We start from the raw sequence: 115,343 nt of genomic DNA, 5'->3' as shown, positions 1-115,343 counted from the left end.
TAAAAAAAGGAAATCAAAGAGCTAATAGGTTTTTGGCCTTTGTACTACTTGGCTTAACAATCAGGATCGGTAAATCGGTTTTTAATAATTATATGATATTAGATCCATTTTATCGCAATTTGGGTATTTCTGGAATCCTATTATCCGGACCTTTCTTATGGTTTTATGGGAGAGTGCTCTTGCAAAAGGTACATACATTTTCAAAATTAAATTATCTTCATCTGATTCCGTTTGGATTGTTTGCGCTCTTAAGTAAATGGATTCCTAATGCCAGGAATATTGAATCATATTTGAGCTACACTCTGGTATTATGTCATTTAGCTACATATGTTATTTTATCTTGGCTTTATATTTTAAAAATAAGAAAAGAAGCAAACGTAAGACTATTAAAATGGTATCGTGCAATAGTAATAGGAGCTAGTTTAATATGCTTTTTTTACTTGAGTAATTTTATTGGCTTTATTCCATTTTATATAGGAGGAGCTATTTTGTATTCTCTGTTGGTATATGGCTTTTCATACTTGTTGTTAAGAAGGCACGTTTTTGCTTTAGAAAAATATAGTAATTCTGCACTTGATAAGACAGCTTCAAAAAAAATACTAAAACAAATCAAAGAGATATTTGAAGATGATAATACTTATTTGGATCAGAATATTTCTTTAGTGATAGTAGCAGAAAAACTGTCAATTTCTCCGAGAGAATTATCTCAAGTGATTAATGAAAACGAAGGAAAGAATTTTTCTGAATTTGTAAATCATTACAGAGTAGAAAAAGCAAAACTTCTATTGGTAGATCCAGAATATTTTCAAGAAAAAATTGCTACAATAGCTTATGACAGTGGTTTTGGAAATGTTACTTCATTTAATTTAGCCTTTAAAGCCGAAACCCAACAAACACCTTCTCAATACAGAAAGCAATTCAAGGTTGCTTAGTTTTTTCGTTTTAAAGATCATGTTTTTTAAAGGAATTTGATGAGATCTTTATGATTTTGCGACTCGAAATCATCAAAACCATGAACCCATGAAAAAACTTCTGTTTTTATTACTTCTGATAACTATAAGTTGTAATAAAGTTGATCAATCTATTCGAATTTCTCAAAAAATATCTCCAATAAAAGAGGTGGTTGTTGACAGTCTTAAACACCCTTGGAGTTTGGCTTTTTTATCTGAAGAAGAAGTTATCGTCTCAGAAAAAGATGGTGATTTAATCAAAGTAAATCTACTTTCAAAAAAGAAAAAAGTGATTAAAGGGTTTCCCAGGGATCTTACAGACAGTATTAGGGTAGTTTGGCGTGGGGATAATTCAGGGATTTATGAAGTTGTAACAGATCCAGATTTTCAAAACAATAATTTTCTATATGTTTCTTATGCTGCAAAAAAAACAGGAAAAGGAAGTACTACCAAAGTAATTAGAGCAAAACTTAAAAACGATTCTTTGCAAGAGATTACCACAATTTTGGAAGCTTCTCCTTTTACCAGAGAATATTTTCATTATGGAGGAGGAATGACTTTTGGTCCTGATAAGAAGTTATATATCACCATTGGAGAACGTTTGTTTAAAGAAGTCGATGAACCGGCATTACCTATTGCGCAGGATGTAAAAGACAAAAGAGGAAAAATTTATCGTATTAACTCGGATGGGAGTATTCCTGAGGATAATCCAGATTTTGGAACGGATGCAGTTCCTGGAATTTATGCAATAGGAATCAGAGCGGCTCAAGGAATAGCTGTGCAACCAAACACAGGTAGTATTTGGTTTAGTGAACACGGAACCCGTCAAGGTGATGAAATCAATATTTTAAAAGCAGGGGCAAATTATGGTTGGCCAATTGTTACTACAGGAAAATACAGGAGTCGAGATTATTTTCCGCCTAAGCTTGAAGAAAGAACATTTACAGATCCGGTTTGGTATTGGCAACATACGGTAGCACCAACAGGGCTTATGTTTTATACGGGAGACGAATTCGCGCAATGGAAAAATGATTTATTGGTTCCTGGTCTTAGCCGAGGAAGCTTATGGAGATTTCAAGTAGAGGGAGAGGTTATCAAGAGTGCAGAAGAATTGTTTATAGATGATAGGGTGAGGTCCAGAAAAATTGCACAAAGCCCTCTTGGAAAACTCTATATGTTAACAGATGAGGATGATGGCAAAATTTTGAGAATAAAAAATAAGAATACACAGATAAAAGAATAATTAATTAAAAAACGAATGAAAATGAAAACCTGTTTATGGATAGTATTGTTTTTAACAACAATAAATGTAATTACCGCACAATCTGAAGAAGAAAAGATACGTATTACCATACAGAAATATTTAAAAGGTACTTCTTATAGTAATCCCGAAATGATCAAAGAAGCTTTTTATGAAGAAGCTGATTTATTCTTATCTCATAAAGAGAAAGAAATATGGGTTGTTTCTCCTGAAGAATATGCAAATTTATTTGTCAAAAGAGAAAAGGGAGTTTTTAATGGAAGAACTGGAAACATCATTTCAATGGATATAGAAGGTAATATTGCTACTGCAAAAGCTGAGATTTTAATTGAAAGTAAGAAGGTAAAGTATATAGATATTTTCCTTCTGAAAAAAATTAAAGGTCAATGGAAAGTAATCAGCAAAGCAGCAACGATAAGAAACTAAAATGAATTATGGTATTATGTAGCTTAATTGGTTTTTGAAGGAATCAATGTAGTACGTATTTCCCGATTCAGGAAATACCCAGTTACAATAGTTGCCAATACATCAGCGATTGGAAACGAAATCCATACTCCTAATTCACCATAAAACTTTGGTAGAATCAAGATCAAAGGAATAAAAAAGAATCCTTGTCTAGATAGCGTAAGTAATAAAGCTGGGATAGCTTTTCCTATGGCCTGAAAATAAGCAGCTCCTATTAATTGTAAGGCAATGATAGGAGTTGCTGCAAAAACCCAACGCATCGGTTCTGCAGTATGAGTAAGTACATATTGATTTAGGGCTAATTCTTTAGGCGATAAATTTGGATTATCACTTAAGAATAAGGCTGTAATTTCTGATGGAAAAATCATTAATCCAACAAATACTAATGTTGCAACGATTGCTGCATACTTAATAGCAGTATTTATAGTTTCCCTTACTCGTTTATAGTGTTTTGCTCCATAATTAAAACCAGCGATAGGTAAGAAGCCTTGAGTAACTCCAAAAACCGGAAATAAAGCAAACATTAACATTCTGCCAATAATGGCATAAACAGCTACTAACCCTTCTTGTCCTAAATCGAATAAGATATTATTCATTAATAAATAGGTGATACTAACTACAGCTTGTCTGGCCAGAGTAACTCCTCCTAACGATGATATTTCTGTAACAATGTTTTTTTGTAAACCTAAATGTTTGAATTTTAGTTTTAGCTCTGAGTTTTTTGAAGAGAAAAACCAAAAAATATAAAGAAAACAAGCCAGATAGGATCCTGTAGTCGCCCAAGCAGCTCCGTGCATTCCAAAATCCAGTAGATTAATAAATACATAATCCATAACCAAATTACTAACCGTAGGTATGATCATTGCGATCATCGCAAATTTTGGTTTACCTTCTGCACGTATTACAGTGTTACCCATCATCGCAAAACCTAGAATAGGAACTCCGTATAAGACAATAGTGTAATATATTTTTGCCGGATCAAAAATATCTCCCTTACCACCAAACTTTGGGATAATATCATCTGCAAATAATAGCCCGATAATAGCTAGTGAAACGGTAAATATTAGGGTAAGTACAATTTGATTTCCAAAAGTGTGTAAAGCCTTTTCTTTGTTTCCAGCTCCTAAAGCGCGAGAAATGATGCTGGATCCTCCTATGCCAATGGCCATACCTAAAGCAGCAATAAAAAAAGAAACAGGAAGAACCACATTGATCGCCGCGATGGCAATAGAACCAATCCAGTTTCCTACAAAAATTGAATCGATAAGGATATTGAGTGACATCACCAGTATCCCAATAGATGCAGGTGCTGCCTGTTTGATGAGTAATTTTCCTATAGGTTCAATTCCTAAGGCTTCAGACGAAACTTTTGCCATTATATCACAGAAGATTTATGGGTGCTCCATTCGTTTACCCAATTGGCCAATACATCAGCCCAATCATCTCGATCATTAAGACAAGGAACTGTTGTAAACTCCTTTCCACCAACTTCATGAAATATTTCTTCACCTTCCATAGCGATTTCTTCAAGTGTTTCCAGACAATCCGAAACGAAAGCAGGAGTCACGATGGCCATTTTTTTAGTACCTTCTTTACCCATACGTTCTATGGTACGATCAGTATAAGGTTGTAACCATGGATCAAATCCTAATCGAGATTGGAAAGAAGTAGAATAAGTTCCATTTTTAAGTTTTAATTTTTTGGCTACTTGCACTGTTGTCATCTCACATTGATGACGATAGCAAAACTCGTGTTGTTTTGATCCTTTTTTAAAGCAACACTTTCCATCCATTTTACAATTTCCATTGCTAATATCACTTTTTCTGATGTGTCTCTCAGGAACACCGTGATAGCTAAATAAAAGATGTTCGTATTCAACACCTTCTAGATATTCTGCGATACTGTTAGAAAGAACTTCGATATATTCAGCGTTTTTATAGAAAGCAGGGACATCTGAAATTTTCATATTAGGGAAATGCTCTTTGCGTAATTCTTCTGCCAATACAAGAATAGTTTCTGTAGTTGCCATTGCAAATTGCGGATATAACGGAATAATCATAACATCATCAACTCCCTGGTCGTGTAGCTCTTGAAGTCCTTTTTTAATGTTCATAGAACCATAACGCATGGCTAGTCCTATAGGGACAGTGGTTCGATCTGCAACTTTCTTCTGCAATCGTTCAGAAAGTACAATTAGAGGAGAACCTTCTTCCCACCATATTTTTTTATAAGCTTCAGCCGACTTTTTAGGGCGAGTGTTTAGAATAATACCTTTAACTAATAAAGTTCTTGCCCAAAGAGGAACATCGATTACACGAGGATCCATCAAAAATTCGCCTAGATATTTCTTTACGTCCTTTGGATCTGTACTATCAGGTGATCCTAAATTAACAAGGAGTACTCCTTTGCTCATACTTTTTCTTTTTCGTGTTTCGCAAAAATACAAATCTAGGATGAGCTTGAATACTAAAAACGATAGGACTTTTTGATACTGGTATTGTAATAAATATTAGCTTTCTAAAATTACAAAATCCAGAACGCTCAAACATAACTTATAATTACGTTAAATTCTGACAAACTGAAAGTTGAGTTGTTTTATTTTAGTATTTTTATAATGATCAAAAAAGCATATAAATGAAACGTATAATTGTAGATGTCGAAAAAGACAAACTACCTTTTGTCCTGGAACTATTAGAACAATTCGATTTTGTGTCAGTATTGGCTGATACTTCTGATGAAGATCGAGGTATGTATGACTCGATAGTATCTTTGCAAAAAGGTGTCGGAATCCCCAGAGTGGAGAGGTTCGACTAGGTTGCCTTTAATTGAGACCCATCACATATTTTTTTGGAGTAGTTCCAAACTTCTTTTTAAAAGCTGCAATAAAATGGCTAGCTGTGCTATATCCTATTTTTAAACCTACTTCGTTCACATTATGGGTTCCAGACGCAAGAAGTTGTCTGGCTACTTCCATTTTATAATCAAACAAAAAGGCATACACGGGTTCTCCGTAGATTTGCTTAAAACCGTCTTTAAGTTTTTTAAGCGGTAACCCTATTTCATTAGATAATTCCTGCAAAGTAGGAGGTTCGGCCATACGATTAATGATTATCTCCTTGGCAGTTTTTATCTTCAAAACATTTTCTTCATCTACTAAAAAAGGACATTGCTCTATATCTGCATCTTCCGGGCGATTAAAGTATAGGCTTAATAATTCATAAGCTTTTCCTTTAAAATATAATATCTTAATTGATTGATGTAAACCATAATTCATAATCTGATTTAATACAACTGCCATAGATGGAGATATACTGCCATCAGTATAATATTTTTTATCACGATTACCTTCTCCTAAGAAAGGAATATAATCAGCTTCTTTAGAGAATAATTGATGAAACTTTTTAATAGAAATTAGGAGTGTAATCAACCATGAATCTTTTTCCATTTCCAGGTTCATTGGTAAATCACGTTGTGGATTGTATAAGAGTAAAGAATTCTCTTCAGTGAGATTAAGAGCGTAACTCCCATTGTTAAAATTAAACTTTATAGCACCTTTGATACAAAAGTGAAATTGAATATAACTGCTATCAATATCTCTTATAACACCTTGACTTTCATTTGTTTCATTTTGGAATTTAAGAACGTAAAAACCTTCTTCTATTCTGGTTTCTTCCAATATCCCTGGAGCGTTATTTTTTAATTCAATTTCCATAAGCTATAATGTTATTATTTAGAATAAATCTAAATTGTTTAAAAACAAATCTTTTGAACCACTACAAAAATAGGTGTTTTTACCTGTTTTTACATAATTGAACCCTTAAACTTCTTTTTTCGACATTAAAAATTCTTCTGGCGTTATTTTTTAAAGGTAAGTAAAGATATTTTTGTCACTGAAATTTAGAATTTATTAAATGGAGCCTCACCTACGAGCGAAGGGAACAAATTTTTATACCATTGGACTTAGCTACAAAAAAGCTGATGCAGAGATCAGAGGACACTTTAGTGTTACTGACGAAGCAAAACATGCTATTTTGAAACAAGCTAAAGAAGAAGGTATTGAAGCATTATTAGTTACTTCTACTTGTAATCGAACTGAGCTACACGGTTTTGCTCAACATCCTTTTCAATTAATCAAACTACTTTGTGAGCATACTCAAGGAACTGTTGAGGAGTTTGAGAAGGTTGCCTATGTGCATAAAAACAATAAGGCGGTTGCACATCTTTTTAGAGTAGGAACCGGATTGGATAGTCAGATTTTGGGAGACTTTGAGATTATAAGTCAATTAAAAAAGAGTTTTAAAGCATCAAAAAAAGTTGATATTACTAACCCGTTTTTAGAGCGATTAGTAAATGCAGTAATTCAGGCAAGTAAACGCATTAAGAATGAAACTGAAATTTCATCGGGTGCTACTTCAGTAAGTTTTGCAGCAGTACAATATATCCTGGCTAGAGTTCCTTATGTTTCTGATAAAAACCTTTTGCTTTTCGGCACAGGTAAAATAGGAAGAAACACATGTGAAAATCTAGTAAAGCATACCAAGAATGACCATATTGTTTTGATTAATAGGACAAAGGTCAAAGCAGAGAAAATAGCTGGTAAGTTTAATCTTGTTGTAAAAGATTATGCTAATATTCAGTCAGAAATAAAAAACTCGGATGTTCTTATTGTGGCAACCGGAGCTCAAAAACCTACAATTTCTAAACAGCTAATCCATTCTGATAAGCCTTTATTGATTCTGGATTTGTCCATCCCGCGTAATGTATCACTTGATGTTACAGAATTGCCAAATGTGACATTAGTACATCTGGATGATTTATCTAAGATGACAGACAAAACCTTGCAACGCAGAAAAGAACATATTCCGCATGCAGAGGCAATTATAAGAGAAATACAATCAGAGTTTGAAAGTTGGCTTGAAACCAGAAAGTTTGCTCCGACAATTAAAGCTCTAAAAAATAAATTAACGACACTTAAGGAAACCGAAATAGGACTTCAACGAAAAAAGATATCGGATTTTAACGAAGAACAGGCAGATATCATTAGTGATCGTATTATTCAAAAAATCACCAATCACTTTGCAAATCATCTAAAAGATGAGAATGTTTCTGCAGACGAAAGTATTGAGTTGATACAGAAAGTTTTCCAATTACAAAATAAATAAAACCTTGAGTAAAACAATTCGTATAGGCACCAGGGATAGTGAACTCGCACTTTGGCAAGCTAATACAGTACAAAACCTCCTGGAAGATTTAGGATATAAAACAAAACTAATTCCTGTAAAATCAACTGGAGATATTATCTTAGATAAACCCTTGTATGAATTAGGAATCACTGGAATTTTTACTAAAACATTGGATATAGCAATGTTAAATGACGATATCGATATTGCAGTGCATTCTATGAAAGATGTACCTACCGCTTTGCCAAAGGGTATCGTAGAAGCTGCCGTTTTACCAAGAGCAAATGTGCAGGACATACTTGTCCATAAAGGATTAGACTTTTTAGACGATAAAGGAATCATTGCCACAGGAAGTCTAAGGCGTAAAGCGCAATGGTTACATAAATTCCCTGATCATAACGTAGAAGATTTACGAGGTAATGTAAATACACGTATGCAAAAGTTAAAAGATAATGATTGGAATGGGGCAATTTTTGCTGCTGCCGGTTTAGAGCGTATAGATTTAAAACCGGAGAATTATATAGATCTTGATTGGATGATACCCGCGCCAGCGCAAGGAGCTATGTTGGTAGTAGCAAAAGAGGAAGATGAATTCTGTAGAAAAGCATTATCACAATTAAACCATGTTCCTTCTGAGATGTGTGTACATATCGAAAGAGAATTTTTAAGAGAATTAGAAGGAGGTTGTACAGCACCTATTGGGGCATTAGCAGAAATTAAGAAGGATAAGGTTCATTTTTCGGGAGTTTTATTTGCTTTAGATGGTTCTCAAAAAATCGAAGTCACAAAAACTATTAAAGCTGATATGACAAAAGATTTTGGGAAACAATGTGCACAAGAAATATTAAATAATGGAGGAAGAGCATTGATGGAGAAGATAAAAAGGAGTTTAAATTAGAAAAGTACTTTAATTTCTTCTTCGATATAGATATGAAAACACTTTTGTCTACTAAAAAACTTACATTATCTCAAAAAGAACTTTTACTTAATTCTGGTATTGGTTTGGTAGAATATAGTGCAATCGAAATTGAAATATTGAAGGTTGAAATAGAGAATGTTGTCCAAAATGCAATTTTCACTAGCAAGAATGCTGTTAAAGCGATTAGTGATTATGGAATTAACATTTCAAATTGTTTTTGCGTTGGTCAAAATACCAAAAGACTTTTAGAAGAAAATGGCGAAAAAGTCATAGAAAATGCTCAAAATGCATCAGATTTAGCAAAAATTATACTAAAAAAGTATAAAAATGAATCTTTTGTGTTTTTTTGTGGAGATCTAAGAAGAGATGAATTGCCAGATCTTCTCAAGCAAAATAATGTTGATCTTAAGGAGCAAATAGTATATAAGACACATATAAACTCAAAAAAGATTGATCGTACTTTTGATGGAATTTTGTTTTTCAGTCCTTCAGGAGTTCAGAGTTATTTTTCTGAAAATAAAATTGGAGAAAATGTAGTTTTTTGTATCGGAAACACAACTGCTTCTGAAGCTCAAAAATATACTGATCGCATAATTATTGCAAATAAACCTACGGTAGAAAATGTAATAGTGCAAGCGGTAAAACATTTTAATAAATAGCAGGATATCGCAAATATGTTAAAGCTTGAATATTCTGGATAAAATATGATAAAAAATTAATAGCATCTCTTGAAATAGAGATATATAGAAATATGATAAAAAACGACCTATTTTTAAGAGCTTTAAAAGGAGAAACTGTAGAACGTCCACCAGTATGGATGATGCGTCAGGCAGGTAGATATTTACCAGAGTTTAGAGCGTTAAAAGAAAAATATGATTTCTTTACACGTTGTAGAACACCAGAATTAGCTTCAGAAATTACAGTACAGCCCATAGATATTATTGGTCCAGATGCGGCTATTTTGTTTAGTGATATTTTGGTGATTCCGCAGGCAATGAATATTGAAGTAGAGATGAAAGATGGTATTGGTCCTTGGCTTCCCAACCCAATACGATCCTTGAAAGATGTAGAGCAAGTTATTGTTCCTGATGTACACGAAGAATTGGGTTACGTTATGGATGCTATTAAATTAACCAAAGAACGTTTGGATAATCGTGTTCCATTAATTGGTTTTGCTGGATCACCGTGGACAATCCTTTGCTATGCTGTACAAGGGCAAGGATCCAAAAACTTTGATAAAGCAAAAGAACTCTGCTTTGCACAGCCAGAAGCGGCACATCAGTTATTACAAAAAATTACGGATACTACTATTGCTTACTTAAAAGCTAAAGTAGCTACAGGAGTAAATGCTGTTCAGGTATTTGATAGTTGGGGAGGTATGCTTTCGCCTGTTGATTATCAGGAATTTTCTTGGAAATATATTCAACAAATTGTTGATGCACTTAAAGAAGAGACAGAGGTTATTGTTTTTGGAAAAGGGTGTTGGTTTGCTCTGCAAGACATGGCAAAATCCGGAGCTTCTGCATTAGGAGTTGATTGGACTTGTTCTGCTAGAAATGCTAGATATCTTTCTGGAGGAAATATTACTTTACAAGGAAATTTTGATCCTTCAAGATTATTATCTCCACCTGCAGAAATCAAGAAAATGGTAAAACAGATGATTGATGAATTTGGGAAAGACCAATATATAGCAAACTTAGGGCATGGTATTTTACCTAATATTCCTGTAGAAAATGCAAGAGCATTTGTTGATGCAGTAAAAGAATACAAAATCTAAAAATGAGGATTTGGAGTACCTTAAAAAGGTTAAGTATACCACAATTGTTTAGATTGGCGAGTGTAGCACTTCAGAAACCGTTATTGATTAATCCTACATTAAAAGCTACAAAAAGTACCATGGCTATCTGTAATACATTGTACGGAACAATTCACCATGGTAACGGAAAAGAAAACGCTTTTAGACATGCACTATGGAATATTTTGATTTGTCAAAATACTTATTCTAGTACTAAGAGTGAATTAAAATCGGTGAAATGGGCAAAAAAGATTACTGATTTACATGAAAAACTTGCTCCCAATAAGCCTTTGGAAGAAGCAATGGATTTACATAATAATAGAAAGGGCAGAGAGTACTTTGAAGAGCTTAAGAGTAGTTCAGAAGAAGAAATTATCGCTTTTTTATCTGCAAAGACAGAAAAAGCAGAAAAGATTATGATGCTTAAGGAGATTGAAAATAAAAATGAATTGGTGTATCTTTCTTGAATAGATTTAAAAGAGATTATTCACTAAATTCTTATTGTCTATAAATCTATAAAGACTGTAACAAAAATCAGGAATAACGAACTTATAGGTGACTAAAATTTCAACACATGTTTAAAAATATCATTAATGGGGTCAAAGCTTATTTTGGAACATTTAAACTGATCTCAAAACTCGGACTATGGAAATATTTCTCTATTCCTATTTTGATAAGTATGCTTACCGGATTGCTTTTTGTTGCCCTGGCATATTTCTTTTCTGATAATTTAGGTAGGTTTATAGCAAAAGCTTGGATATGGGAATGGGGTTCTGAAACTTTCTCTACAATAAGTACTTATTTGGGAGGTTTTCTAATACTTGTTTTAGGATTAGTATTATATAAGCATATTGTTATGGCATTATCTGCGCCATTTATGAGTCCCGTTTCTGAAAAGGTAGAAGCTCATATCCTTGGAGAAACAAATCATACGCATAGAAACACTTCTTTTTCGCAACAATTATCAAGAGGTATTCGTATTAACGTTAGAAACCTTTTTAGAGAGCTGTTATTTATGATTCCTCTGCTAATACTCAGTTTTATTCCAGTAATAGGTATTGTCGCTACGATATTGATTTTTGTCATACAAGCCTATTATGTTGGTTTTGGTAATATGGATTATACTATGGAACGTCATTTTACTTATAAAGAAAGCATACAGTTTGTAAGAAAAAACAGAGGCACAGCGATTGGTAATGGTTTAGTATTTATGTTGATGCTTTTTATTCCGATAGTTGGCTTTATTATTACCTTACCGATATCTGTAGTTGCTGCTTCTACAGAAACGGTAAAAATACTAGACAAGAATAAGTTAATAGCAAATAAAATACCTTCAGAAGCTCCGGAACAAATAGAAGAATAATTTTTGAAAAGTGATTTAAAACCAATAAATGAAAGATAAATTTTATCAATATATACAAGATCTTCAAGACAAAATTACTTCAAAGCTAGAAGAGATTGACGGAAGAGCTAAATTTCAACAAGATATTTGGAAACGTCCAGAAGGAGGTGGAGGTAGAACTCGGGTGATCGAAAACGGGAATGTTTTTGAAAAAGGAGGAGTTAATATCTCTGGTGTGCATGGAGCATTGCCCAAAGCAATGCAGAGTTATTTTAACGTCGGGGAAGTGGATTTTTTTGCTTGTGGTTTGTCTTTAGTCTTACATCCTAAAAACCCTATGGTTCCAACGGTTCATGCAAATTGGAGATATTTTGAAATGTATGATAAGGATGGGACAATAGTTGATAGTTGGTTTGGAGGCGGACAGGATCTTACTCCTTATTATTTATTTGAAGAAGATGCTAAACATTTTCATCAGGTTTGTAAAACTTCTTGTGATAAGCATGATCCCGATTTTTATGAAAATTATAAAAAGAAGTGTGATGAATATTTTTATAATGCTCATCGTGGAGAAGGGCGTGGTGTAGGAGGTTTGTTTTTTGATTATTGTAAAGCAAAGGAAAATATGTCTATGCAAAATTGGTATGATTTTGTGACTGAAGTAGGCGATAGTTTTCTTGAAGCTTATGTTCCTATCGTAGAACGAAGAAAAAACGATTCATACACCAAAAATCAAAGAGATTGGCAAGAGATACGTCGCGGACGATATGTAGAATTTAATCTGGTTCACGATAAAGGAACCTTGTTTGGCTTAAAAACAAATGGTCGAATTGAAAGTATTCTTATGAGTCTTCCACCGCATGTGCAATGGCGATACGATCATCACCCAGAAGCTGGGAGTGAAGAAGAAAAACTAATAGATGTCCTTAAAAACCCAATAGATTGGGTCTAAGATTTCAGTTGTTATCTTAATTTTTGATGTTTAAACAGCTCTAAGAGTTTGTAAAAGATTTTCTGCTAAACTTTATATCATAAATGTTATCTAAAGCGCTATAAGATTGATTAAAATCGCTGTTAAAACATTAAGAGTGCTTTTGTAAGTATATGATTACAAACTCTATCGGTAAACTAGAAAAATACGAAAGGTGGTAATGCCATAATTTTTATTTAGACAAACATCTTTACCAGAACAATTTCTAAATAAATCGATGATTTCTTTCATAAAAATAAAACATAATTCATATTGTATCCAAAGAACAATGAGGGTGTATAATAGTGTTAATAGTAGCATTTTTTTGTTTTATTGCCTTTTTACCTATCTGCAAATCTGAAATTTACTCTGAGTTAGTGTTATTCGTATTATTTAGGTAATGCGTTGTAATATTCACTTATATTAAGAAAACTTATTTATCAACAATGAGAAGAAAATATAAATTTTAACGTTCAGAAATTTGTGATTATTCCAAAGCTTAAAATCTCCTTGAAGCCTTGGATTTATTGGGGATAAAGATTTATAGGGATAATTGAAAAACGGGGCTTGTTGCGGATAAACCAGATGAAATGCATAAAAAACCCGTTGAATTACTGTAGTTTAATTTTTTTTTATTAAATTGCGAAGCAGTCTGGGGCTTATAATATAACGTTAAACCAAAATTAACACCGTTCCCCCTATGAGAAAATTTCTACTATTATTTATTGTGGTCCTTTTAACAGGATGTGAACTACCAACTAATGGAATCATAAAACGATCCAGTTTTTCTGAGAACACAATTGCATTCAAAGACAGTATTATTGAACTTACAGATGGTTATGCTAAGATGGCTCCGGATGAGTTTTTAACACGTTTGGATAGTCTTAAGGACAAACCAATGTTTAAAAAGGTAACACTTCGAGAATTGGAAAAAGTTAAAAGCAAAAATGTCGAGTTTGAGATTTTTGTTGAAGACGAAAACATCGAGAATTATGTATTAGTGTATGCTCGTGATTACGTGCAGTTCGATGAATTCTCTGCTCAACGTTATGTGGCTAGATTAAATGATCGATTAAAAGACGAATCTAACGTTCAGGAAGTACGTTATAAGCGAATCCACGGAAGGTATTTTTACACACCAAAATCTAAAATTGTTAAGTTAAAGTATTTAAAAGCTCTTAAAAAGGAGCGTAAATTCCAAACAGAATACATTGTCTCGTCTCAATCAGGAGGTATGGGATTATTAGTAAGTAATCTTGATGACGTGGATTTTGAGGATCGAATAAAAAAATCTACTGTAAAGTAATATAAAATCGTAATTAACTCATATTAATTACGATTTTGTTTTTTAACCCGGAATGTATCCGGGTTTTATGTTATATCTTGGTATCAGATGAAAAACTTATTCTGTATATTTAAAACACAGGATACTCAGTTGTAATTGTAAAAACGGGATAATGCAAAGAGCTTTGTTATTACTGATTATTATATTGTCAAGCTGCGCTCGTACTTTAGAGCCAACCACCGAGAATATCAACAAAATTTTTAGTTCTAAAGACTTTACATTTGAGTTTAATAAGGTTAATGGTATTACAGAATCGTTGAGTTTTAGGAATGATTACGTTGTATACAAAAGTGAGAAACCAACTTTTCGACGAGAAATCAGTTATGATGAGGTATTACTTATCAATGATTTTATTCAAAAGATTGTCAATCTTCATTCTAATGATTTGGATATAGAGACACATTCATATTATGTCATCAAAAACACTGCTTATAAAGTGACCATTATACCAAATCAAGAAGATTTTTATTTTGAAGCTCTAATCAAAACTTTAAAACTCAATATTCAATAATAATCAGGGTTTACTCACTACTTTCTCCTTCCTCTTCTTCAAGAACAGTAAATCGTTTAATGGCAGTATTAGGTTCAATAATATTATATCCTTTCCAAAACTCGGGATCGTATTTTGATAAATACTGAGGCTTGATTGTTTTATCTTCGGTGCTATTATTATACTCAGATTCAGTTAATTTTTGAGAGTCAAAAACAACAATCTCAAATTTACTTAGGTTAGTATTAATGATATCCAATCCGAGAGATAATTCGTTTTGTTTACGCCTTCCTTTTACAAACTTATTTTTTTCGATCACTTTTAATGGTCGGTCAATCCCAAAAAGAGCTCCTTTTTCTTTTTCCAGATATCTCAAAGTATATTTGTTATCTGGACCTTTGGTGAAAATTGTCTTACCTCGATATAGATGCTCACGATACATTATACCTAATAATTTAAAACTCTTAAGACGCTTTACGTTTTGGTAATCAACTCTCATTATTGCAAAATCTTCTGTGTTTACATAAATAGTTCCTTTAAAATCTTCACTTCTTTTAGGTGAAAAATTGATAATATAAACACTACTATCATCGATATATGTATAATCTACTAATTCAAACTTGTACCTGCCTGATTTGTCGATAAAATTAAGTTTAGAATCTTCTTGAAAAAACATATGAGATAGTAATTGCTCTAATGTAGATTTGCGATACTTCAAGAAGTAATTTTTATCATCTTTCTTTTTGGTATCAATTTCATCTTTTACTTCTGCAGCATCTTCATTGCTTTCCAAAATAGAATCAACCTGTACTTTGGTACCAAAAATTCCTGATTTTATTTTTAAGTAAGAGTTGGGTTTTACATTGTCTTTAAATATTTTTTCCAATTTTTCTGACAATACCTCCATAGATCCGTCATTATTTTTATCATAAAGCTCTGCTGCTTTTACAATATTGAGTTTTCTTTTTTCGAAATTTCCGTAAAAATCCCCTAAAACTTCAGTATAATACGCAGCTTTTCTGGGTACAATAGAGATAACACTATCAATGAATTTTTTATTTAGTTCTTCTATAGTTGATTTTTTAAATTCGATATCCATCTTACTAATAGCATTGTTTTCAGATTGTCTGAAAAACAATCTTTTTTTAGAAAAATCTCTGCTATAGTTTTGATCCAATCGATCTTTTACGTTTTCTATAATCTCATCGATAGTTAAGTTTTTATTAGAAATAAATACGCCTTTTAGTTCTATAGCCTTAGGCTGAATGTAGATAATACTATCAGTAAGGTTTTGAACTGCAATACCAATCTTTTCATATCCCATAGAAGAGATATAAATAGAATCAATATCTGTTAACTTTTCATCAAGAGAGAGACTAAATCTTCCTTCTTCATTCGTGATTATCCCTTTGTTCTCTGATAATTGAATAGTGGCATATGGGATAGGGTCATTGGTTTTCTTGTCAACGATTTTAGAAGAGATGGTCTGTGCTGTTAGCATAGATCCCATAAAGAAACATAAAGCAGTTATATATATCTGGTAGTATTTTATCATGATTTGATTTTTATATCATTAAAAGCCCTTACTGTTATAGACGAGATTTAAAACAAAAAGGTTGTCTCATTTATTTATAAAAGTTCTTGTTTTAATTACGAAAACTCAAACGAGAACAAGTATTATAAAATGAAGACTGAAAACAAGACATAATTGTTACAAATAACAATTAAAAATAAGAATTGTTATAGTTTTTTAATTTTAGTTAGATAATAAAACAACATAAAGTGCAAGAGTAAGATTAAATTGATGACTAGATTTGTGAAAATTAAACGATGAGAAGAGTCATATTTATAATACCGATAATAGTGCTTCTATTTGCGTTTACAGAATTTACTTCTCAAGACGAAGAATGGGTGGCGCCAAAAGAAGCAAAAGAACTTAAGAACCCGATATCCAAATCTAATAAGGAATCTTCAATAACAATGGGGAGAAAAATATTTGATACTAAATGTAGTATTTGCCATGGAGAAACAGGAAGAGGAGATGGTGCAGCAGCACCAAGAGTAGGTCCGAAGCCTGCTAATTTTACAACTGAAGGAGTACAAAAACAAGAAGATGGTGAAATTTTTTGGAAACTTTCAAACGGAAAAGGATTTATGCCTAAATGGGAAATAAAACTCTCAGAAGAAGAAAGATGGAGTTTGGTAAACTATATTAGAACCCTTAAGAAAAATAAATAGTAATATACTCTAGCCATTATAATCAAAAAGAAAATCACAGCTAGAACAGCGCATTCTAACCGTGATTTTCAACATTTAACTAACTAAATTTATTCTTCAATATTTTTTAAATTGTCATCAGAGTTTCTGTCGATTAATTTATTATAAGGATCAATACCGGCTTTTACTGGTTTTTTATCTGTAATAACTGTAAATGTGTTTTCTCCAGACTTTAACCATTTTCTTTCTAAATAGAAAGGGTTTTTAAGAGGTACTTCCTGATCATCAACAATATCTTCACCAAACAGTCCTATCTCAATATAATTGGTTTTATCATCTGTGCGTTCTTCTTTTCCTTTATCATCATAATAGATTTTTTTAGAATCTACCGTAAAAGAGGTTTCAAATTTACCGTTATCCAGTTCTTTGGTTTTAGCACTAACAACGCGATTTTCATATAATACAATCTCTTTAAATCCATCTTCTACAGCATATTTTAAAGAATCCGGAGCTACTGTATACAAAGCGTCATATAGATTCTCTGAAGTAGGATATACACCTTTTTCAAAGTTTTTATACTCGTTGGTGAAATTTTTGAGTGCTGTATTGATTTTATTTTCTCCAATGATATCTTGTAACTCATACATAACCATAGATCCTTTACGATACCAGATATAACCACCAGTTTCTACATTTATAAGTGATCGCTCCGGTTTAAAACTAAAAGCTCTACTTCTTAAATAGGCATCTAATGAATATTTCAGGAAATTCTTGATTCCATTTTCGCCATATTGATGTTTCATGGTCATTAAAGAAGAGTATTCTGCCAGAGTCTCTGAAATGATATTAGCTCCAGAAGTTTTACTTGGGGTAACGAGATGTCCCCACCATTGATGTGCTACTTCGTGTGCTGTAACTCTAAAAGCATAATTAAAATCTTCTGCTCTATCAAAATCAGCAGCAAATCCAAAATCTTCTGAGTACGGAATTGTCGTTACAAAGGATTGTGCAAATGTAGAATGTGCCGGAAACTCCACAATTCTTATTACAGAATTAGGATATTCATAGAAGTTTTTAGAACAATACTCTAATGCAACCTTAGTTCCTTCTATAAAATACTCTAGATTTCGATTGTGTGATGGAGCATGGTAAATCTCTATGTCTACTTTTTTACCACTAGGTGCTGTCCAACTCGATTTCTCTACATTGTATCTTGCAGACACTACATTAAAAAACAGATCGGTTTGTGATTCTAGTTTATAATGATAATATGCTCTGTCATTTTCTTTCCATTCTTTTACCAATTTCCCTGGTGCCAAAGCAATTTGATCATTAGCAGTACTTAATACAGCTTCAAAATTAATGTAGTTAGCATCTTCATTAAACAGATTCTTTTTTAAAGCTGTAGAATCTGTTCTTGGGGGATATAGATAATCTAATTCTTCCAGGCCATGTTTTTTGCGTACTCCATTATCACTTAAACTTCTATCATAATGAAACCTTGGAAATATCGAATTATTAAGAAAAGATCCGTTGTTAAGAACTTCGGTCTCTCGTTGATTTGCAAAACCCTTGGTAGTTGCGCTAACATCTATAGTAAGATTGGCTCTTTCATTAGGTAACAATGCTTCCGGTAGTTTATAAAAATACATTCTATAGACAGAATCTGTAACTACAGGTTCTAATTCTTTACCGTTATACACTACCTTTTTTAATTGAGTATCAGCAGTTGGATACTGAACCTCTAATAACAATGTATCAATAGGGGTATCATAGTTATTAATCAATTTAAACTCTCCTTTGGCATTAACGTTCCTTTCTTCTGGATAAACATCGATATAGGCCTTAAGATCTGTTACCTGTGGATGTGCTTGATTAATGTACTTTGCATATTTTTTTTCGGCATCTGCATCTGTTTTTTCATAATAATCCCCGGTCTCTATTTTGTTTAAAACCTTAAGATTATAATAACTATAACTTGCAACAGATATAAATGCAATAATAACGATTGATAAAGCTGCTATAGTTCTGCCATTAAAACGTTGTTTTGCCAATGATAATCGTTCTTTAGCAGTAGCGAAGAAACCTCGAGTCCAGAATAATTTACCTACTACCATTAAAATGGCAGTCATTAATATCCAATATAGATTTACCCAGGTAAGACCTGCAAGATAATGACCAAAACCATTAAGATCACTTAGGAAAAACGGAGTTGAACCTCCGTAAATTAATAAAGGGTTATTGCTTTTAAAAGCCAGTGTGACTAGTAATGGAAGTCCAATATAAGCTAGGATTATAATAAAATACCCTAAAAACTTATTGTTAACCAAAACATGAATAAAGAACGATAACAATATTGTGGTTAAAAAACTCGGAAAAATCAGCGCAAAATTATAAATAAGATAAGTCCCTAATTCATATTGAAAATACCCATTAAAAGTTTGAAACAGTATTCCTATTACAATATTGGTTAAGGTTAAAACAATAGCCGTAGCAATAAGTGAAATAATTTTAGAAAAATATAAACTAGAATTACTTATGGGTAAAGCATCATAAAATACAAAGGTTTTGTTTTTACGAGTTCTATGTACTGCTTCTCCAGAATAAATAACTAATATGATAATAGAAAGAAGTGTGATACCACCAGATATAAAAGTGACTACATATCTCGTTAACGGGATATTAGGTGTTCCGTAAGTCTCATTTGCATTAAATATGGTGATTAATGAGATGATAATTCCTATAATCAAAAGAATAATGAATACAGGATCTTTAATGATGGATAAGAATTCAATTTTACTTAATGATAGTAAATTATTGCGTTCCGTTTTTTTAGTAAAAACTTGCGTTATTGAACTTATTAAAGAAGGTTGATATTCGTCATTATTGGTTTTTTTGCCTTTTTTACCGGATAGTAAAAATTTCTTATAATCAAACCTGAAATAAGTAAGCAGTAATAAAAACAATCCAACACCTAACCATAACATTCTGTTTACCAAGAATTTTCCGTAAATCGGAAGTTGATTTGTGTTTAATTCATTAACCGACCAATATTTTTTAACAAAGCTAAACGCTCTACCACCAAAAGGGTCGAGATATACACTCAACCATTGGTTTTCAAGACTTCCTAAAAGATCACCTGAGAGATCATACAGCAGAAAAAGACAAATACCGCCTAAATAAATGATAGGCATTTTTTTGAAAAATGCCATAAGGCAAAAAAACAAGGATCCAATCAATAATGCATTAATCTGTAGTAAAAATATAAACGGAAGAATATAAGAAGATAGGTTAAAAGTATCATACTCACCATAATCAGGTCTATCCATATACTCTCCAATTCCAAAACCAATCATTGCTCCTAGAACAATAAAAAGATTAAGTAATGTAACTATCGAGAAACTCCCTAGAAACCTACCTAAGACATAAGATTTTTGTTTGATAGGAAATGTAAAGTAGGTTTGAGCGGTCTTATGATCCTGATCTCTAAAGATAGGAACCCCCATTATTGCCGCATAAAAGAAAATCGAAATTATAGATATTGGTCCTATTAATTCCGCTATATTGTTAGAGCTATTGGTGAATTCGGCAGTAGATGAGGACGAAAGAGCAGCCCAGAACCCTGCCATTAATATACCCAAACTAATATATATCCAGGTAGCAGGCCTCTTAAGACGGTACCGTAGTTCAAATAAAAATACTTCTATCATAACGCAGCCTCCTGTTCTTCTTTTTTATTGATTGTATAAAAATAGAAATCTTCTAAATCATTATTTACAATTTCAAACCCTTCTCCAGGATGAGTATCACTATGAATATTTACGTGTAGTTCACCTCCTCTTAGGTAATTTGATAATACTGAATGATTGTTTTCGAAGTTTTCTAATTCAGATTTTGCAATATGTTTTCTGAATACTTTATTATCTAACTCTGATGATAATTCTTGAGGATTACCTTGTACCAAAATTTTACCTTCGTTAAAAACAGCCATGTTTTGGCATAAATTAGTAACATCATCAACAATGTGAGTACTTAATATCACAACGGCGTTTTCGCCTAACTCACTTAATAGGTTATGAAATCGATTACGTTCTAATGGATCTAATCCAGCAGTAGGTTCATCTACAATAATTAACTTAGGATTACCTAATAGTGCTTGAGCAATCCCAAATCGTTGTCTCATACCACCAGAATAATCACCCAGATTACGATTTCTAAACTTGTACAGGTTTACTTTATTAAGAAGATCTGCAACATATCCTTTTCGTTCATTTTTATTGGTTATCCCTTTTACTTTTGCAATATGATTTAGCATCATTTCTGCCGATACTTTAGGATAAACCCCAAAATCTTGAGGCAAATAACCCAATACTTTTCTTAATTCTTCGGGTTGTTTAAAAACGTCAATATCATCAAACTCGATCGTTCCCGAATCTGCTAACTGTAAAGTAGCGATAGTACGCATTAGTGTTGATTTTCCGGCACCATTAGGGCCTAAAAGACCAAACATTCCTTTTTCAAGAGTGAGGTTTACATCATTTAATGCCTGAGTCCCGTTAGGATACGTTTTGTTCAGGTTTTTTATCGTTAGCATATTCTTAAATGTTTTTCGAGTTTATGTACTTTTTAATTTGACGGCGTTATAGGATTTTTGTTACAAAACGCAGATAAAAACCTTTATATTTTTAAAAACTTAAAGGTTTACTAAAGCCAATGCAGAAAGATAAGATATAAAGATATATGCCTATCTTTACACCTCTTAAATTTTTATATTTAGAAATGCATCAACTTCGCAGAAACAGAAGATTAAGAACCAATAATGCGGTTCGTTCTTTAGTCAGAGAACATATAATTACTCCCAACGATTTTTTAGTACCGCTTTTTGTGGTAGAAGGTACAGGCGTAAAAGAAGAAATAGCTTCTATGCCAGGATACTATCGATATAGTTTGGATTTACTTAAAAACGAAATAAAAGAATTATGGTCTTTAGGACTTAAATCTGTATTACTTTTTGTAAAAGTGCCAGACAATCTTAAAGACAATAAAGGAACTGAAGCATTAAATCCTGATGGATTAATGCAACGTGCGGTTAAAACAGTTAAAGAAACTGTTCCGGAGATGCTTGTAATGACAGATGTAGCATTAGATCCATATTCTTCATATGGTCATGATGGAATTGTTGAGAATGGTTATATAGCTAATGATGCTACTTGTAAAGTTTTGGCAGAAATGTCATTGTCTCATGCGCAGGCTGGTGCAGATTTTGTTGCACCCAGTGATATGATGGATGGCAGAATTTTGGCAATTAGAGAGTTATTGGAGGAAGAAAACTATAAAAATACGGGCATTATGAGTTATAGTGCAAAATATGCTTCCGGATTTTATGGTCCTTTTAGAGACGCTTTGGATTCTGCCCCAGTTGATCTGATTGATGTACCGAAAGATAAGAAAACCTATCAAATGGATTTTGCCAATCGAGATGAAGCAATTAAAGAAACCCTTATTGATATTGAAGAAGGAGCAGATATCGTGATGGTAAAACCAGGGTTGTGTTATCTTGATATTGTAAGAGATGTTCGCGATGCGGTTGATGTTCCTGTGGCGGTGTACCAGGTAAGTGGAGAATATGCTATGCTTAAAGCTGCAGCACAAAACGGTTGGCTTGACCATGATACGGTGATGATGGAACAACTGATCGCTATGAAAAGAGCGGGAGCCCATATCATTGCTAGTTATTTTGCAAAAGATGCGGTTGCCTTATTAAATTCAATATAAAAAACCTGATGTATGGTAAGCAAAGATAGATTATATCAAACCTTCGGAGAGTTGCTATATGTATTAGCCATGAGCGACGGAATCATTCAGAAAGAAGAGGTTGAAACACTAGAAGAAATCCTAAAAGCTCATCCCAAAGGAGCTGATATTAAATGGTCTTTTGATTACGAAACAGATCACCAAAGCGATATCGAAGTTCTTTATAAAAAAATAATAGAGGTATTCTCAGACAATGGTCCTGATGAAGAATATGATTTTATGATCTATGCACTTAGTAAAATAGCAGAAGCAACAGAAGGTTTACATCCAAAAGAAGAATCTGTAATACAGAATTTTTCAAAAGATCTTTTAGAACGATTTAAAAAAGATATAGAAATAATAAAAGAACGATTTAATTAGAACCCCCATTATTTAACGCATGCAAAAAATACACTTGTTACTAATTGGATTTACTATTTTGATGGTAAGTTGTCAATCAGAGAAAAAAGAGAAAGAACAAATTTCTATTGGGGCTAAAAAAGAAAAAGTTTCTCCTTATGATGTTGGGAAGAATATTTTTAACGGAAAAGGGAAATGCTATACTTGTCATAAAATTGACAAGAAATCAATAGGTCCTGGAGTCGTTGAAATAATGAATATTTATAAGGAACAAAAAGGAGATTTAATTGCATTTTTAAAACAAGATGCAAAACCGATTGTAGACCCTGAAACCTATGTAGTCATGAAAACAAATTTTGCTATTCTTAAAACATTTAGTGAAGAAGAACTTAAGGCTATAGAAATATTTATGACAGATATTGCAAACGGAAAAAAGAAATAATGAACAAGTTAATCCTAATTCTCATTTTTATAATTTCGAGTACCGTAATGGCTCAACAACCTACACCCAAGGATGCTTTTCTTGAAAAATGGGAGAATTCTAAAGAATACCTGCTGGAAATTGCAGAATTAATGCCAGAAGAAAAATATAATTATAAGCCTACAGAGCGTGAAATGAGTTTTAAAGATCAGCTATTGCACATTCGTGGAAACATGCTTTGGTTAAGTACAACGTATTTTTCTTCAGAAACCTTTGATAGAGATAAGTTAAAGGAAAATCTGCCGAAAACTAAAGAAGAAACGCTACAATTAATAAAACAAGCTTTTGAAAAGGTGTATCAAAAAATAAAGAATTCAGACCCTGCAGATTTTAAAACAGAAGTCGATTTTTTTGCCGGACCAAAAACCAAACTTCAGATTCTGAATCTGTTGCAGGATCACGTTACACATCACAGAGGACAATTATTAGTGTATTTAAATCTTAACGAAGTAAAACCTCCTCGATATGTGGGGTGGTAAAGGTTCTTTTCATTTCATTTTAGAAATGCTATTCAAATCCTTACTTTAGCAAAACCAACCAATTAAAAATCATGGGATTACTAATTATATACGCTGTACTTTCTATTTTCTTCTCTTTTTTGTGTTCAATATTAGAAGCAGTATTACTGAGTGTTACACCAACTTTTATTAATCTTAAAAAGAAAGAAGGAAAGAAGTATGCAACTACTTTAGAAAATCTAAAGAAGGATGTAGACAAACCATTGATTGCTATTCTAACTGTAAATACCATTGCGCATACAGTAGGGGCAATTTTGGTAGGAGTGCAAGCAGAACAATTACCTTATAAGTTTGAAATTTTTGGAATTAATATTGTAGGGATTGTTTCTGCTATAATGACAATTTTAATTTTAGTGGTTTCAGAGATAATACCTAAAACTATTGGAGCTACTTTTTGGAAAAAATTATCAAACTTTACGTCAAAAGCATTATTAATATTAATTGCACCTCTAAAATATACTGGGATATTATGGGTGTTACAATTAACCACAAAGTTGATCGGAGGAAAAGGACATCATGGTAGTGTCTTAAGTAGAGAAGATTTTACTGCAATGGCTGATATTGCAGAAGAAGAAGGGGTTTTTGAAGAGTCAGAATCCAAAGTGATCCGAAACCTACTTAACTTTAAAGCAATACCTGCAAAAAGTATTATGACACCAAGAACGGTGTTGAAAATAGCTCCCGAAGATCAAAATGTTCAGGAGTTTTTTGAGGCAAATAAAAACCTTAGATTTTCAAGAATACCGGTATATAAAGATAATCCAGATAATATTACAGGATATGTTTTAAAAGATGACGTTTTCAAAGCAATGGCAGAAGACGAACATGATAAGAAATTAAGTGATCTGGAACGTAAAATCTTTGTAGTAGATCGCAATATCCCAGTTCCTAATTTATTTGAAAAATTAGTAGAGCAAAAAGAACATATGGCTCTGGTAGTTGATGAATATGGTTCTGTGAGTGGTATAGTTAGTATGGAAGATGTTATAGAAACATTACTAGGGTTGGAAATTATGGATGAGAGTGATACAGATGCCAATATGCAAGATCTTGCCAGAAAGAATTGGGAAAATCGTGCTCGAAAACTAGGAATACTCGAAGATAAAAAAGAAGATTGATTGATACTGTATATATAGAAACTCCTCTAGGTATTGCTTCTATTTCAGGAGATGAGAATGGTGTTATAAGTGTTTCTGTTACCAAAGAATCTTCTAACGAACCATCAGAGGATATTCCTGCTTCTTTACAAAAAGTAGTTTTTCAACTTCGAGAATATTTCGAAGGTAAACGTACTGATTTTGATGTAAAACTAAACCCATCTGGTACAGATTTTCAGAAAAAAGTATGGGATGAACTCCTAAAAATCCCATTTGGAAAGACAAGTACTTATATGGATATGGCAAAACGTTTAGGCGATCCTAAATGTATACGAGCTGCTGCTTCAGCCAACGGTAAAAACCCTTTATGGATTATAGTACCGTGTCATCGTGTGATTGGTAGTGATGGATCTCTTACAGGTTATGCTGGTGGTTTGTGGAGAAAAAAATGGTTGCTGGAACATGAAAATCCAGTAAAACAACAATCTTTGTTTTAGAATATCCGTTGTATCTTATAACTTTATAAGATAGCTATGAAAATCTTTACTTTTTTTTTATTGATCTGTATATTGTCAGTTTCTGGAATCTATGCACAGGATCCAATAGATCGAGAATTGAATAAATCGATAGTACTTGAGAATGACTCAGTTGAATCTTTAATCAAAAAAGCTGATAGTTTAAGTACGGCCAAAGACCTGAACTTGGCAGAAGAAGCATATAAAAAAGCTTTTCGTCTGGCAAGAAGAACAGGGGAGAAGGATTTGATGTTAGATTCGGGATTACGATTAGAAAGATTTCAATCTGCAATATTAGAAAAACATGATGAGGCTAAGGAAGTTATAGATTTTCTAAACAACTTTTGTACTAAATTAGGTGATGAAGATTGTGTTACTTTAACCATGATTCGTTATGGAGAATTAAATCAAAGGCAATCACAATTCATAAAAGGATTAAAATATTTTAATGAGGCTTTACAACGGGTAGAAGGTAAAGGCAATAAAAATTTACATTGGCAAGTACTTACGGCGAGAGGTATTTTACTTATGGATATAGGAGATCTTGATCAAAGTAAAATAGATTTTAAAAAAGCGGCTAATTATCTCACAGAAGAAGATTCTGATGACAATAGAAGTATTACTTACGTAAATATCTCAGCGTCTTTTTGGGATAATCAACCAGACTCTACAATATATTATTCCAAATTGGCTTTACGAAATTGTAATAATGATAAGACTTCCAGGAGATGTAACCTGGCATATAATAATATGGCGTGGTCCTACTTTCAAAAAGGAATGCCAGAAATGGCATTGGACTTAATTAATAAAAATATAGATTTTGATAATATAGAATATAGTGATCGAGATAGTCTATACCCTTCATTAATGCATACCTTGGGGTCTATTTATCACAAACTTGGAGATTATACAACAGCAATCAAATATTTTGAACTCGCCCACCAGTTTTTTATAAAGAGAAATGATATTACCAATATTATTCTTACCAAAGAGGATCTTTCTAAATCATATGAAAAAACTGGAAATTTATTAAAGAGTCTAGAGTTGCTTAGAGATGTAAAGCCATTAACAGCCAAACTTGATAATATAAGAATTAGTAAAGAAATTGCTAGAATTGAAAGCAAAAAGCTTCTTGAAATTAAAGAAGAGCAAATTTCGGATTTAGAAGAAGAAAATCTTAAGATAGGTAAAGCAATAAATAAAAATAGATTGTTTAGTTATCTTTTGGGCTCATTTTTGTTTATAGCCATATCAATTTTATTGTATCGAGGACACACCAATAAAGTTAGATTTCATCAACTCAATGAAGAACTTAGTTTAAATAGGTTAAAATCACTAAGATCTATGATGAATCCCCATTTTTTATTTAACTCATTTAGTACACTGCAAAATTATATTCTGAAAAAAGATAACCTTAAAGCAAATGAGTATATGACAGAACTTTCGGGATTAATCAGGAACGTTTTATCCAGTTCTGATAGTATCTATATAAGCTTTAAAGAAGAATTACAAATTTTAAAATCTTATATTAGAATTGAGCAAGAACGGTTTAGCGAAAATTTTAAGGTTGTTTATAATATTGATAACAAATTAGTAGATTCTAATCCTACCATTCCGTCAATGGTGGTACAACCATATATAGAAAATGCAATAATTCATGGGTTTTCGCATTCTGATAAAAAAGGATTGCTGACCTTGTCTTTTTATAAAGAATCAAATGCTTTGATTTGCAGGGTGTTGGATAATGGGATTGGTCGTGATAAAGCAGAACAATTACAAAAACAAGGAAATGATACAATTCACCTGTCCATAGCTACCAGAAATACTGATGAAAGATTAAGGATTCTTAGTAGAATAGGAGGGGATAATACGAGTGTTTTGATAAATGATCTTTTTGATGATTTAGGAAGAGCCAAAGGAACCGAAGTGATAATTAGATTACCGATATTAAAAGAAAATAAATGACAGAAGCGATCAAATGTATAATAATTGATGATGAGCAAAAGGACAGAGAGAATATTCGAATGCTTCTGGATTCATATTGCCCACAAGTAGAAGTTATTGGAGAGGCAAAAGACAGAGTTTCAATTCTTAGCATCCTATCTTCAATGAAACCTGATTTGGTTTTTATGGATATTCAATTAGGAGCGATATCTGTTTTTGATGTGTTGAATGAACTTGATAGTATTGATTTTAAAATAGTATTCGTTACGGCTTTTGATAAATATGCGATCCAGGGATATCAATACGATGCTATAGATTATTTATTAAAACCTGTAGATCCTAAACGCTTGATCAAAGTAGTGGATAAAACATTTAGACTTAAGGATCAATTAAAGTCTAAAGAGAGTATCGTAAAAGATTTTAAGGAGTTGTATTCAAGAGTTATGGAAACACCCAAAATATCGATTACAGATGCAAAAGGAGTACATATTGTTAAGGCAATTGATGTCCTGTATTGTGTAAGTGATGGAAACTATACCACTTTTGTAATGACGGATGAAACAGAAATCGTAATTTCTAAAAATTTAAAACACTTCGAGTCAAAACTAAAAGACTATAATTTTCTAAGAATTCACAAATCGTATTTGGTGAATTTAAACCATATAGATTTTCTGATCAAAGAACAAGGAGGATCTGCAATTATGAAAAATGGTAAATCCCTTCCTATTTCAAGAAATAGTAAGAAAGAACTTTACGAAAAAATGAATGTCTTGTAAACATCATCTCTTCTTTTTATAAAACATTAAAAATCAGTTGTAAGAGCAAACTATACCTTGATTTGCTTTAATGAATGGAAAATGGCCATTTATACATTCAAATCTGCCGTTAAAACAACTAATCGATAAAAAACTGAAGGTAGCTTATACTTTTATGTTTCAATTAACTTAGTAAAATACATACAAATGAAACTAAATTTTTTAAAAATTGGAGCAGTGGCGCTAACTTCGCTTTTACTAGTAACTACTTCCTGTTCTGATGAAGGATTAGAAACAGCAGAGGAGTTGAATTCAAATCAACTTCCAAAAGACATTCTAAGTAAAATTCTTGATCTTAAATTAGACCCCAAAGGATTTGAAGTAAAAGAAGTTACAAATCTAGATGGAACAACAAATCAAATAGTTATCACTTCTGGTGATATGGCTATGACAAAAGAAAGATTCTTACAGATTCCTTCTGATAAAGATGGGCTTTCCAGACAGTATCAAACAGAGTTTCTTATAAATACAGATATTCATGAAGAAGTGAATATTATTGTATATACAGGAGACCCGATTCTTAACGGAGATACTGTTGTAGTAACAGGTCTGTCTGAAGGTGCACAACAAGGAGTAAGAGATGCTGTAGAAAACTGGAATTCAGTTTGGGGGTCCAAATTGAGACTTAGAGCAGATTTTAGTTCATCGCCTAATTTTGATGCTGACTTTTATGAAACAGCTATTTCTGTAGCACCTTTTTTAAATGGTTTTGGAGGTTTTGCCGATTTTCCTGACGCTGATGGAAATCCAGGGAACTTTGTACGTATAAGTCCTGGAGCAAGTAATGATGCGGCTGATTTTCCGGATGCTATAGAGCATTTGATTACTCATGAATTAGGTCATGCTATTGGTTTCCGTCATACAGACTGGAATAGCAGACAGAGCTGTGTAGATCAGGGATTAGAAGATGAACCTTCTGTAGAAACCAACCCTCCAGCAATTATTTTTGGAACATTACCTAGTATACCTGGAATCCTTGAACAAGAAGATTCGATTATGAATGCTTGTTTTGGACAAACAGATGGAGAATTAAACTTCTTTGATGAAAATGGTTTACGTAATCTATACCCCGTTTACTAAGAACGAAGCGTAATACATAATGCATTAATTTGTGTTTGTTTTGTAAAAGCACCTGTTTTTCAGGTGCTTTTTTCATTATAAATGTTTTAAAGAGATAGAAATATATTTTCATACATTAGTAGAGTAAAAACCTAAAATATCATTTTGTAATATCTACTCTACATGAAAATCATTAAAAAATTCCTCAAAGGGTTACTTTTCATAATTCTGTTAACCGTAATAACATTATACATTTTTGATTATGAATATATTTTTAAAGGAGTTCGTGTAGTGTATATGACGGGTCACACTACAGCCTACATAGATGATTATACTCATTTTGATAATCGTACCATAAAAAAAGGGAACAATGCAATTTCCTGGGCACTTCATGAAGATTATAATAAAACACAAAGCACAGATAAATTAAATAAGATTAATGAAGAATTAGGTACTGTAGCTTTTATGATTATTAAAAATGACAGTATCTGGTATGAAAATTATGCAGATGGATTTGGTGTCGAATCCAAAACAAATTCTTTTTCTATGGCAAAAAGCATGGTAACAGCTATGTTAGGTAAAGCTATTATGGATGGACATATTAAGAGTTTAGATCAACCGCTTGGAGATTTCTTTCCTGAGTTTTCTAAGGCAAAAACAACAGTAGGAGACCTTTCTTCTATGGCTTCAGGATTAAATTGGACCGAGAGTTATACGAGTCCATTTTCTATTACCGCAAAAGCATATTATGATACTAATATCAGAGAGGTTCTTTTGGGATTAGAAGTAACAGAAGAACCCGGAAAAGAATTTAAATACTTGAGTGGGAATACTCAGTTATTAGGAATGGTTATTGAAAAAGCTACTGGCGAGAAATTATCAGATTACTTAAGCAAAAGTTTTTGGAAACCAATGGGAATGGAGCAAGATGCTTTATGGCAATTGGATAGTGAAGATAGCGGAATGGAAAAAGCGTATTGTTGTGTAGCTAGTAATGCAAGAGATTTTGCTCGTTTTGGAATAATGTTTAAAAACGGAGGTGTTTTTGCAAATAAACAGATATTACCAGAAGAGTTTACAAAATTAGCTACAAAACCTCGTTTTGAAGATGGGCAAGAATATGGATATGGTCTTTGGCTGTCTGATCATCTGGATAAGAAAATATTTGCGATGAGAGGGATTTTAGGACAATATGTAATCTGTATACCAGAAGATAATATAATTGTAGTAAGACTAGGACATAATCGTGGGCAATTCCTACCTGGAGAATCTTTTACCGAGGACTTTTTTGTTTTTATTGAAGAAGCTTATAAAATGCTAGAAAATGCTTCATAAATTAAATTTAGAACATATTCTGTTCCTGGATATTGAGACTGTTCCAGAGCATGAGAAATATGATGAGCTCACTGATGATATGCAATATCTTTGGGCAGATAAAACAAAATATCAACGCAAAGAAGAGTTTACGCCTGAAGAATTTTATGATAAAGCAGGAATCTGGGCAGAGTTTGGTAAAATCATTTGTATCTCGGTAGGATATTTTGTGCTTAAAGGAGAAACACGTTCTTTTAGAACAACATCATTTTATGGTGAAGAAAAACAGTTACTTGTTGATTTTAAGAATTTACTAGAAACACATTTCACGCGACCACATCATTTATTGTGTGCTCATAATGGAAAAGAATTTGATTTTCCATATATAGCCAGAAGAATGATTATTCATAATATTTCCTTACCACATAAGCTAAATTTGTTTGGGAAAAAACCTTGGGAAGTTCCTCATTTAGATACATTAGATTTATGGAAATTTGGAGATTATAAACACTATACTTCTTTAAAATTATTGACAAACATCTTGGGAATTCCTTCTCCAAAGGATGATATTGATGGAAGCCAGGTGAGACAGGTGTTTTATGAAGAAAAAAATATAGATCGAATTATTATTTATTGTGAAAAAGATACAGTAGCGGTTGCTCAGATATTACTAAGGTTACGGCAAGAAGAACTGTTAGCTGATGATGAGGTGATTTCTGTTTGAAAAAAAATAACGATAAAAACAAAACTCTGAAATATATACTTCAGAGTTTTGTTTTTAATATATAAAGATGATCCTAAATATTATTTAATTATAATTTTAGCATATTGATTTTTATCTCCTTGATTGATATCCATTAAATACATTCCAGTATTAAGATTTTGTAAATCTAAAGTAGTAGAAAATCTAGCAGTTGCATCATATGTTTTGGCATATACGTTTCTTCCACTTAAGTCATATAAACTAATACTAATATCATTATTTAATCCTTTTGGATTTAAGCTTACTTGAAGTGTTCCGTTTGATGGATTAGGGTGGTATGAGAAATTTTCAAATACATTTTCACCGACACTTAAAGTGTTATCCTCGATAACAAAATCATCTATAATTACTCCTTCTTCATTTACAGAGGCATCGGAGTGAAAAGTAAATCTAAAGATAATATTGGAAGCAGGTGAGGCCGAACCAGAAACAAAATCACTAAGTTCATAACTATATTCTTGTAATGTGGCATTTGTAGATCCTCCACTATTAGTGTCTTCTCCTTCTCCAGTCCATTGCGCTCCTGGGCAATTTTGACAATCATTAGCAGTCCCTGAGGTAGCATTGGTTCTGTTGCTATTGTACCAATTGGAATCAGCTGATGTTCCTAACACATTCCAGTTAGAACCTCCATCAGTAGAATACTCCATATATATGATGTCCCAATTTTCTTCTAAGTCAAACCCCATTCTAAACTTTAATGTAGCTGCTGTCATAGCAGATAAATCATAACATTGAGAAACCAAGTATGCTTTTGTGTTGTCTGGATGATTTCCTGCAAGATTAGTACCATATACATTATTAGTACCATCTTGTAATAATGTTCCTGAAGAAACTCCTCTTTCCCATAGAGCTGTGCTGGTATCACCTTCATTATATGCAATTAAGGCATCGTTAGCGGTTTCAAAAGAATTTACTGCATTTCCAGTACCATTATCATTTACAATAATAACAGATGATCTGGTATTGTTATCAGCTCTACCATCATTAGTAACCGTGGTAGTAACATTTAAAGTGTGTATTCCTCTGGAAAGCGCTCCTATTGAATTGATAGTATAATCTGATGTTTCACAAGCTGCAAGAGTTGCAGTAATTGTTTCATTAACCGGACTTCCTCCATCAATGGTATAGCTTAGATCTATAGAAGAAAAACTATTGGCACCACCATTTTCAATTTTAACAATGGGAGAGAAAGATGTTCCGCAATTTACATTTTCATTTCCTGAAACACTTTTTAAAACAACATCATCATTTACTGCTACGAATTCTTCTCCTACATTTACTGCATACCATGCATTTTGAACGTTCTGATATTCTGTACTGCTAAAACAATACAAATTGTTAGTTACGGTTAAAGAGGCATTTCTTGCTTCTAGATAAGTAGAGTTTGGGGTTAAATAATCTCTAAGTGTCAAGTAAGCTATTTCTTCTGCTTTTGTCATCCCAATACCAGTAACACTGTAGTTATCTCCAACATCATTGGTTCCTGTTTTTCCAGTAACTAAAATATAAAACCAATGATTTAAAACACCACTATTAGTATGTACACCACAAAAGTCATTACCTGTTGGTCCTCCGGCCGGAACACAACTCCCTTCATCACCTGTAGTAATCCAATTGGTTCCTAGGTATGTGTCAGGATCTCCAAAAGCTTTTGGATTACTCATAGAACGTATAGCTCCAATATCTTCTCCAATTGCCCAAACGTCAATATCTGGAGAAGTATCAGTACCCGTTCCATATGCGTAATGTTGAATTGCTGCACCCCATAGATCAGAGTATCCTTCATTCAATCCTCCAGATTGATTCGCATATACCAAATCTGCTGTAGTATCTGTTATTGCGTGCCCTATTTCATGAGCACATATATCAAAAGTAGTAAGAGGATTTGAAGATCCATCGCCATAAGACATAGCTACTCCATCCCAAAATGCATTATTGTAATTTCTTCCTACATGAACATAACTTATTAGATCAGCTCCATTATCATCATAACTATTTCTATTGTGTATTGTAGACCAATATTCTTTTACTTTTGAAGCTCCATAATGAGCATCTAATGCTGCATTATCTTTATCAACATTGTTATGCTCTGCAGCAGTCCAATTGTTATCATTGTCACTAAATTGTCCGTAATTTGTGAAATATGGTTTTGTGGTTTCGCTACCATTTAATGCATCTCGAGTAAAAACGTTATTAGCATCGTCATTAAGAGTATAAGTTCCATCAGATTCTGCTCTAGTTTCAATCGTCTGTTGTCCTAAATATCTAGTGTCTGCTGTTCCAGGAACAAACATATTTGTATTTAATGTTTTTGCAGCGTTATTTTTTTCGGACCCTTTACCCAACACTCTATTAAAATGTTTCATAATAGGATTAAACAATACAGAACTTCCATCATTGGCATTGATATATGAATTTCCTTTTAGATTAGGTTGAGCAGCAACTATTTCAAATTTATATGCTAATACCACGGATTTAAGGCCATCATTATAATTAGGAATAATTACTAATTGACCTTCAGGACTATATTCATTTATTGTTTTAGTGTCAGTGTTAAGCCAGGAAGCTTTTGTGATTTGAAGATGATTCACTGCTTTTTGTAGAGAGTTTTTACTATTTAAAGAGGGATTTAGATTTAATCCAGAAGCGTCATAAATCTCACCATTTATAGAACTAACTAATCCTTCTTGTTTATGAGTTATTAAAGTTCCAAACTCTACTTTTACCCCTTTATAATATTGTTGATATCTATTGTGAATGTTTCCCATTCTATCTTTGGTCGATCTAATGAGTTTAAACGTATTATCTGTAGATAATTTATTTTCAGATAAAAATTTGCTAATCGCATTATCTTCATTCAATCCATAATCGAAAGTTAATTTTTTCATTCCGTTATTATCACTTTGAGCATAGGTTTTTGTAGTAATTAACGCTATTGCTAATATGACAATAGAAAAGGTAATTTTCTTCATATTTGTTAAATTTTTGTAAAAATATGTTTTTTTAGTTAGTTCTTGGTTAATTATATAACAGTTTGAGTACGGTAAACCCTACAAGGTTTTATGTTTTTTTAGGAAATATAAATTTTCTCTGTAATAATTTTTTCGAATTGATAGTTTTGAAAATGAAAAACCCTGAAGTTATAGAATAACTTCAGGGTTTTTGTTTCATAATTTATTAGAGGTTATTTATTACTCTTTAATTAATCGTTTCGTTTGGCCATTTACTTTTAAGATATAATATCCAATTTGCAATTTTGAAACATTGATTGTATTGATGAATTCTCCTTGATTAGTGGCAGAAATATCAAATTCTACTGGTATTACTTCAAATATTATCTAAATTTTTTTCCTGAATAGGAAGACAGAGGGAAAAGCTTAATATTATTACTAGAATAGTATTAAGCTTTTTGAGTTTGTGTTAATTAAGTTATACTTAAGTCTCTTAAGTAATTGAGTTAGGGATTGAAATTATTAAAAGGAAGTAAATTTGGAGAAGCGTTTTATACTAAATACACAAAAATCAGTATGAAACGTTTAAAATATTGTTTAAAACGTAATAAATCTATTATAATGGTTTAAAAAATAGGGAGGGTAAACCGTTTTGAAAAGATGGTTTAAACGCAATTGAGTAAAGATTAAAAAATTGTTAGAGGATATTAAGGTATATAAGATTAATACAAAAAAATAAAACCCTTGAAACAATATTGTTTCAAGGGTTTTAGAGTTTGTTAATTTATTAGCTTTATTCTTTGATAAAACGAACAGTATTTGTGTTTACTTTTAACATATACACTCCTGTTTCTAAATTTTGAACATTAATTGAATTAGTAAATGTTCCTTTGCTTACAATCTGTCCTAACATATTGAAGATTTGATATCCTTGTGTTTCATTAGATTTTGTATCTACATTTAGAATATCACCCTTTAATGGATTAGGGAATACAGAAAGTACAAAAATCGGAGGTCCTAAAAGGTCATCAGCTGTTGTTGCTAATGAAGTAGTAGTACCACAAGGTCCAAGATTAGTCCATCCTGTAGCTGTTCTTTCATATAAATTACCTTGATATGTTACGCGATCACCAACAGAATAAGATGCTGTACTACTCCATTCTGCTACGCCAGCACACTGATCAACAGGTGTACTACCAGATGATAATGACACATTATCAATAGCTATATCGGCTTGCCAAGTACCACCAGTTATTCTGTTAAATCGTAATTGAACTCCTCCTCCTACATAAGAAGCAAGATCAATATCAGCATTTTGCCAAGAGTTTCCTTTATTTCCTGTTTGGCTCCAAATACTTGTCCAGGTAGCTCCATTGTCACTACTTGCTTCTACAGCAATACTTCCCATATCAGAAGATCCAAACATATGATAAGCAAATGTAAAGTTAGCTTGTGATAATGAACTCAGATCAAAACAAGGCGAAGTGATAATTGCTTGCTTATTAGGATACCCTGTTCCGTTACCTGAAGCTTCTACATATATATAGTAAGAACCTTGAGTAGCAGAAGATGGTCCTGTTCCGTTAGAAGGAGTCCCATTAGCATCTACCGTCCAGTTAATATCATCTGATGTAGATTGTGTCCAGTTTCCGATAGTATTTTCAAATCCTTGACTATAAGGGAAAGAAGATATTCCTGAAGTACATCCTCCTGTAGAACCACCTGTTGTAGTTACGTTCACTGTGTTACTAAAGCCTGATTCGTTACCAGCAGCATCTTTTGCCTTAACTCTAAATTGGTATGCGGTATCAGCTGTTAATCCGGTTATATTAGTAGAAGTACCAGTTGCTTCACCTAAATTAGTATTACCTTGATATACATCATAAGCGGTCACACCTACATTGTCAGTAGAAGCTGTCCAGGATAAAGTCAGCGTTGTCTCAGCAACATTTGAAGCCGCTAATCCAGTTGGAGCAGTTGGAGCTTGAGTATCTCCTTGAGATGCTCCAATTACTACTGTATAATCTTCTACTTCACCATATTGGAAAGATTCACAAGAAGTTGGAACCCCGTTGTACTTCATAGATACACGCATTCTTGTACTTCCTTCAGTGGCAGAAGCTGGTATTGTAAAGTTACCGCTTACTGGTGTAGTTTGTGTTGCAGCTTGTGACCACACTTGCTCACCTGAATCTGTAAAGTCTCCATCTTGATTGTAATCAATCCATACACTATAACCTTCGCTATAAGTAGTTCCAGTCCAAGTAGGAGTAACTGTAATTGTATTAGAACTTCCTTTAGAAAGATTTGTAGATATTGATGTAAAATCGGTATATCCACCACTTCCTGCTCCAGAAGCATTATTAATAGTTCCTACTTGTACACGACCTATATATTCATCGGCAACACTGTTACCGTTGGATGCACAATAGTTTAATTGTACCGCTGTTGTTGTAAAATTAACTGAACTACTATAAGAAGAATTAGTTCCATCAGGACATTTGCTTCTTACCTGAGCTTCATAGGACGTAGTTGCGGAAAGACCTGAAATCACGAAAGAAGTTCCGCTTTCTGCAGCTGTAGTCCATGTAGAAGCCCCGGTTTGACGATATCTTACATCATAAGTAGCTCCGGCAACAGCAGTCCAATTGATAGTAGCTGTATTAGATCCTACATTAGATGAACTTACTCCAGTTGGAGTTGTAGCATTACATACTACAGCAGTACCTGTTAATCCTGTTACAACTAAAGAAAAGTTTTGACTACCTCCTGTTAAACTACCTTTATGAGTTACTGTGATAGTATATGTTCCTGATGCATTTGCTACATCTACTCTTTCATATGGATCTACGCTGTTATCGCCAGTCCCATTTGTAGTAATACTTGTTAGTCTATAAGGGTTAAATGTTGAAGATCCTTTTGTTACTCTGATATCCAAATCATTTACTAATACTGCAGTGTTAGAATTGGTTGCTGTTATAGCCGTACCTGGTCTGTCTGTCCAAGAGATAGAGGCTAATAACGGACTGGTTCCATCAGAATCAACTGTAATAGTATAAGTTTGACCTTGAGATAAGGTTAGTTCTTCAATTTTAGATTCGTTTCCATTATTAGTAATAGCCTCAGCTGCTACTTTAGTGTTCATTAATCCCCATCCGTGAACTGCATCAGGTCCAGAAGGACCTATGTCATCAGCAGTATGTAAAGCAATACCTTTTAAGGTTGCAGCTTTCATTAAATTACCATTCAGGTTATTATAATGCTGTTGTAGTAATAATAAAGACCCTGTTACATTAGGAGAAGCCATTGATGTTCCAGTAATACTATTATATGCTGTATCACTATTATGATACGTAGAATAAACACCTGTACCATTACCTGTAATATCTGGTTTGATACGATAGTCATCAGTTGGCCCTTCACTACTTGAACTGTTAATAGTTACACTGTTAAGTGTTCCATTAGCACTTACATTGGCATCCTGCGCGTTAGCTACAACTAAGTTGTTTTTAGAGGTTGAATGCCCCGTTAATTTATCATAAGAAGAATTCCCGTCTAATGGTTGTCCGTTATAGCTGTTCTGATTACCATCATTACCTGCGGCAACTACCATTAGATAGAAAGGCGCATTAAACATTACTTCATCCCAATTTCTTGATTCATCGATATATGCTCCAAAATATTGATCAGGAACTAAATCACCTCTAAATCCATATGAATGATTAGAAAGAATCATACCATTGGAAGCTGCTGCAGTAGCTTCTGCAACATCATTATTCCACATATATCCTCTTACTTTTGCTTGAGAAGCCATACCTTTTGCGTTGGCTTGTACACCAGAAGCAACTATTGTTCCTGTTACGTGAGCAGCATGGAAATTAAGTTGTGTTCCTCCTTCTGAAGATGCATCTTCTACAGAAACACGATTATTACCACCAGCTCCATCATATTCTTGATGAGTAACACGTGCATGACCACCATCCCAAACGTGTGCAGTCATATTTTGTCCATCCAAGTTTAATCCTAATGATCCCCCAGAATTAAGATGATCTGTTCTTGTAGATCTTGCAGCAGCAACATTCGAAGTCATATAATATATAGGACTCCCGTCTTCTGCTATTCTTTGCAATTCTGCAATACTTCCGTCTTTAAGAGTCATTCTAACCTGCCATCCATTTGTTTTAGCGGCTTGAAGAGCTTCTTTCTTTTGTAGTTCAGCTTTTTGCTGAAAATCATTTTGTAATTGAGCAAGTCTTACTTGGTTACTTTGGCTAGCTATTTGAGCTTTTTGAGCGGCGTCTTGAGCAAATAATCCAGTTGATAAAAGTAACATCGATGATAAAACGAGAATACTCTGATTTTTGAGCATACTTGTTTTAAAGCCCAGTGAAGAAATGAGGCTTTTGTAGCTTTTTTTCATTTTTATTGAGTTTGAGTTAGCATTAATAAAGTTTTCTTGTCAAATAGTCAAGAAAACATCCAAAACTGCTAAAATATTCTTAATAAAAAAAAGTTTTTCGATAAAGTGGGAGAAAAAATCTTTATAAAACATTAACATAGGCTTAACATATGTTCAGTACAAAGCTTTATGTAAGAAAAAACTTTCTATTTCATTTTAGTGTTTCAAAAAATTCTAAAGCCCTATTTTCATTATAATAGGCACTTTGAGATAGATAAAAACCAACATGACCTCCATGGTAAGGAACTTCTAAAAACAGGTTTTTATTATTTTTTGCTTCTTCAATAGGATAACAATTACTACCTAAGAATGAGTCGTTTTTGGCATTAATTATTAATGTGGGAATATTAATTCTATGTAAGAATTGTTTGCTACTACATTTTGTATAATAGTCGATGGCATCCTTATATCCGTGGGCCTTGCTGGTATACAAATTATCAATGTCCAAAAGAGATTTACAAGCGTTAATCTCCTTTTTTTGTATTTTATCGGGGAAATTTGCCCATCTTTCGTATAGCTTATTTTTTAAATTATTTATAAACCTCTGTTGGTAAATGTAATTTTTTGACTTATTGAGTTCTAATAATGAGTTGTGCAAATCACAAGGAACGGAAATGGCAACACAGGATTTTATTTCAGAAGGGATTTGTCGTTTTTCTCCGATATACTTTAATAGTAAATTACCACCTAGACTAAATCCACATATAGATATAGAAGGGTATTTATAATTAGAGATAATATGATTAATAACGGCATTGAGATCTTCTGAAGCGCCAGCATTGTATGATTTATAAAGACGATTTACCTCTCCGCTACAATTTCTGAGATTAATAGCTACTGCATCCCAGTTATTATTATTTAAATGTTTAGCTAATCCTAGAATGTATTGACGTTGCCCATTACCCTCTAATCCGTGAATTAAAACCGCAAGTTTTTTTGATTTTTGATCCGGACTATAGCTCCAATCCAAATCTATAAAATCACCATCGTCAAGTTCAAGGCGTTCTCTTTGTTGATTTACACCTTTTACTATACGAAAAAGATTTGGGTAGATAGTAGAAACGTGACCATTTCTGAAGATAAATGGCGGAGTATATTTAGATTCTATTATAGGCATTAATACAATATATTATCTTTTGGTTTTTCTTTCTCAGGTAATTCTTTTTCGTCCAGCATGTCTTTCAAATCAATTTCTATGGTTTTACACAAAGCGGTCATTGGCACATCATTAATTCTTCCTTCAAATGGGTCTTCACTATTACTTCCGATTTTTTCCATGGTTGTAAATACCCAGGCAACCAAAACGGATAAAGGGATCATTAAGAATATAAACCAAGGCTGGAGATGTTGTGACATATCATTTAATTCACTCTCAAAAACATTTAACAAACCAAATGGTAATAATAATACAAATATCCAGGTAAATACGGTACTAAAATATGCATATTGTCTGGGAAAGGGAGTGTTTTTAATACGCTCACATTTACCTTGAAGATTGTAAAGTTCTTCTAATATGCCATGAAACAATTGTTTGTCAAATTCTGTTATTTTTTCTTTTTCCAACAATTCTTTTATGTGCAATCCTTGATTTTTTACTAAATGTGTTGCTGCATTTTTTCTTTGAAGCAAATCTTGATATTCCTCTGGAGAAACAAATGCCATAGTTGCATCGCAAGCAGGATTTTTTTCATTATGCTTTTTGACAAGTTTTTCGACCGAAGCATTTTCCTTGATAGAAAATGAGTTAGGTTGTCTTAATTGAATTCTAAGAGCGTTTATCCATGCGATATGTCGATAGATCAAAACCTTTTTTGTTTCATGATCATCATTAACAAGGCATAAAACCTGATTAGCCCAGGTACGAGAATAATTAACAATACCACCCCATATTTTGCGACCTTCCCAGAAACGATCATAGCTTTGACTATTTTTAAAACCAATGTAGAACGCAACAGCGATACCTATTAAAGTGAGCGGTTGAAAAGGAATGTCAATAAATTTTAATTCAAAAAAATAATACAATGAGAAAATACTAGCAGTATAAATGGTAAAGAAAACAATATTTCTCCAGGCAAAGCGAAGGATAAGTCCCCAGCCAATATTACGTTTGATATACATGAGCTGATAATTGTGTTGATAGTAATAAAGTGAAAATATAGATATTTTTGTTATAATTAGAAAAAGATAATGAAGTGAGGAAGAAACTTTTTAATTTTAAAGCTATGTATGCGTAATGAATGTTTCTTGTTTTTGTAACTCAAAATAGTAATTATGTGCTAAAAATGGGAAGTACAAAAACTGGTAGAAGTGCAAGTGTTATAAAGAACGTATTTAAATAAAAAGAGCCTGAAAAATTAATCTTTCAGGCTCTTTTAAATAAAACAATTAATTATTTTCCGCTTTTTATTACTGTAGAAATTTTAACTGTACTTTTAGATTCTATACGTATTAAGTAAGTTCCGGAGCTCACCTTAGAACCAAATGAAGTTACTCCTGGATTTTTATCATATCTTTTACTGTAAACTTCCATTCCCAGAAGGTTGTATGCACGAACAGTAACAGCTTCATCTCCAATACCAGAAAGATCAATATTTACTGAATTTGTAAAAGGATTTGGATAAATAGAAATGCCTTTTCCAAATTCCTTCGTTATTCCAGGCGATGGTGTATTATTTCTGGATGTAGTAAGGCTTTCACCTACAGTAGTATTGTATGCGTAGTCTAAGATTGTATATGACAATCCATTATTGGCTACTGTAGCATAGAACCAACCATAATGCGTTGCTCCATTAATCTTGAAGTTAAAACCTATATAACCAGATTTTCCATGCCAGTCTGTATAAGAAGATGAGCTTACTACAAAACTATTGCTGTTTGCTACAAAATTACTAGAGGCTCCAACCTGAACTCCTTCACCTAGTAAAGTTATATTGCTAGATGTTCCTTCACAAACAAGATCCTTGCCATATGTTACAAGTCTTAATGTATTCCCTGAATACCAAGGGCCAAAGTATTTTTCATCTCCCACTTCTATCTGGAATGGTAACCAAGTAGTTGAAGAATTTACAGTTTTATCTGCTATATCTACATATACAACGGTTCCATTATTAGAACAAGGCTCACAGTCAGGACCACCACAGTCGATTCCGGTTTCGTTTCCATTCTGGATACCATCAGTACAAGTAGGATTTGTTGTACAAGGCTCACAATCAGGGCCGCCACAGTCGATTCCGGTTTCGTTTCCATTTTGGATACCATCAGTACAAGTAGGTCCTGTCCCTATACCAATTGAAACCGTATAGTCTTCTACTTCACCAAATCTAAAAGATTCACAATGCGTTGGGATTCCATTATATTTCATAGATACTCTCATACGAGTATTACCATTTGTTGCACTATTAGGAACGGTAAAACTACCACTTACAGATGTATCTTTGGAGGCTGCCTTGGTCCAAACCTGTTCTCCACTATCAGCAAAATCTCCATCTTGATTATAGTCAATCCATACACTATAAGCTTCATCATATACAGTACTTGTCCAAGTTGGTGTAATTGTAATAGTATTAGAGGTTCCTTTTGATAATGAAGTTGAAATGGAAGTATAATCTCCATATCCACCACTAGAACCAATTGATGTATTATTAATAGATCCTAATTGTACATTACTGATATATTCATCAGCTACACTTTGTCCATTTGAATTACAGTATACTGGATTATTCGTGTCATCTAATGTTGTAGCAGAGGCAGTATTACTAAATCCAGATACGTTACCTGCAGCATCTTTAGCTTTTACTCTAAACTGATATGCTGTATTTGCGGTTAATCCTGTAACGTTATACGATGTACTAGTTGCAGTTCCGATAACATTATTTCCTTGATATACATCATATCCTGTAACACCTATATTATCAGTAGATGCGGTCCAGGAAAGAGATAATGTAGTCTGTGCTATATTAGAGGTGGCCAATCCAGAAGGATTAGAAGGAGCCTGTGTATCACCACCGGTATCAGTTCCTGCAAGTGGTGCTTTCCATATACCTCTACCATAAGTCCCTGCTATTACTACCTTGTCTTGATAATTAATTTCTAAATCGCGAACAGCGACAGTAGGCAAGCCTGGAGAATAATCTTGCCAGGCATTATCACCGTTTTTGTGATATACTCCTAGATATGTACCCAGGTAGATAGATTCAGTTCCTTTTTCATGTCTTACAATAAATTTACCTTCACCAGGCAGATTCCCGGAGATATTGGAAAAACTTCCTCCTTGGTTAGTGGATTTAAATACTCCACCATTAGAAGAACCACTCGTAGTAACAAATACAATATTACTATTATCATTATGCACTTCTATTGATGTTATATCTGTTTGAAAATTAGAAACCTGACTCCAGTTTACACCTTTATTTGTACTACGGTATAGATTTTTATCTCTAGCAGCGTACATAGTATTTTCGTTGGAAGGATCTATTTCAATAAAATCAATTCTTCCTCCAAAATTAAAGTTGCCTTGTTTTACAAATGAATTATTCACTAGTTTATAGAAGCTGGAGTATCCAGCATATAAATTTCCGTTACTATCAGATACTAACGGAGTTATCCAATTACCAGATTCAGGACCTGTTGTCACAAAGTTTTGATTAGCACCTCTATCCGTGGTTCTATATAATTGCTGACCACTTTGTATAAACCCATAATATGTATTAGGATTATTACCGCTTACTGCACAATCCATACCATCTGCTCCAAAGTAATTATACCAGGTAGCATCTTTTAATCCATATCCTCCATTATCTTGTAATCCACCAACAAGATTTGTAGAGCTTGCATTGGCTGCTACAGAAATTCTATAAAATTGACCAATTTGTAATCCTTTAGTACGATCAGCAAAGCTAGTACCATTATTATCAGAGATATATACACCACCATCACTACCACATAGTAATCTGCCTTTATGATATCTTAAGAAATGAATATCTGCATGTGTATATGATGCCTGATTAGGGGAAGACCAGTTATTAATTTTGGAAAAATTATTTCCTCCATCTGTAGACCTCCAAACATTAAGGCATCCTACGAAAACGGTATTTGCATCTTGATCAGAAACTCCTAAGGCAAGATCATACCAAGCTTGAGTGCTTTCGAATATATTTGTTGTTTCCGCTGTTTTAGTGAAGCTTGCTCCACTATTGGTAGATCTGTATAACCCTTGAAAAGCATTATTGGTTCTGGAGCTAAGTACATATACATATTCAGGGTTTGCGGGAGTAATATCAATTACTAATCTTCCAGAACTAGACGGTAACCCATTTTGCACTTGAGAGAAACTATTACCAGCATTTGTAGATTTATAAAAAGCTGAAGAGGTAGCTGCGTAAATAATGTTAGAATTACCAGGCTTTAATTTGATGTCTTTTATATTGCCATTTAATGTTCTTGTCCAGCTAACACCAGCATTGGATGTCTTATATACTCCAACACTAGTTGCTATCCAAAGAATATTGGAATTATTTGGATCTATATAAATATCATTACTAGAAGTGGAGGTATTGGTAAATTCCAGACCGGTTTTGGCCCAAGTATCACCTCCATCTGTGGATTTAAGAACCCCAATACTATAGCTATCACTTGCATCATCATCTCCTGTTGATATGTATATAATATTAGAGTTATTAGGATCTATTGCGATTCCTGAAACTCCTATTTGAGGAAAATCATCAATAAGAGGAGTCCAAGTCGAACCGCCATTTGTAGATTTCCAAATACCACCAGCTGGAGCACCAATGTATATGGTGTTATCATTGTTTGGATCAATAGCTACAACATTAACTCTTCCTTGTCCCGGCGACCAGGAGTTTCCAGGGTTATGATCAAAAGGACCCATTGAGGTCCAGTTAAAGGCAGCTTTATTGTTGTTGGTTAAAGCCATTTTTTTCTTAATCTCTAATTGATTCCATATGTATTGATGAGTAGGGAGTGTACCATCTGGTTGAATAGATTTTTGATGAAATTCCTTCCATCTCATACCAGGTTTATAACCACTTCCTTTAAGGTCAGGATTACGGCTTTCCCAGTATTTGTCAAAAGCATCAGAAATTTCCTGATATTTAACAGGACCTGTAATACCGGATTTATTTCTGGATACTTCTAATTCTTGAGCCCAAGGGGACTGATGTTGTGCTTGAATGCTGTAACCAGCAAGCAATAGCAGAATAATGCAAAATTTTTTCATTTCTGTTTGGTTTGTGTGTGTAGTTAATTTTCTTAGTTAGTGTGATTTGCTAAAATCACTTTTAGGTATGAAGTATCCGTTTAAATAAGAAGTATAAGTGGATGCCTGACTAGTTGTCAATTATAGCTGTATCAGATACAATTAAGCAGATTTTTTTGTGGAAAATTTATAATTTTCTATATACAGTGCGAGGATAAAATGCGCAATGAACACAATTTAGCTAGTATAGTTAGAACTTCAACTTTTAAATTAGTTCTGAATTATAAGATACTCTGATGATTTAATTAAGTTGAATAATGAGGATTTTTCATAAGAATTTGTGATGTTTGTGTTAAAAGAGTAGTTTTAGTTGAGGCAAATATGAAGAAAAAAATAATTGGAAATTTAACTTTTCGATAAAGAAACCGAAATACTCGTTAATGCAAGCGTATTGCATTTGTGACAGGTGTGGATTAGCAAAGGGGAGTAGTTTTTTCTTACTTATTTTACATATTTGCTTGAAAATTAACTGTATACGCTCTGTTTTTGTAAGGCAAATGGACTTAAAGTACCATTGTGTAAAGAATATTTAATAAAATTTTATTATGCATACATAGTAAATGTTTTATATTTTTGTAATTCAAAAAAGTAGTTATGTACATAAAAGAATTTGAAATAAGGTGGAATGATATAGATGCAAATCGTCATTTGGCAAATAAGGCATATATTGAATTTGCAGCTCATACCCGAATGTCATTTTTATCAGAACGAGGTTTTGATAGACGTTTATTGGGTAAATTTAATATTGGTCCAGTAGTGTTCTATGAGCATATTTATTATTTTAAAGAGGTATTTTATGGTAGACCTATTAAAGTGTCTTTAGAAATTTCAGGACTTAGTGAGGATGGGATGTTTTTTGAGTTCAGACATAACTATTATGATCATAAAGGAAGAAATTTTGCACAATGTGAAATGATGGGAGCCTGGATGGATTTACAAACAAGAAAATTAATACCACTTCCTGAAGAGATACGTAAATTCTTAAGTGATGTTGAGTTTCCTGAAGATTTTAAAACTCTTACCAAAGAGGATACTCGAAAGTTTAATAAAAAACCAAAAGATTTAGGTTAGTTTTTTAGATGGTTTGGTGACGAGGTATACACCAATAAAGACGAATAAAGCAGCTGTTATTTTTACCACATTTAACGAATCTGCACCCATGGTAATTGCAAAACTTATAGCAAGTAAAGGTTGTAAGTAAATAAAAGCTCCTATGGTCGATGCTTTTAATTCTTTTAAAGCGAATATATTTAGTAAATAGGTAAAGAAGGTAGTTCCTACAACGACAAAAACCATTTTCCAGACTACATCTATTGGCAAAGAAGTCCATTCGACTTCTATAAACTCAGAAATAGTAACGGGTAGGTTGAAAAATATACCTAATAGGAAAAACCATTTCATTAAAGTAAAAGAATGGTATTTTGCAGTTAGAGGTTTAACCAGGATGAGGTAAATTGCGTATGAGGTTGCATTAATAATAAATAAAGCATTTCCTAAAGGAATATTTGGAGCATCTTGTCGTGTTTCTGCACCAAAAAGAACTAATCCCAGCGCTCCTCCAAATCCCATTAAAATTCCAATGGTTCTTAATAATGTGATTTTTTCTTTTATAAAAATAGCAGATAAAATGAATACCAGAATAGGAGAAATGGTAATCATTACCGAACTATTAATAGGTGTAGAAAGTTGTAGTCCTTTAAAAAACATCAACATATTAATTGCCATGCCAAAAAATGTACAGGCAACTACTCTGGGCCAATCTTTACGTTCAATTTTTTGTTTGGGTGTCCATATAGATAATATCCAAAAAAGGATAGCGGCTCCCAAGACTCTCAATAAGATAAAACCAAAAGGTTTGATATAAACAGGCATTATTCCTTTGGCAAGAGTATGATTAATAGCATAAATCAAACTTGCACCAAAAGCAGCTAATAATGCCGCTGTTCTTTTATCCATTAATAGCAACATTAGCTGCTTCGACAACTTTCTTACTATTGCCGATAAAAATAGAATTGTCCATTATTATTACAGGTCGTTTAAGAAATGTATAATGTTCCAGAATTAAGTTTTTATAATCTTCTTCTGATAGATTTTGATTTTTGAGGTCACGTTCTTTATACAACCTTGCACGTTTACTAAATAATGCTTCATAGCTTCCGGATAATGAATGCATCTCTTCGATTTGATCAAGAGTCATCAATTCATTTTTAATGTCTTGTAAAACAAAATCTGAAGAAGGATTTAATTCATTAATAATTCTTTTACAAGTGTCACAGGTAGAAAGATGGTATATTTTTTTCAAAGCAAAATATTTAAAGTGTCAAAATCATCACAAAGGAAATTCTTTTCATAATAAAAATGATATTTTTGGCTAAAAATTAAGAACAACTATGCAAGATCCTATAGAAATCGCACGTGTTAATAGAAAAGCGCTTAAAAAGATTTTAGAAAACCATTCGTTGGAGCAACTTAATGAAGTGCCAGAAGGCTTTACTAATAATCTAATTTGGAATATTGCTCACGTTGTTGTCACACAGCAATTATTAATATATAAGCTTAGTGGATTACCCATGATGATTAATGATGAAATGGTAAACTTATATCGAAAAGGGACTAAAACAGAAAGATCGGTCACTGAAGCAGAAGTTTCAGTAATTAAAGAATTGTTATTTGCTACTTTGGATAAAACCGAAGAAGATCTGAAGAATAATGTTTTTCAAGAATATCAGGAGTATCCAACCAGTACAGGATTTGTATTAAAGTCGATATCTGATGCAGTAAATTTTAATAATTTTCATGAAGGGATTCATTTAGGGTATATTTTAGCTCTAAAAAAATCATTATAAAATAGTAAGAGCAAATAAAGAAGCAACTTCTTCTTTTCTTATTTTTAATTCTACAGGACCATCGGCAAATGAACTGATTTCATATTGATTGTAGTAAAGAATCACATGAATATCGGTAAATCCTATATTGTCTGGTAGTGTAAATAGATCATTCTCGAAAAAGAAACCAGTACTATTAATTGATTTTTCTTCAGAAATATTTTGCTCTTTTCTAAATATTTTTTCAGCATATTTTTTAAACTCTAAATGATCTTTAAAGAGATTTTTTGTAACAATTCTTTTACCATTTTTTGGGTTGATATTAATAAAAGATACCCCACCACTACCGTGGGCTCCGCCTGTAAATGTATAAGAATCCATGATTATGGATATTAAACTCTTATTCTGAAAACTAAGGTCACAGTTAATGGATGCTTCATAAGGAACAATCTCCTCAGGAAACTGCCTGCTCATTTCTACATATGAATTGTTAAATTGAGTAATAGCTTGTTCAATACTTTTGGCGGGACCCTTTTCTCCAATATTTAAAATTGCACAAACCGTATTTTCTACCTCTTGATTGATACGATTAGATACTTGTGTATTGTCAATAGTATGTAGTAAGTTAATTTCTAATAATGCACAGTTATTTTTTTTACAATCAAGAATTTCTGAAACCGTAATATTTTGTTTTTCAAAAGTCAAAGATTCTTCTGTATTACAGTTATATAAACTTATAAATAATCCCATAAAAAGGATCCTGATCAAAAGGGTGTTAGGTTTTGTGTTAATCATCTACTAAAGGTATTCATTACAATATGATTAGAACGAATTAAATCATACATTTGCTCAGTTTTTTAACATAAAAATGAGCAAGTTAAATTAAATGTTTGTTTTTATCGAAATATTGTTAATTCTATTGGATCAAAAACTATTAATATAAATGAAATTTAACACTAAAACAATCCATGGTGGTCAGGAACATGATCCTGCATATGGAGCAGTAATGCCTCCTATATATCAAACATCAACATATGCACAATCCACTCCAGGAGGACATAAAGGATTTGAATATAGTAGAACACATAACCCAACCCGAAAAGCACTTGAAAATGCTTTTGCTAGTATAGAAAATGGAGAATTTGGTCTAGCTTTTGGATCTGGGTTAGCTGCAATTGATGCAGTAATTAAGTTATTAAAACCAGGAGATGAAGTGATTTCTACAAATGATCTTTATGGAGGGACATATAGATTATTTACCAAAATATTTGAAGGGTTTGGAGTAAAGTTTCACTTTATCGGTATGGAGAATGCTGATAAAATAGAGCAATTTGTAAATGAAAACACAAAATTGATTTGGGTAGAAACTCCTACCAATCCAATGATGAATATTATTGATATTAAAGCAGTAGCTTCTATATCAAAAAAACACAACTTATTATTAGCTGTAGATAATACTTTTGCAACTCCTTATTTGCAACGACCTTTGGATTTGGGAGCAGATATTGTTATGCATAGTGCAACTAAATATTTAGGTGGACATAGTGATGTGGTGATGGGAGCTTTGGTAGTAAAAGATGAGGAAATAGCTGAGCGCTTATATTTTATTCAAAATGCAAGTGGTGCAGTTTGTGGCCCACAAGATAGTTTTTTGGTATTAAGGGGGATAAAAACCTTACATGTGCGTATGCAGCGTCATTGTGAAAACGGAGAAGCTATTGCGAGATATTTAAAAACACATCCAAAAATAGAAAAAGTATACTGGCCAGGTTTTGAGGATCACCCTAATCATAAGATTGCAAAAGAGCAAATGGATGGTTTTGGAGGAATGATCTCTTTTGTTACTAAAAATAGTGATTATGATGAAGCCATCAGAATAGTAGAAAATCTAAAAGTTTTTACTCTGGCAGAATCATTAGGAGGTGTAGAAAGTCTTTCAGGACATCCGGCAAGTATGACTCATGCATCCATTCCAAAAGAAGAACGTGAAAAGACAGGAGTGGTTGATTCTTTAATTCGATTGAGTGTAGGGATTGAAGATGTAGATGACCTTATTGAAGATCTTAGACAAGCAATTGGTTAAGACGTTATTAAATCAAAAAAAATCAATATACATTTTTAAGAATATCATATATTTGACACGGTAAATTAACCGGCAAATAAGAATCTATTAATTTAATTAAAATATGCAAGCAAAGATAGATGCGTTCATGGAAGAGGTAAAGGCTCGTAATGCCCATGAACCTGAATTCCTGCAAGCAGTACAGGAAGTTGCAGAGACTGTAATTCCTTACATTGCTACAAAAGAAATTTACAATGGTAAAAACATTCTTCTTAGAATGGTTGAGCCAGAAAGAGCTATCATGTTTAGAGTACCATGGGTAGATGACAACGGAGAGATTCATGTAAATAGAGGATATCGTATCCAAATGAATTCTGCTATTGGTCCTTATAAAGGAGGATTGCGTTTTCATCCAACAGTAAACTTAAGTATTCTAAAATTCTTGGCTTTTGAGCAAGTTTTTAAGAATAGTTTGACTACCCTTCCAATGGGAGGTGGTAAAGGAGGTTCTGATTTTGATCCAAAAGGAAAATCAGATGATGAAATCATGCGTTTTTGCCATAGCTTTATGAGTGAACTCTTTAGGCATATTGGCCCAGATACAGATGTTCCTGCTGGAGATATAGGAGTTGGTGGTAGAGAAATAGGATTCTTGTTTGGTATGTATCGTAAAATGCGAAACGAATTTACAGGAGTTCTTACCGGAAAAGGAATTACTTGGGGAGGATCATTAATCCGTCCGGAAGCAACAGGTTATGGAGCTGTATATTTTGCACAGAATATGTTAGAAACCAAAGGAGAAGCTCTTAAAGGGAAAACGGTTGTGGTTTCTGGTTCAGGGAATGTTGCACAATATGCTACTGAAAAAGCTACGCAATTAGGAGCTAAGGTGGTTACACTATCTGATTCTTCAGGATATATTTATGATGCTGAAGGGATTGATGAAGAGAAGCTTTCCTTTGTTATGGAGTTAAAAAATGTAAAGAGAGGTCGTATTAGCGAGTATGTTGATAAATACCCTTCTGCTCAATTTCATAAAGGAGAAACTCCTTGGGGAGTTGCTTGTGATATAGCTCTACCATGTGCTACACAAAACGAACTTAATGGTGAAGATGCTAAAAAACTAATCTCAAATGGATGTATCTGTGTTAGTGAAGGAGCTAATATGCCAAGTACACCAGAAGCGATTTCGGTTTTTCACGAAGCAAAAATTTTCTTTGCACCAGGAAAGGCATCTAATGCTGGAGGAGTAGCAACGTCTGGATTAGAAATGACTCAAAACTCTTTACGATACAAGTGGACAAGAGAAGAAGTTGATGATAAATTAAAGCAGATCATGAAAGAAATACACGAATCTTGTATGGAGTACGGATCTGATGGAAATGGATATATAGATTATGTAAAAGGAGCCAATATTGCAGGATTTGTAAAAGTTGCAGATGCAATGCTAGCTCAAGGAGTTATATAAAATTATATAAAATAATATCTAAAGGCCATTCAAATATAATTTGAATGGCTTTTTTAGTTAAATTTGGAATACACAATCATTTTACTTCCAGTAAATTAAATAACTAAACGTACTGCAATGGATCACCTTACTAAGCTTGAAGAAATGCTTCATAGAGCAAATGATGATATCAAGAATGGATACTATGATGAAGCTACAAATAAATTAGAAAAAATCATCGATATAGACCCAGATTTTGGGAAAGCATATAATCATTTAGGATATCTATATGAGGTAAAGTTTAAAGAATTTGATAAAGGAGAAACTCTTTATAAATTATGCTTAGAGAAAAGCCCGATGTACCCAAGTGTATATTATAATTATGCTGTTTTATTATCAACTTTAAGTAAATGGGAAGAATTGAAAGAATTATTAGATAGTGCAATGAACATTCCAGGTATTACAAAAGCGACTATATATAACGAGTATGCTATTATGTACGAGCAACAAGGTAAACTAGATGATGCTATTGATTATTATAAAAAATGTGGTTTAAATACGTTGGATAAAAATACTCTTAATAGAGCCAAAGATTCTCTTGAACGCTGTCAATCAAAAAAAGAATTGCTCTGATTAATAAATTTTGAAGTTAAATTTTGATGTAAAAAAGTATTCATTATAATATAGAATCGCTTTTTAAGTGTGATAACTGCAATAATTACTATTTTAGCGTGTTATCAAATCGTAGCAAAAGTTTCTAAAAAAGTTATGCGTTATTTTAAAGTATTATTAGTTTTTTTATTACCCTTATTTTTATCTTCACAAGATTTTAGTAATCAATGGACAGGGCATTATTCCTATTTTCAGATTAATGATTTATATGCTACTGATGATAAAGTTTATGCTGCATCAGAAAATGCGATATTCATTTATGATACTCAAAGTGAATCCATAGACACCTTTTCTACAGTCAACGGATTATCAGGAGAGATTATTTCTTCAATTTATCATAGTTCAGTTTATAATATTACAGCAATTGGTTATGAGAATGGATTGCTTGAAGTAATAACGGATGATAATGATGTAACAACATTTATAGATATTGTTGAAAAACCCACTATTCCTCCAACAGAAAAAAGAATTAACCACTTTTTTGAAAATGGAAATATACTATATGTTTCTACAGGTTTTGGTATTGTTGAGTTCAATTTAGAGAATATTGAATTTGGAGACACCTTTTTTGTCGGTCCAGGAGGCTCTCAGATTAATATTACTGGAACAGCCGTTTTGGATAACTCAATTTATGCAACGACTCCTGATAATGGAATATTAAGAGCGGATGTAAATAACCCTAATTTGGTGGATTTTAACCAGTGGTCAACAGTGGTTGGTGGTAACTTTAATGGAATTCTAAATTTTAATAATCAAATTATTGTTTGGCAAAATACGAATCTGATAAGTAGATTGAATGGAAATACAGTTACCACTGTAATTACAGCTACTTCTAATATTCAGGATTTTACATCTGATGATCAAAACCTAACACTAGCCTTGGGTAATAGATCGTTGACATATGATGTGAGTTTTCAGCAAATCACATCTGTCGTTAGTAATGTAGAAAATACATTCTCTCTTAATTCTTCAATAATTTTTAATAATAATATATATCTAGGAACAAATAGTAGAGGTTTATTACAGATTAATACAAATAGTTCTAACAGTAGTGTGTCAGTTACTCCAGAAGGCCCTTTATTAAATTCTCCTTTTGGTATAGAGGCTAATAATAATGATTTATGGGTGGTTTACGGAGAATATGATGCTTTTTATAATCCTTCAGGGGTATTGAGAGGTATAAGTCGATTTAAATCAGAAGGATGGATTAACATTACGGATGATAAGGTGTTAAATGCCAGGGCTCTAAGCGCGATAAGTGTTAATCCTGCCAATGAAGAACAAGTGTTCATTAGTAGTTTTCAAGATGGGTTATTAGAAATAAACAATAATGAAGTTACAAATTTATATAACAGTGTTAATAGTGGTTTTGAAACTTTAGTTCCAGGTTCAGAAGTGGTTAGACTTAATGGATCTGTGTTTGATGATAATGGTGATTTGTGGATTGTTAACTCTAGAATTGTGAACGGATTAAAACGATTTTCTCCCTCGACTGCTCAAACATTTAATGTGAATTTGTCCTCTGTAATTTCTAATGCTTTGGACGATTTGGGATTTAGTGATGTTGTTTTAAATAGAGAAGGTAATGTTTTTTTTGGAACAAATAAGAATGGAGTAATAGGTTACAATGTTGATTCAGGAAGATTGATCAAGTTGGCTGGTAAAGGAGAAGGAGCAGATCTGCCAGATGATTTTATCCAGGCGTTAGAAATTGATAAAAATAATCAACTTTGGATAGGTACACGACTTGGACTTCGAGTTTTATTTAATTCTTCAGGAGCTTTTCAGCAAGCTAATCCACAAACGAATCAAATTATTATTCTGGATGAAGAAGGAGTTCCACAGGAGTTACTTTTTGGACAAGGAATAACAGATATAGAAGTCGATGGGTCTAATAACAAATGGGTAGCTACAGGATCATCTGGAGTATTTTATTTTTCTTCTGATGGACAGGAGACTTTAGCCCATTTTACAAAAGAAAATTCACCATTACCATCAAATAATGTTAGAGATGTTACTGTAGATGATACTACCGGAGCTGTATTTTTTGCTACAGTAAATGGGTTATTAGAATTTAAAGGTACTGCTACAGGACCAGAAAGTGATTTAGAAAATGTAGTGGCTTTTCCTAATCCTGTGAGACCTGGATTTAACGGTAGAGTAACAATCAGAGGTCTTACGAGAAGAGCTAATGTGAAGATTACAGATATCGAAGGAAATCTGGTACATGAAGAAGTTAGTGAAGGAGGAAGTATACAGTGGGATACAACAGCTTTTGGAAGACATAAAGTTGCCTCTGGAGTATACTTAATCTTAGTTACTGGTGAAGACCAGGGAGAAACCACGGTTTCTAAGCTTTTGATTGTTCGTTAATGATTGTTAATACCAATGCCATAGTATTACATTCTTTACGCTATGGCGAAGCAGATCTAATAGTAAAACTTTTTACCAAAACCAGTGGGTTACGGTCCTACTTATTAAAAGGGATTTTAAAATCTCGAAAAGGAAAAATCAGATCTTCTTTTTTTCAACCTTTAACCTTATTAGAAATAGAAGCGGTACATAAGGATAAGGGTACGTTAGAAAGAATTAAGGAAGCAAAAGTAATTTCACCTTATAAAACCTTGCACACCGATTTTGTAAAGAGTTCAGTGGTGTTTTTTCTTTCAGAAATTCTAAAAAATGCCATACAAGAAGAAGAGACTAATGAGAGTTTATTTAAGTATCTGGAGACTACATTACTATGGTTAGATACGCATACAGTTATCGGTAATTTTCATATAGTGTTTTTAATAAAACTAACTCAATATTTGGGATTTTACCCAGACGTTTCTGAGATAGATTCAGAGTACTTTAATATGCAAGAAGGGTGCTTTCAACAAAATAGTACTAATGTATATTGTTTAAATGGAGGTAATATTTCTATGTTGAAAGAGTTTTTAGGCACGACATTTGAGGAAAGTATGAATATAAAGCTCTCTAAAACTCTAAGAAGTCAGATTCTTAACGTGCTATTAGTATATTTTGAGCTACATTTGCACGAATTTAAAAAACCTAAGTCTTTATCTATTTTGAATGAAATTTTTAATTAAGTAATGAGATTATTCATACTGTTTTTGTTGACTTCTTTTTTTCTGCCTACAGTTCATGCTCAGAAAATAACTGTATTTAGTAAGTCGAACAATGAACCAATCCCTAATGTTGCAATTTATAATAAGATAAAGTCTAAAAGTACTACCACAGATTTTGATGGAGTAGCCGATATTTCTATATTTTCTGATGAAGAAATATTGTATTTTACTCATATATCTCATATTACAACAAGCTTGTTTAAATCGAGAATCACAAAACTTGGTAATAATATATACCTTGAAGCAGATAAAAATCAACTCTCAGAAGTGGTTATTTCTGTTTCCAAATGGGAGCAGGAAACAAAGGATGTTGCTCAAAAAATAGTTAGTATTTCGGCAAATGAAATAGCGTTGTCAACTCCGCAAACATCAGCCGATTTATTACAAAGTACAGGACAGGTTTTTGTTCAAAAAAGCCAATTAGGAGGAGGAAGTCCAATTATTAGAGGATTTTCTACAAATAGATTATTACTGACAGTAGATGGAGTTCGAATGAACACCGCTATTTTTAGAGGAGGAAATGTACAAAATGTAATTTCTGTAGATCCGTTTACAATTGATAGAACAGAAGTAATACTTGGACCAGGATCCGTTGTTTATGGGAGTGATGCTGTTGGTGGAGTAATGAACTTTTATACCATGCAACCCAAGTTTGGTCTTAGTGGTAAAAATAAATTCAGTGGAAATGCTCTGGTACGGTATTCAAGCGCAAGTAATGAAAAGACAGGTCATGTAGATTTTAATTTTGGTTTAGAAAAATGGGCTTTTTTAACTAGTATGAGTTATACAGATTTTGACGACTTAAAAATGGGAAGTAATGGTCCTGATGATTATTTAAGAACTGAGTTTGTAGAGAGGATTAATGGGGAGGATGTAGTAGTGCAAAACGATGATCCTGAAAAACAAGTTTTTACAGGTTATGATCAAGTTAATTTTTTACAAAAGATTAATTATATGCCCAATGAAAATTGGGATTTTAGTCTAGGACTTGCATATACAGAGTCTTCGGATTATCCAAGGTATGATCGTTTGATTAGGCGAAGTGAAGGTAATTTAAGATCTGCAGAATGGTATTATGGTCCACAAAAATGGTTTATGGGGAATTTTCAAATATTTCATAAGTCAACCAATAAACTATATGATAAAATGAAAGTTACTGCTGCCTATCAATATTTTGAAGAAAGCAGAAACGACAGAAACTTTGGAAGTGAAATTTTAGAGAGAACACAAGAACAGGTAGATGCTTATTCGATTAACTTTGATTTAGAAAAGAAATTTAATGAAAATACATCTTTGTATTACGGCCTCGAGTATATTTTGAATGCTGTGTATTCTGATGGATCCGAACGTAATATTGAAACAGGAGAAATAGCGAATGCACCATCTAGGTACCCTGATGGATCCACTTGGCAGTCTATAGCTGCTTATGCAAGTTTAAAGCATAAATTCAATGAAAAACTAAGATTTCAGGGAGGATTAAGATATAATAGAATTATTCTGTATTCAGAATTTGATAACGAATTTTTTGATTTCCCTTTTACAGAAGCTAATATTGATACAGAAGCAGTTACTGGTACAGCTGGATTAAGTTGGCTTCCTAATGATGTATTACAATGGAAGCTTAATTTTTCAACAGCCTTTAGAGCACCAAATATTGATGATGTAGGTAAAATATTTGATTCTGAACCTGGTTCTGTAGTAGTCCCAAATCCAAATCTTAAGCCGGAGTATGCGTATAGCGGAGAAGTTGGTGTTATGGCTAATTTGAGTAAATCATTCACAGTAGATCTGGCAGGATATTATACACACCTTAATGATGCTTTGGTTCGAAGTGATTTTGATCTTAACGGTGAAACCGAAATCATATTTGGAGGAGAGTTAAGTAGAGTGCAAGCAATCCAAAATGCATCTAATGCTAAGATTTATGGTTTTGAAGCCGGAATCCGGTATAATTTTGCAAAAAACTTTAAACTGACTTCGCAATATACTTTTGTCGGAGGAAAAGAAGAATTGGATGATGGCTCCTCAAACCCATCGAGGCATGTGGCTCCTCAGTTTGGGAATACTCATCTTGTATATACAAATCAGAAATGGACGGTAGATGCTTTTGCAATTTATAATGGTAAGTTTGACTTTGAAGATCTGGCTCCTTCGCAACAAAGTGTTGCACATATCTACGCAACTGATGAAAATGGAAACCCATATTCTCCATCCTGGTATACGCTTAATGTAAGGATGCAATATCAATTTAACGAGAACCTTTCTGGAACTTTTTCTTTAGAGAATATTACAGATCAACGTTATCGATCATACTCATCTGGGATTGCTGCAGCTGGAAGAAATTTGATTCTTTCTCTAAAATATTCATTATAGATTAAAACCAATTATATCAAAAATACTCTATACATATTTGATATCGATGGAACCCTTACGGATAGTGTTCCTATGTACTTAATGTCTGTTACAAATTCACTGTTAACTATGGGAATTACCGATATTGATACAGATTATAATAATTACAAGCATCATACAGATAGTTATGCACTGCGATATAATTATGAACGTAATTTTGATAATAATATGCCAAGCCATTTATTGGATGAATTCGAATCAGATCTTGTAAAACAAATGCTGAAATTTGATCCGGTTATTGAAATTGAAGGAGCGCAATCCTTGATAGGTTTTTTTAGAGAAAATAGTATTCCATTTTGCTTTGCTACTGGTGCGTTACCAGAACCGGCAAAACTCAAATTAGACCAATGTAATATATGGTATGATGAATCATTGTTAGCTACCTCAAAAACACATGAATCTAGAGAGGGTTTTGTACTTGATGCAATAGAGAAATCAAAAAAATTCTACTCAAGAGATGGATTTGAGAATATTATATCTGTTGGAGATGGGATTTGGGATTTGAAAACAGCAAAAAATCTATCTCTTGACTTTGTAGGAATAGGAGATAAAAACAAAGAAAAACTATTGGATCAAGGAGCAGAAAAATGTTATAAGAATATCGAAGAGTTTAAAAGAACTTTGATTTAATTTTTGTTTTTGACCTTTCTTAGTTTTTTCATTAGTGTACTGTCAAAAGTACTTTTTAATGAAGTAACCTCTTTTACATTTTCGTTAGGGATTGCAATAGAAAGAACATAATGCCTTATTTTCCAACCTTCTTTTGTTTTTTCTAAGATACCACTACCTCGACAAATTCCCATCTGCGTATCTAATAATTCATCAAACCAAGCAAGGTTTGTATTTTTTTTATTAAATATGTTTCTTTCTAATGTAGTAAAGCTCCAGGCTTTTCCTTTATCAAAATATGGTTTTGCAAAAGCTTTAAATGCATCATAATTCCAATTTTCAGTAGGATCTGTTCCTATAAAAATTGAATTGGAAGTCATAAGTCCAAAATATGATTCAAAATCTGCATCAGAAGCAGCTTTATGCCATTTTTCAAGAGTGCTATTAATTTCTGAATGTTCTTTTTCTTGTGCAAAAGAAACTATACAAAACAATAGTAAAATGATAAGAGATAAATTGATTCGCATAAGATTTTGTTACATTTAGTTTTCAATATTTAATTGAGGGCTGTTTATAGAATCTCTTAAATTTTCATTATCACGAAGCAATTCTTTTTCTATGTTTTCAGGGATTGCTAGGGATAATTCATTTAATTGAATAATTAAACTATTATATGCAGTAATTAATAATGTATTTGCATCCATAAGTTTTTCTGCCTTTGGATGTTTTTTTTCTGCCAATTGTTTTAGTAAACCAGATTCAGTAGATAATACTACTAATCGCGAGGTGATTGTGTTTACTTTTAGATCTTTTGAAAGATTCTCTTCGGTAGTTTGAATTAGTACATCCATACTATCCGCATATTTACGAATATAATATGGATTAGCCTTACGAAGAGTCTGCATCAGTTTTTTGAGATTTTGAAAATCCTCAAAAGACTCAAGATCTTTTTCAGCATCAGAAGAAAGTTTTAATAGATTAAGGTCTATTTTTTCTTTAGATAAACTATCTAATGATACAATTGGTACATCTTGCTGTATAGTGGTAGTATTTTCCTTTTTACATCCTATAAAGAATAGGGAAACTAGAGTTAAAAAAAGAAATAACTTCATGGTTGCGTTTTAAAATAAGGACTCAAAAATAGGGCATTTATTACGATCACCAAAAAATAAAACCTCGGATCAATTAGATTCGAGGTTTTTTATACACCTAAGCAATTTGACGATTTGTGTTTCAGTGTATACACTTTGATTAGAAATTGATTCGTTTTCAGTCCACGATATATAAATCGTTAGGTTGGATAGTAGCAGGATCAATTTTCATTGAGTTTGCGTTTTAGTTATTTATTAGCACTAAGGCAAAACCGTAAACCAAATAATTTATTATTAGAATGTTTAAAAATTAACATTTGTTAAGAGTGTTTAACAATTTTATCACAAAAAAATGATTTTTACTTGTATTATAACTTATTGAATAGTAGTGAGTTGATTTGGTTTATATAAAGCCGATTCGCATCAATTTTTTAGATATTTATCATAGCCATATTTATTTTTCATAAGTTTATAGTGCAATGAATTTTGATATCTGGTCCATACTTATTTTTATTATAATTTTTCAAGGATTATTCTTGTTATCAATACTTTTGATGTCCTCCAAAAGAAGAATGAAAAGAGAAAATAAATACCTTTTCTCTTTGATCTTGATTTTAATGTGGTTTTTATTTGAGTTTTTAGCTATTAGAAATACAATTAATATAAAGCTGAATGTTTTTTATGGAACCCGATATGGATCTTGGATGCTATTGGGCCCAATTACTTTTTTTTACTTTAAAACGATCATTAATGCTAACTGGAGATTTACAAAAAAAGAGCTATTGCATTTTCTACCTTTTATTGCTTCTGTAATTATCATACCACTATTTACAATGGAGACTATAAATAGTAGGCAGGTTCATTATGGTATGCTTTCAGTCTTTGATCACAGAGAAAAGATTATATCTCCATTACAATATATGTATTCTGTGATTTTTGTTTTACAATTTATTCATTTAGGATATTACCTTTTTAAAAATCTAAGTATCCTTAAAATTTATACTCTGAAGTTGCAATCAGAATACGCTACAATTGATAGACAAGTCAAATGGTTGAGGGGCTTTAATATAACATTGTTATTTGTGTTGCTTTTTTCAGCTATTTTCCTGTATGTTTTATTAGTAACGGATATATACCGACGGTATCTGGATTACATATATGTATTACCTATAGGAGTGTTGTTTTATCTGATTAGTTATTATCTTATGGATATAGCCTGGAAACCTGTTGAGACCAAAAACGGTAAATATGCAGGTAGTTCCTTAAACTCAGATGATATAGTGTCTTATGCTACTCAGTTGGATGATTTAGTTCGCAAGGAGAAAAGTTATATGAACCCAGAAATACGTCTGAAAGATCTAGCACAGATGATCAAACTAAGCAATCATCAGGTATCACAAATAATTAATCAACATTTTCAGCTATCATTTTTTGACTACATAAATAGGTATAGAATATTAGAAGCAAAAAAAATTATTGAAGAAAACCCTGAATTAACGCTGTTAGAGGTCGCTTTTGATGCTGGTTTTAGTAATAAAACCTCCTTTGTAAATGCTTTTAAGAAGTTTGAAAAAACAACTCCTTCTAAATACCGCGAGGCAATAATATATTCATAAAATTTTCCCAAATGAAGGCAATCTTTATAGCGATTGTCTGATAAATTGAGATTAGAAGCTATCATTGAAGAACAAAACAAAACTTCAAAATATGAAAGCTAGATTCTATATATTACTTCTACTATTGGCCTCTTTTATAACTATTAGTTTTAATACGATATACGATTCTTACGTATTGGACCCAGGTCATACTTATATAGGTTTTGATGTCGAACGTTTTATGGTGGGAGAGGTGTCAGGAAGGTTTAATGAGTTTTCAGGAAATGTAAATATTCAGGATAAAGATATATCTACATTGAAAGTTAATGTAAAAATTAAAACCAATAGTCTTGATACCAATCATAAAACGAGAGATGGGCATCTAAAAGGTCAAATATGGTTGTATACAGAGAAATATCCAGAAATTTCATTTATATCAAACACCGTTAAAAAAAATAAGAACAATGAGTATATGATGGAAGGAGATTTAACTATTCGAGGTATAACCAATACAATCCAATTTCCTATTGAAGTTTTAGGACCGTTTACTGATCCAACCAAAAAAGAAACTATAGGTATCAAAGCAGATATTGTAATTGATAGGTTTAATTATGGTATACAACTCAATAAGAAAATGGATAACGGTTCATTATTTATAGGTAAAGATGTTAAGATTAAAATAAGAGCATTAGCTCAAAGAGAATAGCTGAATCTACTTAAAATTTTATTTTTTAAATAAACATAAAATAAGAGCAAAATCAAAAAACCGAATAAAATGAAAAAAATTATACCAATGAGAACGCTTTTGATCTTTATCATTATTTCGGTTGGTTTAACAACGTCAGTTCGTTCTCAAACCGTTGAAGAAATATTAGATAAATACACTGAAGTTACTGGAGGACAAGAAAATTGGGATAAAATTACCTCTATGAAAATAATGGGAACCGCAAAATTGGTTTCTCAAAATATGGAATTGCCAATGACAAGAATCTTAATGAAAGATGGTAGACAATATACCTCTCTTCTTATCAATGGTATGTCGTACGTTAGTATCGCATATGATGGAAAAAGTGCTTGGGGATCAAATCAAGAAATGAATCCAGAGAATAAAGATCAAGAAACCACTGAAAATTTAAAACGGGCTATTAAAGAATTTCCTTACCCAATCCATAACTGGTATGAAAACGGATTCAAAGCAGAGCTCTTAGGAACTGAAGAAATTAATGGTGTAAGAACTTTTAAAATTAAATTTATCAAAGACCCTATTTTGATTGAAGGAAAAGAAAAACAAAATGTAATGATCTACTATATACATACTGAGAAATATGTTCCTATTCTAACAGAGACTGAAGTAATGACTGGGCCATCTAAAGGTCAAGTGATGAAAGCTTTTTTAGAAGACTATAGAGAAGTTAATGGTTATTGGTATCCATTTTTATCAACCATGAAATATGGAGATCAAATTTTCCAGGTGTTACAAACAGAAAATGTCGAGCTTAATATTAAAATAAACGACAATGTTTTTAAAATGCCAATGGGATGATTAGTGAGGGAGTGTTTTAAAACACTAATTTAATAAAGTATCCATCTATTAAAATCTACATATCCCAGGACAGTATCAGGAATTGGAGATTCTTGTAACTGTTCTTGAAGTTGTGCAAAAGCTTTTCTTTTTTCTGTAGTAGAATACTCTACTGTCTTTGATAAAAACTTCAATATTAATTTCTCATAGAGTTCTATGTTTTTGTGTTTTTTTAGATATCTTTTCATTGCATCTATCAAATATCGTAATGTAAATTCATTACTTAATTCATAATGTACTAATAGGTTTAACCAATACGTGTATCTAATCAAATCCTGTCGATCTTTTTTTGTTTGATGATTAAGGATGTCATTTACCCAGTACAATGTTTTTTTAATGTCTTTTTTTAAGAAATAGATTGTAGCAAACTGAAAGCGAAAGGATAGCCAGTAATTATCAGGAACCAATGTTTTGTTGTTGGTTATAAAATCCTGGATTTCTTTAATAACTTCATGAGTTGTGTGTATCTCTTTTAGGTTTCTGTGGATTTCAAGTTCAATATTATAGAGTCTAAGTTTTTCTTTTATCAAAGCTGCCGATACTTTGTCTACAGTAAGTGCTTTTTGTTTAATGAGAAGAATTCGTACAAATGCTTCTTTATATTGTTTTTTAAATACTAAAAACCCAAGAAGATTATTACAGACAGAAAAATACATTGGGAAATATTCTTTTAATAATTCTGGATTTTGCTCCCATTCTTTGATTAAAGATTCTATGATTTGTTTTGCTTTATCAGAGTTTTTGTCTAACAATGACTTCCTGTATTTATGAAGTGTTTTAAGGGTTTTGTTCTGTAAAGACACATTTTTTTTGTGGGATAAAGAAAATTGCGAAGGATCTATATTGGCGAGTAAGAGATTGATGTAATCATTGGTAGATTCTAAGGTGTTTTTTTGTTTCTGAATAATTGTTTTTAAAGCTGCAAAATCCTGCGGATTTAGAGCCTGATGTACTTTTCTTTTCCAATCTTGTATATGAAACAGGAGTAGATCGTGTTGAAAGTTCTTTGCTTTTTTTTCTGCTCTTTTTAACTCACTTTCACAAATGGCGTACTGTCCTTTATGAAACAAAATCTCAACATTTCTTATAATGTCCATTAATTCGGCATTTTTAGAAATTTTTGAATGATAGTTTCGTAGAGATTGAAGAATACGTTGCTTTAAATAGTTTTTTATGGTAGTTAGCTGATTGATAAAAGTTTTGTGCTTGAAAAGTTCTTTTATTTTAGCTTCGTTGTATGTTTTTTGGTCTTCAATGGCATCAAATAAGCTTAAGTATTCTGAAGATTCATTTCCTTGTACTGTGAGTTTGAAATATCGTTTTTCACTCTTGGTTAGTGATTGAATTAGATAAAATAATTCTTCGCTTTTTTTCATTTTAGAAACCTATGTTTTTTCAAAAATATAATTTTTTTTGAAAATACCTATTATCTATCTTTGAGTAGTTATTAATCAAAAAATTACAACATTATGTCAAGCGCAATTAGTTGGTTTGAAATACCAAGTACAAATTTTGAAAGAGCAATACAATTTTATAGTGAACTTTTGGATGCAGAACTACAACCCATGGAAATGGATTTTAAAATGGCGTTTTTTCCTTACAAAGATGGAGGAGTAGGCGGTTGTGTTACTCATGGTAATGGTAATAAACCTTCGCAAGAAGGAACTTTTGCATATTTAAATGGAGGAGATGATCTGTCAGTACCTTTAGCTCGTGTCGAGAAAGCAGGAGGGAAAATAATTATGCCAAAGACCTCTTTAGGAGAAAATGGATATATGGCAATTTTTCTGGATACAGAAGGTAATAGAGTTGCATTTCATTCTATGGCGTAACAGCTATCTTAAGTTTGAGAAAAATATTAGAAAGCAAGTAATTGGCCTGTCTTTCAAAGACAGGCTTGATTAAAGGTTTTTATGTATAGTTGTTTAATTCGTAATTGACAAATCCATGCAGTATTTTACAGAAGATTTCCTCAGTTTTTTTAAGGAACTGGCGCAGAATAATCATAAAGATTGGTTTCATGCCAATAAAAAAAGATATGAATCCAGTATAAAAAAACCTTTTGAAAGATTTATTGGAGATATGATTACGTCTATCCAAAAATATGATTCAGAGTTACAAATTGAACCCAAGAATTGTATCTTAAGGATTAATAAAGATATTCGGTTTTCTAAAGATAAATCACCTTATAATCTTCATTATACCGCATTTATCTCCAGAGCAGGTCGTAAAGACAAGAGTATTCCAGGGATTTTTTTACGTTTCTCTCCAGAAATGATTGGTATAATGGGAGGATGTTTTGGTCCTTCAAAAGAACAACTTTATAATATAAGATCAGCGATTAGTAAAGATTCGAGTACTATTAAATCTTTACTAAGTAATGAGGGTTTTATTGAAAAATTTGGAGAAATTAGGGGAGAAACGATGAAGCGTATTCCTAAAGAGTGGCAGGAGGCTTGTATAAAAGAACCACTTATTACTAATAAACAGTTTTATTTTGTTGCAGAAGAAACTCCTGATTTGATTACAAAAGAATCTCTTTTAGATACATTGATGGATTATTGGTTGGTAATGCGACCATTGAATGATTATTTAACCAAAATAATACAATAAACAAATGGCATATAATGAATATACGGCAGATCGTATTCATCAAATTTTTAAGGAAAAGAAAGTAAATTATTATGCAAAAAAAATGATGGGTGGTTTATGTTTTATGGTTGATGATAAAATGTGTTGTGGGATTCATTATGATAAAAAGAAAGAAACCGATCTTTTAATGGCTCGTATTGGAGAAAAAGCTTTTGAGAAAGCTATTCTTAAAGAAGGCTGCCAGCCTATGGATTTTACAGGTCGACCCATGAAAGGATATGTTTTTGTGACTCCAGATGGATTTGATCTTGATGTTGAACTGGAATATTGGATAGAGTTATGCTTAGAATTTAATCCGCTGGCAAAAAGGAGTAAAAAGAAAAAATAATAAAAATTAGTATCCTAATATGTAATTCCTTCTTTTACATAGATTTGTAATACTTCCTGAGCTTTCTCGACCTATGCAATATGCCTAAACAAGTTTTAAATAACACAAACATATTTATCGCCTTACATTATCTGGCTTCAAGAAAAAAACAAAGTTTTTTAGCAATTATAGGAGTATTGTTAGGTGTCACTACGTTTATTGTCATGATTAATTTTATGACCGGAGTTAATGACTTTTTAGATGATGCGGTTTTTAGTGGTAATCCAGACCTTGTTATTAGTGCAAAATCATCTATAAAAACCCCTAAGAATAAACAATTAGGGAACCAAACAATCTCCCCAAAAGAGGTAAAATCAATAGAGAACATTTTGATAAATGATCAAAACGTAGAATATTTTGCACATCAGATCATCTCTCCAGCCATCCTCATTAGTGATACTAAACAATTTCCGGGGAGCCTCAATGGTATTTTTCCTTTAAAAGAAAATAAAATGGTAGAATTGGACCGTAGATTGATTCAGGGTGAGGGGTTTGATAGTTTACAATCAGAAAATACGATTTTGTTAGGAATAAGTTTAGCCAAAAGATTACAAGTCTCTGTCGGTGATTCTTTAAAAATAATACTTCCTAACGGTAAAAATGAACGACTTAAGGTTACGGGAATATTTAGTTTTGGGATTACTACTATCGATAATGTAAGGACTTATGTGTCAGCCAAAACTCTACAGAGATTACTAGGTAAGGAAGAGTCGATAACCAATGTTCATATAAAATTAAAAGACCGAGATGATATCAATTTAAAAAACTATTTAGCTCAAAACATCGATACCATTAATGTTGAAGATTGGAAGGAGAATAATAAAACCATTGTTATTGGTAATAGGGTCAGAGATATATTAACATGGTCAGTATCATTTGCATTGTTATTGGTTGCAGGATTTGGAATTTATAACATTCTTAATAACACAGTAGTTCAGAAAAGAAAAGATATAGCAGTATTAAAAACAATTGGGTACTCAGGTAATGATATTGTATTTATTTTTCTACTACAATCTATTATTATAGGCGTAATCGGATCGGTTTTAGGAGTAACTTTAGGATATTTAATAAGTCATATGATCTCTACTACACCATTAGACACTTCGGATTTTATAATTGTAGATACCTATCCTATTAATTTTAAGATAGCATATTATGTTTTAGGACTGTCTTTTGGGATAGTAACAACTATCTTGGCAGGATACTTTCCTTCCAAAAAAGCGAGTAAAGTAGATCCTGTAACTATAATTAGAGGCATATGACACTTGTAGCAAAACATATCAATAAATACTTTACAGAACCAGAGAAGCATCAGGTTTTAAATAACGTTTCTTTATCGGTTTCACAAGGAGAATTAGTCTCGGTGTATGGAGAGTCTGGCAGTGGTAAATCTACATTATTATATATCTTATCGACCTTGGATACTGATTTTGAAGGAAGCTTAGAAATAAATGATCAAAACCTTAAAACATTATCTGCATCAGAACTTACAGATTTTAGAAACAAACATGTTGGATTTGTATATCAGTTTCACTACTTACTTCCAGAGTTTAATGTATTGCAAAATGTAATGCTTCCGGCGATGAAATTAGGAAAAAAGACGAAAGACGAGATTAAAAATGATGCATTACATTTATTAGATGAGCTAGGAATGAAAGGATATGAAAAACGACCTTCATATAAACTTTCTGGAGGGCAACAACAGCGAGTGGCAATAGCGAGAGCATTGATCAATGATCCGTCATTGATTATAGCAGATGAACCTACTGGAAATCTAGATCAAAAAAACTCTGAGATGATCTTTAACCTTCTTAAAGATATAACTGAAAGAAGAAATAAAACAGTAGTAATTGCAACACATGATGCTAAGATTTATAAAAATTCCCACCGTTCTATTGAAATGATTGACGGGTGTATACGACTATAATGTCATAACCTGTTAAAAGTCAATAAAATGGAAAATTCCTTATATAAAAGCATCATTGTATTTGATGGCGAGTGTAATCTGTGCAATGGAGTAGTAGGTTGGTTGATGAAATTTGCACCCGAAGATATTTTTCAATTTGTTCCTTTTCAATCTCCAAAAGGCCAAGAATTGTTGAAAGAATATAATTTTCCTTTAGAAAGATTAGACACGGTTATTCTTATTGACGAAAAGGGTTCACATACACATTCAGATGGTTTTCTTAAGATAATTTCCAAAATACCTAGATGGAAACTAGTTGCGGCATTATTGGCATTTGTACCTAGAATGATTAGAGATGGGATTTATAAATTAGCTTCTAGAAATAGAGTAAAATGGTTTGGACAATCTCAGAGTTGTACCATTAATTTCAGATAGTTTTTTGGATTACTTTCAACTAAAAAAATAGTTTAAAAAGAATCATTACATTTGGGTTTGCAGTTCACACCTAATTAGATGATTTTTTTTAAAAAGCAGACCTCCTTATATCTTATTCCTATTTCTTTATTCCTATTTTCTATTACTACAAGTATAGGTGCGCAAAAATCTATTTTCAATGTAGCAGATAGTCTTAAACATAAAACGCCTTATGAATTAGTAGACTTGATTAAGTCATCAGATACTGAAAAATCAGAAGTATATGAAGAAATACTCTTGAATTTACATAAAAATGATACAAGTATAGCCAAGTTGTATTATAAACTGGGATGGTTTTTTTACGGAGAAGAAAATTTCAAAAAAAGTATTGAATACGCTAATAGAATATACAAAATAGCAGATGAATTAAAGGACGAAAATTTTTTGTTTCGATCGCATATATTAAAAGGAGCTACATACCTTAGAGAAGGAAAACATCAAAACTCATTTGATTACTATGTTAAAGCACTACATCTTGCAGAAAAGGAGAAAAACCTTAAAAAAGAGATTATAGCAAATTCGGGGATTGTACTTGTTTCGCAAAAAATGAATCGATTAGATAAAGCACTCAAAATCTCTAAAGAGATGCTAAAATCTATTAATAAAACTTCTTATAAAAATGGAAAAAACCATGTTAGAATTTTAACTAATATCAATGAAATATATTTAGATAAAGGACAATATGATTCTGTAATGTATTATGCAGGAAAAGGGATCAAATTGAGTAAATCTCTTGACTATAAAGAAGGCCTTGTCGATTTATATATTAAAATGGGAATTGTATTTTATTATAAAAAAGAATATGATCTGGCTTTTAATTATTTAGGGAAAGCAAAAAGTATTCTAGAAAATCATAACATTGATAGTAAGTTGTTCCCAACTGTAAAAATCAACTATTTTATGGCTAGTTGTTATTATGAACAACAGTTATATGATAATGCAATTTTTTATTTGTGTCAAACAATGGATTTTATAGAAGTAAATGACTTAAGTAAGCTGCCAGTAATCCAATCGCACCTGCTATTAGCAAATTGTTATTTTAAAAAGAAAGATTTTGAGCAAGCTCATTATTGGGAAAATGTATATGTAAAACTAAATAGCAATTATCAAGAAGATAAAGACAAAACAGTCGATAAAATTTATGAAAGAGAAACAGATAAGTATGAACAGGAAATAGAAAATCTTAAAAATGAACAAGGTATTACAAAGTATATATTGATGATCTCAATAGTAATATCGTTAGTCTTTATTTTTATAGCCTTCAGACATTATAAAAAGCAAAGATCCAATAAAGAAGTGTTTGATGAATTGATTGAAAGAATAAGTCGTTTAGAATCAGAAAAAAATAAAAAAGAAAAGAAAAAAAACAGTACCAAAATTATAATTGACGATAATAAAGTTAATGAAGTGCTTAAAGGTTTGAGTAGATTAGAGCGTCAAGAATATTTTTTAAAATCAGAATGTAATTTAAGAACAACCGCTAAAAAAGTTAAAACCAATTCAACCTATTTAACTAAAATTATTCATATTCATAAAGGGAAAAATTTTAATGATTATTTGACCGATTTAAGAATTGAGTATGCATTACAGAGACTAAAAAATGATAAAAAATTTAGAGCTTTTTCCGTTAAATCAATTGCTGTCGAAGTAGGTTATAAAAGTGATGATGCGTTTGCAAAACGTTTTAAAGCAAAAACGGGTTTAAATCCATCATACTATATTAAAAACATAGAAAAACTAAAGCAAGAGGAAAGCTAAATAACGATGCATAAATGCACTCTATTTTGTCTAATATCGGGTTCTAATATTGAGATAATACCCTCTAAGATATATATATTTCAATAAGAATAGAATAACAGAGGACTCTTTAAAATCATATTAGAGTCAGAAATAATAACTAAATAATTTTATTTATGAAGAAAGAACAAGTAAAGAAAATTAGTCTCAAAAAGCTGACTATAGCTAGAATCAACCTCGATACGATGCATAAGATTAAAGGAGGAAGTAGTCTTCCCACAGTTTTTCCAACAGATCCGAAACTATGTAATGCGGATAATTGATCAGATAGAAATTATTAAGTTACTAGACCCTGCAAAATGTGCAGGGTTTTTTTATGACCCTGTTTTAGATAAAACAGGGTTGTTTAGTTTTTTACCGTGTTTTTTCCATACTACTTTAGTATCACAATCAAGATAATGTCGACAACAGATTTTGATAAGGGGGAACCGAAAACCTTTTACATAGAGTAGGTAATTAAAACATACAATTATGATTAATAATATTTTAAATTTAGAAGGAGTAGTTAAACTAGAGAAAAGTGAGCAACAATCTATCAAGGCAGGAATAGATTTTCTTGGAAGTAGTTGTTGGGCATTATGTGATGGTACCTGTGTAGGAGGGTATTGTTATCAAAATCTACATTAATTTAGAAAATCCCTGAAGTATTTACTTCAGGGATTTTTTAATAAAACCTTCAGAAAACTATTCAAGGAGGAGATAGTGATCTAGAAATATATTTACCAGACGGTTAAATAGATCTTTATCAGTAACAAGTGTTTTAGAAAAGTAATTATTACATTTGAAGGTATAGCAATATCCTGATATTAATGTTTTTGTTTAAAAGGCCTTCGTTTGTAATTCTTCTCCATCTCTTAATCTTGCCTTTCTTTTTAGGTATAAAGTTATATGCACAACAACATATAATAATCCCAGATAGCGTTAAGAATAAAACATCTGAAGAACTGGTTAATCATATTAAAAAATCTTCTTCAGAAGAAAGTGTATTATATGAAGAAGCATTAAAAATACATCCGGATCCTAAACTCGATCTTGCATCAATTTTTTATGATATAGGGTATTCTTTTTACAAAAAAGGTAATTTTGAGAGAAGTATAAAGTATCTAAATCAAGCAATAAAAATTGCCAGAAAAGATAAAAATGAACAACTCCTTTGTAGAACGTTTCTGATTCAAGGAAATGCATACCTCCAGGATTGGAAAAATCAAAAAGCGTTGGATTCCTATTATAGTGCGTTGGAGATGGCTCAGAAAAAAGGAAGTTTAGAAGACGAAATAATTGCAAATTCAGGAATTGTAATTATTCGTAGAAGAATGAGACAGCTGGATAAAGCCCTTGAAGTATGTAAACACGCACTAGAAATAACTGAAAAAACATCTTTAAAAAAAAGCTCAAATCATGTTAATTTATTGACCATTATAAGTGAGATATATTTAGATAAAAAACAATATGATTCAGTACTGCACTATGCAGAAATCGGTATAGAAATGAGTAAGCCTATCGAGTATCACGCCGGACTTATTGATTTATATACTAAGAAAGGAGCGGTCTCTTTTTATAGAAACGATATTAATAAAGCACTAACTTATCTATATCAGGCAGAAGAAATTATAGAAACTCATAAAATCGACCGTAAAAAATTATTGAAAAACCTGAACTATTTTTTTGCTTATTGCTTTTATAAACAGGAACAATATGATAAAGCTATTTCATATTTGCAAACAGTTATTATTTCTACAGAAGAGAAAGATTATAGAGATAAAAGAGTTCTGGAAATTTACAGACTAATGGCAGATTGTTATACGGCATTAGGAAATGAAAAAGAATCGGTTCATTGGCTACAGAAGCATGCTGCATTACAGGATAAATTTCTACAAGAAAAAGATAAAACAGTTAATAAAATCTATGATAAAGATACAGAAGAACTAGGAGAGCAAATAGATACACTTAAAAACGAACAGGAAAAAGGTGAAAAATCTAAAAACTATGTTTTAATAACACTTCTTCTGGTGTCGGGAGCATTAATTTTTATAAGCGTAAAATACTTTAGAAAACAAAAAAATAATAAAGCGCGTTTCAAAAATCTGATTACAAAAATAACCGAGTTAGAGTCTAAAGAATCTAATCAAGACATAAAAATAAAAATTAAAGACACTACCAATCAGATCGTAATTGATGATCAAAAAGTTAATATGGTATTAAAAGGGCTGGATAGATTAGAAAGGCAAGAGTATTTCTTAAATTCTGATTGTAACTTAAGAGCAATAGCCAAAAAAGTAAAAACAAATGCAACGTATCTATCTAAAATAATTAATACACATAAAGGAAAAAATTTTAATGATTACATCAATGATCTTAGAATTGATTATGCACTCAAAAGATTAAAAAACGATAAGAAGTTTAGATCTTTCTCCATTGCATCCATTGCTACAGAAATAGGGTATAAGAGTGACAATTCTTTTACAAAACATTTTAAAACAAAAACAGGTCTCAACCCTTCTTACTACGTTAAAAACATTGAAAAGTTAGAACAATAACCATAGGTAAATAAAATAGGTTTAAAACTCCGCATTTTGTTTAAAATGCGGTTTACTAATTATGATTTACCTAACATAAAAAGTATCTTACATCTATATAACCTTATAGTTCTTAGGCCTTTAAAAGATCTAAGAATACACTTAATTATTATAGTCATGAAAAAACAAACAAACAAAAAAATTAACTTTAAAAAGCTTACTATCGCTAAGATTGATAGCAGCACAATGAAAAAAGTTCGTGGAGGAGATTGTATACCTACTGAGCCAACGCATGACGGGGAGTCTGATATGTGGTGTAACGGTAGTTTAGTTCCTTAACGGAACGTATTATTGTCTTTGAAAAGCTCTATAATTTTTATAGAGCTTTTTTGTATCCGTATTTCATCCAAAATGAGGAAGCTTAATTTTTTACCCCCTTTTTTACATTCTAAATTTAGATTCAAAATCAAACCATGGTCATAATTGATTTTCATAAGGGGAAACCGAAAACCTTTTAATAGAGTAGGGATTTATTTAAAAACAACATCATGAAAAAATCATTGAAAACTTTAGAGCTTAAAAAAGAAACAATCAGTGACTTAAATTTAAGTAAGATAAAAGGAGGAGTAGATACTAGGTTATTATCTGATCCAGGAATATGTCTTACGTGCATTGATTTGCCGAATGGAGGTCACGCGTATTGTTATTAATTCATGACTATAAGCTGCCTGGATTCCGGGCAGCTTTTTTGTTTTATGAAAAAATGATTGAAATAGTTAAAAGCACAAACCACAGAAAATTTCGACAATAAACAATTTGAATATAAGATCATCCTTCTACTTCACATAAACGCCTTTAATTTCTTAATGTTCTTTGTTTAAATATCTCTTCAACTTCTCTTTTTAGGATTTTTATTTCCCTTATTTTGTTTAATCTAGGGTGTTAAATTTTTCATTTATATCATAAGGCATTACATTGGACATAAATTAGCTCTAATTCATTTTAATAACATTTATGAATAACAATAAGATTTCAAGAAAGAAACTGGAAAAAAAACTAGCAGAAGTATATGAAATCACAAAAAATGACTTTGAAAAAAGTAAACACGTTGGAGTCTTATCAGGAATTTCTGGAGTTTCTTTATTTCAATTTTATTATGCAAAATTTCTTGATAATGATGAATATGCAGACGTTGGAGCAGAGGTTATAGCTCATACCATAGAACGGATTAATAGTGGGTATACATACCCAACTTTTTGCACAGGTATTGCTGGGGCCGGATGGACGATAGAATTTCTTAATAAAGAAGGATTTATTGAGATAGATAATGATGCTCTTTTATCGCAGTTAGATTCTTTTCTCCATGAGGTTATGAAAGAAGATATTAAGAACGAATATTATGACTTCTTGCATGGCGCTTTAGGATATGGATATTATTTTTTAAAACGATATCAAAACACAAAATCACCCGATTTAAAAAATACATATAAAGAGTATTTGACTTTTTTAATAACTGAACTTAAAAACTCTTCAAGAAAAGGAGAGAAAGGGATCTATTGGGAGTATGAATTAAGCAAAACACAAGGTTTTAGAGGAGCCAATTTGAGCTTGTCTCATGGAATGGCAAGTATTATAAATTTTTTATGTCGATTATATCCTTATGAAGATTTTAAAACATCAGTAGAAGATTTATTGAAAGGAACCATTGAATTTGTAATTCATAACAAATATAAAAATAGCAATAACCCTTCTCTTTTTCCTAGCTGGATTCATGATCAAATGAAAGAATATGCAACTAGCCGACTGGCTTGGTGTTATGGAGATCTAGGAATGGGTATTTCTTTATGGCGAGCAGGAAAAATATTAAAAATTAAAGCGTACCAAGAACTGGCTATAGATGTATTAAAACATTCTGCAAAAAGACGAGATAGAGAAGAGGCCAGAATACAAGATGCAGGATTATGTCATGGTGCTTATGGAGTCGTTACAATATTTAATTATATTTATCAGGAAACTAAAGATCCCCTATTTAAAGAAACAGCAGACTTTTGGATGTACGAAGCTTTAGAAATGGATATTCATCAAGAAAGCTATGCTGGATACAAACAATGGAGAGGTGATCTTGAAGAGTGGCATAACGAAATCAACTTATTAGAAGGAATCACAGGAATAGGGTTAGCTCTACTTTCTTACTTGGCTCCAGAAGAAGCTAACTGGGATGAATGTCTAATGATTCACTAATTCAAATAAAATAGAGCTCAATAGCATTATGACGTATAAAAATTTTTCTAAATATGTTCTGCGTACATCATTATTTTCATTTTCATTTTATAAAAAATTAACCCAGAATGATTCTATAAACGAAGAAGAATTAAAACAAATATGCAACGATGATATAATCAAAGAAGCTATTTTTCTCGCTTCTCCGTCTTTATATAGTGAGTTTGAAAAATGGTTGTCTGGAGATATCAAAGACAGTAACAAATCCGATAGGATGTTGCACTCTGTTCTTAAATATATAAGTCGTATGTCTTCTAGATGTACTCCGTTTGGATTGTTTGCCGGAACTGCTGTGGGTGAGTTTTCCGATGAGACTTCGATAGCACTTAAACATAAATCACAAAACAAGAGGCACACACGATTAGATATGAATTATCTGGTTGCTTTATCTCAGGATATTGTCAAAGACTCTTCAATAAGAGAACAACTACTTTTTTACCCTAATACAAGTATCTACAAAGCCGGTCATCAACTTAGGTATGTAGAATATACTTATGTAAACAGTAGAAGAGTTCATCATATTATTGCAGTAGAAAACTCTGAATATTTGCAAAAGGTAATTGAAAAGGCAAAAAAAGGAGCTTTATTACTGGATCTTGCAGAGGTATTGGTGGATGATGAAATCACTATTGAAGATGCTAGAGGATTTATAGACGAATTAGTTGATAGTCAATTACTGATTAGTGAATTAGAACCTTCAGTTTCAGGACCTGAATTTTTAGAACAGATTATTCCGGTATTAAGAAAATTGAAAAATACAGAATCCATTATTTCTACATTAGAAAATGCAAAAGAAACTCTGGATAGCATAGACAATAAAATAGGAAATTCGTCAAAAGATTATATTGCTTTAAGTGAAGCATTAGAAAAGTTAGGAACAGGATTTGAGTTAAAATATATGTTTCAGACAGATATGTCGATCAATCCCGAAACAAATACAATTGATAAAGAAATACTTCATAAAGTAAGAAAAGCAATAACACTTCTTAATAAAATCACTTTCTCTCCTAAGGAAACATTAGTGCATAGATTTAGAAATGGATTTTATGAACGATATGAAGATAGAGAGGTGCCATTATCCATGGCTCTTGATGTAGAACTTGGAGTTGGATTTAAACAAGGACAGGACTCTGGAGACGTTAGCAAGATTATAGATGATGTTATACTTCCTATTAAAAAACAGGATACGGATATAGATACGATTCATTGGTCACCAATTCATGCGATACTTCATAAAAAATTGCTGAAATCTATAGAAGAACAATCAAGTGTAATTGAAATAAAAGATGATGATTTTGATCAGTTCTCTGAAAATTGGGAAGATTTGCCCGATACGATTTCTACTATGGTAGAATTAGTAACCATTGATGATCAGGAAAAAATAGTGATGTCAAATATTGGAGGTTCTAGTGCTGCAAATCTCCTGGGAAGATTTTGTCATAGTGACCCCGATATTTTTAAATACACTCAAGAGATGATTGATCTTGAAAAACAGATGAATCCCAATAAGATTCTAGCAGAGATCGTTCATCTTCCAGAATCTCGTGCGGGCAACATATTGATGCGTCCAGCATTAAGAGAATATGAAATTCCGTATCTGGCAAAATCAATTTTAAACCCAGAAAATCAACTTAGTTTAGATGATCTGGTTTTATCAGCCCGACCTTTAGGTAAAGTAAAACTGATATCTAAGAAACATAAGAAAGAAGTGATACCTCATTTAACCAATGCACATAACTTTTCAAGCGGAGCACTTCCCATTTATGAGTTTTTGGCCAATATGCAAACTCAAGGACAACGAGGAGGTGTAGGGTTTAATTGGGGTCCTCTGGTAAATGAGTATAAATTTTTGCCTAGAGTAGAATATAGAGGAGTGGTATTATCAAAAGCTACCTGGAATATTTCTGAAAAAGAAATTAAACAGTTGCTACAGTATTTTGATGATGAAGATTTGCTATTACAAGAAATGCAAAAAATTAAAGAGAAACGAAAAATACCTAAATATGTTCTTTTAATAGAAGGAGATAATGAACTACTGATAAATACAGATAATAGTACATCGATAAAAATGTTTCTGTCAACGGTAAAAAAGAGAACCTCCTGTACTCTTAAGGAGTTTTTACATACTGAAGAGGGAATCGTGAAAAACAACGATGAAACACATACCAATCAAGTTGTTTTATCATTTTATAATGCGAAAAAACTAAAAAGAACAACGGCAAATGGCAAATAACATTCAAAGATCTTTTATCGTTGGTGGAGAATGGTTGTATTATAAAATATATACGGGTCCCAAAACATCTGATGTTGTACTTACAGAAGTTATAAAGCCAATTGCTGAACATTTGTTACAAAACAAAGTTATTGATCAATGGTTTTTTATACGATATGCAGATCCAAAACATCATATCAGAGTTCGTTTTCATTATAACCAACCTGAAAAAGTAGGAGATATCATAAATGCATTCTATAAATCTTTACAAAGTTATAGTGACGACGATTTAATTTATAAAATACAAATTGATACATATCAAAGAGAACTTGAACGGTACGGATCGACCACAATGACGCAATCAGAAGCTTTGTTTTTTTATGAAAGTAGCATGATTGTTAGTTTTCTTGATATGACTGATGGAGATGAAGGAGAAGAACTTAGATGGTTATTCGGTATACGAGCTATTGATACCTTGCTTAACGATTTTGGATATGATGAAGATAATAAGTTAAGATTGTTAGAAAGACTTAAAATTGGATTTGGAGCAGAATTTGGGATGGATAAAAACCTCAAAAAACAATTAGATAAAAAATTCAAAGATCAACATGATAAAATCAAAGCCTTTATGACTTTTAGTGCCTCTAATAATCCTGATTATGCTCCTATGATTGATATTCTTGAAGAAAAAAGTGAAAATTGTAAATCTTTGACTCAGGATATCTTATCTAAAACTGATAACAAAACGTTAGATGATCTTATGAGTAGTTATATCCATATGTTGATGAATAGATTATTTAGATCTAAAAACCGAGTACATGAAATGGTAATTTATGATTTGCTGTACAGAACTTACAAAGTAGCGTGGGGTATCCGTAAATTCAAAAAAGCATAAAACATCTTTATTGAAATATGTTTTTAACTTATTGATTTTTAATGTATTACGATTTTGGCATGCTGTTTGATTTATATGAGAAGGAAACAAAACAAGTAAGTCATGCAAACAACATTACAATTACAGAGTACGTATATACCAAAACGTAAAACAAAAAACGTACAAGATTGGCTTTGTTATATTGAAGCTAAAACCAGAGAAATCAGATATGGAACGCATCATTCTATCTTGATAAAAAAGTAGCTAAGTTTTTAGTAATAAAAAAAGATAATAGATAACGAGACTGCCTAAAAAGGCAATTACATATGTCAAACTGAGCCTGTCGAAGTTTTTAACACCTTGATTTTAATTTGTCTTCGACAGGCTCAGACTGACAAAACCTAAATATCAATACTTTTTAGGTAGTCTCATTATTCAATAACGGACACTATTCTTTCCTGAATTTTTGATCATAACCGCTTTGTTGTAGAAATTCTATAGGATCTGTGAGCTCAATAATATCTATAATAGCTTGTTCTTTACTTTTAGCGTTGTTATAATAAGATTCGGCAATTTTATAACCTATATAGTATCCCAGATCAGCAGGCTTTTCTTTTGCGGTACTATAATTATACATCCATTTCCTGAACTCATTAGAGCATAACTGCGATTTAAATTCTTTCCATAATTCTTTTTCGTGTGTATTTCCATATTCATGAAGCTCCTGATTAATGTTTTCACCTACCAATAATTCTCCAATAAAATCACAGAACCCTTCCTGCATGGTTTGCTTAAGAAGTGTACATTGTATAGCATCAGGATTAGACTCAAATATTTGCTGACTATGTACGCATTCATGTGCGACAATATTTTTAAGCTTTTGAACAACATCTCCTTCATACGACAGAAACGGAAGTAAATTGCTGTAGGGAGGTTCAGAAAATTCTGATAAATCTGTTTCTATTGTTGAGGTACTCATTTCACTACCAATCAAAACAAACTCGTTACTGATAGTCCCGCCAGTACGTAAAATACCTATCGCAAAGCAAACCTTAAAAGGCTTAAAATTGGGATATAATTTTTTAAAATTCTGAAATACTTCCTGGATTAGAGGCTCCGCTTCTTTAACCTTATATGTTTGTTGTCTGATCGAGTTATAAAACTTGGGAAATGACCCCACAGCTTTTACATAATTTTCTGCTGTCAATGCTGGTCGAACGCGTATAAATTCTTTAAACCCATCAGTAGCTCTATCGATATATATGCGCTGGAACGTACTGATGCTATCTTTTTGGGTTTTGCAGTTTTTTAATGCATCAAATGCTTTCCAGAAATGATCAATATCAAGAGTTTGTACATTTTTAGCATTTTCTGGGGCGAGTTCTAATCTGATCTTTTCTCTTTTCTTAAGTTCTGCTTTAGAGAATTGCCTGATATATATAGAAATATTGCTATGACTATCAGTTTCAGTTACGTCAAAAGGTTTTATTTTTAAAAGATAAGAGCTTGTTTTGTCAGTAGCAAACTCAAATTTTTCTTTTCCGTTTTTGCCTGTAGGACTATCATGTTTTATGAGTTCTGTTTGTTGCGCATCTTCTAAAAAAACTACAACGTCTACTGCATTTTGCTGTATATTGAATTCATAGATCTCTCCTTTTTTTAGATGAAGTTTATACGATAACATTGCCTCTTGCATAGGAATACTATCATAGACTTTACCAACTTCAATAGAAGAAGATTTTTGACCAAAAAGAACATGGCAAAACAGTGTAAAAAGCAGAAATACCTGGAATTTTTTCATAGTAAGATGATTGACGATGATAAATATATTCTTTTTAAAGATTTGTTTTAATTGAGATTGTTACATTTTTAAAGGATGTAATGTGTTTTCTTTAACTAGAGATTAGAATTGTTAACATTGTGGGATTTCAATTGATTTTGTCGTAATTTTCAGCTTATAGCTTTAAAAAGTGGATATTACGCGAAGAAAATTTGTAAAAAACGCTTCATTTGGGATGTTATTGATGACACTACATCCCGAAACTTGCTTTGCAAATAATCCTGATAAAAAGAATTCCTCTTCTCAATTTGATTTAATAAAAAATATACATCTTCTAACCAGTACTTCTTTGCAAGAGATGAAAGAGTTTTATGTAAATAAGCTTGGGTTAAATATATTAACAGAAAAAAGAGATAAGGAAATCACGTTTATTGCAGGAAAATCTACATTGACGTTTACAAAAACTAATCAGGATTTAGGAAACCCTTGGTATCACTTTGCTTTTAACATTCCAGAAAATAAAATACTAAAAGCAAGAGCTTGGCAGCTAGAACGATCAGAACTGATACTTACCCCCAAAAGGTTGAGAGATCCTAATTATCCAAATGATGTGCGACATTTTAGAAACTGGAATGCTCACTCTGTATTTTTTTGGGATCCCGCAGGAAATGTGCTGGAGTATATAGCCAGACACAATATGAAAAATCGAAGAGAAGGAGCATTTACCTCAGATGATATTTTAAATATTAGCGAAATAGGTTTTGTGGTAGACGATCAACAGGAAGAAGCAAAAGGTTTACATAAAAATTTAAATCTTGATGAGTATCCTAAAGGAAGTAGTTTTTGGTGGTCAATGGGGGATGAAAACGGGTTATTATTGTGTCTTCCAAAAAGGATTTGGGGCGAGACTACAGATACTCCTAAGAAGTTTGATGTGTTTAAAACGGAAGCCACTATTATCGGAAATAATAAGAAAGAATATTATTTTTCTAATTTCCCGTACAAGGTAAATATGATTAAATAAAATATATGTTAGATAAGTACAATGAACATTTATTATTAATAGGAAGAAATTATGCCTTTATATTTTGTGCAGCACTTTTATCCTTAACCTCCTGTCAAGAAAAGAACAGAGCCTATGAGATAATTGAAAACTCATTACAAGCTCACGGAGGAGTAGAGAAGTGGCAACAGGCTACAGAACTCTCATATAAAAAAACGACTATTCTGTATGATAGTGTTGGTAATATAGAGAAGAAGATTATTCAAAAACATACCAATACATTTCAACCAGTTTTCTCTGCAGAAATGCAATGGATTGAAGATTCTATTTCTAAAAAAGTGATTTTTAAAGATAATCAGATCTCTGTTTTATATGATAATGTACTTCAAAATAACTCAAATCAAAAACAACAGTATCGTAAAAATATTATTGCAGCTAATTATGTGATTTGGCAACCGTATAAACTACTTGATACAGATGTTACATTAGATTATTTGGGGGAAGAAAATATTGACGACAAAACAGCTCATGTAATTCAAGCTTCGTATTATAATGATGATGATTCTCCTGCGAATACCTGGTGGTATTATTTTGATGTTGAAACCTACTTACTCCTTGGTAATATGGTTCATCATGGTACTACTTATAGCTATATCAAAAATATTAAATACGAAAACCAAACTGGTTTATCGCTTAATGCTGAGAGAAAAAGTTATATGACCGATAGTCTTAGAAATATAAAATTTCTAAGAGCTAATTATTTTTATGAAATTTTTGATTTAAAATAATTTTTGGAATAGATTAAAAGACCAATGTTTAAGCGTGTATTCTTATCGTTTAAATATTTTGATCTTTAAATTGTTTAGGTGTTAAGCCAGTTTGTTTTTTAAAGACTGTATAAAACACTGATTTAGAATTAAAACCTGCCTCGTAGCCGATTGATAAAATAGTATATCTGCTGAACTCTGAATCTAAGAGCATTCTTTTTACCTCCTCGATTCGATAATCATTGATATATTCTGAAAAGTTTTTATAAGTAACCTTATTGATGACTTGTGATAAATATCCTGGACTAATACCTAACCTTTCTGCAATGATATCTAAACTGATATCGGCATTTTTATAGAGTTTCTTTTTTGTCATTAAAGACACTAACTTTTTGTACGTTGGATTGTCTTTTGAGAATGTGTTATTGTTTTTTTTGGCTTGATCTTGAGTTTGTTTTTTTATCACTGGTATAACCGGTGTATCTTTTATTTTATAAAAATGATTTAACCCAGAACGATAAATCCAATAGAAGGTTAAAGGTACGCTTAACCACAAAGGATAGGATCGCCAGATACCTTTCTGATTTAATAGTAAAGCCAGGATATAAAGAATACAAGATAGTAAAACAAAAAAAAGAGCAGTTTTAAGTGATATAATTCTGGAAGATAGAAGTTGTATAAGCTCTTTTTGTCTAATAAAGAGCTCTTTAATTTTTCCAGATGAAATTGTAATAGTATTCATTTTTTTGACTGACTACATTAATGAATAGTTATGCTATAAATACCAGAAATACGATTATCCTGTATAACACAACATAGCTATATATGCAAATGAGATAGATACCTCTAAGCTTTCTTTACAAAAGTCAAATGTATAGCTTGAAAAGTGTTATTTCCCCACCCGAAATGGGTAGTATTTTATTTTTTGAATCCCAAGGATTACAGGTGAGAAGAGGGATCTTTATGATTTACCTTATAGAAAACAAAAAACCCACAACATTACTGCTGTGGATTTTTTATCATTTGTTTAGTATTCTTTCTTGCCAATCTTTGATACTATTAGTTTTGAAAACTAGCAATAGTCACACTATTGGGCATTAAGGGTTTTCAAAAATGCCTTTTTACGTGATGTAAAGTAGTTATCGCATAATCAAAAAACAGTTACAGGCATATATGCCTGTAACTGTTTCCGTTTATTTACTCTTGTCGACCAAACTATCAACTTTATAGCTACTAACCGGAGACTAGAGGTAGATAGGATTTTTATTTTCGCTTTTCAAAACTATAAATATCTCCAAGCATTTTTTCATTTTCTTCTTTACAATGAATGAAAATTTCATTAGGGATACTATCCTTGAGGTTAATTTTAGTAATCTGATTACAATTATTCACTTCATTTCTAATCAACAACTTGCTTCCATCAACTGTAGGAACACTATTATAAACACCGCTAATAAAGAATTGCCCTAATTCCCTCCCCTCTTTTGAATAAAATATAATTGATGAGTTTGCCCTCTTTGAATCATCATACAATCCAGAATAAATTATGCTGTATAAAATCTTAAATTGAGCTGAACTGCTTTGAGTTTCACCTATATATGTGATTTTTCTTTCCAGTACACCTTTATCCACTGGCTCTTTTAAAAAATAGGTTTGACCTATTTTACCCTCACTTAACACCAATTCTTCTAAAGAAGAGCCAAAATCTTTTTTAGTCTTAATATTTTTACTCTTATCGTTACAGCCCAAGAGGATGATCAGTGGTGTGATATATTTTATCATTCTCATAATCTTTATCTTTAATAATTAGATGATTTGGGTTTTTTGGACTCATTTACCATAGTCTTAACATTACTTTTGTAATTTTTTACTCCATTACCGTTGTAATTATGGGTAGCACTACTCCAACCTTTGAAAGTAAATGTTGAGACTCCTGTGTTTTTATCATATGTAACCCCTCCTTTAAACCCTTTAGTCGCTAGTATTCTTATGCCGTAATAAAGAGATTTTGTTGCATTTAAGTCATCCGATTTTTTCATACCATAGGCTGATTTAAGCTTTCCATCTCCCCAATCTCCTGGATTGTTAGCGGTTAATATATCATCACTTTTCACACCTGCGTGGCTTTCCTGGATTGCAATAGCCTTAACCAATGTGGGATCCAAATCAGGTAAACTCTTTACAACATCCGATGGAATTTTATTACCACCTTCGGTGTAAAGTTTAAGCGTGCCATTTTCTTTACCTTGATTGAAATAGCCAGTTCTTGCAGCTATGAAATAATCATTTTCTTGATATTTAGAATCCGATACATCTTCTCCGGTAGCAGTTCTTGTTTGAATAATATTAGGCATAGGAACTTGTTTCCAACCCTTCGATAAATCATCTACAGATGCATAATTAGTAGTCTGGATATGAGTTTGAAATACTTCATCAGATTTTATTCTATGTGCTTCTTTACCATTTTTATTTATATATACAATATCTCTACCATCAGGATCGACCGCATTTATTAGATTATTGGCTACATAGGCATAAGGAGAGATGCTGTGATACTTCTCCGCCAATGGATCAACATTCATCCACCTACCCAGGTTAGCTTCATAATTTCTGGCTCCATAATCCAGCCACTCTAAACCAACTTCATTATTTTCTTCTTTTCCATTATATCCGTAAGGGTGTTCTGTTCCGTTTATCGCATTATTATACCCTTTATGACGTAACCCAAAAGGATAGTAGTTCTTTTCTTGGTGAATGGTTAAGTTTCCTTTAGAAAAGCTTACTTCATCTACATAAAAATAGGTAGTTTCATTGGTATATGTATCGTCCTTATCTATATGGAGTGAAATCTTGTTTCCTGCTTGTACTGTATATGGGATTGAGTAGGTACCTGTTTGTAGGTCATAATCTAATCCGGTATATAATAGATGATTGCCATCGCTATCTCTTTCTCTTATATACAGTCTTACTTTTGCATTTGTGTTCCCTTTATCAAAAGTACACTGCACCGTAAATTGATCTCCAGGTTGTACGGCAATGTCTGATAATTCATGTCGTATTCCTTCCCATTGTCCATTAACAGTTACTTTAAGTCTTCCATTAGTTATTTCAGTTTCTACATCGCCTTTTAGCCATCCTTCCATATCATTTGTAAAACTGGAAGCGACTATATTTTGGTAATCTCCATCACGATCTGAATATGACAAGCGGATGTTTCCTAAATGATCTGTGTATTGATATACATACTCAAAACCACCAAGTCCATTAGGTTCTATATACCCTTCAGGATGGTTTAAGAACTCTAATTGTCCATTTTTATAGATATAATTGCCTGCATACTCTGTTGTTGTCACAGAACTTCCCTGGGTTACCGTTTTCTTTAATTTGGTTCCGGTGGCGTCATAAATATACTGAATGTTTCCGTAGGTAGTAATATTAGATACACTTACGCTATTGGGTAAATTCAGGTGATTATAAGTAATTCCTGTAACCCCTTTGTTGGCATCGCTGGTCATATTACCATTTTGATCATAGGTATATTCAGTGGTAAGGTTCGCACTATCTTTAAACCCATACGTTGTATTTCCTCCTGGTAGTTCTTGTACACGGGTTAGCTTGTTTCCTTCTTCTACATAGGTATATTGTAAGTTATCCATTAACCCAAAATGAGTTGCTTGCTCATTGATATGTCCTTTACGTTGTAAAGATGTGATGTTCCCGTTTTTATCATAAGCGATAGAACTTAAACTGTACCTATCTAAATTATCAATACCACTTTTTATCCTGTTAAGCGCATCATAACTATATCGATACCAACGTAAAGAGTTATCACTAGCTGTTTTCCATTTGGTTTCTGCAATATTTCCATTAAACAGTGCCGTACCCTGATGTGTTGGTGAATTATAATTGATGCCAAAAGCAAATAAGTCGTTGGTCAGATCATCCGGGTTATTGATTTCTTTTAGCCATCCTCGAACATTGTATTTATAATCTACAGATTGTAATCGGTTTTGATCTACTTTTCCTCCAACACCTTTGTTTTGTAATTGTCCTAGCTCATCATAGGTGTTTTCAAAAATCACTTCTTCAGCTTGGTTATTTATTTTTTGGCTTTGTTTTTCTAACCTTCCTGTGTGGTCATGTGTAAAGGTATCTATGATTACAATGTCTGCGTTTCCATTTTTTGTATGCTTTGTTTTTGTTTTCAATACCTTGCCCACAAAATCTAATTTACTTTCTGTAATAGTGGTTGTTTGCAAATAATCATTCTTACTATATACATATACCGGACGGGCTTTTTGGTCATATCCTGTAATGGTAGTAATCCAACTTTCGGATGTACCTAAAACTTTTACTTTTGAGGTAGTAGTAAGTCCTTTTATCCTATCCGTTAAAGCAACTCCAAAACTATTGGTAGCCGGGTTGCGGGCGTCTGCATTCCAGTATACATACTTGTCATAGTAGTTAATGGTATAAACATCGTAATAAGGGATACCTGTTGGGAACGCATGATCGGTATAAAAAAACAAGGTATTAGGTTCTGTAGTTCCTACGTATGATTCGCTGGTTTTATCAGAATCATTGGCACTTGTTTGTACTTCAGTCCGGGTTCTATTGTCTTTATATATACCTGTATAGATAACCCTTCCCAGTTGATCGTACTTGGTAAACAACCATTCTTTGTTGTTTTTGGCCCTTTGTTCGGCATCTTGTGTTAAAATATGTCTATCTAACCTGTCGTATACGATATATTCCCATCCTTTTCCCGGGATTTTCTTTTCTACCAATCGATTTCTATTGTCGTAGACATATTGGTAACATAGTTCTGCAAGCTCAGTATCAGAGATACCATCGGCAGTATTGACCTTAGGAGGGATTACATAGGTAAGGTTTCCATAATCATCATATACATAATAGGTATCATGATCGGTAACGATATTATTTACTTTAGCATAGGTTCTTTTTAAAACTACTTGTCCTTGTTTGTTTTTAAACTCCGCTGTAGTATGTAATTTCCCACTAGCATCCGTATGATTTTCATCTTTGGTAATCATTTTATATAATGTCCCTACTCCATAATGCGTATCATTATCCTGTAAAGAAGGGATATAAGTTGTTCCTGTAAGAACGGTTGTAACAGCATACTTTCTTACTTCTTGGAGGCTGTTAGTATTATATTCAAACTCTATCTCATGTCCATTTCCTAATTGCCAATCGGTGCCTGGAGCAGCTTGTTTGGTGACTCTATTTAGAGGAGAATTATCAAATTCTTTTTCAGAATATGAAGTGATCAGGTTAATATCAGTTATTCCTGGGAAATCTTGAGAATAAGCTGTTTTATAATACGCTTGTGTAGCATTTTTGGTTCCTGTTTTTATTCCACCACCACTTGATAATGATGGATAAGGAAGGTATTCTTTATTTTGCCTTCCTAAATCATCATACTCAATATGGGTTACAATATCTTTTTCAGAACTACTTTGATTAATAGCAATAGCTTGTTTTGCTCTACCCAATCCATCAAAATAAGTAATGTTTTTAATGGCATCCTCATTTTTAGTAAGGTTTGCAATATCAGATACTGCTTTTTGGGGCACAATAGTATAGACATAATTTTCATTACTTAACTCAATACTTGGGCAACCATCTGCATTTCCTTCTCCGTGTGTTGTTGGGCAGGAATCATCACTATTACTTACATAACCTAATGGTTGTGTACATTGTACAACAGTATCATTAAGATCTCCTAATCCATCTCCATCAGTATCAGCATACCAGGTAACTTCTACACACGGACATCCAGTTACAGTCCCTCCTCCATGTTCAGTAGGACATTGATCATTAGCATTACTTACATAACCTTGCGGTTGTGTACATTGTACTTTTGTAGCGTTAGGATCTCCTAATCCATCTCCATCCGTATCAGCATACCAGGTTGTTCCTCCTATAATACCAAGAGTAACATCTATATAGCTTGATTTGATACTCCAGGTACCGCTATTACTCCTTGCTCTCAGGTAATACTTTCCTGAAGTCGTAGCAGAATAGGTAGTATTAGCGTTGGATGTACTGGTACCATTGTTATTGGTTCCTTGCCAATACCAGGTAACCCCACTTGGTGTATTCCCGTTTTTTTGTAATACAGCCTGGTTACAATCCTGAGAAGCAATGATAGGATTGGTTGGCATAGCAGGGGCAACTTCATTTACCGTTACCCTATAAAAACCTTCTGCCAACCCACCTCTTGTTGTAGAACCTACATAATCAATGTATTTGTTCCCGGTACTTGTCCATTTGATGGTAACAGTGGTTGTATTTTGATCTATTATGGTAGCTCCTTGTACGTGCCATCTTCCGGAGCTTAGGGCAAGACCCGAAGCAGAGGCTCTATAGGTGTTAGTATCATTAAGGTTGACATTGTTTTGTCCTGTGATGTTTACTTGTACAGTTCTTCCACCTGATCCTTTTCCTCTATCTTCTGATTCTATTGATTCAATAAGTTCTCGCTGTTGTGCTTTACTGATGGTAGTGCTCAATAGCAGGCATAACAGGCATAGCATCCTGCTAAGGGTATATATATTGTTTTGCATGACTCCTGGATTAGTTTTTGTAGTGGTATTTGTTTTTGCTTAAGATGTTTCCCTGTGCGTCTTTGATATATTCCAGACGGTTAAAGTTGTCATAGGTATAATACATCGTTTCTTCTCTGGGATCTGTAACGCTGGTAAGTCCTATTAATGGATCATAAGTATAGGTGATTACCAGGGTACCTTCTTTTTGAGAATAAACCGCTTGACGTAGATTATTAAGCCATACTCTCAGGGTATCTTCTGAAGCTGTATCATTATCTAAATCAGACAATGTTTGTAAATCTTCAATGTTTTTACCATAGGAATTAAGTAACCATTGATCTACCTCATTATAAGTGACATTTTCTATTTGTGCAATAGGAGAGGTTTTATTATATCCCCAGATATATACAATATGGGTACCATCAACTTGTGAAACTTCTAGTGGATTTCCATAACTATCGTATTTATGATAGATAAGTCTGTCTTCTAAAGCATCTTCAGGAGTTGTTGTATTTTCTGTTTTTTTGGCTCCTGCTTGTACTTTTTCCAGGGCTATTATATTACCGGGCGTAAATTCTTTATATTGTTTTTTAACCTGGTCAATAATTTCTCCATTTTTATTTTGTTTAATAAACAATGGTTCATTGATCATGTTTTTAGATGCTAATAAGGTTGAAGCATAACCAGGATTTCCAACGGCGTAGAACATCTCATTGGTATAAGTATCCGTAACACCTCCTTCTACTATAGTTTTAGTAACCTTTTTAGGTTGATAATTTATAGGATTGTACTCATACGTTTCTTTATTCTCAATTACGGATTGATTTCCTGAAGCATCGTAAAAATAGTCCTTAGTGACAGATTCTTTTAGTTGTGCCCAACCCGATTTTAGGTTATCTTTTATTATATAATGAGGTCCTCCCGCTCCACAGTTATAATAAAAAACAAGGCAAGATCCTAACGCACCACACATAGGAATATTTTTGGAAGGATTAGTATCTACATATCCTTGATATGAGTCATAAAATTGTATCCATTCGCAATTTTCATTACTATAAGCTTTATACGAAGGAGCTATAGTATTTTCTATAAAATTGTAGTTTGTATTCTCTACTTCTTTTAGTTTTTTATTGTCAGCATCATAAATTTCACTCTTTATAAGTAATCCTCTTTTAAAATCCAAGTTTGGAGAAGGGTGAAATGGATAACCAAAAACAGTTGCTGGTGTCGGATAATCCTGAGCAGTGGTATAGGTAAAACGTGAATATCCATTATTTTCTTCAGAAACCGTAACGGTTTTGTATCCAATATAGCTTCCCTTGGATAGTTGTGCTATTGTACCTTTAGTAACGACATCATATTGAACTGTTCTAGGAATGAATGATCCGGCAATATTTTCTACTCCTCCAAATAAATATTTTTTGGTATTGATATGATATCTGTTTTCTAAACTACCAATTTTACTATCTGCTACTCCTGTAGATTTATTTGGATTTATAGGATCTGAATAGGAATATGAGAATCTTCTAGTTTCTATAGGATCTTCAGGGTAGTTTTTATAAATAACTTCTTTAATTCGAACACCGCCACCAAATAAAAATTCTAAAAGAGTTCCTTGATTTGCAGAATGGTAGTCTATCCGTATATTTCCGGTAATAACAGGAAGATCAGGTGTTAACCCAAAAGGCACATATTTTAGATATAAATAATAATCCCCCGCACTTAAGTTAAGGTAAGTAGTTTCATTTCTTAACAACACACCTGTATCGTTAGGATCATTATTTTTGGACAAAATGACTTTAACTTTATCATTGTTGTTCACAAAATTGGTAATATTGGATAAGGTAATACTAACCCTTTGATCATGAGTAAGTGAGATTGTAGGTCTTCGTGCTATAGTAGTAATATTCAAAGGAGCATTAAATGTATTAGTGTACACCTGTTCCTGATTCGCATTATATGGATTCTCCAGATAATCTTCTTCAGTGAGTTCTACATCTCCCTTAAATGAATAAGTATTCTCTTCAAAAACAAACTGTTTTACTCCTCCTGTTGGATATTGAATTTGTGATAACAACCCTGTTTTGATCGTTTCAGGAGAATAAGTATCACTATGGTTATATCCCCAGGAATCACTTTTTGAATCAAATGGTGCTAAGTTATTTTTATTAGTATATGAGAGTTTATATACATTTGATTTTCCTGTGACGGGTTGTTCTGAAACTTGGGTCAACCAAAGCCTATCTGTTTGCTCATATGTAAATGAATATCTCTTGTTTTCTACTCCGTTAGATCCTTTGATAACAACATCGGTAAGCATCTCTCCGTCAGTTTCAGGGTGGTTTCCTCCTAAAGTAAAAGTAATAGAAGTACCATCTCTAAATACCATATTATCTAGCTTTTGAGTAATGGATCGTATTGTAGAATATGATAATGTCCTTTTAGGTTTTAGGATAGATTGGTTATAACTATTGTTTAAAAAACCTGTAGCATTACTTCCTAAAGACGTAATAGTATTAGAAGTTCTGGATGACGAGGTGATATAGTTTTCTAAAGAAGATTGGTAGGTGAGACTTGCAATTTCCTGATCATTACTAGTTGTAATCTTAGATAAATGCCAGGCTGATCTTACAGTATAACTACTGCCTGATGAAGAAATGATCCCTGTACTGTTACTTCCTTGTGGAACCGAACCATTAAATGAAATGGTTTCAGAATATTCTACTGTATCAAAATAATACTTATATCCTTTAGTATCGGTTACAATGAAACTGTTTAACTCAAAGGTAGAGGTGTCATAGTCCAGTTCAATCTTTACATTAGGATCATTGGACAATAATTTAGGGGTAAGTGTACTTCCGTTCTTTACAATTACAAATCTTCCTGAAGCTGATAGGATACTAAATTGATATAAATCTAATTCTGTATCATAATTATATACAGACGTTCCAATAGCATTCCAGGTAAAATCAGATTTATCAAAAGCATTGAGGTTATCATAATTCCAAAAATCAGGATTATGTAATACTCCTAATCGATTATTTATAAAACTTTCATCAGGAGCCCCTCTAACCGTTCTTGATATAGTACCTCCAGCAAATAATGACCATCCAGTGCCAGTCCACCCTGATCGACTATCTATCTTAATACCTTGCGTATTATATTGTAATGACAACCCTAAACTCAATCCCTGATGTATGTTTTTAGAAAATAGAGGGATTCCTATACTGGGTTGTCCTGTATAATTTTCGACAGGAACTTCTTCGAATTGCATTAAAGAAGCCACAGTTGGTGACGGTGGTACAATAGTAGGCATCCCAAATGGATTATTCCCTGAGGAGTTATCCTGCCCTCGTGTCAGAAGCCCAATGGAGAGCATCATTACTAAAAGAATGTTTTTTTTCATGTACTTTAATTGTTAAATATTCAAAGTTTTATATGAGGTTATAAGCTTAATGGAATGAGGATAGTACGTATGATGTGTATACTTTATGAAAATTCTTTTACTGGCTTTACGAATTATATTTCAGTAACAATAAACTCTTAAATTACCTTATGTAAAACAGTAAAGTAAGACTTGTTTTTTTTCTAAATACTCCTTAAAGTAAACAAGCATAATTTAATTTGTCCCCGGGCAAAATTAGATAACCGGTAATTAAATTCTCCCACCCGAAATGGGTAGTATTTTATTTTTTTATCAGGATTACGGATAAAGAGAGGGGGCTTTTGATCTGCCTTATAGAAAATAGAAAATCCACAACATTACTGCTGTGGATTTCTAATCATTTGTTAATGTTCTTATTTGTCTATCTTTGACGTCCTTAAGTCTTCAAAACTAGGGACAGGCAATATATAATTGGACTCAACAATTTCTTATTGTTTCTTAGTTTTTTGAGTTAAAATAAATTTTTCTTTATCAGAACTAAAATCAGTTTGATAAGTCAATTCCTTATTTGTTTTTATTGAACTACGATCTATTTTCTCTGATTCATCTAAACTTCTAGTCTCCAAAAAGCTTCTTTTTTGTAACAAGTAAGAATAATATTTATGCCAACCTGTTAATGAATCATAGTATTGATAAAAAAAGATTCCATTAATTTCAAACGAAAAAACTAAATCATCACTATCAATTGTGTATAATATAATCATATCGATTAAATCGACTCCTTTCTTTATATATAAAAAATTTATAATAGGATCATTGGAATGCTTATTCCTAAAGCTGTCATCATTGTTCAATTTCAATAAGCAATATTCTACAAAATTATTTGTTCTTGATTCGTAGGAAATTACTTTTTCATTAGGATATTTGGCATCTATAAGTTCTTTGGATTTTAAAAATTCAATAGCTTTAAGCTCATTTTCTTCCAACTTTTTAGATTGAATATTGAAATTAACATTATTATCAATAATATTTTTGTTTTCTAATTTACTTTTTTTCGTTTCAATAACTTTATTCTTAGCAATATTATGACAAGAATTAAAAAACAACGTATAAATTGTTAATAGTAGGGTATGATAAATATTCCATTTCATAGTAAACTATATTAATTAAACCTTCTATTGTTCAATCTCAAAATAACTATAAGTTGGTTGCTCATCAGAACCGTTATTAGTAGTTGAACCATAATTTTGCCTTGTTGTTTTGAATTGAAGATAATATTTCCCATTTCGAGGATTATACTTTAATGAAACCTCTGTCTTAATAACACCTTTATCGCTTTGATTTGTGGCTTCTGAATCTTGACTATGAAAAGAAATATTCTTATATCCTGTATTAGCGTCCAAAAGAGAGCTTTTCTTAAGGAAAGGACTGTTTTCATTTCTTAATTCGGTTCCAATTTCAAAGTGTAAATGTTCGTTATCTCCGGTTGATCCAGAAGCATTACCAGAAACTCCTGAAGTACCAATTTTCTGACCTGCTGTTACTGTGTCACCCTCTTCAACAGAAGTACTTTCTAAATGCGCATAAAATGTATAGTAAGTATCTGTTTGTTCTATTGTTTCTCCGTTCACAGTTTCAGTTCTTGTATGTGTTGTTTTTATCGTAATGTAATTTCCGTACGAAGAATTCGTGCCTTCTGCAACAACTTCTCCAGCCATAGATGACCTTATATTTGTTCCTTTTGCAGCATATAAGTCGTGACCAGCATGCCATTTACTTCCATTATTTCTAGTATATCCAGCTCCTAAATTACTTGCTCTATTAACTCTTATTCTTTCCATGTTTGATAAAGGGTTCTCACAATCAACTCCCGGTGGACAAGGAGATTCCCCATCTGGATCAATAAAAAATATTGGATTATCCCAAGCGTACGCATAAGGAGACTTATTATACTGTGTAAGTAAATCGGCCAATGGATCAACATTCATCCACCTACCCAGGCTAGCTTCATAATTTCTGGCTCCAAAATCCAGCCACTCTAAACCAACTTCATTATTCTCTTCTTTTCCATTATATCCATACGGATATTTTCTACCTGCAATGGTATTGTTATACCCTTGATGTACTAACCCAAATGGATAGTAATTTTTTTCTTCTACAATTTCCAAGGCATAATCATTATCTCCGTCAATATCTATATTATTACGTAAGATATCAATTTTTCCATCCTTATCCTTATCAGAGTACGAAAGCCGTATGTTTCCTAAATGATCTTTGTATTGATATACATACTCAAAACTACCAAGCCCATTAGGTTCTATATATCCTTCAGGATGGTTTAAGAACTCTAATTGTCCATTTTTATAGATATAATTGCCTGCATACTCTGTTGTTGTCACAGAACTTCCCTGGGTTACAGTTTTCTTTAATTTGGTTCCAGTGGCGTCATAAATATACTGAATGTTTCCGTAGGTAGTAATATTAGATACACTTACGCTATTGGGTAAATTCAGGTGATTATAAGTAATTCCTGTAACCCCTTTGTTGGCATCGCTGGTCATATTACCATTTTGATCATAGGTATATTCAGTGGTAAGGTTCGCACTATCTTTAAACCCATACGTTGTATTTCCTCCTGGTAGTTCCTGTACACGGGTTAGCTTGTTTCCTTCTTCTACATAGGTGTATTGTAGGTTATCCATCAACCCAAAATGAGTTGCTTGCTCATTGATATGTCCTTTACGTTGTAAAGATGTGATGTTCCCGTTTTTATCATAAGCGATAGAACTTAAACTGTACCTGTCTAAATTATCAATACCACTTTTTATCCTATTAAGAGCATCATAACTATATCGATACCAACGTAAAGAGTTATCACTAGCTGTTTTCCATTCGGTTTCCGCAATATTTCCATTAAACAGTGCCGTACCCTGATGTGTTGGTGAATTATAATTGATGCCAAAAGCAAATAAGTCGTTGGTCAGATCATCCGGGTTATTGATTTCTTTTAGCCATCCTCGAACATTGTATTTATAATCTACAGATTGTAATCGGTTTTGATCCACTTTTCCACCAACACCTTTATTGATTAATTGGCCGAGTGCATCATAGGTGTTTTCAAAAATCACTTCTTCAGCTTGGTTATTTATTTTTTGGCTTTGTTTTTCTAACCTTCCTGTGTGGTCATATGTAAAGGTATCTATAGTTACGATGTCTACGTTCCCATTTTTTGTATGCGTTGTTTTTGTTTCCAATACTTTACCTACAAAATCTAGTTTACTTTCTGTAATAGTAGTGGTTTGCAAATAATCATTCTTACTATATACATATATCGGACGGGCTTTTTGATCATATCCTGTTATGATGGTTGTCCAACTTTCTGATGTACCTAAAACTTTTACTTTTGAGGTAGTGATAAGCCCTTTTATCCTATCCGTTAAAGCAACTCCAAAACTATTGGTAGCCGGGTTGCGGGCGTCTGCATTCCAGTATACATACTTGTCATAGTAGTTAATGGTATAAACATCGTAATAAGGGATACCTGTTGGGAACGTATGATCGGTATAAAAAAACAAGGTATTAGGTTCTGTAGTTCCTACGTATGATTCGCTGGTTTTATCGGAACCATTGGCACTTGTTTGTACTTCAGTTCGGGTTCTATTGTCTTTATATATACCTGTATAGATAACCCTTCCCAGTTGATCGTACTTGGTAAACAACCATTCTTTATTGTTTTTGGCTCTTTGTTCGGCATCTTGTGTTAAAATAGGTCTATCTAACCTGTCGTATACGATATATTCCCATCCTTTTCCCGGGATTTTCTTTTCTACCAATCGATTTCTATTGTCGTAGACATATTGGTAACATAGTTCTGCAAGCTCAGTATCAGAGATACCATCGGCAGTATTGACCTTAGGAGGGATTACATAGGTGAGGTTTCCATAATTATCATATACATAATAGGTGTCGTGGGCTATTGAATTATTGTATGTTCTCTTCAAAACTACCTGCCCTTGTTTGTTTTTAAATTCTTCGGTTGTATGATTTTTAGTAGTACCGCTGTGGTTCTCATCGCGAGTGATGAACTTATAGAGCTCTCCTTCAAGATAGTATCCATTATTATCAGAAGGATCAGTATCTGTTTTTAAAGTTGGAACATACACTCCGTCGGTATATGCTGTAGTTACATAATGTAGTTTGACTTGATCAGTATTAGTGTTGCTCTGATAGCTAAACTCTATCTCATGTCCATTTCCTAATTGCCAATCGGTGCCTGGAGCAGCTTGTTTGGTGACTCTATTTAGAGGAGAATTATCAAATTCTTTTTCAGAATATGAAGTGATCAGGTTAATATCAGTTATTCCTGGGAAATCTTGAGAATAAGCTGTTTTATAATACGCTTGTGTAGCATTTTTGGTTCCTGTTTTTATTCCACCACCACTTGATAATGATGGATAAGGTAGGTATTCTTTATTTTGTCTTCCTAAATCATCATACTCAATATGAGTTACAATATCTTTTTCAGAATTACTTTGATTAATAGCAATAGCTTGTTTTGCTCTACCTAATCCATCAAAATAAGTAATGTTTTTTATGGCATCCTCGTTTTTGGTAAGGTTTGCAATATCGGATACTGCTTTTTGAGGGATAATCGTATACACATAATTTTCATTACTTAACTCAATACTTGGGCAACCATCTGCATTTCCTTCTCCGTGTGATGTTGGGCAGGAATCATCACTATTACTTACATAACCTTGCGGTTGTGTACATTGTACAATAGTATCATTAGGATCACCTAATCCATCTCCATCAGTATCAACATACCAGGTTGTTCCTCCTATAATACCCAGAGTAACATCTACGTAGCTTGATTTGATACTCCAGGTACCACTACTACTTCTTGCTCGTAAATAATACCTTCCTGAAGCCGTAGCAGAATAGGTAGTATTAGCGTTGGATGTACTGGTACCATTGCTATTGGTTCCTTGCCAATACCAGGTAACCCCACTTGGTGTATTCTCGTTTTTTTGTAATACAGCCTGGTTACAGTCCTGAGAAGCAATGATAGGATTGGTCGGCATAGCAGGGGCAACTTCATTTACCGTTACTCTATAAAAACCTTCTGCCAATCCACCTCTTGTTGTGGAACCTACATAATCAATGTATTTGTTCCCGGTACTTGTCCATTTGATGGTAACAGTGGTTGTATTTTGATCTATTATGGTAGCTCCTTGTACGTGCCATCTTCCGGAGCTTAGGGCAAGACCCGAAGCAGAGGCTCTATAGGTGTTAGTATCATTAAGGTTGACATTGTTTTGTCCTGTGATGTTTACTTGTACAGTTCTTCCACCTGATCCTTTTCCTCTATCTTCTGATTCTATTGATTCAATAAGTTCTCGCTGTTGTGCTTTACTGATGGTAGTGCTCAATAGCAGGCATAACAGGCATAGCATCCTGCTAAGGGTATATATATTGTTTTGCATGACTCCTGGATTAGTTTTTGTAGTGGTATTTGTTTTTGCTTAAGATGTTTCCCTGTGCGTCTTTGATATACTCCAGACGGTTAAAGTTGTCATAGGTATAATACATAGTTTCTTCTCTGGGATCTGTAACGCTGGTAAGTCCTATTAATGGATCATAAGTATAGGTAGTTACGAGAGTACCCTCTTTTTGAGAATAAACCGCTTCGCGTAAATTATTAAGCCATACCCTCAAGGTATCTTCTGAAGCTGTATCATTATCTAAATCAGACAATGTTTGTAAATCTTCAATGTTCTTACCATAGGAGTCAAGCAACCATTGGTCTACTTCATTATAAGTGACATTTTCTATTTGTGCAATAGGGGAGGTTTTATTATATCCCCAGATATATACGATATGGGTTCCATCTACTTTGGATACTTCTAAAGGGTTACCTTTATTGTCATACTTATGATAGGTAATCCTGTTTTCTAGAACCTGATCTCCTTTAGAGGATTGTATATTAATTGGTAGTAAAATATTGGGGAAAGGCTCTAAAAATTCGGTTTTTTGCTTACTTAATGACACAGAAGAGTTAGGCCCCGTATTATCAGTTATATTCCCTTCGTAGATATTCGTCTCTAAAGGAATAAATTGATGTAAATCTTTTAGCTTTTGTTCTGTTGCTGATAAGTTCGATTTGTCTTGAGGATATACAATTTCGGTATAATTTGTTTTCCCGTTGCTTAGCGTTTTTTTGATATATTTAGCCTGGTGGTGATTCTCATAATTATAAAAATATTCTGTCGAATTGTTTATTTCTTTGGAGCCATCATGATTTATTAATTCTGTTTTCTTTAGCTTAAAAGTCCCCATATTTAAATAATATGGAGTAAACAAATTATGACTATTCGCTGGATTCCAATTGGGGTCATATATCCCATTCCAGGCAGCGAGTTTTATAAAGTTATAATTGTTATTGTCTAATGTTAAAGTACCATCTGAGGAATATTCAGGATATAATAAATGCGTATTGGAGCCTGTGAAACCACCGTATTCATAAGTATTTTTTGTTTCTGAAACTAACTCATAATTTCCACCTACGTTTCTGAAATTTTTTATTTCCAATGGTTTTCCTCTCAACCATTCGTTATCAGTTGGTAAGAAATAAGGAAACTTATAAAAATCACCTGTATTATCATCTACCGTAAATTTATATTCAGTTTTACCTCGATTATTCATTTTGTCACCATAATATTCGGTAACAAACTCATAACCTCCATGATTTCCCTGTTCATATGTCAAAGTGTTGGCCGGTTTTGAAACTATCGCTTTTAATGCTCTTATTTGTTGGCCGCCGGTAATAGTTACCGTATAAAACTCATAATAAGAAGGTAATGAGAATACTCTTCCTGATGTTTTTCCTGATATATCGTTGTATTCATATTCCTTGGTAATAGTTTCTTCGTCACCATTATTAAGCGTAATTTTCTTTATTCTATTACCTCCAGTGTAAACTACTTCTTCCTCGGATTGATCAGAATTGTCATCGATTAATTCTTTCCATTTAAGAGAAACTCCAAAACCATTTTCAAAATCCAAAGGATCTTCATTGTGAGGATCAGTGGGAATAACTTTAAGGATATATTCTCCTTCTTCAATAGTTATTGAAGTAGTTCCCTTATGTAGTATCCCGTATACCGAACCGTTCGTATTGTATATTCGAACCAGATACGGACAATCGGTATTTTCTACATTGGTACAAGTAGAATATGGTAGAAAAACACTTGTTTCTAAAGTTCCTAAAGAGGGGAATTGGGATATGATTAAGTTAGACCCTACAGAAAAAGGAATAGCATACGTTTTTGTTTGAGAATCATAAAATTCAAGATCTTTCTCTAATACTACAAATTTGTCTTGTACAGGGTTATTATTATTGGCTGAAAAAGTAATGATATCTTTGAATTTTTCAGGCAAAATAGCTCTATTACTTTCATATTCATAGGTGGACCAACCACCTGTAGGGTATTCAATTTTTTTAAGTAAACCTGCTTGCATTTTTAACACATCTACTGATCTACCTGCTATCTCATCAGTATTTTCACTAAAAACTGCAAATTCTCCATTATTCTTTCCGTTATAATATCCCCATTTATCATGTGATGTAGAAAATCGGTTGGGCAAAACGATCGGATCATACGTAAACTTAAATGGTGTTAAAAGTTCATTATTAGTTCCCTGTTCAGTAATAGAATTAAGAAATAAACGTTTTCTTGCCTTAGGTTCAAATTGATATAAATCATATATCATATTAGTACTACCATCTTCTGATTCTGTATGAAAGTAATCAAACACATACTTCTTTATTCTTTGATTTTGTTTATTAAGAATCTCTATATTACTAAGTGCTGTGGAGTTATTCAAATCTTCTCTTACGAAGGAATAATCAAAATTAACCTCGCCTAAGTCAAATATGATCGTGCTTAACTTCTTTTGATAAATTCTAGTTTTTGAGAAATAGGCCGTTTTAACGAATCCATTACCACTTAACTCTGCAACCTCCTGGGATTTTCTATAGGTTGTAGAATAAGCTAAGGAAGGTGACTCAGATTCATAAGTAAAATTAATTGTTCTACCTAATAAATCAATGATCTCCATAAGATACCATGATGTAAATTTGTTACTTGGAGTAGCAGCACTTGAATTTAAGCCATTATAAGTATATGTATAGTTGGTTACCGTATGATCAGAATCTCTTGCAATAGAAGAACCATCTTTAGATTTTCCAAAATAGTATTTTGTTCCATTAGTGTCTGTGATTATAAAACCTTGGATTTGAGAAGCAGGATCCCCAACGGTCTCTACTTGTATATCATCATACGTCTGAAGTATAGGTTGATTTGTATCACGATCATATATGAACTTTCCACTGAATCCTAAAAAATTGAACATAAATAAGTCTGGATCTCTATCAAAATCTCCATTTAGATCTGCTTGGTATGCACTTTTTCTAGTATTGTCGTCGTCTAAATCAAAAAAACCATCATAATGAGATTGTCCTAAATACCCTTTGCTTTGATCATCTGCTCTTCCTCTTGTTTGTCTGGTAACAGCACCACCGGCATTTAATGACCAGCCAATACCATAGTTGGAAGCTATTTGTTCTACTTTAATACCTCTGGCATGATATGAAAGCCCTATCGGGACTTCAATACTTCCAGATTTTAATGTGTATAAAGGAATATTAATAGTTGGTAACCCCGTGTAATGAGAGACAGGCACTTCAACATATTGAGCTAATGAAGCTGCATTAGGAGCAGGAGGGACAATTTTGGGTAAGTCTTGACTCTGTATATGATGAATAATCAATACAAAGAAAATAAAGAATGTCTTTTTCATGAATAGATCTTAATAGAATTAATTAATGCTCAAAAATCCAGTATGAAAAAAGAATACGAGTTCTAAATCTTAAGAAACTTTAAGAATCCGAACCTTTTTGTACAGATATTTTACCCATAAAAAAGATTGTTTTTTTTAGATTGAGAGATAGGAGTATAACGATCGTCAGGCGTTAGAGGATAAGTGATCTATTGTATGAGAGAATTCTTTATTTTTTTAGAAAGAACCTTATTTTGGTAGAAATTATAATAAAAGATTTGGTGAACTATAATGATATAGAAATAGATTCTAAAAATTTAGACTAGGGCAAAGAAAATACTTAAGATATAATTATCAACTCGTGTTAATGATAAAAACACCAATCCAAATTTGAAATCCTAATGTTTCAAACTCAGATTGGCATTCCCTGAAACCACATATGTTTACTATTAGAATGTCTAATTTATAAATGGATCACTCCATTTTTCATTTGTATAAACGTCTTGACCAGATAATGTACTGATAAAAGCAATAATATCATTCATTTCCTGATCAGTCATATTTAAATTTTGCAGGTTGTTTCCACCTGGACGTAATCTTTGATCTAATTGTACATTATTTTGATTTATTGAATTGTAATGATTTAAAACATCTTCTAAAGTAGCCGCTGAGCCATCATGAAAAAATGCACCATTTGAGGAACCACTGTTGTTAACTGCATCTCTTAAACTAGGTGAGCGAGTAATGGTTAAATCAGATTCATTACTATTATAAATGCCTATAACGCCATTGTTTCGACTATTGGGATCTATATCAAACTCAGGCGCTCTATGACAACCTGCACACCCAAAACCTCCTCCGACTCTGACTCCTTGATCATTAAACTGAGGTCTTTCTGTAAATAATGTTTTTCCGTTATTTTCATTTTGTGTGAAATTTGGGAAGTTTTGGTTATCATTCCCAACTTGGGCTCTTCCTGCATCATATTTGCTATCAAAAGATTGAATACTTCTTATAAATTGAGCTAAAACATTTTGAATTCGTGGTTCTGTGATTTGATTATCACCAAATACCATGGTGAATAACTCAGGATAGTATTCGGTAGCTGCTAATTTGGCGATTAAATCATTAAAATCAGGATCACCTTCGAGTCCACTATATCCCATTTCAATGTGATCCTGGATAGGTCTTGTTGTTTGGTCCTCAAGTGATATTGCACGTTCATCCCAAAAAAAGCGAGTTTCTGTAGAAAACCGAGCATTGATTAAACGCATAGAGTGCCTTCCTGTGAATCCATTTAATCCTGTACTTACAATATTGTTATCTCCAAATGCAAAAGCCTGTTTGTGACAAGATGAACAAGAGATGGTATTGTTGGCTGATAAATTTTTATCATAAAATAAAACTCTACCCAAGATAGCTCCCAAATCCGTAATAGAATTATCTGCAGGAGTATTATCTTTTGTTATATAATTAGGGATTGTTTGATTGGCATAATTTGACAAGTTTTCAAAATCTATATCAAAATAGGTAGATAATACCTCAGAAGGAGTATTTTCAACATCAATAGGTACATATTCATCATTAGAAGAACAAGCAGTTAAAACAAAGATAGAAAGGAAAAAAAAGACTTTTTTCATAAACGATTTAGGTTAATTGATTTCTCCTTAGACTAAGGTTTTTAAGAAAGGTTTAACGATATGCTAAAAAAAATGTAAAATAAGGACTACATGTCTAGAGATTAGTAGGATAAAACCTTTTGGATGTAATTGTCTCATTTTTGTAAATATCTGATAATGAGTTGTTTTTTTAATGGGCTAATAAGCTTTCTTTCGAACATACTTTTCTTTTTTGTGAAATTTCTTCGTTTCTTTGAGTATGAAATTTGACTATACAAGCATTAAAGATGAGAGTACTTTTGTTCTAACAGATTTTAGTTGTGCCTCATCTCGACTCCTCTTAAAAAATAAAGGATTGTATAAAATTATATGGTGTAGAGAGGATAATGCGTTTGTAATAGTTGATGGGTATAAAATTGAGTTAAAAAAAGATCAAGTTATTTTTTGCACTCCTGTTAATGTCTTGGAAATTGATAAAGATATTAAGGGTTTGATTTCCATAGTTTTTAACAGAGAATTTTACTGTATAAGGGATCATGATAAAGAAGTTTCTTGTAACGGCTTTTTATTCTTTGGATCTTCGCATCCACCAGTGATCACTTTATCCGAAAAAGATAAAAATAGCTTTGAGATGATGGTATTTTTCTTTGAGGAAGAATTTGAAATAAGAGATCATTTACAAGGAGAAATGTTGAGAACCGTTTTAAAAAGAATGCTTATCAAATCGAGTAGGCTTATAAAGATGAAACTCCCTGATCCTGAACTTCCAAGTTCTCAATTGGATATTATCAGAAAGTTTAATTTACTTCTTGAAAAAAACTTTAAAGAAAAACATCAGGTAGCTGATTATGCAGAAATGCTTTTTAAATCCCCTAAGACACTATCGAACTTATTTCATAAATACAGTGATAAATCTCCATTAAAAGCTATTAATGAGCGAATTACTCTAGAAGCTAAGCGCCTTTTAATTTACTCTGATAAAACGGCAGAAGAAATTGCTTACGAGTTAGGGTATAAAGAACCGGGACATTTTTCTAAGTTCTTTAAAAAACAGGTAGGTAAATCCCCGATTGAGTTTAAAAAGGAATCTTTTTACTAAAAATTACTAGGTTAATCACCTCATTATGGGAAAAATGTCCAATAAATAAAGAAAAATGTCCATTCTGATAGGGTAGTTTGAAAAATACATTTGTAGTCAACTAATTATCGACTAAAGATGTTTTCTCAACTACTAACAACCCCATCAAGCAATGACAATGTCAGCATCAGGACATTTAAAGGACCTCCTGCATTGATTACAGCAGAAAATGCGTTCACCATTGTTTTATTAGAATATTCAGGAACTATTAAAGTTAACTTCAAGACTTCAGAAACAGAAGAATTTGCAATTCTCTTTTTATGTCCGGACGAAGTAGTTGAAGTACCCAATTATAAATCGTTGAAAACAATTGTGTTTTCAGGAGATTCTACTCTTAGAAATACAGTAGGCTTTAATTTTGCTTTCGGAAATATTCATAAACTCTTTCCTCTTTCAGGTGAAGCATATGGTGAACTGGATAATTTTTATAACAAAATTTCTGAGTTGATTACGCAAGAAGCTATGGGATTTGATTTTGAGATTTTACAAGCTCTCAATTCAATGCTTGGACTTAGTTTGGCGTACACTGGTTTTGGATTTTCTAATAACAGGGATTATTCTCTGGTGCACGACTTTATTAGTTTAGTTCATGAACACTATACCATGAATCATCAAATGTCTTTTTATTCAAAATTATTAAATGTTCCCTCAAAAAGAATCACTGAGAAATTCAAAAGTCTTGATGTAATGACTCCTCACGCATTTATTAAAAATAGAGTGATTACCGAAATCAAAAGACAACTTCTTTATACTAATAAAACCGTAAAAACTATCTGCTTTGATGTGGGGTTTAATGATCCAGCATATTTTGCAAGATTCTTCAAAAAAAATGAGGGGATAACAGCTACAGATTACAGAGAGAGGTGGAAGGATAAAATCCCAGACGAGATTAATTTAGACTGATTCTTAATACTTTAAAAGAAGATATAAAAGAAAAATGTCCACGAATAATGTTTAACATCCCCTTAATTTTGATAATATGTCAAGTATAATACTCCATAAATTTCTGAATTATGTTTACCTCGGAAAACTGGAAGATGTATTGAGATTGTTTTATACATCAAATACATTAATACGATTAAACAAAGACGGTATTTACCTGGAACCAACAAGTGGTAAAGAAGCGATAAAAAAAGCTTTATCTGCATTTAAAACGATACAGTATAAAGTTGAAGATGTGATTTTTAATGAAGAAATTATTAGTTATAAAATATACCTGATAACAAAAAACCTGGAGAATCAAATAGATTTTTCAGAACATATTATAACCAATAAATGGAAGAATAATAAAATCTATGAACATCAACATAATATAATAACTCATTAACTACTAGAAATATGAAAATTAAGTTTTTATTACTTGCCTCAGTTGCAAGTTTATGGTTTTTTAGCTCGTGTAATCAGGCTAAAGAAGATTATAAAGAAGTCGCTTATTTTACAATGAATGGTGACGAACTAGAACGACCAAAAGATTACAGAACCTGGGTGTATGTTGGAACACCAACAACTCCTAATGATATGAATAATGGAAAAGCAGCTTTTCCAGAATTTCATAATGTTTACATTGACCCGGTAAGTTATAAGTACTGGAAAGCTAATGGAGAATGGAGAGAAGGAACCATATTAATTAAAGAATTAGTAAGTGTTGGTTCTAAAGCAGCAGTTAGTGGAAATGGTTATTTCATGGGTAAATTTATTGGGCTAGAAGCTACTATCAAAAGTAGTAAGCACTTCCCTAATGAACCAGGAAATTGGGCGTATTTTAGTTTTACGAACCCTAACGGAGGTAATGTGGCTGATAAAGCAAAAGCTTTTGAAACTAATCAATGTAATGGTTGTCACGACGCAAGCGCTGCAGATGATTTTGTCTTTACACAATACTATCCAATTTTAAGAGATGCAAAAGGTGTTGGAGAAAATCAGATTCCTGAAAATAGCGCAAATAGAAAAGCACCTAAAAAAGATCCTTGGCAGCCTTCTGCAGCAACTCCAGAAAACATTGATATCGGAATCCCTTTGGATACCGAAGGATTGTTTGCGTATCTAAAAGAGGGAAAATACAAGTCATTTAAAAATCGTGAAAAAGAAAAACATCCTTCAACAGGCCCTCATACCAAGCTAGGACTACCTGTTCAAGTATATATGAATGATGCAATTGCAACTTCTTTGGCAGAGAATAAAGAAGAGCATCCAATGGGCTCAACGATTGTTAAAGAGATGTACAGCGAAGATGGAACCCTTGCTGGTTGGGCTGTAATGGCAAAAACTCAGGATACTACCGATGGAGGAAATGGTTGGTTTTGGTATGAGGTAACCAGTACCGAAGACCCTAATGAACTTGCCGCAAAAGGAAATGGAGTAGTAGGGTGTATCAGTTGCCACAATGCTGGAGGTAGAGATATGGTACGTACAGCATTTCCTTTTAAAGGTTAACAAATAATAAGTATACACACAATTCAATTAACAATTAGATAAAATTAAAAAAATGAAAACAAATGTATTGAGATTGTTAGTAGTCGCTCTAATAGTGGCTATAACAACGGTGTCTTTTAGTAAAAAAGAACCTGCAAATAAAACATATGAAGATCCCACGTTTTTTACAATGAATGGAGATGAACTAAAACGTCCAACAGATTATCGTTCTTGGGTATATGTTGGAACACCTTTAACTCCTAATGATATGAATAATGGAAAAGCAGCATTTCCAGAATTCCATAATGTATATATAGATCCAGTGAGTTATGACTACTGGAAAACAAAAGGAAAATTTAGAGATGGAACTATTATTATAAAAGAGCTTGTAAGTGTAGGATCTAAAGCTGCTGTAAGTGGTAATGGTTATTTTATGGGAGAGTTTATTGGTCTTGAAGCTACAATCAAGAGCAGTAAGCACTTTGCTAGCGAACCAGGAAACTGGGCGTATTTCAGTTTTACAAACCCTAATGGCGGTAATGTAGCAGATAATGCAAAAGCGTTTAAAACAAATCAGTGTAATGCGTGTCATGCAGCGAGTGCAGCAGATGATTTTGTTTTTACACAATATTATCCAGTATTGGCATCTGCCAAAGGCGTAGGTAAAGAAGCTCCAGAAAATTCATCTAAAAGATAAATGTTATTTATAATAGATGGTTTTGGCGAGAATAATGAATAGAGATATATGGTTTAAAGAATCAATAATCGCTTTAATCATTCTTTTTGGATCAATTGGTTTTGATAATGTATGGGCTCAGGAAATAACTAACCAACATCAACAACATACGGTTGATAAAGAGCCCGGTTGGGAGTTTGTAATCTCCCAAATTGTACAATCAGATTTAGAGGGCGCATATGATCCAGCTACTGAACTGCATATTACATATTGGACTACGCATCAGTGGGCTTTTGGGTTAGGATACACCATGGTATTTGAAAATGAAGATAGAATAGGTCATGAATTAGCGGCTTTGGTAAGTCATAAACCATGGCAAATCCTAACAATTAATGTAGGGCCTTCTTTTTCTTTTGAGAATTCAGAAGAAGGTGCTTCATTATCGGGATACCTAGAAGGAGAGATTAATATAAAGATAGGTAAGTTACATACCGGCCCGGTGCTGGGAGTGCTTATCGGAAGAGAGACCTCGGCATTTGGCGGGATTCATTTGGGCTACGAATTGTAGACCAAAAATAGTTAATGGGTAACTTTTGAATGAAACCAATTCTAGTTAATTCTAAATACATATAGATGATATATCGCAGTTGATAGATAGGTAGAGAATTAGCAAAAGTGCCGAGGTTGTTCTTTATAGAAATACCTCTAAAATATGGCTCTGCATACATAAATTGTAGTAAACGTATGAATACTAAATATAATATATAAGAAAGAGAGTTGTGCGAATGCATAGCTCTCTTTTTGTTTGTTCAGAACTGCGAAGTGAAAAATTGACAAGCATATAGGAAGTATGAACCTTATTCTAAACGTAGTTATAGAATATCTTTGTGGTAAGAAATAAAGAGTTCATAAACCATTAAAATTGAAGAGAATATGACTTGGAAAGATGTAATTAAGTATGCAAATCATGGAAACCTCGTGCCAGACAAACGTGTGGAAAAAACAATGGATGAGTGGAGAGAGTTATTGACTCCTGAACAATTTAGAATTACTCGTGCAAAAGGTACAGAGAGAGCATTTACAGGAGAGTTATGTAGCATTTTTGAAGAAGGTAAATATCAATGTGTTTGTTGCGACACTCCATTATTTGATTCTGTAGGTAAATTTCACTCAAGTTCAGGGTGGCCAAGTTTTACAGAACCAATAAAAGAGAATGCCATTAAGTATGAAAAAGATGCTTCATATGGAATGATACGAGTAGAAACTGTATGTAATACGTGTGATGCTCATTTGGGGCATGTTTTTCCTGACGGTCCAGAGCCTTCAGGATTGAGATTCTGTATAAATTCAGAAGCTATAACATTAAATAGATAACCTTTTAAATTACATAGACGTACAATGAGTAATATGAATAATACAATAGCTACAGCAATTTTTGGAGGAGGATGTTTTTGGTGTACAGAAGCTATTTTTCAGGAGGTAGAAGGTGTTGTTGAGGTGTTATCCGGATATAGTGCCGGAAACGCACCAGGAAAACCTACCTATAGAGAAGTGTGCTCTGGCCTTACAGGACACGCAGAGGTCATTCAGGTAAAGTATAAGCCAGAAGTAATAACATACGGAGAGCTTTTGGTAATTTTTATGACCACACACGATCCTACTTCACTTAATAGACAAGGAGCAGATCGAGGAACACAATATAGATCTATAATCTTGTATAATTCTGATGAAGAAAAAGAGATAGCAGAAGAAGTGATAAAACAATTACAACCACATTTTTCAAATCAGATAGTAACAGAATTGGCAAAGCTCACGATATTTTATGAAGCAGAAGTTGGACACCAAGAATACTATAAAAACAATCCTCAGTACGGATATTGTACTGCGGTAATTGAACCTAAGCTAGTAAAATTTCGTGAGCGATACCAAGAAAGATTAAAAACAGATAAAGTATAAAAAAAGAATATTAATCTAAAAACAGAAACTATGGTTAAGAATTTTTTAATTGCAATAAGTGTTGTTTTCTTAAGCTTTACTCCTAATACAATTGAAGTAGAGGATAAGGATACAAAGGAAAAAGAAATTAGTATTGAAGTGGCAGCTGAAATAGATGCTTTCAATAAAATAATTGATCTCAAATTAACTAAAGCTGTACAACTAGAAGAACAAGCAGAAGAGCTTCTAAAAGTGGACCAAAATTCTGAAAAAGCAATTGAGTTACGTAAAGAAGCTCAATTACAAAGAATGATGACCTTAAAATATCAAGCAGCCATAGCTTGTAGAACAAAATAAATTTATAATATGCTAATGGCAAAAAAGCCGTGATTGTAATATAATCACGGCTTTTTTTATTCCCAAAATGCACGCTTTTATGTGTTTTAGGGATCATAAACCTATTAGACTCCTCAATGTTGTTGTCTTTTTCAAAAACAACTCCTTTTTTTTATAAACATTTAAAATACAAGTAGGTGGCTTTTTTTGATGTTGACGAATAGTATTATTTTATTAAATAATGATTAATTTTTAGATTAATTTTTTGTTATTAATATAAATCAATTTTATTTTTAATGATCTGATTATTATGAATTTAACTAAAAAATGGAATCGTTTAAAATATCTTTTTATTAATATGAAAAAAGATTTTTAATAGAGAATTATTCCCTAGTTTTGTATTAAGAAATTAAAACCTAAAACTTGTAATAAATAGATTTGACCATTACATTTTCATTATAGTAAAAGCGAACTCTTCAAGATCATAAGAAATATGATCAGCGCGTAGTATAGACCAAGGATTTTATTAAGATTTATCAGCACTATTAAAAGTAAATAAAACTCATGAGGATGGGGACTCAAAAAAATGTTAGTTTATTCAGCTATATAAAACCATCCGAACCAATTGTGTAAATATTTTAAACCGTAATTAAGGAAGAAAGTACTTAATCGGTCCGAAAAGCAAACACACCTATTAACCTTATCGTTCAATAAAATAATTTTAGAATAACCAAAAAAACCTTGTCAAAGCCTGATAAGGAAGCAATAAGTTATTTTGTAAAAACATTAAATCTATAGGATTAATAGGTTAATATTAAATTATACAAACACTAATCAATTTTTAAGCAATGAAAACAACCAAAAACTTGCTAATACTTTTTATATTTTTTTCATCATTTCAGTCCCTTATCGCTCAAGAATCTGAGTATTGCGAGGTTTTTAGTCCAGAAGAAAATAATTATATAACCAATGTGACTTTTGCTAATCTAAAGAATCCTTCTGAACTTGGAAACAATGGATATTCTGACTTTACTGATAAAAAAGCCTATATCCAAAAAGGAAGAGAATATCAACTAGAAGTAACTACTCGATGGACGCATTGGTCTCATATCTCTATTCAAGCTTGGATCGACTGGAATGGAGACGCTTCTTTTGAATCATCAGAAAGAGTGTTATATAAAATCGGAACCGGATCTATTTCTGGCACTGTAGCTGTTCCTGAGAACGCTCAATTTGGAGTAACGAGGATGCGAATACGATACAATTATGATGCAGAACTTGGAGCTTGTGAAGTCAATAATCGAATCGGAGGAGAGATTGAAGATTATACCATAATGATCTCTGAAATAAATGGGCCTTTAAGCCGCTTTAAAGCTTCTTCTAATTACATAAATGATGATAAAGATCTTGTAGAATTTGCAGATGCATCCACAAATACTCCAACATCGTGGCATTGGGAGTTTGAAGGAGGGATTCCATCTGTAAGCACACAACAGTTTCCTTTAGTACGATATATAAGATCAGGTAGGTTTTCTGTTAAATTGATTGTCAAAAATGAATTTGGAGAAGATGAAGCGTATATAGAGGATTTTATGACTGTAAATATTCCAAATGAAGTAACCGCACCCATATGTAATTTTTCTACCGTTTTAACGCACGTTACCGATGCCAGCCAATATGTAAGATTTGATGATCTGTCAGAAAACAATCCTACTTCCTGGAATTGGGAATTCGAAGGAGCTACTCCTGCGACTAGTACAATGCAGACTCCTCAAGTTAAGTATGATAAATCAGGAAGTTATTCTGTGAAATTAACTGTAAGAAATAGTGGAGGGGAAGATGTTATGGTAAGAGAAAATTATATCGTTGTAGACCTTGAAGAGGAGCGCTGTACTAGTACTAATGAGAGACCAGTTGGACAATATATTACTAATGTAAATTTTTCCAATGTAAATAATGCATCAACATATAATAGTGGATATGAATATTATAGTTTTCCGGGTACAACTGTCGAAAGAGGACCAATCGTATATCCAAACGAAGCTTCGGTGATTGAAGTGAAAACAAATGCGGTATGGTATCAGACAAAATTGGGTGTTTGGGTAGATTGGAATCAGGATACTATTTTCTCACCTGGAGAAAGACATAACCTAGGAACACCGTCTTCTTCAAATGGATCCTGGATTTCTTTTTTTGTAATCCCAGAGAATGCAAAGCTCGGAAAAACAATACTACGAGTAAGAACGGTTTATGGAGAAGAATTGTCACCTTGTGGTAATGCCTGGTTTGGAGAAACCGAAGATTATGAAATAACCGTTGTAGATCCTAAGAATAGAAATAAAGCGTTAGGAACTGAGAATTCAATTGTTTCTCCTAATCCTAGTAATGATGGTTTATTTAATTTTACGTTTAACCAACCTATTGAGAACGTTTCTTTTGAAGTATATAATAATAAAGGAATCAAAGTTTATACCTCTTCAGGGCACTATAATAAAGCAAATATCACATTGGATCTGTCAAAACTGAATAAAGGACTTTATACGGTTATAACTACAGTTGATAATAAAGTAGAAACCACTAGAATTGCAATTCATTAATTGATTTTCTATAAATAATTATAATAAAAGCTGCCGTTAGGTGGCTTTTGTTGTTTTTGTGCTTGAGGGAAGAATTTTTATACCATCTCAAAGTGGTTTATAAGCTATTTTATAGAGTGTTTTACTGACAAACAAAAGTAATATTCGCAATTAAAAATAAAATGCCTTATATTCATAACATCTTAAATAACTGTATAGTAATTAATTAAATCAAAAGAATGGAGCTTATTATAACAATTATCATTGGAGCAGTAGCTGGCTGGTTAGGTAGTACAATTTACAAAGGAACCAGTCTAGGTATCATCGGAAACATTGTAGTAGGTATTCTAGGAAGTTTTCTAGGATATTGGGTTTTAGGAAAACTTGGGATCAATTTGGGTTCTGGATGGATAGGAACAATACTGACAGGTGCAATAGGAGCAATAATTATTCTCTTTCTGCTTAATTTGATATTCAAGAAAAAATAGATAATTGTTTCACCAGGTTAACGTATCCTTTGACCTGTGACTATTAGATATAAAAAACACAAAAAAGTCCAACAGAAATGTTGGACTTTTATTCTTTCTTTTAGGTTATTATCGGACCAGTTTTTTTGTACATATAAAACTAGCAAACGATGTCGTTTATTCATACCCATTACCCTTTATTTTTATGAAAAAAATTAACCTGAATTTAAATAAAACATTTATCTGCAACTTTTTTTAAAGTATCCTGTCTAATGTATTAATCAGGTAAATGAAACAGGACCACTCCATAGATCAACGTTTGGTAAAAAAGGTGCTAGAAGGCAATTCTAATGCCTTTAAAACCATCATTCTTAATACTCAGGGATTGGTGATTCAAATCATTTATAAAATGGTTAGAAGCTCAGAAGATAGAGAAGATTTAGCCCAAGAAGTATATTTAAAAGTTTTTAACAACCTTGCTGGTTTTAAGTTTAATTCTAAACTTTCTACTTGGATTGGGACGATTACTTATAACACTTGTTTAAATTTTCTGGAAAAGAAGAAAATACCCATCCTTAATGTAATTGACAAAGAGGGAAATGAATCATGGGATATTATAGATAGTACTATAATTGATAATGCTAGCAATCAAACAGAATCTTATATTTTCAAGAAAGAAAGTTCCCAGGTACTTGCTCAGGAAATAGAAAAGCTACCTCCCTTATATAAAACGATTATTACCTTGTATCACAATGAAGAATTAAGTTATAAAGAGATTGGTAAAATTACCAACTTACCAGAGGGAACATTAAAGAGTTATTTATATAGAGCAAGAAAGCAATTGAAAGAAAATCTATTACTTAATTACAAAAGAGAAGATTTATGAAAACTATACATGTAAGTGATTATGATATTCAACAATTTACATTTGACTTGTCAGAATGTGAAGCTGAGGTAGTAAAACATATAAATTCTTGCGAAATATGTAAAAGAAGAGTAGAGGAGTATCAGTTGTTGTCAAATACAATAAAAAGTCAACCAGACCCAATATTTGAATTTAATTTATCAGATCAAGTTTTAGAACAATTAGAAATATCTCCAGAGAAAGAATCCACCTATGGTTATTTTATTTATGTTCTCATTGTACTAAGTATTGGGGTAGTTACTTCCTGTTTATTCTACTTTAAAGAAATCTTTATTGATCTATTTAAAAGTACGGCAGCAATCTCAACTTATTTAATTATTAGCGTTACTGTTTTAATTTCTTTGGTGATGGTATTTGATATGTTTAGATCTTTCAATAAAAAAATAGATCTTTTGAATTATTAACGTCTTTTTTGCAACATTTATTTAGGTAATCGATCTAATTTATTATAATCTAAAAATATAAAAATATGAAACCAATATTTATAACATCCTTATCAAGAATTGATCCTGACATTTATAAAGTAATCGTTGTTATTTTTGTTATTCTTTTAGTGATGAGGTTTATAATAGTCATTCTACATAAAATGCTAGATCATAAATTAAAGAATAAAATTATTGACAAAGGAGTAGATCAAGACTTGGCTTCTTCTATTTTACAAACAGAATCAAACAACGAGACACATAATAGCATTAAATGGTTTATTATTTTAATGACCACAGGAGGAGGTTTGTTTCTAACAAATCAATATTTGCCTTTAGGTCTTCACTCCATTGGGATAATGACCATAAGTATTGCCATAGGGTTTCTAGCGTATTATGCTTACCTGAAGCGCTTCAATAAATAACCAAAATACCAATACCACTCTTTTTTAATCATTTTTTTAATGACTTCATAAAATTGAAGCAATAGAAAAGTACGTCCAATTGTAAACAAAATTAAATAGAAAATCATGAAAAAAACACTAATAATAATATTCAGTAGTATTCAGTTTTTAGTACCATTAACTAGAGCAAATGCGCAAGTAAAAGAAGATCATAAAGCTCTTAAAAGTAAAATTGACAATTACTTAAAAGCAGGAGTCAAAAATGGTTTTTCTGGATCCATACTCGTTGCTAAAAAAGGAGAGGTAATCATTAACAAAGGTTATGGAATGGCCAATAAAGAAAACAATATCGCCTATACTCCAACCACAGTTGCTACAATAGGATCGGTTACCAAGCAGTTTACAGCAACGGCTATTTTAAAACTAGTAGAGTATAATAAATTAAAACTTACAGACCCATTAAGTAAATTTTTTAAAGGAGTTCCCAGTGATAAAAAAGAGATTACAATACATCAGCTATTATCTCATACAGCGGGGTTTATAGATGTAATTGGTAATGGTGATTTTGATGACATCCCTATGAAACACTTTTTTAAAACCCTATTTACAACACAATTGCGTCATAAACCAGGATCCAAATATGCTTACTCAAATTCAGGTTACAGCATTTTAGCCAGAATTATAGAAATAACCTCTGGTCAAGAATATGAAAGCTTTTTAAATAAACACTTATTTCAACCTGCAGGAATGACTCATACCGGGTATTTTATTCCGGAATGGAATGATCATTTGGTCGCTACGGGATATGCTAGAAATATTTTTAATATGGGAACCATGATATCACGTTTTCAAAAAATGAAAAAAGTTACGTGGACCTTAAAAGGTAATGGAGGGATTCATTCTACAACTGGAGACATGTATAAATGGTATCAAGCTTTAAAAAATGGTGTCATTTTACCGAAGGAATTATTCGAAAAACTGACTACTCCTTATGTATTAGAATACGAAGGGGGATCAAGTTATTATGCTTATGGATGGGCGATTTACAATTCTGATAAAAACACAAAAATCATCAGTCATAATGGGGGGAATTCCATTTTCTTTCATGATTTTATATGGCTACCTAAAGAAGATGTTGTCGTAATACTATTTACGAATGCAAGTAGTAGAGAAGTAGAAGTAGCTTGGCCTATTGAAAAAATGATTTTCGATGAAAATTATCATGCAGCACCCATAAAAAAGAATCTACATAATTTGGTCTTGGATGTCATAAAGAACAATGACTCGCAGCAGGTAAATAACATCATTACTCTTATTAAAAAAGACTATAATTCTTACCTTAAAAATTCTGATAATTTAAATGACCTTGGGTATGAGGTTCTAAAAACAAATAGAAATCCTGGACTAGCAGTAGCTTTGTTTAAATTAAATACCGAGCTCTTTCCTGAAGAAGGAAATCTTTGGGATTCACTGGGTGAAGGTTATCTGGTACACGGTCAAAAAGAAGAAGCTATAAAAAGCTATAAAAAAGCATTAGAATTAGCTCCTGAAAAAGACTGTTATTGGTGTAAAGGATCCGCAAAAGCTCTTGATAAGTTAGAAAAAGCAAAATAATGAATACAATCTCGAATTCTCTTGTTTGATATAGCTTTTAATCTTGTGTTTAATGACTTTATGTGTATGAAGTTATAGAAAAGTCCAACATTTATGTTGGGCTTTTCTATAACTGCTAGTTCTATATTGAATTGTAATCTTGTGATTTAATATTTTATGTTTAGAAACACAAATATCCACAACCCTATTGTGATTCTTAAAAAAGTTTAAACCACTTCGACTAAAAAATCACTGAATTTGTTTAATAAGTTCTTTTAATCTTTTCTTAGTTAATCCACCAATTTGAGAAGTTACTAATTTACCTTCCTTGTTATAGAAATAAGTAGTAGGTCTCGAATAAATATTATAAGCACTTAAGTTTTTCTTACTTCTCAAGAATGTAAATGTATAAGATTTGTTCGAAGCAAACGAACTTATCTTTTCCTGAGATTCGTCAGAAATCATAACAAATTCTATTTGATCGTTTAATTCTTGCTTTACCTCCTCAAAATGAGGGAATTCTTCAATACACGGAGCACACCATGTAGCCCAATAATTGACTACCATTGGCTTTTCTGTATAATTTTCTATCGAAATGACGTTGCCCTCTAAATCTTTTAATTGCATATTAGACAATTCTAAACCAGGAGCTTTAAATGCTATAAAATATATTATTGCACTTAATCCCAAAAACATCATTATTCCCGA

The 115,343-nt window shown here is 32.4% G+C and carries 97 protein-coding genes (2 of these 97 running past the window's edge); 70 read left to right on the top strand and 27 right to left on the bottom strand.

Translation table 11 applies throughout. The features are described from left to right. The 3 genes from U0D62_RS16135 to U0D62_RS16125 form a co-directional block, all read left to right on the top strand. A protein-coding gene (locus U0D62_RS16135; RefSeq protein WP_322288339.1) for a helix-turn-helix domain-containing protein crosses the window boundary here: on the top strand, positions 1-932 show its 3' portion. It extends 82 nt beyond the left edge of the window; 932 of the gene's 1,014 nt are visible here — the last part of the coding sequence; the start codon falls outside the window, past its left edge; its stop codon occupies positions 930-932. 88 nt (positions 933-1,020) lie between these two features. Continuing rightward, positions 1,021-2,193, top strand: coding sequence for a PQQ-dependent sugar dehydrogenase (locus U0D62_RS16130; protein ID WP_322288338.1), 1,173 nt, complete (start codon positions 1,021-1,023; stop codon positions 2,191-2,193). Between the two features lie 21 nt (positions 2,194-2,214). Then, positions 2,215-2,637 (top strand): nuclear transport factor 2 family protein, encoded by a 423-nt coding sequence (locus tag U0D62_RS16125; RefSeq protein ID WP_322288337.1) that lies wholly within the window; start codon positions 2,215-2,217, stop codon positions 2,635-2,637. Positions 2,638-2,660: 23 nt separating this feature from the next. On the opposite strand, the gene U0D62_RS16120 is transcribed toward U0D62_RS16125, so the two are convergent. Next, positions 2,661-4,052, bottom strand: a complete 1,392-nt coding sequence (locus tag U0D62_RS16120) for an MATE family efflux transporter (protein WP_322288336.1) — start codon at positions 4,050-4,052, stop codon at positions 2,661-2,663. After that, a complete protein-coding gene (gene hemH, locus U0D62_RS16115; RefSeq protein ID WP_322288335.1) occupies positions 4,052-5,089 on the bottom strand; it encodes a ferrochelatase in 1,038 nt (345 codons plus the stop codon). The genes U0D62_RS16120 and hemH overlap by 1 nt, the downstream gene beginning before the upstream one ends. Before the next feature lie 221 nt (positions 5,090-5,310). On the opposite strand from hemH, the gene U0D62_RS16110 reads away from it, so the two are divergent. Beyond that, positions 5,311-5,490 (top strand): hypothetical protein, encoded by a 180-nt coding sequence (locus tag U0D62_RS16110; RefSeq protein WP_322288334.1) that lies wholly within the window; start codon positions 5,311-5,313, stop codon positions 5,488-5,490. 7 nt (positions 5,491-5,497) lie between these two features. Here U0D62_RS16110 and U0D62_RS16105 read toward each other — a convergent pair whose 3' ends face one another. Beyond that, positions 5,498-6,388: an AraC family transcriptional regulator gene (locus tag U0D62_RS16105; RefSeq protein ID WP_322288333.1), complete on the bottom strand. Its 891-nt coding sequence runs from the start codon at positions 6,386-6,388 to the stop codon at positions 5,498-5,500. A gap of 199 nt (positions 6,389-6,587) precedes the next feature. Between U0D62_RS16105 and hemA the strand changes: the two genes are divergently transcribed. The 9 genes from hemA to U0D62_RS16060 all read left to right on the top strand — a co-directional run bounded on the left by hemA (position 6,588) and on the right by U0D62_RS16060 (position 14,738). Continuing rightward, positions 6,588-7,838, top strand: a complete 1,251-nt coding sequence (gene hemA / locus U0D62_RS16100) for a glutamyl-tRNA reductase (protein WP_322288332.1) — start codon at positions 6,588-6,590, stop codon at positions 7,836-7,838. 4 nt (positions 7,839-7,842) lie between these two features. Continuing rightward, the gene (gene hemC, locus U0D62_RS16095; protein ID WP_322288331.1) at positions 7,843-8,754 is read left to right on the top strand and encodes a hydroxymethylbilane synthase; all 912 of its coding nucleotides are present in this window, start codon (positions 7,843-7,845) and stop codon (positions 8,752-8,754) included. A 32-nt stretch (positions 8,755-8,786) separates the two neighbouring features. Next, positions 8,787-9,434 (top strand): uroporphyrinogen-III synthase, encoded by a 648-nt coding sequence (locus U0D62_RS16090; protein ID WP_322288330.1) that lies wholly within the window; start codon positions 8,787-8,789, stop codon positions 9,432-9,434. A 92-nt stretch (positions 9,435-9,526) separates the two neighbouring features. Beyond that, positions 9,527-10,552: a uroporphyrinogen decarboxylase gene (gene hemE / locus U0D62_RS16085; protein WP_322288329.1), complete on the top strand. Its 1,026-nt coding sequence runs from the start codon at positions 9,527-9,529 to the stop codon at positions 10,550-10,552. A 2-nt stretch (positions 10,553-10,554) separates the two neighbouring features. Next, positions 10,555-11,037 carry a DUF6973 domain-containing protein gene (locus U0D62_RS16080; protein WP_322288328.1) on the top strand — a complete coding sequence of 161 codons (483 nt, stop codon included), beginning with the start codon at positions 10,555-10,557 and terminating at the stop codon, positions 11,035-11,037. Positions 11,038-11,144: 107 nt separating this feature from the next. Next, positions 11,145-11,933: an EI24 domain-containing protein gene (locus tag U0D62_RS16075; RefSeq protein ID WP_322288327.1), complete on the top strand. Its 789-nt coding sequence runs from the start codon at positions 11,145-11,147 to the stop codon at positions 11,931-11,933. 28 nt (positions 11,934-11,961) lie between these two features. Further along, positions 11,962-12,864, top strand: a complete 903-nt coding sequence (gene hemF, locus U0D62_RS16070) for an oxygen-dependent coproporphyrinogen oxidase (RefSeq protein ID WP_322288326.1) — start codon at positions 11,962-11,964, stop codon at positions 12,862-12,864. Positions 12,865-13,582: 718 nt separating this feature from the next. After that, the gene (locus U0D62_RS16065) at positions 13,583-14,188 is read left to right on the top strand and encodes a hypothetical protein (protein ID WP_322288325.1); all 606 of its coding nucleotides are present in this window, start codon (positions 13,583-13,585) and stop codon (positions 14,186-14,188) included. Positions 14,189-14,339: 151 nt separating this feature from the next. Further along, the gene (locus tag U0D62_RS16060) at positions 14,340-14,738 is read left to right on the top strand and encodes a hypothetical protein (RefSeq protein WP_322288324.1); all 399 of its coding nucleotides are present in this window, start codon (positions 14,340-14,342) and stop codon (positions 14,736-14,738) included. Positions 14,739-14,748: 10 nt separating this feature from the next. Here the strand turns inward: U0D62_RS16060 and U0D62_RS16055 are convergent, their stop codons facing one another. Next, complete coding sequence (locus U0D62_RS16055) at positions 14,749-16,272, bottom strand: carboxypeptidase-like regulatory domain-containing protein (protein WP_322288323.1); 1,524 nt, start codon at positions 16,270-16,272, stop codon at positions 14,749-14,751. A 275-nt stretch (positions 16,273-16,547) separates the two neighbouring features. On the opposite strand from U0D62_RS16055, the gene U0D62_RS16050 reads away from it, so the two are divergent. After that, complete coding sequence (locus tag U0D62_RS16050) at positions 16,548-16,955, top strand: c-type cytochrome (RefSeq protein WP_322288322.1); 408 nt, start codon at positions 16,548-16,550, stop codon at positions 16,953-16,955. Positions 16,956-17,044: 89 nt separating this feature from the next. Here the strand turns inward: U0D62_RS16050 and U0D62_RS16045 are convergent, their stop codons facing one another. Beyond that, the gene (locus U0D62_RS16045; RefSeq protein WP_322288321.1) at positions 17,045-20,644 is read right to left on the bottom strand and encodes an ABC transporter permease/M1 family aminopeptidase; all 3,600 of its coding nucleotides are present in this window, start codon (positions 20,642-20,644) and stop codon (positions 17,045-17,047) included. After that, positions 20,641-21,528, bottom strand: coding sequence for an ABC transporter ATP-binding protein (locus U0D62_RS16040; protein ID WP_322288320.1), 888 nt, complete (start codon positions 21,526-21,528; stop codon positions 20,641-20,643). Before U0D62_RS16040 ends, U0D62_RS16045 begins: the two co-directional genes overlap by 4 nt. Positions 21,529-21,713: 185 nt before the next feature. Here U0D62_RS16040 and hemB point away from each other — a divergent pair, with 185 nt between their 5' ends. From hemB to U0D62_RS15985, 11 genes are all read left to right on the top strand, one after another. Beyond that, positions 21,714-22,709, top strand: coding sequence for a porphobilinogen synthase (hemB, locus tag U0D62_RS16035; protein WP_322288415.1), 996 nt, complete (start codon positions 21,714-21,716; stop codon positions 22,707-22,709). A 12-nt stretch (positions 22,710-22,721) separates the two neighbouring features. After that, positions 22,722-23,108: a tellurite resistance TerB family protein gene (locus tag U0D62_RS16030; RefSeq protein ID WP_322288319.1), complete on the top strand. Its 387-nt coding sequence runs from the start codon at positions 22,722-22,724 to the stop codon at positions 23,106-23,108. Positions 23,109-23,127: 19 nt separating this feature from the next. Further along, positions 23,128-23,529 carry a c-type cytochrome gene (locus tag U0D62_RS16025; RefSeq protein WP_322288318.1) on the top strand — a complete coding sequence of 134 codons (402 nt, stop codon included), beginning with the start codon at positions 23,128-23,130 and terminating at the stop codon, positions 23,527-23,529. Continuing rightward, positions 23,529-24,047 (top strand): DinB family protein, encoded by a 519-nt coding sequence (locus tag U0D62_RS16020; RefSeq protein WP_322288317.1) that lies wholly within the window; start codon positions 23,529-23,531, stop codon positions 24,045-24,047. The genes U0D62_RS16025 and U0D62_RS16020 overlap by 1 nt, the downstream gene beginning before the upstream one ends. Positions 24,048-24,118: 71 nt before the next feature. Next, entirely contained in the window at positions 24,119-25,204 is a 1,086-nt protein-coding gene (locus tag U0D62_RS16015) for a hemolysin family protein (protein ID WP_322288316.1), read from the top strand. Next, positions 25,204-25,680, top strand: coding sequence for a methylated-DNA--[protein]-cysteine S-methyltransferase (locus U0D62_RS16010; protein WP_322288414.1), 477 nt, complete (start codon positions 25,204-25,206; stop codon positions 25,678-25,680). Before U0D62_RS16015 ends, U0D62_RS16010 begins: the two co-directional genes overlap by 1 nt. A 36-nt stretch (positions 25,681-25,716) precedes the next feature. Continuing rightward, complete coding sequence (locus tag U0D62_RS16005; protein WP_322288315.1) at positions 25,717-27,663, top strand: tetratricopeptide repeat-containing sensor histidine kinase; 1,947 nt, start codon at positions 25,717-25,719, stop codon at positions 27,661-27,663. Then, positions 27,660-28,418 carry a LytR/AlgR family response regulator transcription factor gene (locus U0D62_RS16000; protein ID WP_322288314.1) on the top strand — a complete coding sequence of 253 codons (759 nt, stop codon included), beginning with the start codon at positions 27,660-27,662 and terminating at the stop codon, positions 28,416-28,418. Before U0D62_RS16005 ends, U0D62_RS16000 begins: the two co-directional genes overlap by 4 nt. Before the next feature lie 186 nt (positions 28,419-28,604). Continuing rightward, positions 28,605-29,537 carry a M57 family metalloprotease gene (locus U0D62_RS15995; RefSeq protein ID WP_322288313.1) on the top strand — a complete coding sequence of 311 codons (933 nt, stop codon included), beginning with the start codon at positions 28,605-28,607 and terminating at the stop codon, positions 29,535-29,537. A gap of 162 nt (positions 29,538-29,699) precedes the next feature. Further along, complete coding sequence (locus U0D62_RS15990; RefSeq protein ID WP_322288312.1) at positions 29,700-30,851, top strand: serine hydrolase domain-containing protein; 1,152 nt, start codon at positions 29,700-29,702, stop codon at positions 30,849-30,851. Next, complete coding sequence (locus tag U0D62_RS15985; protein WP_322288311.1) at positions 30,841-31,554, top strand: 3'-5' exonuclease; 714 nt, start codon at positions 30,841-30,843, stop codon at positions 31,552-31,554. Before U0D62_RS15990 ends, U0D62_RS15985 begins: the two co-directional genes overlap by 11 nt. An 80-nt stretch (positions 31,555-31,634) precedes the next feature. Here U0D62_RS15985 and U0D62_RS15980 read toward each other — a convergent pair whose 3' ends face one another. From U0D62_RS15980 to U0D62_RS15960, 5 genes are all read right to left on the bottom strand, one after another. Beyond that, positions 31,635-34,568, bottom strand: a complete 2,934-nt coding sequence (locus tag U0D62_RS15980) for a M4 family metallopeptidase (RefSeq protein ID WP_322288310.1) — start codon at positions 34,566-34,568, stop codon at positions 31,635-31,637. A 772-nt stretch (positions 34,569-35,340) separates the two neighbouring features. Further along, entirely contained in the window at positions 35,341-38,967 is a 3,627-nt protein-coding gene (locus U0D62_RS15975; RefSeq protein ID WP_322288309.1) for a GEVED domain-containing protein, read from the bottom strand. 190 nt (positions 38,968-39,157) lie between these two features. Next, entirely contained in the window at positions 39,158-40,123 is a 966-nt protein-coding gene (locus tag U0D62_RS15970; protein ID WP_322288308.1) for a YheT family hydrolase, read from the bottom strand. Next, on the bottom strand, positions 40,123-41,124 hold the full coding sequence (locus U0D62_RS15965) for a bestrophin family protein (RefSeq protein ID WP_322288307.1): 1,002 nt from the start codon (positions 41,122-41,124) through the stop codon (positions 40,123-40,125). Before U0D62_RS15965 ends, U0D62_RS15970 begins: the two co-directional genes overlap by 1 nt. Positions 41,125-41,395: 271 nt before the next feature. Continuing rightward, positions 41,396-45,241 (bottom strand): GEVED domain-containing protein, encoded by a 3,846-nt coding sequence (locus U0D62_RS15960; protein WP_322288306.1) that lies wholly within the window; start codon positions 45,239-45,241, stop codon positions 41,396-41,398. Between the two features lie 633 nt (positions 45,242-45,874). On the opposite strand from U0D62_RS15960, the gene U0D62_RS15955 reads away from it, so the two are divergent. Then, positions 45,875-46,351, top strand: coding sequence for an acyl-CoA thioesterase (locus U0D62_RS15955; RefSeq protein WP_322288305.1), 477 nt, complete (start codon positions 45,875-45,877; stop codon positions 46,349-46,351). Here the strand turns inward: U0D62_RS15955 and U0D62_RS15950 are convergent. Both U0D62_RS15950 and U0D62_RS15945 read right to left on the bottom strand, forming a co-directional pair. Then, positions 46,343-47,236: a DMT family transporter gene (locus U0D62_RS15950; RefSeq protein ID WP_322288304.1), complete on the bottom strand. Its 894-nt coding sequence runs from the start codon at positions 47,234-47,236 to the stop codon at positions 46,343-46,345. The genes U0D62_RS15955 and U0D62_RS15950 overlap by 9 nt on opposite strands. After that, a complete protein-coding gene (locus U0D62_RS15945) occupies positions 47,229-47,582 on the bottom strand; it encodes an arsenate reductase family protein (RefSeq protein ID WP_322288303.1) in 354 nt (117 codons plus the stop codon). The genes U0D62_RS15950 and U0D62_RS15945 overlap by 8 nt, the downstream gene beginning before the upstream one ends. Before the next feature lie 88 nt (positions 47,583-47,670). Here U0D62_RS15945 and U0D62_RS15940 point away from each other — a divergent pair, with 88 nt between their 5' ends. Beyond that, positions 47,671-48,126 carry a DinB family protein gene (locus tag U0D62_RS15940; RefSeq protein ID WP_322288302.1) on the top strand — a complete coding sequence of 152 codons (456 nt, stop codon included), beginning with the start codon at positions 47,671-47,673 and terminating at the stop codon, positions 48,124-48,126. Here U0D62_RS15940 and U0D62_RS15935 read toward each other — a convergent pair. After that, positions 48,121-48,900, bottom strand: a complete 780-nt coding sequence (locus U0D62_RS15935) for a DUF3298 and DUF4163 domain-containing protein (RefSeq protein ID WP_322288301.1) — start codon at positions 48,898-48,900, stop codon at positions 48,121-48,123. The genes U0D62_RS15940 and U0D62_RS15935 overlap by 6 nt on opposite strands. Before the next feature lie 148 nt (positions 48,901-49,048). On the opposite strand from U0D62_RS15935, the gene U0D62_RS15930 reads away from it, so the two are divergent. The 7 genes from U0D62_RS15930 to U0D62_RS15900 all read left to right on the top strand — a co-directional run bounded on the left by U0D62_RS15930 (position 49,049) and on the right by U0D62_RS15900 (position 58,459). Then, positions 49,049-50,188: a cystathionine gamma-synthase gene (locus U0D62_RS15930; RefSeq protein ID WP_322288300.1), complete on the top strand. Its 1,140-nt coding sequence runs from the start codon at positions 49,049-49,051 to the stop codon at positions 50,186-50,188. 103 nt (positions 50,189-50,291) lie between these two features. Continuing rightward, positions 50,292-51,635, top strand: a complete 1,344-nt coding sequence (gene gdhA / locus U0D62_RS15925; protein WP_322288299.1) for an NADP-specific glutamate dehydrogenase — start codon at positions 50,292-50,294, stop codon at positions 51,633-51,635. Positions 51,636-51,752: 117 nt separating this feature from the next. After that, positions 51,753-52,247: a hypothetical protein gene (locus U0D62_RS15920; RefSeq protein WP_322288298.1), complete on the top strand. Its 495-nt coding sequence runs from the start codon at positions 51,753-51,755 to the stop codon at positions 52,245-52,247. A 135-nt stretch (positions 52,248-52,382) separates the two neighbouring features. Then, positions 52,383-54,659, top strand: a complete 2,277-nt coding sequence (porZ, locus tag U0D62_RS15915; RefSeq protein WP_322288297.1) for a type IX secretion system anionic LPS delivery protein PorZ — start codon at positions 52,383-52,385, stop codon at positions 54,657-54,659. Continuing rightward, on the top strand, positions 54,659-55,378 hold the full coding sequence (recO, locus tag U0D62_RS15910) for a DNA repair protein RecO (RefSeq protein ID WP_322288296.1): 720 nt from the start codon (positions 54,659-54,661) through the stop codon (positions 55,376-55,378). Before porZ ends, recO begins: the two co-directional genes overlap by 1 nt. A 3-nt stretch (positions 55,379-55,381) precedes the next feature. After that, on the top strand, positions 55,382-57,790 hold the full coding sequence (locus U0D62_RS15905) for a TonB-dependent receptor (protein ID WP_322288295.1): 2,409 nt from the start codon (positions 55,382-55,384) through the stop codon (positions 57,788-57,790). After that, positions 57,791-58,459 carry an HAD family hydrolase gene (locus tag U0D62_RS15900; protein WP_322288413.1) on the top strand — a complete coding sequence of 223 codons (669 nt, stop codon included), beginning with the start codon at positions 57,791-57,793 and terminating at the stop codon, positions 58,457-58,459. Here the strand turns inward: U0D62_RS15900 and U0D62_RS15895 are convergent. Both U0D62_RS15895 and U0D62_RS15890 read right to left on the bottom strand, forming a co-directional pair. After that, a complete protein-coding gene (locus U0D62_RS15895; protein ID WP_322288294.1) occupies positions 58,456-58,965 on the bottom strand; it encodes a nuclear transport factor 2 family protein in 510 nt (169 codons plus the stop codon). The genes U0D62_RS15900 and U0D62_RS15895 overlap by 4 nt on opposite strands. Positions 58,966-58,980: 15 nt before the next feature. Continuing rightward, a complete protein-coding gene (locus tag U0D62_RS15890; protein WP_322288293.1) occupies positions 58,981-59,550 on the bottom strand; it encodes a hypothetical protein in 570 nt (189 codons plus the stop codon). Between the two features lie 551 nt (positions 59,551-60,101). Between U0D62_RS15890 and U0D62_RS15885 the strand changes: the two genes are divergently transcribed. From U0D62_RS15885 to U0D62_RS15875, 3 genes are all read left to right on the top strand, one after another. Continuing rightward, positions 60,102-61,145, top strand: coding sequence for a helix-turn-helix domain-containing protein (locus tag U0D62_RS15885; RefSeq protein ID WP_322288292.1), 1,044 nt, complete (start codon positions 60,102-60,104; stop codon positions 61,143-61,145). A 91-nt stretch (positions 61,146-61,236) separates the two neighbouring features. Then, complete coding sequence (locus U0D62_RS15880) at positions 61,237-61,830, top strand: YceI family protein (protein WP_322288291.1); 594 nt, start codon at positions 61,237-61,239, stop codon at positions 61,828-61,830. Positions 61,831-61,899: 69 nt separating this feature from the next. Then, entirely contained in the window at positions 61,900-62,667 is a 768-nt protein-coding gene (locus tag U0D62_RS15875) for a hypothetical protein (RefSeq protein WP_322288290.1), read from the top strand. 29 nt (positions 62,668-62,696) lie between these two features. On the opposite strand, the gene U0D62_RS15870 is transcribed toward U0D62_RS15875, so the two are convergent. Beyond that, positions 62,697-64,082 (bottom strand): hypothetical protein, encoded by a 1,386-nt coding sequence (locus U0D62_RS15870; protein ID WP_322288289.1) that lies wholly within the window; start codon positions 64,080-64,082, stop codon positions 62,697-62,699. 93 nt (positions 64,083-64,175) lie between these two features. Between U0D62_RS15870 and U0D62_RS15865 the strand changes: the two genes are divergently transcribed. The 16 genes from U0D62_RS15865 (at position 64,176) to U0D62_RS15790 (ending at position 78,048) form a co-directional block, all read left to right on the top strand. Further along, the gene (locus U0D62_RS15865; RefSeq protein WP_322288288.1) at positions 64,176-64,538 is read left to right on the top strand and encodes a VOC family protein; all 363 of its coding nucleotides are present in this window, start codon (positions 64,176-64,178) and stop codon (positions 64,536-64,538) included. Between the two features lie 115 nt (positions 64,539-64,653). Then, positions 64,654-65,319 carry a DUF2461 domain-containing protein gene (locus U0D62_RS15860; RefSeq protein ID WP_322288287.1) on the top strand — a complete coding sequence of 222 codons (666 nt, stop codon included), beginning with the start codon at positions 64,654-64,656 and terminating at the stop codon, positions 65,317-65,319. 4 nt (positions 65,320-65,323) lie between these two features. Beyond that, a complete protein-coding gene (locus U0D62_RS15855) occupies positions 65,324-65,686 on the top strand; it encodes a TfoX/Sxy family protein (RefSeq protein WP_322288286.1) in 363 nt (120 codons plus the stop codon). 80 nt (positions 65,687-65,766) lie between these two features. Continuing rightward, entirely contained in the window at positions 65,767-66,987 is a 1,221-nt protein-coding gene (locus U0D62_RS15850; protein WP_322288285.1) for an ABC transporter permease, read from the top strand. Beyond that, entirely contained in the window at positions 66,984-67,652 is a 669-nt protein-coding gene (locus U0D62_RS15845; protein WP_322288284.1) for an ABC transporter ATP-binding protein, read from the top strand. Before U0D62_RS15850 ends, U0D62_RS15845 begins: the two co-directional genes overlap by 4 nt. A gap of 27 nt (positions 67,653-67,679) precedes the next feature. After that, positions 67,680-68,066, top strand: coding sequence for a thiol-disulfide oxidoreductase DCC family protein (locus U0D62_RS15840; protein ID WP_322288283.1), 387 nt, complete (start codon positions 67,680-67,682; stop codon positions 68,064-68,066). 78 nt (positions 68,067-68,144) lie between these two features. Next, positions 68,145-69,863, top strand: coding sequence for a helix-turn-helix domain-containing protein (locus U0D62_RS15835; protein WP_322288282.1), 1,719 nt, complete (start codon positions 68,145-68,147; stop codon positions 69,861-69,863). Positions 69,864-70,018: 155 nt separating this feature from the next. Beyond that, positions 70,019-70,165 carry a class I lanthipeptide gene (locus U0D62_RS15830; RefSeq protein ID WP_322288281.1) on the top strand — a complete coding sequence of 49 codons (147 nt, stop codon included), beginning with the start codon at positions 70,019-70,021 and terminating at the stop codon, positions 70,163-70,165. A gap of 208 nt (positions 70,166-70,373) precedes the next feature. Beyond that, positions 70,374-70,529 (top strand): hypothetical protein, encoded by a 156-nt coding sequence (locus U0D62_RS15825; RefSeq protein ID WP_322288280.1) that lies wholly within the window; start codon positions 70,374-70,376, stop codon positions 70,527-70,529. 233 nt (positions 70,530-70,762) lie between these two features. Next, positions 70,763-72,439, top strand: a complete 1,677-nt coding sequence (locus U0D62_RS15820) for a helix-turn-helix domain-containing protein (RefSeq protein ID WP_322288279.1) — start codon at positions 70,763-70,765, stop codon at positions 72,437-72,439. A 45-nt stretch (positions 72,440-72,484) separates the two neighbouring features. After that, positions 72,485-72,757 (top strand): TIGR04149 family rSAM-modified RiPP, encoded by a 273-nt coding sequence (locus U0D62_RS15815; RefSeq protein WP_322288412.1) that lies wholly within the window; start codon positions 72,485-72,487, stop codon positions 72,755-72,757. A gap of 209 nt (positions 72,758-72,966) precedes the next feature. Then, positions 72,967-73,128: a hypothetical protein gene (locus tag U0D62_RS15810; RefSeq protein ID WP_322288278.1), complete on the top strand. Its 162-nt coding sequence runs from the start codon at positions 72,967-72,969 to the stop codon at positions 73,126-73,128. A 304-nt stretch (positions 73,129-73,432) separates the two neighbouring features. Further along, on the top strand, positions 73,433-74,659 hold the full coding sequence (locus U0D62_RS15805; RefSeq protein ID WP_322288277.1) for a lanthionine synthetase C family protein: 1,227 nt from the start codon (positions 73,433-73,435) through the stop codon (positions 74,657-74,659). Between the two features lie 28 nt (positions 74,660-74,687). Further along, positions 74,688-76,931: a lantibiotic dehydratase family protein gene (locus U0D62_RS15800; protein ID WP_322288276.1), complete on the top strand. Its 2,244-nt coding sequence runs from the start codon at positions 74,688-74,690 to the stop codon at positions 76,929-76,931. Further along, positions 76,921-77,805 (top strand): thiopeptide-type bacteriocin biosynthesis protein, encoded by an 885-nt coding sequence (locus U0D62_RS15795; protein ID WP_322288275.1) that lies wholly within the window; start codon positions 76,921-76,923, stop codon positions 77,803-77,805. Before U0D62_RS15800 ends, U0D62_RS15795 begins: the two co-directional genes overlap by 11 nt. 102 nt (positions 77,806-77,907) lie before the next feature. Next, positions 77,908-78,048, top strand: a complete 141-nt coding sequence (locus U0D62_RS15790) for a hypothetical protein (RefSeq protein ID WP_322288274.1) — start codon at positions 77,908-77,910, stop codon at positions 78,046-78,048. Positions 78,049-78,232: 184 nt separating this feature from the next. Here U0D62_RS15790 and U0D62_RS15785 read toward each other — a convergent pair whose 3' ends face one another. Beyond that, entirely contained in the window at positions 78,233-79,585 is a 1,353-nt protein-coding gene (locus tag U0D62_RS15785; RefSeq protein ID WP_322288273.1) for a DUF2268 domain-containing putative Zn-dependent protease, read from the bottom strand. A gap of 169 nt (positions 79,586-79,754) precedes the next feature. Between U0D62_RS15785 and U0D62_RS15780 the strand changes: the two genes are divergently transcribed. Continuing rightward, positions 79,755-80,588 (top strand): VOC family protein, encoded by an 834-nt coding sequence (locus U0D62_RS15780; RefSeq protein WP_322288272.1) that lies wholly within the window; start codon positions 79,755-79,757, stop codon positions 80,586-80,588. A 5-nt stretch (positions 80,589-80,593) separates the two neighbouring features. After that, positions 80,594-81,355, top strand: a complete 762-nt coding sequence (locus U0D62_RS15775; protein ID WP_322288271.1) for a DUF6503 family protein — start codon at positions 80,594-80,596, stop codon at positions 81,353-81,355. A gap of 49 nt (positions 81,356-81,404) precedes the next feature. Here the strand turns inward: U0D62_RS15775 and U0D62_RS15770 are convergent, their stop codons facing one another. The 8 genes from U0D62_RS15770 to U0D62_RS15735 form a co-directional block, all read right to left on the bottom strand. Continuing rightward, entirely contained in the window at positions 81,405-82,076 is a 672-nt protein-coding gene (locus U0D62_RS15770; protein ID WP_322288270.1) for a helix-turn-helix domain-containing protein, read from the bottom strand. A 521-nt stretch (positions 82,077-82,597) separates the two neighbouring features. Then, positions 82,598-83,122, bottom strand: coding sequence for a hypothetical protein (locus U0D62_RS15765; protein WP_322288269.1), 525 nt, complete (start codon positions 83,120-83,122; stop codon positions 82,598-82,600). An 11-nt stretch (positions 83,123-83,133) separates the two neighbouring features. Beyond that, positions 83,134-87,924, bottom strand: coding sequence for a DUF6443 domain-containing protein (locus U0D62_RS15760; RefSeq protein ID WP_322288268.1), 4,791 nt, complete (start codon positions 87,922-87,924; stop codon positions 83,134-83,136). A 10-nt stretch (positions 87,925-87,934) separates the two neighbouring features. Then, a complete protein-coding gene (locus U0D62_RS15755) occupies positions 87,935-91,312 on the bottom strand; it encodes a hypothetical protein (protein ID WP_322288267.1) in 3,378 nt (1,125 codons plus the stop codon). Positions 91,313-91,779: 467 nt separating this feature from the next. Beyond that, positions 91,780-92,442, bottom strand: coding sequence for a hypothetical protein (locus U0D62_RS15750; RefSeq protein WP_322288266.1), 663 nt, complete (start codon positions 92,440-92,442; stop codon positions 91,780-91,782). Between the two features lie 24 nt (positions 92,443-92,466). Continuing rightward, the gene (locus U0D62_RS15745) at positions 92,467-96,777 is read right to left on the bottom strand and encodes a DUF6443 domain-containing protein (RefSeq protein ID WP_322288265.1); all 4,311 of its coding nucleotides are present in this window, start codon (positions 96,775-96,777) and stop codon (positions 92,467-92,469) included. Between the two features lie 10 nt (positions 96,778-96,787). Next, positions 96,788-100,153, bottom strand: a complete 3,366-nt coding sequence (locus U0D62_RS15740) for a hypothetical protein (protein ID WP_322288264.1) — start codon at positions 100,151-100,153, stop codon at positions 96,788-96,790. Between the two features lie 437 nt (positions 100,154-100,590). After that, positions 100,591-101,772, bottom strand: a complete 1,182-nt coding sequence (locus tag U0D62_RS15735) for a cytochrome-c peroxidase (RefSeq protein WP_322288263.1) — start codon at positions 101,770-101,772, stop codon at positions 100,591-100,593. A 238-nt stretch (positions 101,773-102,010) separates the two neighbouring features. Between U0D62_RS15735 and U0D62_RS15730 the strand changes: the two genes are divergently transcribed. The 15 genes from U0D62_RS15730 to U0D62_RS15660 all read left to right on the top strand — a co-directional run bounded on the left by U0D62_RS15730 (position 102,011) and on the right by U0D62_RS15660 (position 114,656). Then, the gene (locus U0D62_RS15730) at positions 102,011-102,850 is read left to right on the top strand and encodes a helix-turn-helix domain-containing protein (protein WP_322288262.1); all 840 of its coding nucleotides are present in this window, start codon (positions 102,011-102,013) and stop codon (positions 102,848-102,850) included. Positions 102,851-102,967: 117 nt separating this feature from the next. After that, positions 102,968-103,792 (top strand): helix-turn-helix domain-containing protein, encoded by an 825-nt coding sequence (locus U0D62_RS15725; RefSeq protein ID WP_322288261.1) that lies wholly within the window; start codon positions 102,968-102,970, stop codon positions 103,790-103,792. Positions 103,793-103,868: 76 nt separating this feature from the next. Continuing rightward, the gene (locus U0D62_RS15720) at positions 103,869-104,216 is read left to right on the top strand and encodes a hypothetical protein (RefSeq protein ID WP_322288260.1); all 348 of its coding nucleotides are present in this window, start codon (positions 103,869-103,871) and stop codon (positions 104,214-104,216) included. A gap of 11 nt (positions 104,217-104,227) precedes the next feature. After that, positions 104,228-105,322 carry a cytochrome P460 family protein gene (locus tag U0D62_RS15715; protein ID WP_322288259.1) on the top strand — a complete coding sequence of 365 codons (1,095 nt, stop codon included), beginning with the start codon at positions 104,228-104,230 and terminating at the stop codon, positions 105,320-105,322. A 52-nt stretch (positions 105,323-105,374) separates the two neighbouring features. Further along, complete coding sequence (locus U0D62_RS15710; protein WP_322288258.1) at positions 105,375-105,998, top strand: cytochrome P460 family protein; 624 nt, start codon at positions 105,375-105,377, stop codon at positions 105,996-105,998. Positions 105,999-106,032: 34 nt separating this feature from the next. Then, a complete protein-coding gene (locus tag U0D62_RS15705; RefSeq protein ID WP_322288257.1) occupies positions 106,033-106,545 on the top strand; it encodes a hypothetical protein in 513 nt (170 codons plus the stop codon). A 365-nt stretch (positions 106,546-106,910) separates the two neighbouring features. Then, on the top strand, positions 106,911-107,351 hold the full coding sequence (gene msrB, locus U0D62_RS15700; protein WP_322288256.1) for a peptide-methionine (R)-S-oxide reductase MsrB: 441 nt from the start codon (positions 106,911-106,913) through the stop codon (positions 107,349-107,351). A gap of 33 nt (positions 107,352-107,384) precedes the next feature. Then, positions 107,385-107,933 carry a peptide-methionine (S)-S-oxide reductase MsrA gene (gene msrA, locus U0D62_RS15695; protein WP_416135543.1) on the top strand — a complete coding sequence of 183 codons (549 nt, stop codon included), beginning with the start codon at positions 107,385-107,387 and terminating at the stop codon, positions 107,931-107,933. 30 nt (positions 107,934-107,963) lie between these two features. Beyond that, positions 107,964-108,269 (top strand): hypothetical protein, encoded by a 306-nt coding sequence (locus tag U0D62_RS15690; RefSeq protein WP_322288254.1) that lies wholly within the window; start codon positions 107,964-107,966, stop codon positions 108,267-108,269. Between the two features lie 827 nt (positions 108,270-109,096). Beyond that, complete coding sequence (locus tag U0D62_RS15685; RefSeq protein ID WP_322288253.1) at positions 109,097-110,845, top strand: GEVED domain-containing protein; 1,749 nt, start codon at positions 109,097-109,099, stop codon at positions 110,843-110,845. Between the two features lie 218 nt (positions 110,846-111,063). Next, the gene (locus U0D62_RS15680; protein ID WP_322288252.1) at positions 111,064-111,312 is read left to right on the top strand and encodes a GlsB/YeaQ/YmgE family stress response membrane protein; all 249 of its coding nucleotides are present in this window, start codon (positions 111,064-111,066) and stop codon (positions 111,310-111,312) included. 268 nt (positions 111,313-111,580) lie between these two features. Continuing rightward, positions 111,581-112,177, top strand: coding sequence for an RNA polymerase sigma factor (locus U0D62_RS15675; RefSeq protein WP_322288251.1), 597 nt, complete (start codon positions 111,581-111,583; stop codon positions 112,175-112,177). After that, the gene (locus tag U0D62_RS15670; RefSeq protein WP_322288250.1) at positions 112,174-112,620 is read left to right on the top strand and encodes an anti-sigma factor; all 447 of its coding nucleotides are present in this window, start codon (positions 112,174-112,176) and stop codon (positions 112,618-112,620) included. Before U0D62_RS15675 ends, U0D62_RS15670 begins: the two co-directional genes overlap by 4 nt. Before the next feature lie 65 nt (positions 112,621-112,685). Next, positions 112,686-113,063 carry a DUF6249 domain-containing protein gene (locus U0D62_RS15665; RefSeq protein ID WP_322288249.1) on the top strand — a complete coding sequence of 126 codons (378 nt, stop codon included), beginning with the start codon at positions 112,686-112,688 and terminating at the stop codon, positions 113,061-113,063. 105 nt (positions 113,064-113,168) lie between these two features. Next, positions 113,169-114,656: a serine hydrolase gene (locus tag U0D62_RS15660; RefSeq protein ID WP_322288248.1), complete on the top strand. Its 1,488-nt coding sequence runs from the start codon at positions 113,169-113,171 to the stop codon at positions 114,654-114,656. Between the two features lie 228 nt (positions 114,657-114,884). Here U0D62_RS15660 and U0D62_RS15655 read toward each other — a convergent pair whose 3' ends face one another. Continuing rightward, positions 114,885-115,343, bottom strand: the 3' portion of a protein-coding gene (locus U0D62_RS15655; RefSeq protein ID WP_322288247.1) for a TlpA family protein disulfide reductase. Its footprint extends 33 nt past the window's final position; the window shows 459 of its 492 coding nt (coding positions 34-492); its start codon lies beyond the right edge, outside the window — the gene reads right to left on this strand; its stop codon occupies positions 114,885-114,887.

The organism is Aquimarina callyspongiae, from assembly GCF_034322225.1.
GTDB lineage: Bacteria > Bacteroidota > Bacteroidia > Flavobacteriales > Flavobacteriaceae > Aquimarina.
This window is presented reverse-complemented; position numbering and strand designations above follow the sequence as displayed.

Bases quoted from the DNA above. Each gene is read 5' to 3' on its own strand.
- U0D62_RS16130 (WP_322288338.1), top strand. From the start codon at position 1,021: ATGAAAAAACTTCTGTTTTTATTACTTCTGATAACTATAAGTTGTAAT.
- U0D62_RS16125 (WP_322288337.1), top strand. From the start codon at position 2,215: ATGAAAACCTGTTTATGGATAGTATTGTTTTTAACAACAATAAATGTA.
- U0D62_RS16120 (WP_322288336.1), bottom strand. From the start codon at position 4,052: ATGGCAAAAGTTTCGTCTGAAGCCTTAGGAATTGAACCTATAGGAAAA.
- hemH (WP_322288335.1), bottom strand. From the start codon at position 5,089: ATGAGCAAAGGAGTACTCCTTGTTAATTTAGGATCACCTGATAGTACA.
- U0D62_RS16110 (WP_322288334.1), top strand. From the start codon at position 5,311: ATGAAACGTATAATTGTAGATGTCGAAAAAGACAAACTACCTTTTGTC.
- U0D62_RS16105 (WP_322288333.1), bottom strand. From the start codon at position 6,388: ATGGAAATTGAATTAAAAAATAACGCTCCAGGGATATTGGAAGAAACC.
- hemA (WP_322288332.1), top strand. From the start codon at position 6,588: ATGGAGCCTCACCTACGAGCGAAGGGAACAAATTTTTATACCATTGGA.
- U0D62_RS16090 (WP_322288330.1), top strand. From the start codon at position 8,787: ATGAAAACACTTTTGTCTACTAAAAAACTTACATTATCTCAAAAAGAA.
- hemE (WP_322288329.1), top strand. From the start codon at position 9,527: ATGATAAAAAACGACCTATTTTTAAGAGCTTTAAAAGGAGAAACTGTA.
- U0D62_RS16080 (WP_322288328.1), top strand. From the start codon at position 10,555: ATGAGGATTTGGAGTACCTTAAAAAGGTTAAGTATACCACAATTGTTT.
- U0D62_RS16075 (WP_322288327.1), top strand. From the start codon at position 11,145: ATGTTTAAAAATATCATTAATGGGGTCAAAGCTTATTTTGGAACATTT.
- hemF (WP_322288326.1), top strand. From the start codon at position 11,962: ATGAAAGATAAATTTTATCAATATATACAAGATCTTCAAGACAAAATT.
- U0D62_RS16065 (WP_322288325.1), top strand. From the start codon at position 13,583: ATGAGAAAATTTCTACTATTATTTATTGTGGTCCTTTTAACAGGATGT.
- U0D62_RS16060 (WP_322288324.1), top strand. From the start codon at position 14,340: ATGCAAAGAGCTTTGTTATTACTGATTATTATATTGTCAAGCTGCGCT.
- U0D62_RS16055 (WP_322288323.1), bottom strand. From the start codon at position 16,272: ATGATAAAATACTACCAGATATATATAACTGCTTTATGTTTCTTTATG.
- U0D62_RS16050 (WP_322288322.1), top strand. From the start codon at position 16,548: ATGAGAAGAGTCATATTTATAATACCGATAATAGTGCTTCTATTTGCG.
- U0D62_RS16045 (WP_322288321.1), bottom strand. From the start codon at position 20,644: ATGATAGAAGTATTTTTATTTGAACTACGGTACCGTCTTAAGAGGCCT.
- U0D62_RS16040 (WP_322288320.1), bottom strand. From the start codon at position 21,528: ATGCTAACGATAAAAAACCTGAACAAAACGTATCCTAACGGGACTCAG.
- hemB (WP_322288415.1), top strand. From the start codon at position 21,714: ATGCATCAACTTCGCAGAAACAGAAGATTAAGAACCAATAATGCGGTT.
- U0D62_RS16030 (WP_322288319.1), top strand. From the start codon at position 22,722: ATGGTAAGCAAAGATAGATTATATCAAACCTTCGGAGAGTTGCTATAT.
- U0D62_RS16025 (WP_322288318.1), top strand. From the start codon at position 23,128: ATGCAAAAAATACACTTGTTACTAATTGGATTTACTATTTTGATGGTA.
- U0D62_RS16020 (WP_322288317.1), top strand. From the start codon at position 23,529: ATGAACAAGTTAATCCTAATTCTCATTTTTATAATTTCGAGTACCGTA.
- U0D62_RS16015 (WP_322288316.1), top strand. From the start codon at position 24,119: ATGGGATTACTAATTATATACGCTGTACTTTCTATTTTCTTCTCTTTT.
- U0D62_RS16005 (WP_322288315.1), top strand. From the start codon at position 25,717: ATGAAAATCTTTACTTTTTTTTTATTGATCTGTATATTGTCAGTTTCT.
- U0D62_RS16000 (WP_322288314.1), top strand. From the start codon at position 27,660: ATGACAGAAGCGATCAAATGTATAATAATTGATGATGAGCAAAAGGAC.
- U0D62_RS15995 (WP_322288313.1), top strand. From the start codon at position 28,605: ATGAAACTAAATTTTTTAAAAATTGGAGCAGTGGCGCTAACTTCGCTT.
- U0D62_RS15990 (WP_322288312.1), top strand. From the start codon at position 29,700: ATGAAAATCATTAAAAAATTCCTCAAAGGGTTACTTTTCATAATTCTG.
- U0D62_RS15985 (WP_322288311.1), top strand. From the start codon at position 30,841: ATGCTTCATAAATTAAATTTAGAACATATTCTGTTCCTGGATATTGAG.
- U0D62_RS15980 (WP_322288310.1), bottom strand. From the start codon at position 34,568: ATGAAGAAAATTACCTTTTCTATTGTCATATTAGCAATAGCGTTAATT.
- U0D62_RS15975 (WP_322288309.1), bottom strand. From the start codon at position 38,967: ATGAAAAAAAGCTACAAAAGCCTCATTTCTTCACTGGGCTTTAAAACA.
- U0D62_RS15970 (WP_322288308.1), bottom strand. From the start codon at position 40,123: ATGCCTATAATAGAATCTAAATATACTCCGCCATTTATCTTCAGAAAT.
- U0D62_RS15965 (WP_322288307.1), bottom strand. From the start codon at position 41,124: ATGTATATCAAACGTAATATTGGCTGGGGACTTATCCTTCGCTTTGCC.
- U0D62_RS15960 (WP_322288306.1), bottom strand. From the start codon at position 45,241: ATGAAAAAATTTTGCATTATTCTGCTATTGCTTGCTGGTTACAGCATT.
- U0D62_RS15955 (WP_322288305.1), top strand. From the start codon at position 45,875: ATGTACATAAAAGAATTTGAAATAAGGTGGAATGATATAGATGCAAAT.
- U0D62_RS15950 (WP_322288304.1), bottom strand. From the start codon at position 47,236: ATGGATAAAAGAACAGCGGCATTATTAGCTGCTTTTGGTGCAAGTTTG.
- U0D62_RS15940 (WP_322288302.1), top strand. From the start codon at position 47,671: ATGCAAGATCCTATAGAAATCGCACGTGTTAATAGAAAAGCGCTTAAA.
- U0D62_RS15935 (WP_322288301.1), bottom strand. From the start codon at position 48,900: ATGATTAACACAAAACCTAACACCCTTTTGATCAGGATCCTTTTTATG.
- U0D62_RS15930 (WP_322288300.1), top strand. From the start codon at position 49,049: ATGAAATTTAACACTAAAACAATCCATGGTGGTCAGGAACATGATCCT.
- gdhA (WP_322288299.1), top strand. From the start codon at position 50,292: ATGCAAGCAAAGATAGATGCGTTCATGGAAGAGGTAAAGGCTCGTAAT.
- U0D62_RS15920 (WP_322288298.1), top strand. From the start codon at position 51,753: ATGGATCACCTTACTAAGCTTGAAGAAATGCTTCATAGAGCAAATGAT.
- porZ (WP_322288297.1), top strand. From the start codon at position 52,383: ATGCGTTATTTTAAAGTATTATTAGTTTTTTTATTACCCTTATTTTTA.
- recO (WP_322288296.1), top strand. From the start codon at position 54,659: ATGATTGTTAATACCAATGCCATAGTATTACATTCTTTACGCTATGGC.
- U0D62_RS15905 (WP_322288295.1), top strand. From the start codon at position 55,382: ATGAGATTATTCATACTGTTTTTGTTGACTTCTTTTTTTCTGCCTACA.
- U0D62_RS15895 (WP_322288294.1), bottom strand. From the start codon at position 58,965: ATGCGAATCAATTTATCTCTTATCATTTTACTATTGTTTTGTATAGTT.
- U0D62_RS15890 (WP_322288293.1), bottom strand. From the start codon at position 59,550: ATGAAGTTATTTCTTTTTTTAACTCTAGTTTCCCTATTCTTTATAGGA.
- U0D62_RS15885 (WP_322288292.1), top strand. From the start codon at position 60,102: ATGAAAAGAGAAAATAAATACCTTTTCTCTTTGATCTTGATTTTAATG.
- U0D62_RS15880 (WP_322288291.1), top strand. From the start codon at position 61,237: ATGAAAGCTAGATTCTATATATTACTTCTACTATTGGCCTCTTTTATA.
- U0D62_RS15875 (WP_322288290.1), top strand. From the start codon at position 61,900: ATGAAAAAAATTATACCAATGAGAACGCTTTTGATCTTTATCATTATT.
- U0D62_RS15870 (WP_322288289.1), bottom strand. From the start codon at position 64,082: ATGAAAAAAAGCGAAGAATTATTTTATCTAATTCAATCACTAACCAAG.
- U0D62_RS15865 (WP_322288288.1), top strand. From the start codon at position 64,176: ATGTCAAGCGCAATTAGTTGGTTTGAAATACCAAGTACAAATTTTGAA.
- U0D62_RS15860 (WP_322288287.1), top strand. From the start codon at position 64,654: ATGCAGTATTTTACAGAAGATTTCCTCAGTTTTTTTAAGGAACTGGCG.
- U0D62_RS15855 (WP_322288286.1), top strand. From the start codon at position 65,324: ATGGCATATAATGAATATACGGCAGATCGTATTCATCAAATTTTTAAG.
- U0D62_RS15850 (WP_322288285.1), top strand. From the start codon at position 65,767: ATGCCTAAACAAGTTTTAAATAACACAAACATATTTATCGCCTTACAT.
- U0D62_RS15845 (WP_322288284.1), top strand. From the start codon at position 66,984: ATGACACTTGTAGCAAAACATATCAATAAATACTTTACAGAACCAGAG.
- U0D62_RS15840 (WP_322288283.1), top strand. From the start codon at position 67,680: ATGGAAAATTCCTTATATAAAAGCATCATTGTATTTGATGGCGAGTGT.
- U0D62_RS15835 (WP_322288282.1), top strand. From the start codon at position 68,145: ATGATTTTTTTTAAAAAGCAGACCTCCTTATATCTTATTCCTATTTCT.
- U0D62_RS15830 (WP_322288281.1), top strand. From the start codon at position 70,019: ATGAAGAAAGAACAAGTAAAGAAAATTAGTCTCAAAAAGCTGACTATA.
- U0D62_RS15825 (WP_322288280.1), top strand. From the start codon at position 70,374: ATGATTAATAATATTTTAAATTTAGAAGGAGTAGTTAAACTAGAGAAA.
- U0D62_RS15815 (WP_322288412.1), top strand. From the start codon at position 72,485: ATGCGGTTTACTAATTATGATTTACCTAACATAAAAAGTATCTTACAT.
- U0D62_RS15810 (WP_322288278.1), top strand. From the start codon at position 72,967: ATGAAAAAATCATTGAAAACTTTAGAGCTTAAAAAAGAAACAATCAGT.
- U0D62_RS15805 (WP_322288277.1), top strand. From the start codon at position 73,433: ATGAATAACAATAAGATTTCAAGAAAGAAACTGGAAAAAAAACTAGCA.
- U0D62_RS15800 (WP_322288276.1), top strand. From the start codon at position 74,688: ATGACGTATAAAAATTTTTCTAAATATGTTCTGCGTACATCATTATTT.
- U0D62_RS15795 (WP_322288275.1), top strand. From the start codon at position 76,921: ATGGCAAATAACATTCAAAGATCTTTTATCGTTGGTGGAGAATGGTTG.
- U0D62_RS15790 (WP_322288274.1), top strand. From the start codon at position 77,908: ATGCAAACAACATTACAATTACAGAGTACGTATATACCAAAACGTAAA.
- U0D62_RS15785 (WP_322288273.1), bottom strand. From the start codon at position 79,585: ATGAAAAAATTCCAGGTATTTCTGCTTTTTACACTGTTTTGCCATGTT.
- U0D62_RS15775 (WP_322288271.1), top strand. From the start codon at position 80,594: ATGTTAGATAAGTACAATGAACATTTATTATTAATAGGAAGAAATTAT.
- U0D62_RS15770 (WP_322288270.1), bottom strand. From the start codon at position 82,076: ATGAATACTATTACAATTTCATCTGGAAAAATTAAAGAGCTCTTTATT.
- U0D62_RS15765 (WP_322288269.1), bottom strand. From the start codon at position 83,122: ATGAGAATGATAAAATATATCACACCACTGATCATCCTCTTGGGCTGT.
- U0D62_RS15760 (WP_322288268.1), bottom strand. From the start codon at position 87,924: ATGCAAAACAATATATATACCCTTAGCAGGATGCTATGCCTGTTATGC.
- U0D62_RS15755 (WP_322288267.1), bottom strand. From the start codon at position 91,312: ATGAAAAAAAACATTCTTTTAGTAATGATGCTCTCCATTGGGCTTCTG.
- U0D62_RS15750 (WP_322288266.1), bottom strand. From the start codon at position 92,442: ATGAAATGGAATATTTATCATACCCTACTATTAACAATTTATACGTTG.
- U0D62_RS15745 (WP_322288265.1), bottom strand. From the start codon at position 96,777: ATGCAAAACAATATATATACCCTTAGCAGGATGCTATGCCTGTTATGC.
- U0D62_RS15740 (WP_322288264.1), bottom strand. From the start codon at position 100,153: ATGAAAAAGACATTCTTTATTTTCTTTGTATTGATTATTCATCATATA.
- U0D62_RS15735 (WP_322288263.1), bottom strand. From the start codon at position 101,772: ATGAAAAAAGTCTTTTTTTTCCTTTCTATCTTTGTTTTAACTGCTTGT.
- U0D62_RS15730 (WP_322288262.1), top strand. From the start codon at position 102,011: ATGAAATTTGACTATACAAGCATTAAAGATGAGAGTACTTTTGTTCTA.
- U0D62_RS15725 (WP_322288261.1), top strand. From the start codon at position 102,968: ATGTTTTCTCAACTACTAACAACCCCATCAAGCAATGACAATGTCAGC.
- U0D62_RS15720 (WP_322288260.1), top strand. From the start codon at position 103,869: ATGTCAAGTATAATACTCCATAAATTTCTGAATTATGTTTACCTCGGA.
- U0D62_RS15715 (WP_322288259.1), top strand. From the start codon at position 104,228: ATGAAAATTAAGTTTTTATTACTTGCCTCAGTTGCAAGTTTATGGTTT.
- U0D62_RS15710 (WP_322288258.1), top strand. From the start codon at position 105,375: ATGAAAACAAATGTATTGAGATTGTTAGTAGTCGCTCTAATAGTGGCT.
- U0D62_RS15705 (WP_322288257.1), top strand. From the start codon at position 106,033: ATGAATAGAGATATATGGTTTAAAGAATCAATAATCGCTTTAATCATT.
- msrB (WP_322288256.1), top strand. From the start codon at position 106,911: ATGACTTGGAAAGATGTAATTAAGTATGCAAATCATGGAAACCTCGTG.
- msrA (WP_416135543.1), top strand. From the start codon at position 107,385: ATGAATAATACAATAGCTACAGCAATTTTTGGAGGAGGATGTTTTTGG.
- U0D62_RS15690 (WP_322288254.1), top strand. From the start codon at position 107,964: ATGGTTAAGAATTTTTTAATTGCAATAAGTGTTGTTTTCTTAAGCTTT.
- U0D62_RS15685 (WP_322288253.1), top strand. From the start codon at position 109,097: ATGAAAACAACCAAAAACTTGCTAATACTTTTTATATTTTTTTCATCA.
- U0D62_RS15680 (WP_322288252.1), top strand. From the start codon at position 111,064: ATGGAGCTTATTATAACAATTATCATTGGAGCAGTAGCTGGCTGGTTA.
- U0D62_RS15675 (WP_322288251.1), top strand. From the start codon at position 111,581: ATGAAACAGGACCACTCCATAGATCAACGTTTGGTAAAAAAGGTGCTA.
- U0D62_RS15670 (WP_322288250.1), top strand. From the start codon at position 112,174: ATGAAAACTATACATGTAAGTGATTATGATATTCAACAATTTACATTT.
- U0D62_RS15665 (WP_322288249.1), top strand. From the start codon at position 112,686: ATGAAACCAATATTTATAACATCCTTATCAAGAATTGATCCTGACATT.
- U0D62_RS15660 (WP_322288248.1), top strand. From the start codon at position 113,169: ATGAAAAAAACACTAATAATAATATTCAGTAGTATTCAGTTTTTAGTA.